The 115343-nt window shown below is 64.0% G+C and carries 98 protein-coding genes and 3 pseudogenes (1 of these 101 running past the window's edge); 54 read left to right on the forward strand and 47 right to left on the reverse strand.

Annotated features, from left to right (window positions below):
• Window positions 1-20: 20 nt before the first annotated feature.
• From PAN31108_RS08915 to PAN31108_RS08930, 4 genes are all read right to left on the reverse strand, one after another.
• On the reverse strand, window positions 21-971 hold the full coding sequence (locus tag PAN31108_RS08915; protein ID WP_150668522.1) for a branched-chain amino acid ABC transporter permease: 951 nt from the start codon (window positions 969-971) through the stop codon (window positions 21-23).
• Window positions 972-1181: 210 nt separating this feature from the next.
• On the reverse strand, window positions 1182-2390 hold the full coding sequence (locus tag PAN31108_RS08920) for a branched-chain amino acid ABC transporter substrate-binding protein (protein ID WP_150668523.1): 1209 nt from the start codon (window positions 2388-2390) through the stop codon (window positions 1182-1184).
• A 796-nt stretch (window positions 2391-3186) separates the two neighbouring features.
• The gene (ispH, locus tag PAN31108_RS08925) at window positions 3187-4161 is read right to left on the reverse strand and encodes a 4-hydroxy-3-methylbut-2-enyl diphosphate reductase (RefSeq protein WP_150668524.1); all 975 of its coding nucleotides are present in this window, start codon (window positions 4159-4161) and stop codon (window positions 3187-3189) included.
• A gap of 8 nt (window positions 4162-4169) precedes the next feature.
• Window positions 4170-4625 carry an FKBP-type peptidyl-prolyl cis-trans isomerase gene (locus PAN31108_RS08930; protein WP_150668525.1) on the reverse strand — a complete coding sequence of 152 codons (456 nt, stop codon included), beginning with the start codon at window positions 4623-4625 and terminating at the stop codon, window positions 4170-4172.
• Between the two features lie 160 nt (window positions 4626-4785).
• Between PAN31108_RS08930 and radC the strand changes: the two genes are divergently transcribed.
• The 4 genes from radC to nadB all read left to right on the forward strand — a co-directional run bounded on the left by radC (window position 4786) and on the right by nadB (window position 7968).
• On the forward strand, window positions 4786-5460 hold the full coding sequence (gene radC, locus PAN31108_RS08935; protein WP_150668526.1) for a RadC family protein: 675 nt from the start codon (window positions 4786-4788) through the stop codon (window positions 5458-5460).
• A gap of 243 nt (window positions 5461-5703) precedes the next feature.
• Window positions 5704-5937 carry a 50S ribosomal protein L28 gene (gene rpmB / locus PAN31108_RS08940; RefSeq protein ID WP_039400832.1) on the forward strand — a complete coding sequence of 78 codons (234 nt, stop codon included), beginning with the start codon at window positions 5704-5706 and terminating at the stop codon, window positions 5935-5937.
• Window positions 5938-5952: 15 nt separating this feature from the next.
• The gene (gene rpmG / locus PAN31108_RS08945) at window positions 5953-6120 is read left to right on the forward strand and encodes a 50S ribosomal protein L33 (protein ID WP_010807102.1); all 168 of its coding nucleotides are present in this window, start codon (window positions 5953-5955) and stop codon (window positions 6118-6120) included.
• A 243-nt stretch (window positions 6121-6363) separates the two neighbouring features.
• Window positions 6364-7968 carry an L-aspartate oxidase gene (gene nadB, locus PAN31108_RS08950; protein ID WP_150668527.1) on the forward strand — a complete coding sequence of 535 codons (1605 nt, stop codon included), beginning with the start codon at window positions 6364-6366 and terminating at the stop codon, window positions 7966-7968.
• A gap of 240 nt (window positions 7969-8208) precedes the next feature.
• Here the strand turns inward: nadB and nadC are convergent, their stop codons facing one another.
• The 6 genes from nadC to purN all read right to left on the reverse strand — a co-directional run bounded on the left by nadC (window position 8209) and on the right by purN (window position 15518).
• Window positions 8209-9111, reverse strand: coding sequence for a carboxylating nicotinate-nucleotide diphosphorylase (nadC, locus tag PAN31108_RS08955; RefSeq protein ID WP_246183854.1), 903 nt, complete (start codon window positions 9109-9111; stop codon window positions 8209-8211).
• Entirely contained in the window at window positions 9111-10244 is a 1134-nt protein-coding gene (gene nadA / locus PAN31108_RS08960) for a quinolinate synthase NadA (protein ID WP_150668528.1), read from the reverse strand. Before nadA ends, nadC begins: the two co-directional genes overlap by 1 nt.
• Window positions 10245-10339: 95 nt before the next feature.
• Entirely contained in the window at window positions 10340-11536 is a 1197-nt protein-coding gene (locus PAN31108_RS08965; RefSeq protein WP_150668529.1) for a DesA family fatty acid desaturase, read from the reverse strand.
• 310 nt (window positions 11537-11846) lie between these two features.
• Window positions 11847-13280, reverse strand: a complete 1434-nt coding sequence (locus tag PAN31108_RS08970) for a mechanosensitive ion channel family protein (RefSeq protein WP_370819605.1) — start codon at window positions 13278-13280, stop codon at window positions 11847-11849.
• A 73-nt stretch (window positions 13281-13353) separates the two neighbouring features.
• Window positions 13354-14634 carry an RsmB/NOP family class I SAM-dependent RNA methyltransferase gene (locus tag PAN31108_RS08975; RefSeq protein WP_150668758.1) on the reverse strand — a complete coding sequence of 427 codons (1281 nt, stop codon included), beginning with the start codon at window positions 14632-14634 and terminating at the stop codon, window positions 13354-13356.
• A gap of 188 nt (window positions 14635-14822) precedes the next feature.
• On the reverse strand, window positions 14823-15518 hold the full coding sequence (gene purN, locus PAN31108_RS08980; RefSeq protein ID WP_246183855.1) for a phosphoribosylglycinamide formyltransferase: 696 nt from the start codon (window positions 15516-15518) through the stop codon (window positions 14823-14825).
• A 217-nt stretch (window positions 15519-15735) separates the two neighbouring features.
• Between purN and PAN31108_RS08985 the strand changes: the two genes are divergently transcribed.
• From PAN31108_RS08985 to dut, 7 genes are all read left to right on the forward strand, one after another.
• A complete protein-coding gene (locus tag PAN31108_RS08985) occupies window positions 15736-16728 on the forward strand; it encodes a bifunctional riboflavin kinase/FAD synthetase (RefSeq protein WP_150668531.1) in 993 nt (330 codons plus the stop codon).
• 158 nt (window positions 16729-16886) lie between these two features.
• A complete protein-coding gene (gene ileS, locus PAN31108_RS08990) occupies window positions 16887-19724 on the forward strand; it encodes an isoleucine--tRNA ligase (RefSeq protein ID WP_150668532.1) in 2838 nt (945 codons plus the stop codon).
• The gene (gene lspA / locus PAN31108_RS08995) at window positions 19724-20275 is read left to right on the forward strand and encodes a signal peptidase II (RefSeq protein ID WP_150668533.1); all 552 of its coding nucleotides are present in this window, start codon (window positions 19724-19726) and stop codon (window positions 20273-20275) included. Before ileS ends, lspA begins: the two co-directional genes overlap by 1 nt.
• 132 nt (window positions 20276-20407) lie before the next feature.
• Window positions 20408-21631, forward strand: coding sequence for a bifunctional phosphopantothenoylcysteine decarboxylase/phosphopantothenate--cysteine ligase CoaBC (gene coaBC / locus PAN31108_RS09000; protein ID WP_150668534.1), 1224 nt, complete (start codon window positions 20408-20410; stop codon window positions 21629-21631).
• 222 nt (window positions 21632-21853) lie between these two features.
• On the forward strand, window positions 21854-23074 hold the full coding sequence (locus tag PAN31108_RS09005; RefSeq protein WP_150668535.1) for an MFS transporter: 1221 nt from the start codon (window positions 21854-21856) through the stop codon (window positions 23072-23074).
• A gap of 98 nt (window positions 23075-23172) precedes the next feature.
• Window positions 23173-24228 (forward strand): LLM class flavin-dependent oxidoreductase, encoded by a 1056-nt coding sequence (locus PAN31108_RS09010; protein WP_150668536.1) that lies wholly within the window; start codon window positions 23173-23175, stop codon window positions 24226-24228.
• 76 nt (window positions 24229-24304) lie between these two features.
• Window positions 24305-24751, forward strand: a complete 447-nt coding sequence (dut, locus tag PAN31108_RS09015; protein WP_150668537.1) for a dUTP diphosphatase — start codon at window positions 24305-24307, stop codon at window positions 24749-24751.
• Between the two features lie 74 nt (window positions 24752-24825).
• Here dut and clpA read toward each other — a convergent pair whose 3' ends face one another.
• Together clpA and clpS are read right to left on the reverse strand one after the other, a co-directional pair.
• Window positions 24826-27123, reverse strand: a complete 2298-nt coding sequence (gene clpA / locus PAN31108_RS09020; protein ID WP_150668538.1) for an ATP-dependent Clp protease ATP-binding subunit ClpA — start codon at window positions 27121-27123, stop codon at window positions 24826-24828.
• Window positions 27120-27434: an ATP-dependent Clp protease adapter ClpS gene (gene clpS, locus PAN31108_RS09025; RefSeq protein ID WP_010807118.1), complete on the reverse strand. Its 315-nt coding sequence runs from the start codon at window positions 27432-27434 to the stop codon at window positions 27120-27122. The genes clpA and clpS overlap by 4 nt, the downstream gene beginning before the upstream one ends.
• 441 nt (window positions 27435-27875) lie before the next feature.
• Between clpS and cspD the strand changes: the two genes are divergently transcribed.
• Window positions 27876-28082: a cold shock domain-containing protein CspD gene (gene cspD, locus PAN31108_RS09030; RefSeq protein WP_150668539.1), complete on the forward strand. Its 207-nt coding sequence runs from the start codon at window positions 27876-27878 to the stop codon at window positions 28080-28082.
• A gap of 597 nt (window positions 28083-28679) precedes the next feature.
• Here the strand turns inward: cspD and PAN31108_RS09035 are convergent.
• The 5 genes and pseudogenes from PAN31108_RS09035 to PAN31108_RS09050 form a co-directional block, all read right to left on the reverse strand.
• Window positions 28680-28853: pseudogene (locus PAN31108_RS09035) on the reverse strand (Rieske 2Fe-2S domain-containing protein); the annotation flags it as partial.
• Window positions 28843-28998: pseudogene (locus PAN31108_RS26335) on the reverse strand (salicylate hydroxylase); the annotation flags it as partial. The pseudogenes PAN31108_RS09035 and PAN31108_RS26335, both read right to left, overlap by 11 nt.
• Window positions 28990-29375, reverse strand: a pseudogene (locus PAN31108_RS09040) (Rieske 2Fe-2S domain-containing protein); the annotation flags it as partial. The pseudogenes PAN31108_RS09040 and PAN31108_RS26335, both read right to left, overlap by 9 nt.
• A gap of 89 nt (window positions 29376-29464) precedes the next feature.
• Window positions 29465-30580: a hypothetical protein gene (locus PAN31108_RS09045; RefSeq protein ID WP_150668540.1), complete on the reverse strand. Its 1116-nt coding sequence runs from the start codon at window positions 30578-30580 to the stop codon at window positions 29465-29467.
• 134 nt (window positions 30581-30714) lie between these two features.
• A complete protein-coding gene (locus PAN31108_RS09050; RefSeq protein ID WP_150668541.1) occupies window positions 30715-31458 on the reverse strand; it encodes an SDR family oxidoreductase in 744 nt (247 codons plus the stop codon).
• Window positions 31459-31566: 108 nt separating this feature from the next.
• Here PAN31108_RS09050 and PAN31108_RS09055 point away from each other — a divergent pair, with 108 nt between their 5' ends.
• Both PAN31108_RS09055 and PAN31108_RS09060 read left to right on the forward strand, forming a co-directional pair.
• Complete coding sequence (locus tag PAN31108_RS09055; protein ID WP_150668542.1) at window positions 31567-32511, forward strand: LysR family transcriptional regulator; 945 nt, start codon at window positions 31567-31569, stop codon at window positions 32509-32511.
• A 245-nt stretch (window positions 32512-32756) separates the two neighbouring features.
• Window positions 32757-33185: a hypothetical protein gene (locus PAN31108_RS09060; RefSeq protein ID WP_150668543.1), complete on the forward strand. Its 429-nt coding sequence runs from the start codon at window positions 32757-32759 to the stop codon at window positions 33183-33185.
• 79 nt (window positions 33186-33264) lie between these two features.
• On the opposite strand, the gene icd is transcribed toward PAN31108_RS09060, so the two are convergent.
• Window positions 33265-34518 (reverse strand): NADP-dependent isocitrate dehydrogenase, encoded by a 1254-nt coding sequence (gene icd, locus PAN31108_RS09065; RefSeq protein WP_150668544.1) that lies wholly within the window; start codon window positions 34516-34518, stop codon window positions 33265-33267.
• A 351-nt stretch (window positions 34519-34869) separates the two neighbouring features.
• Between icd and PAN31108_RS09070 the strand changes: the two genes are divergently transcribed.
• The 4 genes from PAN31108_RS09070 to PAN31108_RS09085 all read left to right on the forward strand — a co-directional run bounded on the left by PAN31108_RS09070 (window position 34870) and on the right by PAN31108_RS09085 (window position 36750).
• A complete protein-coding gene (locus tag PAN31108_RS09070; RefSeq protein ID WP_150668545.1) occupies window positions 34870-35460 on the forward strand; it encodes a pseudouridine synthase in 591 nt (196 codons plus the stop codon).
• Between the two features lie 52 nt (window positions 35461-35512).
• On the forward strand, window positions 35513-35752 hold the full coding sequence (locus PAN31108_RS09075) for a hypothetical protein (protein WP_150668546.1): 240 nt from the start codon (window positions 35513-35515) through the stop codon (window positions 35750-35752).
• A 127-nt stretch (window positions 35753-35879) separates the two neighbouring features.
• On the forward strand, window positions 35880-36080 hold the full coding sequence (locus tag PAN31108_RS09080; RefSeq protein WP_150668547.1) for a hypothetical protein: 201 nt from the start codon (window positions 35880-35882) through the stop codon (window positions 36078-36080).
• A 259-nt stretch (window positions 36081-36339) separates the two neighbouring features.
• Entirely contained in the window at window positions 36340-36750 is a 411-nt protein-coding gene (locus PAN31108_RS09085; RefSeq protein ID WP_150668760.1) for a DUF192 domain-containing protein, read from the forward strand.
• Window positions 36751-36800: 50 nt separating this feature from the next.
• Here PAN31108_RS09085 and PAN31108_RS09090 read toward each other — a convergent pair whose 3' ends face one another.
• The 3 genes from PAN31108_RS09090 to xseA all read right to left on the reverse strand — a co-directional run bounded on the left by PAN31108_RS09090 (window position 36801) and on the right by xseA (window position 39988).
• Window positions 36801-37529, reverse strand: a complete 729-nt coding sequence (locus tag PAN31108_RS09090) for an HD-GYP domain-containing protein (protein WP_174994909.1) — start codon at window positions 37527-37529, stop codon at window positions 36801-36803.
• A 305-nt stretch (window positions 37530-37834) separates the two neighbouring features.
• A complete protein-coding gene (sodB, locus tag PAN31108_RS09095) occupies window positions 37835-38413 on the reverse strand; it encodes a superoxide dismutase [Fe] (RefSeq protein ID WP_150668549.1) in 579 nt (192 codons plus the stop codon).
• A 201-nt stretch (window positions 38414-38614) separates the two neighbouring features.
• Complete coding sequence (xseA, locus tag PAN31108_RS09100; RefSeq protein ID WP_150668550.1) at window positions 38615-39988, reverse strand: exodeoxyribonuclease VII large subunit; 1374 nt, start codon at window positions 39986-39988, stop codon at window positions 38615-38617.
• Window positions 39989-40435: 447 nt separating this feature from the next.
• Between xseA and PAN31108_RS09105 the strand changes: the two genes are divergently transcribed.
• The 8 genes from PAN31108_RS09105 (at window position 40436) to PAN31108_RS09140 (ending at window position 46135) form a co-directional block, all read left to right on the forward strand.
• On the forward strand, window positions 40436-41050 hold the full coding sequence (locus tag PAN31108_RS09105; RefSeq protein ID WP_150668551.1) for a MotA/TolQ/ExbB proton channel family protein: 615 nt from the start codon (window positions 40436-40438) through the stop codon (window positions 41048-41050).
• A 15-nt stretch (window positions 41051-41065) separates the two neighbouring features.
• Window positions 41066-41512: an ExbD/TolR family protein gene (locus PAN31108_RS09110; protein WP_150668552.1), complete on the forward strand. Its 447-nt coding sequence runs from the start codon at window positions 41066-41068 to the stop codon at window positions 41510-41512.
• Window positions 41509-42588 (forward strand): tetraacyldisaccharide 4'-kinase, encoded by a 1080-nt coding sequence (gene lpxK / locus PAN31108_RS09115; RefSeq protein WP_370819607.1) that lies wholly within the window; start codon window positions 41509-41511, stop codon window positions 42586-42588. Before PAN31108_RS09110 ends, lpxK begins: the two co-directional genes overlap by 4 nt.
• Window positions 42569-42775, forward strand: coding sequence for a Trm112 family protein (locus PAN31108_RS09120; protein ID WP_150668553.1), 207 nt, complete (start codon window positions 42569-42571; stop codon window positions 42773-42775). The genes lpxK and PAN31108_RS09120 overlap by 20 nt, the downstream gene beginning before the upstream one ends.
• Complete coding sequence (gene kdsB / locus PAN31108_RS09125; RefSeq protein WP_150668554.1) at window positions 42772-43563, forward strand: 3-deoxy-manno-octulosonate cytidylyltransferase; 792 nt, start codon at window positions 42772-42774, stop codon at window positions 43561-43563. Before PAN31108_RS09120 ends, kdsB begins: the two co-directional genes overlap by 4 nt.
• Before the next feature lie 307 nt (window positions 43564-43870).
• Entirely contained in the window at window positions 43871-44536 is a 666-nt protein-coding gene (gene adk / locus PAN31108_RS09130; protein WP_150668555.1) for an adenylate kinase, read from the forward strand.
• Between the two features lie 153 nt (window positions 44537-44689).
• Entirely contained in the window at window positions 44690-45448 is a 759-nt protein-coding gene (locus PAN31108_RS09135) for a 3-hydroxyacyl-CoA dehydrogenase (RefSeq protein ID WP_150668556.1), read from the forward strand.
• Between the two features lie 192 nt (window positions 45449-45640).
• On the forward strand, window positions 45641-46135 hold the full coding sequence (locus PAN31108_RS09140) for an Mpo1 family 2-hydroxy fatty acid dioxygenase (protein WP_150668557.1): 495 nt from the start codon (window positions 45641-45643) through the stop codon (window positions 46133-46135).
• 148 nt (window positions 46136-46283) lie between these two features.
• Here the strand turns inward: PAN31108_RS09140 and PAN31108_RS09145 are convergent, their stop codons facing one another.
• Entirely contained in the window at window positions 46284-47150 is an 867-nt protein-coding gene (locus PAN31108_RS09145; RefSeq protein ID WP_150668558.1) for a SirB1 family protein, read from the reverse strand.
• Between the two features lie 53 nt (window positions 47151-47203).
• Window positions 47204-48802, reverse strand: coding sequence for a murein biosynthesis integral membrane protein MurJ (gene murJ, locus PAN31108_RS09150; RefSeq protein WP_442417677.1), 1599 nt, complete (start codon window positions 48800-48802; stop codon window positions 47204-47206).
• Between the two features lie 134 nt (window positions 48803-48936).
• Between murJ and rpsT the strand changes: the two genes are divergently transcribed.
• Complete coding sequence (gene rpsT, locus PAN31108_RS09155; RefSeq protein ID WP_039367301.1) at window positions 48937-49209, forward strand: 30S ribosomal protein S20; 273 nt, start codon at window positions 48937-48939, stop codon at window positions 49207-49209.
• Window positions 49210-49745: 536 nt separating this feature from the next.
• Here rpsT and PAN31108_RS09160 read toward each other — a convergent pair.
• Window positions 49746-50060, reverse strand: coding sequence for a DUF3579 domain-containing protein (locus PAN31108_RS09160; protein ID WP_150668560.1), 315 nt, complete (start codon window positions 50058-50060; stop codon window positions 49746-49748).
• Between the two features lie 373 nt (window positions 50061-50433).
• On the opposite strand from PAN31108_RS09160, the gene argF reads away from it, so the two are divergent.
• The 3 genes from argF (at window position 50434) to PAN31108_RS09175 (ending at window position 53686) form a co-directional block, all read left to right on the forward strand.
• Window positions 50434-51360 (forward strand): ornithine carbamoyltransferase, encoded by a 927-nt coding sequence (gene argF, locus PAN31108_RS09165; protein ID WP_150668561.1) that lies wholly within the window; start codon window positions 50434-50436, stop codon window positions 51358-51360.
• Between the two features lie 463 nt (window positions 51361-51823).
• On the forward strand, window positions 51824-52147 hold the full coding sequence (ppnP, locus tag PAN31108_RS09170) for a pyrimidine/purine nucleoside phosphorylase (protein ID WP_150668562.1): 324 nt from the start codon (window positions 51824-51826) through the stop codon (window positions 52145-52147).
• 87 nt (window positions 52148-52234) lie between these two features.
• The gene (locus tag PAN31108_RS09175) at window positions 52235-53686 is read left to right on the forward strand and encodes a patatin-like phospholipase family protein (RefSeq protein ID WP_246183857.1); all 1452 of its coding nucleotides are present in this window, start codon (window positions 52235-52237) and stop codon (window positions 53684-53686) included.
• Here PAN31108_RS09175 and murB read toward each other — a convergent pair.
• Complete coding sequence (murB, locus tag PAN31108_RS09180; protein ID WP_150668563.1) at window positions 53676-54701, reverse strand: UDP-N-acetylmuramate dehydrogenase; 1026 nt, start codon at window positions 54699-54701, stop codon at window positions 53676-53678. The genes PAN31108_RS09175 and murB overlap by 11 nt on opposite strands.
• A 340-nt stretch (window positions 54702-55041) precedes the next feature.
• Between murB and PAN31108_RS09185 the strand changes: the two genes are divergently transcribed.
• Window positions 55042-55527: a YajQ family cyclic di-GMP-binding protein gene (locus PAN31108_RS09185; RefSeq protein WP_150668564.1), complete on the forward strand. Its 486-nt coding sequence runs from the start codon at window positions 55042-55044 to the stop codon at window positions 55525-55527.
• A gap of 141 nt (window positions 55528-55668) precedes the next feature.
• Here PAN31108_RS09185 and plsY read toward each other — a convergent pair whose 3' ends face one another.
• Window positions 55669-56271, reverse strand: coding sequence for a glycerol-3-phosphate 1-O-acyltransferase PlsY (gene plsY, locus PAN31108_RS09190; RefSeq protein WP_150668565.1), 603 nt, complete (start codon window positions 56269-56271; stop codon window positions 55669-55671).
• Window positions 56272-56502: 231 nt separating this feature from the next.
• On the opposite strand from plsY, the gene PAN31108_RS09195 reads away from it, so the two are divergent.
• Window positions 56503-57231 (forward strand): response regulator, encoded by a 729-nt coding sequence (locus PAN31108_RS09195; RefSeq protein WP_150668566.1) that lies wholly within the window; start codon window positions 56503-56505, stop codon window positions 57229-57231.
• Window positions 57232-57347: 116 nt separating this feature from the next.
• Here PAN31108_RS09195 and PAN31108_RS09200 read toward each other — a convergent pair whose 3' ends face one another.
• The 5 genes from PAN31108_RS09200 to PAN31108_RS09220 form a co-directional block, all read right to left on the reverse strand.
• Window positions 57348-58481 carry a CblD like pilus biogenesis initiator family protein gene (locus PAN31108_RS09200; RefSeq protein ID WP_174994910.1) on the reverse strand — a complete coding sequence of 378 codons (1134 nt, stop codon included), beginning with the start codon at window positions 58479-58481 and terminating at the stop codon, window positions 57348-57350.
• A 107-nt stretch (window positions 58482-58588) separates the two neighbouring features.
• Complete coding sequence (locus PAN31108_RS09205) at window positions 58589-61417, reverse strand: TcfC E-set like domain-containing protein (RefSeq protein ID WP_150668568.1); 2829 nt, start codon at window positions 61415-61417, stop codon at window positions 58589-58591.
• A gap of 86 nt (window positions 61418-61503) precedes the next feature.
• Complete coding sequence (locus tag PAN31108_RS09210) at window positions 61504-62010, reverse strand: CS1 type fimbrial major subunit (protein WP_150668569.1); 507 nt, start codon at window positions 62008-62010, stop codon at window positions 61504-61506.
• Window positions 62011-62092: 82 nt separating this feature from the next.
• On the reverse strand, window positions 62093-62872 hold the full coding sequence (locus tag PAN31108_RS09215) for a fimbrial protein TcfA (RefSeq protein WP_150668570.1): 780 nt from the start codon (window positions 62870-62872) through the stop codon (window positions 62093-62095).
• Window positions 62873-63094: 222 nt separating this feature from the next.
• On the reverse strand, window positions 63095-63583 hold the full coding sequence (locus tag PAN31108_RS09220; protein WP_150668571.1) for an aminoacyl-tRNA deacylase: 489 nt from the start codon (window positions 63581-63583) through the stop codon (window positions 63095-63097).
• Window positions 63584-63709: 126 nt separating this feature from the next.
• On the opposite strand from PAN31108_RS09220, the gene PAN31108_RS09225 reads away from it, so the two are divergent.
• Entirely contained in the window at window positions 63710-65284 is a 1575-nt protein-coding gene (locus PAN31108_RS09225) for a class I adenylate-forming enzyme family protein (RefSeq protein ID WP_150668572.1), read from the forward strand.
• Window positions 65285-65323: 39 nt separating this feature from the next.
• On the opposite strand, the gene xerD is transcribed toward PAN31108_RS09225, so the two are convergent.
• Together xerD and queG are read right to left on the reverse strand one after the other, a co-directional pair.
• Window positions 65324-66256 carry a site-specific tyrosine recombinase XerD gene (xerD, locus tag PAN31108_RS09230; RefSeq protein WP_150668573.1) on the reverse strand — a complete coding sequence of 311 codons (933 nt, stop codon included), beginning with the start codon at window positions 66254-66256 and terminating at the stop codon, window positions 65324-65326.
• A complete protein-coding gene (gene queG / locus PAN31108_RS09235) occupies window positions 66223-67500 on the reverse strand; it encodes a tRNA epoxyqueuosine(34) reductase QueG (RefSeq protein ID WP_370819609.1) in 1278 nt (425 codons plus the stop codon). The genes xerD and queG overlap by 34 nt, the downstream gene beginning before the upstream one ends.
• Before the next feature lie 17 nt (window positions 67501-67517).
• Between queG and tsaE the strand changes: the two genes are divergently transcribed.
• On the forward strand, window positions 67518-68051 hold the full coding sequence (gene tsaE, locus PAN31108_RS09240; protein ID WP_150668575.1) for a tRNA (adenosine(37)-N6)-threonylcarbamoyltransferase complex ATPase subunit type 1 TsaE: 534 nt from the start codon (window positions 67518-67520) through the stop codon (window positions 68049-68051).
• Window positions 68045-69511 carry an N-acetylmuramoyl-L-alanine amidase gene (locus PAN31108_RS09245; protein WP_174994917.1) on the forward strand — a complete coding sequence of 489 codons (1467 nt, stop codon included), beginning with the start codon at window positions 68045-68047 and terminating at the stop codon, window positions 69509-69511. The genes tsaE and PAN31108_RS09245 overlap by 7 nt, the downstream gene beginning before the upstream one ends.
• Before the next feature lie 125 nt (window positions 69512-69636).
• On the opposite strand, the gene PAN31108_RS09250 is transcribed toward PAN31108_RS09245, so the two are convergent.
• The gene (locus PAN31108_RS09250) at window positions 69637-70308 is read right to left on the reverse strand and encodes a VTT domain-containing protein (protein WP_150668577.1); all 672 of its coding nucleotides are present in this window, start codon (window positions 70306-70308) and stop codon (window positions 69637-69639) included.
• Between the two features lie 453 nt (window positions 70309-70761).
• Between PAN31108_RS09250 and mutL the strand changes: the two genes are divergently transcribed.
• The gene (gene mutL / locus PAN31108_RS09255; protein WP_150668763.1) at window positions 70762-72774 is read left to right on the forward strand and encodes a DNA mismatch repair endonuclease MutL; all 2013 of its coding nucleotides are present in this window, start codon (window positions 70762-70764) and stop codon (window positions 72772-72774) included.
• Window positions 72775-72781: 7 nt separating this feature from the next.
• Window positions 72782-73729 (forward strand): tRNA (adenosine(37)-N6)-dimethylallyltransferase MiaA, encoded by a 948-nt coding sequence (gene miaA, locus PAN31108_RS09260; protein WP_150668578.1) that lies wholly within the window; start codon window positions 72782-72784, stop codon window positions 73727-73729.
• A gap of 353 nt (window positions 73730-74082) precedes the next feature.
• Here miaA and purM read toward each other — a convergent pair whose 3' ends face one another.
• Window positions 74083-75129 (reverse strand): phosphoribosylformylglycinamidine cyclo-ligase, encoded by a 1047-nt coding sequence (gene purM, locus PAN31108_RS09265; protein ID WP_150668579.1) that lies wholly within the window; start codon window positions 75127-75129, stop codon window positions 74083-74085.
• A gap of 146 nt (window positions 75130-75275) precedes the next feature.
• Here purM and hda point away from each other — a divergent pair, with 146 nt between their 5' ends.
• From hda to PAN31108_RS09300, 7 genes are all read left to right on the forward strand, one after another.
• Entirely contained in the window at window positions 75276-75986 is a 711-nt protein-coding gene (gene hda, locus PAN31108_RS09270; RefSeq protein ID WP_150668580.1) for a DnaA regulatory inactivator Hda, read from the forward strand.
• A gap of 177 nt (window positions 75987-76163) precedes the next feature.
• Entirely contained in the window at window positions 76164-76844 is a 681-nt protein-coding gene (locus tag PAN31108_RS09275; protein ID WP_150668581.1) for a histidinol-phosphatase, read from the forward strand.
• On the forward strand, window positions 76841-78379 hold the full coding sequence (gene pcnB, locus PAN31108_RS09280) for a polynucleotide adenylyltransferase PcnB (RefSeq protein ID WP_150668582.1): 1539 nt from the start codon (window positions 76841-76843) through the stop codon (window positions 78377-78379). Before PAN31108_RS09275 ends, pcnB begins: the two co-directional genes overlap by 4 nt.
• Window positions 78379-78891: a 2-amino-4-hydroxy-6-hydroxymethyldihydropteridine diphosphokinase gene (gene folK / locus PAN31108_RS09285; protein WP_150668583.1), complete on the forward strand. Its 513-nt coding sequence runs from the start codon at window positions 78379-78381 to the stop codon at window positions 78889-78891. The genes pcnB and folK overlap by 1 nt, the downstream gene beginning before the upstream one ends.
• Window positions 78888-79544 (forward strand): deoxynucleoside kinase, encoded by a 657-nt coding sequence (locus PAN31108_RS09290; RefSeq protein WP_150668584.1) that lies wholly within the window; start codon window positions 78888-78890, stop codon window positions 79542-79544. The genes folK and PAN31108_RS09290 overlap by 4 nt, the downstream gene beginning before the upstream one ends.
• Window positions 79545-79665: 121 nt before the next feature.
• On the forward strand, window positions 79666-80484 hold the full coding sequence (panB, locus tag PAN31108_RS09295; RefSeq protein WP_150668585.1) for a 3-methyl-2-oxobutanoate hydroxymethyltransferase: 819 nt from the start codon (window positions 79666-79668) through the stop codon (window positions 80482-80484).
• A 175-nt stretch (window positions 80485-80659) separates the two neighbouring features.
• The gene (locus PAN31108_RS09300; RefSeq protein WP_150668586.1) at window positions 80660-82870 is read left to right on the forward strand and encodes an NEL-type E3 ubiquitin ligase domain-containing protein; all 2211 of its coding nucleotides are present in this window, start codon (window positions 80660-80662) and stop codon (window positions 82868-82870) included.
• Window positions 82871-82922: 52 nt separating this feature from the next.
• Here PAN31108_RS09300 and PAN31108_RS09305 read toward each other — a convergent pair whose 3' ends face one another.
• Window positions 82923-84296 carry a sensor histidine kinase gene (locus PAN31108_RS09305; protein WP_150668587.1) on the reverse strand — a complete coding sequence of 458 codons (1374 nt, stop codon included), beginning with the start codon at window positions 84294-84296 and terminating at the stop codon, window positions 82923-82925.
• Window positions 84293-84955 (reverse strand): response regulator transcription factor, encoded by a 663-nt coding sequence (locus PAN31108_RS09310; protein ID WP_150668588.1) that lies wholly within the window; start codon window positions 84953-84955, stop codon window positions 84293-84295. The genes PAN31108_RS09305 and PAN31108_RS09310 overlap by 4 nt, the downstream gene beginning before the upstream one ends.
• Window positions 84956-85296: 341 nt before the next feature.
• Here PAN31108_RS09310 and PAN31108_RS09315 point away from each other — a divergent pair, with 341 nt between their 5' ends.
• The 3 genes from PAN31108_RS09315 to PAN31108_RS09325 all read left to right on the forward strand — a co-directional run bounded on the left by PAN31108_RS09315 (window position 85297) and on the right by PAN31108_RS09325 (window position 88195).
• The gene (locus PAN31108_RS09315; protein ID WP_150668589.1) at window positions 85297-86109 is read left to right on the forward strand and encodes an ABC transporter ATP-binding protein; all 813 of its coding nucleotides are present in this window, start codon (window positions 85297-85299) and stop codon (window positions 86107-86109) included.
• A 47-nt stretch (window positions 86110-86156) separates the two neighbouring features.
• On the forward strand, window positions 86157-87053 hold the full coding sequence (locus PAN31108_RS09320) for an ABC transporter permease (protein WP_150668764.1): 897 nt from the start codon (window positions 86157-86159) through the stop codon (window positions 87051-87053).
• Window positions 87054-87157: 104 nt separating this feature from the next.
• Window positions 87158-88195: an ABC transporter substrate-binding protein gene (locus tag PAN31108_RS09325; protein WP_150668590.1), complete on the forward strand. Its 1038-nt coding sequence runs from the start codon at window positions 87158-87160 to the stop codon at window positions 88193-88195.
• A gap of 43 nt (window positions 88196-88238) precedes the next feature.
• On the opposite strand, the gene PAN31108_RS09330 is transcribed toward PAN31108_RS09325, so the two are convergent.
• The 5 genes from PAN31108_RS09330 to grpE form a co-directional block, all read right to left on the reverse strand.
• Window positions 88239-90173: a chorismate-binding protein gene (locus PAN31108_RS09330; protein WP_150668591.1), complete on the reverse strand. Its 1935-nt coding sequence runs from the start codon at window positions 90171-90173 to the stop codon at window positions 88239-88241.
• A 4-nt stretch (window positions 90174-90177) separates the two neighbouring features.
• Window positions 90178-91320, reverse strand: coding sequence for a molecular chaperone DnaJ (gene dnaJ / locus PAN31108_RS09335; protein ID WP_069342006.1), 1143 nt, complete (start codon window positions 91318-91320; stop codon window positions 90178-90180).
• Window positions 91321-91447: 127 nt separating this feature from the next.
• Window positions 91448-93373 carry a molecular chaperone DnaK gene (dnaK, locus tag PAN31108_RS09340; protein ID WP_150668592.1) on the reverse strand — a complete coding sequence of 642 codons (1926 nt, stop codon included), beginning with the start codon at window positions 93371-93373 and terminating at the stop codon, window positions 91448-91450.
• Window positions 93374-93469: 96 nt separating this feature from the next.
• A complete protein-coding gene (locus tag PAN31108_RS09345) occupies window positions 93470-93898 on the reverse strand; it encodes a thioredoxin family protein (RefSeq protein ID WP_150668593.1) in 429 nt (142 codons plus the stop codon).
• Between the two features lie 179 nt (window positions 93899-94077).
• A complete protein-coding gene (gene grpE / locus PAN31108_RS09350) occupies window positions 94078-94623 on the reverse strand; it encodes a nucleotide exchange factor GrpE (RefSeq protein ID WP_150668594.1) in 546 nt (181 codons plus the stop codon).
• Window positions 94624-94930: 307 nt separating this feature from the next.
• Here grpE and PAN31108_RS09355 point away from each other — a divergent pair, with 307 nt between their 5' ends.
• The gene (locus tag PAN31108_RS09355) at window positions 94931-95125 is read left to right on the forward strand and encodes a hypothetical protein (protein ID WP_306440137.1); all 195 of its coding nucleotides are present in this window, start codon (window positions 94931-94933) and stop codon (window positions 95123-95125) included.
• Window positions 95126-95301: 176 nt separating this feature from the next.
• On the opposite strand, the gene PAN31108_RS09360 is transcribed toward PAN31108_RS09355, so the two are convergent.
• The 4 genes from PAN31108_RS09360 to hrcA form a co-directional block, all read right to left on the reverse strand.
• A complete protein-coding gene (locus PAN31108_RS09360) occupies window positions 95302-95703 on the reverse strand; it encodes an RNA-binding S4 domain-containing protein (protein WP_150668595.1) in 402 nt (133 codons plus the stop codon).
• Window positions 95700-96893, reverse strand: a complete 1194-nt coding sequence (gene hemH, locus PAN31108_RS09365; protein ID WP_150668596.1) for a ferrochelatase — start codon at window positions 96891-96893, stop codon at window positions 95700-95702. Before hemH ends, PAN31108_RS09360 begins: the two co-directional genes overlap by 4 nt.
• 153 nt (window positions 96894-97046) lie before the next feature.
• Window positions 97047-99698 carry a DUF6600 domain-containing protein gene (locus tag PAN31108_RS09370; protein WP_150668597.1) on the reverse strand — a complete coding sequence of 884 codons (2652 nt, stop codon included), beginning with the start codon at window positions 99696-99698 and terminating at the stop codon, window positions 97047-97049.
• A gap of 276 nt (window positions 99699-99974) precedes the next feature.
• The gene (gene hrcA / locus PAN31108_RS09375) at window positions 99975-101003 is read right to left on the reverse strand and encodes a heat-inducible transcriptional repressor HrcA (protein ID WP_150668598.1); all 1029 of its coding nucleotides are present in this window, start codon (window positions 101001-101003) and stop codon (window positions 99975-99977) included.
• 117 nt (window positions 101004-101120) lie between these two features.
• Between hrcA and PAN31108_RS09380 the strand changes: the two genes are divergently transcribed.
• Entirely contained in the window at window positions 101121-102029 is a 909-nt protein-coding gene (locus PAN31108_RS09380) for an NAD kinase (protein ID WP_150668599.1), read from the forward strand.
• A gap of 23 nt (window positions 102030-102052) precedes the next feature.
• Entirely contained in the window at window positions 102053-103717 is a 1665-nt protein-coding gene (gene recN, locus PAN31108_RS09385; RefSeq protein ID WP_150668600.1) for a DNA repair protein RecN, read from the forward strand.
• 170 nt (window positions 103718-103887) lie between these two features.
• Here the strand turns inward: recN and glnE are convergent, their stop codons facing one another.
• On the reverse strand, window positions 103888-106764 hold the full coding sequence (gene glnE, locus PAN31108_RS09390; protein WP_150668601.1) for a bifunctional [glutamate--ammonia ligase]-adenylyl-L-tyrosine phosphorylase/[glutamate--ammonia-ligase] adenylyltransferase: 2877 nt from the start codon (window positions 106762-106764) through the stop codon (window positions 103888-103890).
• A gap of 171 nt (window positions 106765-106935) precedes the next feature.
• On the opposite strand from glnE, the gene PAN31108_RS09395 reads away from it, so the two are divergent.
• The 4 genes from PAN31108_RS09395 to aroG form a co-directional block, all read left to right on the forward strand.
• On the forward strand, window positions 106936-111390 hold the full coding sequence (locus tag PAN31108_RS09395) for a YhdP family phospholipid transporter (protein ID WP_150668602.1): 4455 nt from the start codon (window positions 106936-106938) through the stop codon (window positions 111388-111390).
• Window positions 111391-111493: 103 nt separating this feature from the next.
• The gene (locus PAN31108_RS09400; protein WP_150668603.1) at window positions 111494-112351 is read left to right on the forward strand and encodes a carbon-nitrogen hydrolase family protein; all 858 of its coding nucleotides are present in this window, start codon (window positions 111494-111496) and stop codon (window positions 112349-112351) included.
• A 73-nt stretch (window positions 112352-112424) separates the two neighbouring features.
• Entirely contained in the window at window positions 112425-113885 is a 1461-nt protein-coding gene (gene tldD, locus PAN31108_RS09405) for a metalloprotease TldD (protein WP_150668604.1), read from the forward strand.
• 475 nt (window positions 113886-114360) lie between these two features.
• Window positions 114361-115343 carry the 5' portion of a 3-deoxy-7-phosphoheptulonate synthase AroG gene (aroG, locus tag PAN31108_RS09410; protein WP_150668605.1) on the forward strand. It continues 91 nt past the right edge of the window, so the window shows 983 of its 1074 coding nt (coding positions 1-983); it begins with the start codon at window positions 114361-114363; the stop codon falls past the right edge of the window.

A 115343-nucleotide genomic window follows, 5' to 3' on the forward strand; every position in this document is an offset into this window, starting at 1 on the left:
ATGATGTCGATCCTCCCCGCTTATGCACGATCGGCCACGCGCTCGCCGAGCAGACCGCTCGGACGGAACACCAGCACTACGATCAGCACGACGAACGCGAACACGTCCTGATAGTTACTGCCGAACACGCCACCGGTCAGATCGCCGATGTAACCCGCGCCCAGCGCTTCGATGAGGCCCAGCAGCACGCCCCCGACCATCGCCCCCTGCAAGTTGCCGATCCCGCCCAGCACCGCAGCAGTGAACGCCTTCATGCCGGGAATGAAGCCCATGTAGAAGTGCGCGTTACCGTAGTTCGACGCCATCATCACCCCCGCGAGCGCGGCCAGCGCGCCGCCGAGTGCGAAGGTCGCCGAGATCACGAAGTTCGGGTTCACGCCCATCAGACCCGCAACGTTGCGGTTCTCCGCCGTCGCGCGCATCGCACGCCCCAGCTTGGTGCGGTTCACGAGCTGCGTGAGGCCGAACATCACGAGGAACGCCACCACCACGATCACGATGCCCGTGCCGTTAGTGACCGCGCCCGGATGATCGCCGCGTGCCGGAATGACGGTCATGGCGTCGGTGGGCAGCAGTTGCGGGAACGAGAGAGGGTTACGCGACCAGATCAGCATGGCGATCGTCTGCAACAGCAGCGACACGCCGATGGCGGTGATCAGCGGCGCGAGACGCGGCGCGTTGCGCAGCGGCCGGTAGGCCACGCGCTCGATCACGAAGTTGGCTATCGCACACACGGGCATACACACGAGCGTGGCAATCGCCAGCATGAGCGCCGGGTTCATGTCCGGCGCGACCTTCAGCAGCAGGTTGATGGTGGACAGCGCGACCATCGCGCCGATCATCATCACGTCGGCGTGGGCAAAGTTGATGATGCCCAGAATGCCGTAGACCATCGTATAGCCCAGTGCAATGATCGCGTAGACGCTACCCAGCACGAGGCCGTTCAAGATTTGTTGGATAAAAATATCCATGAAGCTAACTCCTTGTCCCGGAAACGGGCTCTCGACACGCTAGCCAGATAGGCGTGCGAGGGGATCGAGAGAACTGCGGGTTATGAGGCGTAATCCTGTGTCAGGAGGAGGGCCGTGCCCGTCATGCAGGCACGGCGTCTTTCCGCAGAGATTGATACGGCACCGAGCGGGTAAGCAGCGGTGCCGTTTCATGGCGCAAGCGCCCTGGAGTTACATCTTCACCACGTCGAGCACGCTCTTCTTCTTGTCCTTGTAGTTGTAGAGCGTGATCACCGGCTCCTTCATGTCGCCCTTGCTGTCGAAGGCGATGTGACCGATAACACCCTTGTAGTCCGTCGCCGGCATGGCGGCCAGGATCTTGGCCGGATCGGCCGAGTTGGCGCGCTTCATGGCGTCGACGATCACGTTGACGGCGTCATACGTGAACGGGGCGTAGATCTGGATCGGCTGGCTGAAACGGGCTTCGTAACGCTTGGAGAAATCGCCGCCGCCCTCCATCTTCGACAGCGCCATACCGGCTTCCGAGCAGACGATGTTGTCGATGGCGTCGCCAGCGAGTTCGGCCACCTTGTCGGTACACACGCCGTCGCCGGCCAGCACCTTGGCGCCGATACCCAGTTCCTTCGATTGCTTGGCGAACGGGCCGCCGGTGGCATCCATACCGCCGTACATGATGATGTCCGGCTTCTCACCCTTGATCTTGGTCAGAATGGCGCGGAAGTCCGTGGCCTTGTCGTTGGTCGCGTCGTGCGAGAGCACCTTCAGGCCGTTGGCCTTGGCGGTCTTCTCGAACTCGTCGGCCAGCCCCTTGCCGTAGGCAGTCGCGTCGTCGACGATAGCCACCGACTTGGCGTTGAGCGACTTCGTTGCGTAGTTGGCCAGTGCCGGACCCTGCTGAGCGTCGGTGGCGACCACACGATAGGTCGTCTTGAAGCCCTGCTGCGTGTAGGCGGGGTTGGTTGCCGACGGCGAGATCTGCACGATGCCTGCATCGCTGTAGATCTTCGATGCCGGAATCGTCGTGCCGGAGTTCAGGTGGCCCACCACGGCGACGACTTTCTCGTCGACGAGCTTCTGCGCGACCTGCGTGGCGGTCTTCGGATCGGCAGCGTCGTCTTCTGCCACCAGTTCCAGCTTGACCGCCTTACCGTCGATCGTCAGACCCGCCTTGTTGACTTCCTCGATGGCGAGACGTGCACCGTTTTCGTTATCTTTGCCCAAGTGAGCAATTTGGCCCGTCAATGGTGCAACGTGACCAATCTTAATGACAACCGCATCGCCGCCCCCGCTGGCGGCAGTCGTCGCGGCAGGTGCAGAAGCGGCACCCGAATCGGCCTGCTTTTCTTCCTTCTGACCGCATGCCGCCAACAGCGTCACTGCGGCGACTACGGGCAGTACCTTCGCGAACTTGAGTTGCATGTGATTATCTCCTGATTGTCGGCGGTTTAATAACGCCAATAACGCCAATAACGCCAAATCGATGTTTCGTATGCGAAACGCGCGCATTGTAACTCCATTCCTTGCGGCTGCGACGCCCGCAGCCACAGGGTTTTCCATAATGGAGGACTAAGGTTTTATACCGACTTGTGCAACCCTATTTTTTCAAAAGCGCAACCCCGGATTTGTGAAAGGTTTTACGTACCCGGGCGCTGCTTCCCGGGTGGCTTTATGGTGCAACCGGTGCACCATTCATGGGCCCGGATGCCATGGTGATCTAATAAGCAATTAGCATGCCTATTGAGTTTGGAGCGATCTTTCCAATTAAATAGGTATGTAAATAACTAAAATCCTGAAAACCAGATGGCATTCTTTTTTGATTATTCCTTGCGTGTTGAATTGGTCCGTCTCCCGTTCGGTTTTGGCTGCCGAGACGTTAAAACTCCAAAAAACGGACATGCGGGGAAATTGCGAAAATCTGATGCCTCGCGCGAAGATACCGCAATGCGCCTCATCGAGACGGATCCGAATCTTTACCGATCGGACGTCGGGAAAGTCAGGCCGCCTGACGTGCCCCCACAGGAGGGAACATCGCGCTCAGGTGCGACGGGCATCGCCCTCGCCACTCACTCAACCAGCGAATCGGCAGCGCGGACGTAAAAAAACCGGGAGCCGTCAATGACGACACCCGGTTCATCGGCCGTGCGGTATTACCGCCGACCATGGGTATTCAGGTTCGCGATCCGGGACGGCATTATCCGTCCTGCGACACAGGCCCTCAGCCTGCGGCCACTTGCGTGAGACCCCTGGGCAGCGGGAACGCGATGTTCTCTTCCACGCCATCGAGCACCTTGACCTGATTGACGCCCAGTTCGCGCAACCGCGAGACGATCGATTGCGCCAGCACCTCGGGCGCGGACGCCCCGGCCGTCACTCCGATGCGACGCTTGCCGTCGAACCACTCCGGTTTGAGCTGATCCGGCGAATCCACCATATAAGACGGCACGCCCATCTTCTCGGCGACTTCACGCAGACGGTTCGAGTTCGAACTGTTCGGACTGCCCACCACGACCACCACGTCGCACTGCGGCGCCATGAACTTCACGGCGTCCTGACGGTTCTGCGTGGCGTAGCAGATGTCCTGCTTCTTCGGCTCGGTGATTTCGGGAAAGCGCTGCTTGAGGGCATTGATGACTTCGGCGGCGTCGTCGACGGACAGCGTCGTCTGCGTCACATAGGCGAGCTTGCTCTCGTCCGCCACTTGCAGCGCGAGCACGTCTTCGATCGTCTCGACGAGGAACATGCCCTCGCCCGACTGCCCCATCGTGCCTTCGACTTCCGGGTGGCCCTTGTGGCCGATCATGATGATCTCGAGCCCCTGAGCGCGCATCTTCGCGACTTCGACGTGAACCTTGGTCACGAGCGGGCAAGTGGCGTCGAAAATGCGCAGACCCCGCGCTTCGGCCTCGGCACGTACGGCCTGCGATACGCCGTGCGCGCTGAAAATCAGCGTATTGCCCGAGGGAACATCCGACAATTCCTCGATGAAAATCGCGCCCTTCTTGCGCAGATTCTCGACGACATACACGTTGTGCACGATTTCATGACGCACATAAATCGGTGCACCGTACATCGCGAGGGCGCGCTCGACGATTTCGATCGCGCGGTCGACACCCGCGCAAAAGCCGCGCGGCTGAGCCAGCAGGATTTCCGCATCCGACAGCGTCGGTGCTACGACTTGGGTGGCGCTCATTTCGATTCCTACAGAATGCCGATAATCTGAACTTCGAACACGATCGGCTGGCCCGCCAGCGGATGGTTGAAGTCGAACAATGCCCAGCCGTCGCCCAACTCGCGCAGGATGCCCGCATAACGGCCACCGCTCGGCGCGTTGAACTCGACCAGATCGCCAACGCTATATGCCTCGCCGAAGTTGCTGTTCTCCTCCAGCGTCTTCATCGAGACACGTTGCAGCAGATCCGGATTGCGCGGACCAAACGCCTGCTCCGGCGCCAGTTCGATCCGGCGGCGTTCCCCCACGGACATACCCAGCATCGCCTGTTCCAGCGTCGGGGCCATCTGGCCGCCGCCCAGTTGCAGCGTTGCCGGGGTGCCTTCGAAAGTGTTGACGATGTCGGCGCCGTCGGGCGCACCGATCCGGTAGTGGAGCGTCAGATAGGAATCGTCTTGAACCACGGGGGTTGCAACAGAACTCATGGGGGTCTCACAGCAAGGTCAAGCTATTATTGTAAGCGACGACGCGTTGCGCGTCCGGCTCCCCATCAAAGCAGCGCCGATTTTTTCCCTTCGGCGCCGGTATTTCTTATGAGTGACACCCGCGATCATGCGCGCGATCGTGTCCGCCTCCGGAGTCGTCATGTCCATCGCTCACTGGCCGCCCGCCGAGCGCCCCCGCGAGAAAATGCTGGCCCACGGGCCGAACGCCCTGTCCGATGCCGAGTTGCTCGCCATTTTGTTGCGAACCGGCTCGCATGGCCGTAACGCCGTCGATCTGGGACGAGAACTGCTGGCTCGCAGCGGCTCGCTCGGCCGTCTGCTCGCCACCCCGTTCGAGACATTGCGCCAGATTCCCGGCCTGGGTCAGGCCAAATCGCTTCAGTTTCAGGCCGCACTGGAGCTCGCGCGTCGCATGTTGCGCGAGGGCTTGCAGTCCGGCTGCATGCTCGACTCACCTGCCCGCGTTCGCGATTATCTGCGCCTCACGTTGCAGGACACCTCGCGCGAGCGCTTCGTCTGCCTGTTTCTGGACGCCGCGCATCGGCTCATCGGCACGCGGATCATGTTCGAGGGCACCCTCACGCAGACCTGCGCCTATCCGAGAGAGATCGTTCGCGCCGCGCTGGACGTTCACGCGGCTGCCATCATCGTGGCGCACAATCATCCCTCGGGCGTTGCCAGGCCCAGTGCGGCCGATCTCGCGCTGACGCGCCAGTTGGGCGACGGACTGGCGCTGCTGGAAATCCGCCTGCTCGACCATTTCATCGTGGCGGGCGACACCGTCTACTCGCTGGCCGAGGGCAGCAATATGTGACCGATGTGACCGATGTGACGCCGAACAACACCGTGCACATAAATTCGGCACACGGTTCGCATTCGAGCGCCGTTTACGCTATGATCCGTCCCTTCCCCGAATCTCCGACAGACGTTTCCCGCCAGGGACTCACGTCCTACATCGACTAAAGCGATTGATTTGTCTGGGATTTTTGTGGTATTATCGCGGTCTGTCTTTTCGACTCACCTTTTTTTACACAGAATTCTGGGTTAGGAGTGCTTCATGGCACGCGTATGTCAAGTGACCGGGAAAGCGCCGATGGTCGGCAATAACGTTTCCCACGCCAATAACAAAACCAAGCGCCGTTTCCTCCCGAACTTGCAAAATCGCCGGTTCTGGGTTGAGAGCGAAAACCGTTTTGTGCGTCTGCGCCTTTCGAACGCCGGCCTGCGCCTGATCGATAAGGTCGGTATCGATGCCGTTCTCGCGGACCTGCGTTCGCGTAACGCCATCTAAGTTTAGGAGCTCATCATGGCAAAAGGCGCTCGCGACAAGATCAAGCTGGAATCGACCGCAGGCACGGGTCATTTCTACACGACCACCAAGAACAAGCGTACCCATCCGGAAAAGATGGAAATCAGCAAGTTCGATCCGGTGGCTCGTAAGCACGTGCCGTACAAAGAAACCAAGATCAAATAAGATCAACAGGTTTCATCGCAGTGGTTCGCTACTGCGTTCGATACCCCGCCATTGGCGGGGTATTTTCGTTTGGGCGTCCCGAAAATCGTGATGCTACGCGTTGCGTAGTCACACGAAGCACAATTTCCCCGACGTGCGCATAGGGTCATGTGTCACGAGCGTATTGACTCGCTATACTGGCTCATCTCTCATCACGAGGATCGCGCCGCCGTTGTCGCGTCGATCCCAGACAGCGCTCGTATCATGAATTTCGATGTCGTCATTGTCGGCAGCGGGCTCGCCGGCCAGTCCGTCGCCCTGCATCTGGCCAATACCTGCCGCGTGGCGCTGGTCGCCAAACGCCCCATGCCGGAGGGTGCGAGCGATTGGGCACAGGGCGGCATCGCCGCTGTGCTGGACTCCACCGACAGTGTCGACGAGCATGTCGCCGACACGCTCGTGGCGGGTGCGGGCCTGTGTGACGAAGCGGCCACGCGATTCATCATCGAACATAGCCGTGAAGCCATCGAGTGGCTCATCGAGCAAGGTGTTCCCTTCACGCGCGATGCGCAAGCCGAACTCGGTTTTCACCTGACGCGCGAAGGCGGACACAGTCATCGCCGCATCATTCACGCGGCAGACGCAACGGGGCATGCCGTCATCACCACGCTCACCGAGCGCGTGCGCAAGCATCCGAACATCACCCTCTTCGAAAATCACTTCGCGGTCGATCTGATCACGTCCGACCGTGCCGATGCAGCACCGACCGCCGGACGTCACTGTCAGGGCCTTTACATGCAGGACCTTGGCACCGGCGCAGTTCATGCGGTGACGGCCCGGCATACGGTGCTGGCCACCGGCGGTGCAGGCAAGGTCTATCTGTACACCACCAACCCCGACACCGCCACGGGTGACGGCATTGCGATGGCCTGGCGCGCCAGCTGCCGGATCGCGAACATGGAGTTCATCCAGTTTCATCCGACGTGCCTTTATCATCCGTACGCCAAGTCCTTCCTGATTTCCGAAGCGGTTCGCGGCGAAGGCGGACGTCTCGTATTGCCCGACGGCACGCGCTTCATGCCTGCGCACGATCCGCGCGCTGAGCTGGCGCCACGCGATATCGTCGCCCGCGCGATCGATTTCGAGATGAAGAAACACGGCCTCGATTGCGTGTACCTCGACATCAGCCATCAGAGCCCCGAATTCCTGCGCGAACACTTCCCTACGATTCTCGCGCGCTGTGCCGAATTGGGGATCGACATCACGAAGCAGCCGATTCCCGTCGTGCCCGCGGCACATTACACATGTGGCGGGATCGTCACCGACATGCATGGGCGCACCGATCTGCCCGGCCTCTATGCCGTCGGCGAAGCGACATACACGGGCCTGCACGGTGCGAACCGTCTCGCCAGCAATTCGCTGCTCGAATGCGTTGTGCTCGGCAAGGCGGCGGCCGAGGATATTCAGCGCGGCGAGGCGACGCATCCGGCCGTTACCGACGTGCCCGCATGGGATGAAAGCCGCGTCTCGGATGCCGATGAAGAAGTGGTTGTCGCGCACAACTGGGACGAGTTGCGTCGCATGATGTGGAATTACGTCGGCATCGTGCGCACGACCAAACGACTCGAACGGGCGCAACATCGTATCGCGTTGCTACGCGAGGAAATCGCCGAATACTACGCAAACTTCCGCGTCAGTCGCGACCTGCTGGAGTTACGCAATCTCGTCGATGTCGCGTCGCTGATCGTCGATAGCGCGCTGTCTCGTCGTGAGAGTCGCGGCCTGCATTTCTCGCGCGACTTCCCCGATACGCTGCCGAAAGCGCTACCAACAGTGCTATCGCCGACACTGCCCCACCGCGCTCGCTAACCGCGTCATCGCACTTGCGTCATAGCACTCGCCTCATAGCACTCAATAACCGCGCTGTAGCGCGAGGCAGGCGGATGCCGTCTGCGTGCGGCACACCGGAAAGCGATTGCGAAAACGCGCGTGCCATCGGCCAGCAAGACAACAGGCACAGCACGTGAAACACGGGCGGCAAAAACAAGGAGGCCGCAGATTTCACCCTGCGGCCTCGTTGTTTCCCATACGGCACCCCACCCCTGACGCCTATCCGACCGTCTCGAGAATCCGCATCGAGAAGTCCGTTGCACGAACGTCCTTGGTGAGGCCGCCGACGGAAATACGGTCCACGCCCGTTTCCGCAATCGCGCGCAGCGTTTCGAGATGGATGCCGCCGGACGCCTCCAGCACGGCGCGTCCATCGGCCACGCGTGCGGCTTCGCGCATCATTTCCAGCGTGAAGTTGTCGAGCAGAATCGAGGTCGCACCGCACGCCAGTGCCGTTTCGAGTTCGTCGAGCGACTCCACTTCGATCTGCACCGACGCCCCGTCGGCCAGACGATCGGCGTTCGCCAGCACCTGACGAATGCCACCCGCCGCCGCAATGTGGTTCTCCTTGATGAGAATGCCGTCGTAGAGCGCGAGACGCTGATTCGCCCCACCCCCCACGCGCACCGCGAACTTCTGCGCGAGACGCAGCCCCGGCAGCGTCTTGCGCGTGTCCAGCACACGCGCCTTCGTACCTTCGACGATATCGGCATAGCGGCGCACGGCCGTCGCGACACCCGAGAGCAATTGAAGGAAGTTCATCGACGTACGCTCGCCGGTGAGCAACGCGCGTGCCGGACCGTAGATATCGCAAACCGGCGCGTCGGGCGTCATACGCTCGCCTTCTCGGTAATGCCATTGCACGCGCACCGAGGCGTCCACACCCTGCATGCAGCGCTCGAACCAGCGAACACCGCACAATACCGCCGACTCACGCACGATGATCCGCGCATGCGCCATTTCGTCGGACGGCACGAGCAGGCCCGTCAGATCGCCGCTACCGATGTCTTCCGCCAGCGCATCGCGCACATTGCGCGAGAGCGCCGCTTCGAGCGGCTCGCCGAATGTCGTGAATTCCGGGGAGAGCGCCTCGGCGGTGCTCAACGTTTTCGATTGCGTCATTATGCGGGGCCTACACCGGCAAACAGCGCGCCGTCGCGCGCGAAGTCACCGCTGGCGCGCACGTTTTGTTTGCGCGCTTCAGCGAACGTCAGCATACGGTCGATACAGGTATGGGCACGGCGGCCGATGTCGGGATCGACGTGGATCTCATTGGCGCCCGTCGTCAGCACATCTGCCAGATTCTGCAAGCTGTTCATCGCCATCCACGGGCAATGTGCGCAGCTCTTGCACGTCGCGCTATTCCCCGCCGTCGGCGCTTCGATAAAGCGCTTGCCCGGCGCAGCGGCGCGCATTTTGTGCAAAATGCCGTTGTCGGTGGCGACGATGAATTCGGTGGCGTCCATGTTCTGCGCCGCCGCGATCATCTGAGACGTGGACCCGACGACATCGGCAAGCGCCACCACGGCAGCCGGCGACTCCGGGTGTACCAGCACCTTGGCGTTCGGATGTTCGCGACGCAGCAGTTCGAGTTCGGTCCCCTTGAATTCGTCGTGCACGAGGCACGCCCCCTGCCACAGCAGCATGTCGGCGCCCGTCTGCTTCTGGACGTAGCTGCCCAGGTGACGGTCAGGCGCCCACAGAATTTTCTTACCCTGTGCATGCAGATGCGCCACGATCTCGAGACCGATGGACGACGTCACCATCCAGTCGGCACGCGCCTTCACCGCCGCGCTCGTGTTCGCATAGACGACCACGGTGCGATCCGGATGCGCATCGCAGAAGGCGGCGAATTCGTCGGCCGGGCAGCCCAGGTCGAGCGAGCAGGTCGCATCGAGATCGGGCATCAAAATGCGTTTTTCGGGACTGAGAATCTTCGACGTCTCGCCCATGAAGCGCACGCCGGCGACCACCAGCGTCCTGGCAGGATGATTGCGGCCGAAACGCGCCATTTCGAGCGAATCGGCCACGCAGCCGCCGGTCTCCTCGGCGAGGTCCTGCAAGTCGGCGTCGACGTAGTAGTGGGCCACCAGCACGGCGTCCTGCTCGACGAGCAAACGCTTGATTCTGGCCTTGAGCGCCGCGCGTTCCTCCTGCGACGGCGCATCCGGGACGCGTGCCCAGGCTTGGGCAACGCACGTGGCGCCGCTCGGTGCGGGGCGCTCGAATTCTACGGATTTGAGTGAGGCATTCATTTTCACGTGGCCCGTGGGATAGGCCGGGAATGACAAAACCCCGCCGTGGCGGGGTTTCGATTATGCGTCAAAAACAGATTTCTGGCTGAGCCCGTTCACGCGTAGCGACGCAGACGCGTGGCAAACTCCTGCAACGCGTGAATACCGCTCTGCTCCGCGCGGTGGCACCAGTTCTGCAACTGACCCAGCAATTGCTCGCGCGACGCATTCGAGCGATCCCAGATACCGGCCAGTTCACGGCGCAGCTCGTAGTAGGTCTTCACTGCATTGCTGTGCGCGAAGATCTCGCCCAGTTGCTGCTTCTGCGGCTCTTGCAGCGAGGCTTCGTCATGATGCAGCCACTTGCGCGCACCACGGAACAGCTGATACTCGCCATGCTGACGCTTCTCCTTGAAACGCGCCAGTTCCTCGCCATAGGCGCGCTTGAACGTCTTCGCGTAACGCGCCATCACTTCGTAGCGGTTCGAGAGCACCGCCTGCAACGTATCGTCGTCGCAAGCCGCCTTGACCTTCGCGAGCTTCGGCGTCGGCGCGATCTTCTTCACCTTGGCCAGCCCCACGAACGACAGCGTGCGAATGTACAGCCAGCCGATGTCGAACTCGTACCACTTGTTCGACAGCTTGGCCGACGTCGCGTACGTATGGTGGTTGTTGTGCAGCTCTTCGCCGCCGATGATGATGCCCCACGGCAGCAGGTTCGTCGACGCGTCGGCGCAGTTGAAGTTACGGTAGCCCCAGTAGTGGCCCAGACCGTTGACGACACCTGCCGCCCAGAACGGGATCCAGACCATCTGCACGGCCCACACGGTCAGACCGATAGCGCCGAACAGCGCGATGTCGATGATCATCATCATGCTGATGCCGAGAATCGGAAAACGCTTGTAGATGTTGTTCTCGATCCAGTCGTTCGGCGTACCGTGACTGAACTTGCGCAGCGTTTCTTCGTTCTTCGCTTCGGCGCGATACAGCTCGGCGCCTTGGGCCAGCACTTTCCAAAGGCCGCGCGTTTGCGGGCTATGCGGATCTTCCGGGGTCTCGCACTTCGCGTGGTGCTTGCGGTGAATGGCAGCCCACTCGCTGGTGATCATGCCCGTGGTCATCCACAGCCAGAGGCGGAAGAAGTGGGCGACGATCGGATGCACGTCGAGCGCACGGTGCGCCTGGCAACGATGCAGGTAGATGGTCACGGCGGCGATCGTCACATGGGTGACGGCCAACGTGAAGAAAAAGATCTCCCAGCCGCTCCAGTCGAGCAGGCCGGTCGAGAGAAATCCAAGGAGACTGTCCAGCAAAATATCACTCCAAACTAATCAATACGGTAGCCATCACGGCAAGGATCCAACGATGCCGTGTCTTGTCTTGTCGGGCCGAAGCGGCCTCTGGGCCGTCGCGTCAGGTCTCGTTCTTGCGCTCGCTTGACGCTTGGATTCGCTGGAGGTCGGCAAGTTGCGAAATGCCGTGGCGATATGGGCGGAAAACGTGCCAGTGAACGTCTGGTTTTTATGGTTTGGGACGCATTTTACCCGACCCGCCGATGCCCGTGTGTGGCCTGTCGGCCACGCATTTTGTCGCAGGTCAACCCGGCGCTTTAGGGAAAAGGGTCTATCCGGCCTTCTTTACGGTGTCATCCGCCTGTGGTTGCGCCCGTTGGGGCGCCGCCGCGGGCGACGACGTGGATGCCACCGGTAAATCGGGGCGAGCGAGCGCCGGAGGGACCGCTTCCGCAGGAATACCGTCCGCCCAGTCGTTCAGAATGCGTATTTCGCGCTGCGCATACGGAATTTCAATACCGTGTTCGCGAAATGTGCGCCAAATCCGCAAATTAATCTCCGAACGGATCGCACCGCTCCCCTGCGCCGGGTCTTGCACCCAAAAGCCCATTTCCAGATCCATCCCATCGGCGCCGAAATTCAGCAGCAACGCCGACGGCGCGGGATCGGACAATACGCGGGGAATGCCCTCCGCAGCCTTGAGCATCAGCGACATCGCAAGCTCCACGTCAGCGCTGTAGGCGACCTGTACGTTCACCTTCGCCCGGCCACGCGTTTCCGTGAACGAGTGGTTTTGCACGACGTTCGTCACCAGTTGTTCGTTCGGCACCAGGGCTTCGACCCCGTCCAGCCCGCGCACGACCGAATACCGCGTATTGATCTGCGAAACGGTACCGTGGTACGTCGATACCGTGATCAGGTCGCCAATCCGCACGGAACGGTCGAGCAGGATGATGAATCCCGACACGAGGTTCGAGGCGATCTTCTGCAAACCGAAGCCCAGCCCCACGCCCAATGCACCGCCGAACACGCCGAGCACCGTGATATCGATGCCGACGAACGACAGCGTCGCGAGCACGGCAACGAGCGTGAGCAACCCTTTGACCAGCCGCGAGAGCACCACCTTCAGGTTGCCGTCGAGCGTGGTCGTGCGCATGATCCGGTCTTCGATCAACGAGCCGACCCACATCGCGAGCACGAGCGTTACACCGATCCAGAGCAGCCCGGACAGCATCGAGAGCAGCGTCAGATGGCTGCTGCCGACCGCGAACTTCACGCTCCCGAGCCATTTGAGGATGTCGTCGTGCACGCCGAGCACATAGGCCAGCATCGACAGCCAGGCGAGCGTCGTGAATACGCGCTCGAACACCTTCAGCACGCCCGACGCATGTGGCGACGACGCGAACAACCGGCGTGCGAAGTAGAACGCGAGATAAATGAACGCCGTGCCGAACAGCGGCACTTCGGCGAGCATCAGCAGCGAGACGCGCGTGTACTCCTGAAGCACCACGCGCGTGAGCGCCACGCACATCCAGCCGAACATCGGGAAAAACGAGCGACGCAGACTCGATGAGCCGGCCCGGCGCGCCGGCGCGACACGCTCGAAGTGGCGGTCGAGACGGCCGATCATCCAGCGCCGCAGCACGAACGCGACGGCGAGCGCGCCCACGAGCGCAACGATCTGCCAAATGATCTGCGGGTCGCCAAAGTCACGGACAACGTCCCGCACCAACCTCGCGAAAGCCGGACTTTCCTGCATCGCCATATCCCTTCTGTCTATGCTTGTCGTACGCCGATACTAGCCGACGCGGCGCGGCACGGCGCCGCCCCCGCCAAAATCACGCTTTCGTGGCGGCCCGGCGCTCGAACACTGCGGCAAAGAAGCCGTCGGTAGCGTTGCGGTTCGGCAGCAGTTCGAGATACTTGCCCGTGTCGAGTCCGATTTTTTGCGACGCCAGCAACTCGTTCGCGGGCAGCAGCACGAAGTCCGGATGCGCTGCGGCGAACGCCTCGGCAATCGCGCCGTTCTCTTCCGTCAACAAGCTGCACGTGGCGTACACCAGCCGACCGCCCGGTTTCACCAGACGTGCGGCGCTCGCGAGGATCGACGTCTGCTTCTGCGTCAGTTCCTCGACCGATTGCGGCGACTGGCGCCACTTCAGATCCGGATTGCGACGCAGGGTGCCGAGCCCGCTGCACGGCGCATCGACCAGCACGCGGTCGATCTTGCCGGCCAGACGCTTGATCTTGCTGTCGTTCTCGCTGTCGATCATCACCGGATAGACGTTAGACAGGCCACTGCGCGCCAGACGCGGCTTGAGCTTCGCCAGTCGCTTCTCCGACACGTCGAAGGCATACAGACGCCCGGTCGAGCGCATTTGCGCGCCGATAGCGAGCGTCTTGCCGCCGGCACCGGCACAGAAGTCGACGATCATCTCGCCACGACGCGGCGCGACCAACTGGCACAGCAACTGGCTACCCTCGTCCTGCACCTCGATGGCGCCGGACATGAAGAGCGGATGCTTTTGCAGCGCGGGCTTGCCCGACAGACGGATGCCATGGGGGGCAAGCGGCGTCGGCTCGGCCGAGAAACCGTCCTCGCGCAGCTTGGCAAGCACCTCGTCGCGCGTGGCCTTCATCAGGTTCACGCGGCAGTCGAGCGGCGCCGGCTGGTTCAGCGAGGCAGCGAGCGCTTCGAGTTCGGCGCTGTCGAAACGCTTGGCCAGACGGTCATACAACCACTCCGGCAAGTTAGTGCGCACTCTCGGCGCGAGGCTTGCCGGATCGATCTGACCGACGTGTTCGAGCCAGGCGGCCTCATCGGGTGTCGCCACCAGTTCCACCGACGCGATGCCGCGCGTGAACGCAAGGCCGAGCAGCGCCAGACGGCGCTCTTGCGAGCCCGTGCCACTCACGGCGTGCTGACCGAATTCAAGCTTGCGACGCAGAATGGCGAACACCGTCTCCGCCAGCACACCGCGCTCGCGATGCCCCAGCTTGTCGTTGGCACGGAAGTATGTGCTCACGAGCGTGTCGGCCGGGCCCGTGAACGTGAGTACGCTGCCCAGCAGCCGTTGCGTATGCTCGAACAGCGCCGGCGGCAAACGTTCGCCGCGCATGCCGGTGCCGCCGACGACGGGCGGCGCCTCGTGACGGCGATCGTTGCGCGAACGATCGTAGCGATCGGGGCGCACGTAGTTGCGCTCGCCGTTGCCGCCCTTGGACGGATGACGGGCGTCGGAGGAACGGCCGCCGGCGCGGTTACCGGATTGATGAGCGCCATCGCGGCGCTGAGTCGGGCGGGTACTCATGCGTCCTCACCAAAAAGCCATTGCGAATCCGAGGCCCCGGGAGTCCTGGAGGTATCGGAAGAATCTGAAGAATCGGCAGTGCCGTCGGCGCGCGGCACGACCGTCACGCGGCCATCGGCCACGACGAGACGGTCTTCCACGAACCAGCGCACCGCGCGCGGATAAATGATGTGTTCGAGCGGCAGAATACGCTCGGCCAGTGTCTGCGGCGTGTCGCCCGGGCGCACCGGTACGGCCGTTTGCAGCACGTACGGGCCGTGGTCGAGTTCGGCGGTCACGAAGTGCACAGTGGCGCCGACGATCTTGCAGCCGGCTTCCAGCGCGCGGGCGTGCGTTTGCAGCCCCGGGAACGCAGGCAGCAGCGACGGGTGGATGTTGATGAGCCGACCGGCATAGCGCTCGGTGAACGCCGGCGTGAGAATGCGCATGAACCCGGCGAGCACCACCAGATCGGGCTGATGACGATCGATCTCGACCGAGAGTTCGGCGTCGAAATCCTCGCGGGTCTTGCCGCGACTGGGCACGACGGCCGTGGCGATGCCGTTTTCCTGCGCGAATGCCAGGCCTTCGGCCTCGGGACGATTGGCGATGATGGCGGCCACGCGGGCCGGCCAGCCTTCTGCGGTACAGGCCCGGACAATGGCCTGCATGTTGCTGCCTCGTCCGGAAATCAGGATGACAATGTTCTTCATCGCCGGATTTTATCATTGGCGCGGCGCACCAGACAGCGCGATGCGCGCCGCGATGGCCCCGAAGCGTTTATAATTCAACGTTCTGCGGCGCCGCAATGTCGGATCGGCCGTCCTGCGTCGTCCGGGTCCCGCCCCGCCGCCACAGGCCGCCGGGCCTTCCCAGCCACGCCGCGCGGTTCCTCCAACCCTCAACGTCCTGTACTGACGCTTCCTTATCGTGCGAGTCTTCCGGGGTCTACCCAACGCGCAAAGCAAAGCGCCCTGCGTGCTGACGATCGGCAATTTCGACGGCGTGCACCTGGGCCATCAGGCACTGCTCGCGCGCGTGCGCGCGGCGGCGGCGGCGCGCGGCTTGCCGGTATGCGTGATGACGTTCGAGCCGCATCCCCGCGAATACTTCACGCCCGACCGGGCGCCCGCGCGCATCTCGAACCTGCGCGACAAGTTCGAGGCGTTGCGCGCGCAGGGCGTCGACCGTCTGGTGGTGGAGCACTTCAACGCCCATTTCGCCGGTCAGTCGCCCGAAGATTTCGTGCGCAACATCATCGTCGACGGCCTGCACACCCGCTGGCTGCTGGTGGGCGACGATTTCCGCTTTGGCGCCAAGCGCGCGGGCGACATCGAATATCTCCGTGATGCCGGCCGCCGCTTCGACTTCGTCGTGCAGCAAATGCCGACCATCGCCCACGACGGCGTGCGCATCTCCAGCTCGGAAGTGCGCTCGGCGCTCGCCGACGGCAACTTCGAGCGCGCGCATGCGCTGCTCGGTCGCCCGTACGCGATCACCGGCCACGTCGTGCACGGCATGAAGCTCGGCCGCAAGCTGGGCTACCCGACGCTCAATCTGCGCATCGCTCACAAACACCCGGCTCTCACCGGCATATTCGTCGTGCAGGTCCACGGGCTGGCGGACAAACCGCTGCCGGCCGTGGCCAGTCTCGGCCTGCGCCCGACCGTGGACGATTCCGGTCGCGTGCTGCTCGAAGTGCATCTGCTCGATTTCGCGGGCGATTGCTACGGCAAGCTGGTGCGCGTGGAATTTTTGCAGAAACTGCGTGACGAAGCGAAATTCGACGGACTGGCCGAACTCGAAGCCGCCATCGCGCAGGACGCGCGCGAGGCGCGCGCCTATTTCGCCCACGCGCTCGACGCCAACGGCCCGAGCGCACGGCGCGACTTCGCCACCTCGGCCACCGACCGAATTAGTTGATCTTCGCCCGCGTGCGCCGGCGCCCAGCGCCACGCGCGCGGCCCGCCGCCGTCTTCGGCTCCTGTCCGGGCGTTGCCCCGTCGGCCTTGAAACAGGCCCGGCAACGTCTGCGGCGCGAGCGCCCCACACCCGATATCCAAAATTCGAAGCGTTGCACCATGAGCGAAAAGAAAGCCCCGAGCAAATATCCCGTCAACCTGCTGGACACGCCGTTCCCGATGCGCGGCGACCTGCCCAAGCGCGAGCCGCTGTGGGTCAAGCAATGGCAGGAGAAGAAGATCTACGACAAGATCCGCCGCGCCAGCAAAGGCCGCCCCAAGTTCATCCTGCACGACGGCCCGCCGTATGCGAACGGCGACATCCACATCGGGCACGCGGTCAACAAGATCCTCAAGGACATGATCGTCAAGGCGCGCAGCCTCGCGGGCTTCGACGCGGCCTACGTGCCGGGCTGGGACTGCCACGGCATGCCCATCGAAATCCAGATCGAAAAACAGTTCGGCAAGCACCTGCCGGTGCGCGAAGTGCAGGAAAAGGCGCGTGCCTACGCCGCCGTGCAGATCGAGCGCCAGAAGGCGGACTTCGAGCGTCTGGGCGTGCTCGGCGACTGGGATAATCCGTACAAGACCATGAACTTCTCCAACGAAGCGGACGAACTGCGTGCGCTGGCGAAGATTCTGGAGAACGGCTATGTCTATCGCGGCCTGAAGCCGGTGAACTGGTGTTTCGACTGCGGCTCGGCGCTGGCCGAAGCGGAAGTCGAGTACAAGGACAAGACCGATCTGGCCATCGACGTGGGCTTCGCCTTCGCGGAACCGGAAAAGGTCGCCAAGGCGTTCGGCCTGCCGAAGCTGCCGCGCGAAGACGGTTACCTCGTCATCTGGACGACGACCCCGTGGACCATCCCGTCGAACCAGGCGCTCAACGTCCATCCGGAAGTCGAGTACGCCCTCGTGTCGACCGAGCGCGGCCTGCTGATCCTCGCCACCGATCGCGTCGAAGCGTGTCTGAAGACGTACGGCCTGCATGGCGAGATCGTCGCCCGCACGAAGGGGGAGGCGCTCTCGCTGATCCGCTTCCGCCACCCGCTCGCGAGCGCCGACGCCGGCTACGACCGCACTTCGCCCGTCTACCTCGGCGACTACGTGACGACCGACACCGGTACCGGTATCGTCCACTCCGCGCCGGCCTACGGCGTGGAAGACTTCGTGTCGTGCAAGGCGCACGACATGCCGGACTCGGAAATCCGCATGCCGGTGCTCGGCGACGGCCGTTATCAGGACAGCCTGCCCCTGTTCGGCGGCCAGTCGATCTGGGATGCCAACCCGGTCATCGTCGAAGCGCTGCGCGACGCAGGCTCGCTGTTCCACTCGTTCAAGTACACGCACAGCTACATGCACTGCTGGCGTCACAAGTCCCCGATCATCTATCGCGCGACGAACCAGTGGTTCGCCGGCATGGACGTGAAGCCGGTCGACGGTGCGCCGGGTAACGGTCAGACGCTGCGCGAAATCGCGCTGGCCGGCATCGAAGCCACGGAGTTCTTCCCGTCGTGGGGCAAGCAGCGTCTGCACAACATGATCGCGCACCGCCCGGACTGGACGCTCTCGCGTCAGCGTCAATGGGGCGTGCCGATGGCGTTCTTCGTCCACAAGGAAACCGGTGCGCTGCACCCGCGCACGCCCGAGTTGCTCGAAGCCGTGGCCAAGCGTGTCGAACTCGAAGGCATCGAAGCCTGGCAAACGCTCGACCCGGTCGAACTGCTCGGCGACGAGGCCAAGGATTACGTGAAGAACCGAGACACGCTCGACGTGTGGTTCGATTCGGGCACCACGCATTGGCACGTGCTGCGCGGCTCGCATGCGCATGAACTGGCCTTCCCCGCCGACCTGTATCTGGAAGGCTCGGACCAGCATCGCGGCTGGTTCCACTCGTCGCTGCTGACGGCCTCGATGCTCGACGGCCGCCCGCCGTACAAGGCGCTGCTCACGCACGGCTTCACCGTCGACGGCCAGGGCCGCAAGATGTCGAAGTCGATCGGCAACACCATCGTGCCGCAGGAAGTTGCGGGCAAGCTGGGCGCCGAAATCATCCGTCTGTGGGTGGCGTCGACCGACTATTCGGGCGAACTGTCGATCTCCGACGAGATCCTCAAGCGCGTGGTCGAGAGCTACCGCCGTATCCGCAACACGCTGCGCTTCCTGCTCGCGAACCTGGCCGATTACGACCATGCGAAGCACGCCATGCCGGCGGACCAGTGGCTCGAAATCGACCGCTACGCCGTGGCGCTGGCGCAGTCGCTGCAAACCGAAGTGCTCGGCCACTACGACCGTTACGAGTTCCACCCGGTGGTGTCGAAGCTCCAGACGTTCTGCTCGGAAGACCTCGGCGGCTTCTACCTCGACATCCTGAAGGATCGTCTGTACACGAGCGCACCGGACGCCCCCGCACGCCGCGCCGCCCAGAACGCGCTGTACCACATCACGCACGGTCTGCTGAAGGTCATGGCCCCGTTCCTGTCGTTCACGGCGGAAGAAGCGTGGCAAGTGTTCCAGCCGGGCAACGACACGATTTTCACGGAGACCTACTACGCTTATCCGGAAATCGCGGAAGGCACGCGTTTGCTCGAGAAGTGGCATCTGCTTCGCGCGGTGCGCGGCGACGTCACCAAGGCGCTCGAAGAAGCCCGCGCCGCCGAGCAGATCGGCTCGTCGCTGCAAGCGGAAGTGGACGTGCGCGTCTCGGGCCGCAAGCACGACGTGCTGGCGAGCCTCGGCGACGATCTGCGCTTCGTGCTGATCACCTCCGCCGCCAAGGTCACGCAAGTGGCCTCGGAAGCGGACGAAGGTGTCGTGGTCACGCCGTCGACGCATCAGAAGTGCGAGCGTTGCTGGCACTATCGTGAAGACGTGGGCGCGGATACCGCCCACACGACCCTTTGCGGACGCTGCGTGTCGAACCTCTTCGGCAGCGGCGAACACCGGAGCGCGGCATAATGGCAAGCAAGGCAGGCGCCCGTTCGGGCGCGAAACGTAGTTCGGGCAGTTCGGGCGGCAGCGCACGCAGCGGGGCCGCCTTCGGGCTGGCGCCGTGGCTGGGGATCGCAGTCGTTGCGATCCTGCTCGATCAGGTCACCAAGCTCACGATACTGAAGACGTTCCAGTACGGCGAATTCCGTCCGCTGACCTCGTTCTTCAACCTTGTGCTGGTGTACAACAAGGGCGCGGCGTTCAGCTTCCTGGCGGCCGCCGGCGGCTGGCAACGCTGGTTCTTCACGCTGCTCGGCGTGGTGGCGGCAACGGTCATCGTGCTGCTGCTCAAGCGTCACAACGGCCAGAAGATGTTCTGTCTTTCGCTCTCGCTGATTCTCGGCGGTGCGCTGGGCAACGTGATCGATCGCGTGATCTACGGCCACGTGATCGATTTTCTGGACTTTCACGTCGGCGGCTGGCACTGGCCTGCGTTCAACGTGGCCGACTCGGCCATTTGCGTGGGCGCGGTGCTGCTGGTGATCGACGAGTTGCGACGCGTGCGGCGCGGCAAATAGCGCAGGCAGGGCCGCGGCGTAGTCTGCGGCGCGACCGTTCGCGCATGGCATGCGTGCGACGGATCGGCAAGCAACACACCCCGTCGCGGCGTCCTGGAGGCGCCGCGCGGCACTTTGGAGGAGGCATGTCTTATGGAACGCGGTGAACTGGCCGGCAAGCGCATCGTGCTCGGCCTGACGGGCGGCATCGCCTGCTACAAGTCCGCGGAGCTTACGCGGCTGCTCGTCAAAGCCGGTGCGACGGTGCAGGTCGTCATGACCGAGGCCGCCACGCAATTCATCACCCCGCTCACGATGCAGGCGCTCTCGGGCCGCCCGGTCTTCACCAGTCAGTGGGACAACCGCATCGATAACAACATGGCGCACATCGACCTCTCGCGCGAGGCCGACGCCATCCTCATCGCCCCCGCCTCCACCGACTTCCTCGCCAAGCTCGCACACGGCATGGCCGACGATCTGCTCTCCACGCTCTGTGTGGCGCGCGACTGTGCGTTGCTGGTCGCCCCCGCGATGAACCGTCAGATGTGGGCCAACCCGGCCACACAGCGCAACGCCGCCACCCTGCGTGGCGACGGCATCGAGATCCTCGGTCCGGGCAGCGGCGATCAGGCCTGCGGGGAGATCGGCGACGGGCGCATGCTCGAACCGGAGGACCTTTACGAGGCGCTCGCTGCGTGCTTCCAGCCGAAGCGTCTGGCGGGACATCGCGTGCTGATCACTGCCGGCCCCACGTTCGAGCCCATCGATCCTGTCCGTGGACTGACCAATCTGTCGAGTGGAAAAATGGGCTTCGCGCTCGCGCGCGCCGCCGCGCAGGCGGGCGCCGACGTGCATCTCGTGGCTGGCCGGACATCGCTCGCGACGCCCTATGGCGTGACGCGCAGCAACGTCCAGACCGCACAGCAGATGTACGACGCGGTGATGGCGGACGTCTCGCGCCATGACATCTTCATCGCTGTGGCGGCGGTCGCCGACTGGCGCGTGCGCGACATGGCGCGCGACAAGATCAAGAAGACAGGCGACGCCGACGTGCCGACGCTCGAATTCGTTCAGAACCCCGACATCCTCGCGGCGGTGGCGAAACTGCCGAAACCGCCTTACTGCGTGGGCTTTGCCGCCGAGTCCGGCGATCTGGAGACGCACGGCGCGCAAAAGCGTCAGCGCAAGCAGGTGCCGCTGCTCGTCGGCAATCTCGGCCCGGCCACCTTCGGTCAGGACGACAACGAAGTCGTTCTGTTCGACGAGACCGGTCAGAAACGTCTGCCGCGCGCCGACAAGCAGTCGCTCGCCCGCAGCCTGATCGTCGAAATCGCGGCACGCCTGCCGTCTCGCCGCCCTTCCGGCACGCCGGGCTGACCCGCCAGAGACGGCCGACGCCGTCGTCAATACCCCGACAGACAGCCCGTCTGTCATTGTCGTTGTCCGGCGACACTGACAGACTGGCGGGGTTGGCGGGGTTCGCGATGGCAGGATTGGTGCGCGAGGCGCTTCACATGTCGCCATGCCGCCATGCCGCCCCGCCTCGCTGCCGTCATCCGTATCTTGACCCTCGGGTCGACGCACACGATAACAACCAAAATGACACAACCGCCCTCCGCCGCGCGCCCCGACGTCAGCGTCTACGGGACACTGAGCATGCTCGCCGCGATCATGTTCTTCGGGTTCATGACGATCGGCATGCCATTGCCGGTCCTGCCGGTGTACGTCCATGAAACGCTCGGCTTCGGCTCATTTGTCGTCGGTGTGACGATCGGCATTCAGTCGGTCGTCACGCTGCTGCTGCGCTCCTACGCGGGCCGCACTGTCGACACACGCGGCCCGCGTCATGCGGTGCTGACCGGCCTGTGCGGCTGTGCGGCGGCGGGCGTGCTGTACCTCGTCGCATCGGTCGTGCCGAACCCGTCGCTCGCGCTCGGCGTACTGCTCGCAGGACGCGTCGTGCTCGGCTTCGGCGAGAGCCTGCTGCTCACGGGCGGGATGTCGTGGGGCATCGGCCTGCTCGGCGCCGCACACGCCAGCAAGGCGATTTCCTGGCAAGGCGTGTCGATGTACACCGCACTGGCCGTCGGCGCGCCGTTTGGCGCGTATTTGCTGCAAGCAGCGGGCTTCACCGTCGTTTCGCTCGTCAATATCGGCCTGCCCGCCGTCGCCTTCGCGATTGCACTGCGACTGCCGGCCGCGGCGCCCGTGGGCGGCACGCGTCTGCCGTTCTTCAGGGTGGTCGGGCTGGTGTGGCGTCCCGGCCTGGCGATGACGCTCGGCAGCATCGGCTACGCCGTGATCGCCGCGTTCATCACGCTGTTCTACGCGAGCCACGGCTGGTCGGGGGCCGCGTTCGCCCTCACGCTCTACAGCGGCACGTTCATCGCGATGCGCGTGCTGTTCTCGCACGCCGTCGACCGCTTCGGCGGACGCCGCGTCGCCATGGGTTCGCTGATCTTCAGCGCCATCGGCCAATTCCTGCTGTGGGGCGCCGTCAATCCGCAGATGGCATTGGCCGGTGCCGGCCTCACGGGGCTCGGCTTCTCGCTGGTGTTTCCCGCGCTCGGCGTGGAGGCGCTGCGTCAGGTACCCCCGCAGAACCGCGGGGCGGCGCTGGCCGCCTACTCGGCGTTCTTCGATCTGGCGCTCGGTCTGATCGGACCGATGGCCGGGCTCGTCGCAAACTTCTTCGGCTACGCTTCGATCTTCCTTTGCGGCGCATTGGGCGGCATCGTCGCCATTCTGATGATTGCGCGCCTGCCGCATGCAGGCCCCGGCGCAGCCCCGGTGGATGCGTCCGCTGGCAGCGGCCACTGACCGGCATGACGCCGTGTCGATGCCGTTGGGGTGTGCGCAACGTCAACGCGTAACGTCAACGCCTAACGCCCCGGCCGTCGACCATGGAGTGAAAACACATGGATCAACCCACCCATCCCCCTGCCAGTGGCACCGCAAAGCGCATCAAGCTGTCGGTGCTCGATCAAACGCCCGTGATTCACGGGCATAGCGTGGCCGATGCCATAGCGGCCACGGTCGAGCTGGCGCAAGCCGCCGACGAGCTCGGTTATACGCGCTACTGGTGCGCCGAGCACCACGGGCTGCGTGGCGTCGCGAATCCGGCGCCGGAGGTGATGATCGCGCGTCTGGCCAGCGTGACGAAGCATCTGCGCGTCGGCTCCGGTGGCGTGATGCTGCCGTACTACAGCCCTTTCAAGCTGGCCGAGCAGTTTCTGATGCTCGAAGCGCTGTTTCCGAATCGCATCGACCTCGGCGTCGGGCGCGCGCCGGGGGGCGACATGCGCACCGCGCGCGCCGTTGCGAAAGGGCCGTACGATGCCGGCGAGCACTTCCCGCAGCAAGTTGCAGAACTGGCGGGTCTCTTTGGCGATACGCTGGCCGAGGACCATCCATATCGCGGCGTGTTGCTGCAACCGGTGATCGACACACGTCCCGAATTGTGGGTGCTGGGATCGAGCGAATTTGGCGGCCTGCTCGCGGCGCAACTCGGCCTGCGCTACTGCTTTGCCCACTTCATCAACGCCCATTACGGACATCGTGTGACACAGGCGTATCGCGAACGCTTCACACCCGGGCCAATGGAGAAACCGTACTGCGCCGTGGCGCTATTCGTCATTTGCGCCGATACTGACGCCGAAGCCGAAGCGCTGGAAGCGGGTGTGGACTTGCGTCGTGTGCAAATGGCGTATGGCATGAACGAACCGGTGCCGAGCCTCGAACAAGGCGCACAAGCCAAGCTGCAATACCGGGATCGGGAACTGTCCGTGATCGCGCGGGAGAAGCCGCGTAGTATCATCGGCACCCCGGAGCGCGTGACCGAACGTGTGCTGGCATTGCAGGCGCAGTTCGACGCCGACGAAATTATCGTGCTGACGGTCGCCGGCAGCTATCGCGCCCGTCTGCGATCCCACGAGTTGCTCGCGCAAGCGTTTTCGCTACGCGCCGAGGGCTGACACCCGCGGCCCGGCCACACCGCCACCGAACGCCTTTGCCCAATTCACCGCCATAACGCTACAACGCAATAACGCCATGAAACTCGACGTCAAGATTCTCGACGAACGCCTGCGCTCGCAACTGCCCGCCTACGCCACGCCGGGCAGCGCCGGGCTCGACCTGCGCGCCTGCCTCGACGCGCCGATGACCATCGCCCCGGGCCAGACGGTGCTCGTGCCGACGGGGCTGGCCATCCATCTCGCCGACCCGGGCTACGCCGCGCTGATCCTGCCCCGCTCGGGCCTTGGCCACAAGCACGGCATCGTGCTGGGCAATCTGGTCGGTCTGATCGACTCGGACTATCAGGGGCAGTTGATGGTCTCGACGTGGAACCGCGGCAGCGAGCCGTTCGTGCTGAACCCGTTCGAGCGTCTCGCACAACTGGTGATCGTGCCGGTCGTGCAGGCCGAGTTCAACATCGTCGACGAATTTCCCGAAAGCGATCGCGGCGCAGGCGGCTTCGGCAGTACCGGCAAGCATTGACGCCGTGACGCGTCCCGAAACGCCATAAAAAAAGCGCCGCATCTGCGGCGCTTTTCGTTTGCGCGGGTCGCCGATTACTCGACTTCGGCCGCTTCCGGCTGCGCCTTGGTGTTGCCGTCCTCCGGGAAGGACAGTTGCACCTGATCGTGCTCGTCGAGATCCACGCTCACCCGCCCACCGCTCGTCAGACGCCCGAACAGCAGTTCGTCTGCCAGCGCACGACGGATCGTGTCCTGAATCAAACGCTGCATCGGGCGCGCGCCCATGAGCGGATCGAACCCCTTCTTCGACAGGTAGGCACGCAGCTTGTCGGTGAACACCACCTCGACCTTCTTCTCGTGCAACTGGTCTTCCAGCTGGATGAGGAACTTGTCGACCACGCGCAGGATGATCTGCTCATCGAGCGGCTTGAAGCTGATGATCGCGTCCAGACGGTTACGGAACTCGGGCGTGAACATGCGCTTGATGTCGGCCATTTCATCGCCGGCCTGACGCTCGTTCGTGAACCCGATGCTCGCGCGGTTGATCGTCTCAGCCCCCGCGTTCGTCGTCATGATGATGATGACGTTGCGGAAATCCGCCTTGCGACCGTTGTTGTCCGTCAGCGTACCGTGGTCCATCACCTGAAGCAGCACGTTGAAGATGTCCGGATGCGCCTTCTCGATTTCGTCGAGCAGCAGCACGCAATGCGGCTTCTTCGTGATCGCCTCGGTCAGCAAACCGCCCTGATCGAAGCCCACGTAGCCCGGGGGCGCGCCGATCAGTCGGCTCACCGCATGGCGCTCCATGTACTCCGACATGTCGAATCGAATCAGCTCGATACCGAGCGTGAACGCGAGTTGCTTGGCGACTTCGGTCTTGCCGACGCCGGTCGGCCCGGAGAAGAGGAACGCGCCGATCGGCTTGTCCGTCTTGCCCAGCCCGGCACGCGACATCTTGATGGCGGCCGACAGCGCGTCGATGGCCGGGTCTTGCCCGAACACCACGCTCTTGAGGTCGCGATCGAGGGTCTGAAGCTTGCCGCGGTCGTCTGCCGACACGCTCTGCGCCGGAATCCGTGCGATTTTCGAGACGATTTCCTCGATCTCGCCTTTGCCGATGGTCTTCTTCTGCTTCGACTTCGGCAAAATGCGCTGCGCTGCTCCGGCTTCATCGATCACGTCGATGGCCTTGTCCGGCAGATGACGATCCGTGATGAACTTCGCCGACAACTCGGCAGCCGCCGACAACGCACTCGACGAATACTTCACGCCGTGATGCTCTTCGAAACGCGACTTGAGGCCGCGCAGAATCTGCACCGTCTGCTCGACGGTCGGCTCGTTGACGTCGATCTTCTGGAAGCGGCGCGACAACGCTGCGTCCTTCTCGAAGATGCCGCGATACTCGGTAAAGGTCGTCGCGCCAATGCACTTCAACTGCCCCGACGACAACGCCGGCTTGAGCAGGTTGGAGGCGTCGAGCGTGCCGCCCGAAGCGGCACCCGCGCCGATCAGCGTATGAATCTCGTCGATGAACAGGATCGCGTTGTTGCGCTCCTTGAGCTCCTTGAGCACAGCCTTCAGGCGTTGCTCGAAGTCGCCGCGATACTTGGTCCCGGCCAGCAGCGCGCCCATGTCCAGCGAGTAGACGGTGGCGTCCTGCAAAATCTCGGGGACTTCGCCGCGCGTGACGCGCCAGGCGAGGCCCTCGGCAATGGCTGTCTTGCCCACCCCGGCTTCGCCGACGAGCAGCGGATTGTTCTTGCGACGGCGGCACAGCACCTGCACCACGCGCTCGACTTCGGATTCGCGCCCGATGAGCGGATCGATCTTGCCGTCGCGCGCCATCTGATTGAGGTTTTGGGTGTACTGCGCGAGCGGGCTTTCCTTCGCGTTGGCGCCCTCTTCCCCTTCCGCACTGCCCTCGCCGGCCTTGGCCGACTCACCGGACGCGCCGGTCTTGGTAATCCCGTGGGAGATGAAGTTGACGACGTCCAGACGCGTCACGCCCTGCTGTTGCAGGTAGTACACCGCGTGCGAGTCCTTCTCGCCGAAGATCGCGACCAGCACGTTGGCGCCCGTGACTTCCTTTTTACCGTTGGAAGTGGACTGCACGTGCATGATCGCGCGTTGAATCACGCGCTGAAAACCAAGCGTGGGCTGTGTATCGACCTCGTCGCTGCCCGGCACCGTCGGCGTATTGTCGGCGATGAAGTTGCGCAGGTTCTGGCGCAGATCGTCGAGATTCGCCGCGCAGGCGCGCAACACTTCGGCTGCGGTAGGGTTATCCAACAAGGCAAGCAACAGGTGCTCGACCGTGATGAATTCGTGTCGTGCCTGGCGCGCTTCCATAAACGCCATGTGCAGGCTGACTTCCAATTCCTGGGCAATCATGCTTCCTCCATCACGCACTGCAGCGGGTGCCCGGACTGCCTTGCATGGCTAACAACTTGCTCAACTTTGGTCGCCGCGACGTCGCGCGTAAAGACCCCACAAACTCCCCTGCCCTCGCGATGAACCTTGAGCATGATCTGCGTGGCAGACTCCCGGTCCTTATTGAAATATTCCTGAATGACCATCACCACGAACTCCATCGGGGTGAAATCGTCGTTCAACAGTACCACCTTGTACATGGACGGCGGCTTGAGCTGTTGCTCTTGCCGCTCCTGTACGGTGTCGTCATGCGTTGTCGGTAAGGTTGCCATACGTGGATTCTAAACAACTCCCGGGTGCAGGAAGCAATCGGAGCTCCTATTGCCGCCTGCCGTCCGGTTGTCCACCGGCGTGCCAACACTCGTCGTTCAGCGCGTGCGTTGTCCAGCAAGGCGCTGCAGCCCCGACCACCGGGGGTGCCACACCCATATGAGTCAGCTTAACCCAAATTTCAAGGTCGTGTCTCCGCACGCCTTATGCCCTACAAGATATAAGGGTAAAACCTGATCGAACGTAAGTTCTATCGTTCAAAAAGGGCTTGACACTATTGGCAGTTAGCGAAAACAATCGAACTGGCGCTTTTCCTCTATAAGTGATTTAAAAGAAAAGATGCCTGGGTGAGCCTAGGAAGCCGTCGCCAGCCGGCGGTTTTTTCAGATGTGCTCGTTGTTGCGGTGATATGTAGTAGTCGTAATTGTTTAGGGGAAGTTTGTATGGCAACCGGTACGGTCAAATGGTTTAACGATGCCAAGGGTTTTGGTTTCATCACGCCGGATGAAGGTGGCGAAGATCTCTTCGCGCACTTCTCCGCGATCCAGATGAACGGCTTCAAGACCCTGAAGGAAGGTCAGAAGGTGCAGTTCGAGGTCGTCCAGGGCCCGAAGGGCAAGCAAGCGTCGAATATTCAGGCGCCGAACTAAGGCGGTCGCTTCCGACGCATTGGAAACCCGGCTTCGGCCGGGTTTTTTATTGCACCGCAACAAAACATGTGAAAAGGCGCATTGTGTTTGGATCCGTTTTTGCATGCAAAAAGCAACGCAACTTTCCGCTCTCGTGACGAATATTTACGGTATTAAACTGCGCTTAATACCTTATAAAACTATATTCATCGCAATATTCCACTCAGTTATTAAAATACCGCTTGCGAATCTCGGGTTGCGGAAACCAATTACGCAATTCCCTGAATTGGCTAAGTAATCCTACGCAGTCTGCGTGTCGTCAATACCATAAACACGGCGTGTTAAGTCGCGAAAAAGAATAATCTTTTAACGATTACGAAATGCCGCTATGCTGCATAAGTACCGCTCACGCGACGCATCGCCTGTTTCATCGTTGAATTTTATGAATCGAACGATTCATTTCATTTCGTCTCGTTTCCCGATGGTGCATCGGGCGCACTGCAACGGGGCGCGGCGTGTCGTGCAAACGCCACGGGCCAACGGCGGGAAGCCCATCCGGCAGCCCGTTTGGAAAGTTTTCCCTAATGCGCGGCGCGTTGCCTGCGTCGGCAACGCCGACTACACGACGCCGCGAAGATCGACGTAGACTTTTTCCGCCTCGATACGAATCGGGTACGTTCTCAAGCCCTCCGTCAGCGGCGCACACATGGCGGTGCCGGTCCGCACGTCGAACCGGCCCTGGTGGAGCGGGCATTCGATCTCGTGCCCCTAGAGGAAGCCGTCGTAAAGACGGCAGCCCGATCACGTGACGCTGGTAGTACGGGTCGTGAAACAGCGTGTCCCGAATCCCGTAGATGCGATCGCGCAGCATGCCTTTGCGCTCGAACGAAAGCGTCGCGAGCGGCAAGCCCATCTCGAAGTACTCGCGAGGTTGAATGTGACGCGTCGACAGGGCGTTGACCTGTTGCTGGAGGATGACGCCGGGAAACAGCGTCATGAGCACAGCCGTCGGCCCCCGCCACCAGTCTTCCTGCACGATGTGCAGAAAGCGGCGCGAGAAAGTCTTCGAGCGATTCGACCTCGTGATCGAACGACGCGAAGATCACGCCGCCGCGTGTGGCGACCTTCAGCTTGGTGAGGCCGTGATCTTCGGCGCTGAAGTCTTTCGGCATGCCGCCGTTGACCTTGCCGGCCTGCTTCACACCACGCCGGAACGGCACGCCCTGCAAGTTACCTTTCAGGTCGTAACTCCACGGGTGGTACGGGCAATGGAAGTCCGTACGATTGCCACTTTTTTTCGCGGCAGAACTTCATGCGAACCTGCGAATCAACGGATGCGCGCGCTGCTGTTCGAGCGGTTCCCCGAGTGAACACGCAGGGAGCGCAAAACGAGAGCGAAGCCATCAACGGCCACGCCACGTCTCCCACAGACCGCGCCAGAACGCGTTGGCGTTTCGACGCGCGCGCCAGCGCAGATTCGGCAATGAGACGGCGAGCCATTCGGTGGCGTCGTCGAGGCGCCGCTGACCGAAGCGCTCGGGCGCGTCGAACAGATCGAGATAGGCTTGCCGGTAGTGCTGCACCATCACCGCGTCGTGATAGTACGTCTCCATCCATCGGCGCGAGGCCGCGCCGATTTGCGCGCGCAACGATGCGTTCGTCAGCAGTTCGACGAGCGGACCTTCGGCCGCTTCGAGCGGCACATCGACCCATGGCAACTCGCAGGCGCCGGTAAGACGTCGCAACTGAGACTGCACCCGATTGTCGAGATGGCCCAGCGTGGGCTTGCCCTGCGAGAGCGTTTCGAGTCCGGACAGGTGATAGTTGCCTGTGACGCACTCGTCGAGCGCGATGGCCGCGCGCTGCTTCAGACGCAAGCATTCGTCATGCGGCGTGCCCGTAATCAAACGAACGTCGCACAGCCCACGACGTTCGAGCTTGCGCAACAGTCGCAGCGTCTGCGGCGCGCCCTTCGTCTCCCAGCGCTTTCGCCATCCCGACGATCGTCCACTGGGCGAGAAGACGACGACCGGTCGCCCCGTCTCGCCTGCGCACTCCGGATGCGGCAGATAGCGCGCATCGTCGAGCGGCACGATGTTGGGCACCACGCGTGCGAAGGGATAAAAGCGCTCCGGCCCCTGTGCGATAACCAGTTGCGGCAACGGGTCGTGCACGATCCGCGCGCGCATCGACGCATCGTCGCGGCACCACAGCTCCGGCGCCGAATGAAACTGACGAATCAGCTTCTTGTTGCCGAAGCGCTTGGGGAAGTCCGCGCCGAATGTCGTTTCCATCGGAAATATCTGATGGATGTGAATGACGTCTGCCGCAGCGACGGCATCGAGCGCCTCTTGCCGCTGACGCTGCCAGTCGATGTCGACCGCAAACGTGCGCGACGCATAGGCCGCTGCGTTGAAGACGACGTGCCGCGCCGCAACGTCGGTATGCCGGTTCAACGCGGCGACGATGTTGCCCGGACTGCCCGCGACCGGCGTGTGGGAGAGGTGAACGACCTTCATGCGCACAGTCTATTGCGCGAGCGCCCGCGCCAAATTACGGTGGCCGGGGCTAACGCTTACGCACCGTTACGGCGGTAACACGGGGAAAGCGCCGCCGACCGCCCCCACCGCCAGCCACGACGCCCCGGTCGGGATCACGCGGCGAAACCGCCGTCGATCATCAGGCTCGCGCCGGTCACGAATGCCGCGTCTTCGCTCGCGACGTACGCCACCATCGCCGCAATTTCCTCCGGACGCGCATGACGTTTGAGCGCCATCTGGCTGTGCATCAACGCAGCGAACTCGCCCTCGGCCGGGTTCATGTCCGTGTTGGTCGGCCCGGGCTGCACGTTGTTCACGGTGATGCCGCGCGGTCCGAGATCACGAGCCATGCCCTTGACCAGGCCGACTAGCGCGGACTTGCTCATGGCGTAGGCCGAGCCGCCCGGAAACGGCATGCGCTCGGCGTTGCACGATCCGATGTTGATGATGCGGCCGCCGTCGCCCATATGGGCAAGCGCCGCCTGCGAGGCCACGAACACCGAGCGGACGTTGACGTTAAGCATCCGGTCGAAATCCTCCAGGGGAAGCTCCGCAACGGACGCCATCGTGAATACGCCCGCATTGTTGACGAGAATGTCGATCTTGCCGAGTTGCCGGGCCGCGTCGTTCACTGCCCGGGTCAGTGCCGCCGCGTCGGCGGCGTCGGCGCGCAGGGCGACGGCGCGTCCCCCGGCCGCCTGAATCCGCGCAGCCAGCGCCTGCGCTGCGGCCTCCGAGCCGTGATACGTAAAGGCGACTGCCGCGCCGTCGTCGGCAAGCCGTTGCACCACGGCCGCACCGATACCGCGCGAGCCGCCCGTCACGAATGCCACCTTGCCGTGAAATTGCGTTGCCATGAAGTTGCTCCTGAACGTTGGGATGTCATTGCAGTATTCACCTTCGATTACCGCGCATCTAGACCATAATGCTGAACATCACTTTCAACCCGATGGAACAGATGACGTATGGACGCTCTGCATCTGATCGAATCGTTCGTCCTGAGCGCGCGCGCCGGCAGTTTTTCTGCGGCAGCCCGGCGCCTTGGAATCACGCCTGCGGCGGTGAGCAAGAACGTGGCGCGTCTCGAAGCGCAACTCGACTTGCGGCTGTTCCACCGCAGTACGCGCAGCCTCACGCTGACAGCGGGCGGCGAGCGCTTTCTGCTCGATGTGGACGGCCCGTTCGCGGCATTGACGGACGCCTTTTCGCGCGCGTCCGAGCGGGAAAACGCGCCGTCCGGAACGCTCAAGGTGAGTGTCGCGAATGCGTTCGGGCGTCAGTACCTGTTGCCGATGCTCGGCGAGTTTCTCGCGCGTTACCCGGACATCGTGCCCGACTGGCGGTTCGACAATCGAGGGGTCGATGTCGTGAGCGAGGGTTTCGACGCGGCGATCGGGGGCGGCATCGAACTCACGCAGGGCGTGATTGCCCGGCGGCTCGCGCCGACATATGGGGTGATGTGCGCGTCGTCGGCCTACATGGCCGGACGTCAGCCCCCCAAGCATCCCGCCGAACTCGCGACGTTTGACGCCGTCGTGCGGCGCTCGGGTAATTCGGGACGCTTGCGAGCCTGGGACCTGCGCAACATCGACGGCGAGCGTGTGACCGTCGAGGCGCGAACCCGCATGATCTTCGACGATCCCGAGGCGATGGCGCATGCCGTCGCGCTCGGCTACGGCGTGGCATTGCTGCCGATGCCGCATGCGGCGCCGATGCTTGCAGCCGGACACATTCAGCGGCTGCTTCCGGGCTGGTTCGACGAGTACGGTGGCATATCGATCTATTACGCCAACAAGAAGCAATTGCCGCTGCGTACCCGCGCGTTCGTCGACCACGTGGTGCAATCGTTCGAGCAGCAACGGCTCGCCGCGCGCTTCGATTGGCGGTGGGACGGTGCACAGGGACAGTGATGCGGTCATGCGGCAATGCGCTTGCCAACCGTGCGGCCCTCGGTCGTCGGTAGGGGAAACCAACGCCCAACGCTCGACGGGGTCGCAGCTTTCAGCAATGCGCGAAGACGCGCATACGCTGCGCCTTGCGTTGTGCCGCTTCGTGCACTGTAATGAAAGCGTCTTGCCGACGCCGTGTTCCGGGGGAAGAGAACCTCCCTGGCGTTGGCGGGCATTCGCTGGCCCTGGGGGGTGGGAGATCCGCGATGGACACCACCGGTATCGCATTGCGCGCGGCGACGCTTGTCGTCTGCGCGCTCGGCATGGGCGCGGCACGCGCGGCGCCCACGTTCCCGCCCGCGACCCTCGAGGTCGAGGCCGCCGTCAATCAGAAGATTGCGATCTGGGAGCAGACCAATCACAGCGTGCTATGCCGGGACCTCGGCACGCCGACATTCGAGCTGGATTCGGGACCGTCGTTGGGTGAGGTGACACCGGAGTGGATCACCTATACCGTGCCGGCGGGGCAGCGCTGCGAGGACATGAAGTTCTCGGGCATGATCGTGTGGTATCGGGCCGGGCCGACACCGGGCACCGATATCATCGTCTGGAAAGTCGGCTTCCCGCGCGAATTCGGCAGCCACACGCCCAACACCGGCGAGCATCGCGTCACGACGAAAGTGCTGATTCGTTAGCGCAACGCTCCCGTTGCGGATTTTCGAGACCGGGGATTATCCGACGCCCGCAGGCGTCGGACGTCAAGCGTGCGACGCGTTACATGTTCTCGATCATCACCTCACCGAAGCCGGAGCAGGAGACTTGCGTCGCACCTTCCATCAGGCGGGCGAAATCGTACGTGACTTTCTTCGAGAGGATCGATTTTTCCATCGATGCGATGATCAGATCGGCGGCCTCTTTCCATCCCATGTGACGCAGCATCATCTCGGCCGACAGAATTTCCGACCCCGGATTCACGTAGTCCTTGCCCGCGTACTTCGGCGCCGTGCCGTGCGTTGCTTCGAACATCGCAACGGAGTCGGACAGATTCGCGCCCGGCGCGATACCGATGCCGCCGACCTGCGCGGCCAGTGCATCCGAAATGTAGTCGCCGTTCAGGTTCAGTGTGGCAATCACGTCGTACTCGGCCGGACGCAACAGAATCTGCTGCAGGAACGCGTCGGCAATCGAATCCTTGAGGGTGATCTCTTTGCCGGTCTTCGGGTGCTTCACCTTGCACCACGGGCCACCGTCGATTTCCGTGGCGGCGAACTCCCGCTTCGCGAGTTCGTATCCCCAATCGCGGAACGCGCCTTCCGTGAACTTCATGATGTTGCCCTTGTGCACGAGCGTGACCGTATCGCGGTCGTTGTCGATCGCATACTGAATCGCCTTACGCACCAGACGCTCGGTGCCCTCGCGCGATACCGGCTTCACGCCGATACCCGACGTCTGCGGAAAACGGATCTTGTTCACCCCCATTTCGTTCTGCAAGAACGCGATCAGCTTCTTCGCGCCTGCCGATTCGGCCTCCCACTCGATGCCGGCGTATATGTCCTCCGAGTTCTCGCGGAAGATCACCATGTCGATTTTCTCCGGCTGACGCACCGGCGAGGGCACGCCCTTGAAGTACTGCACCGGACGCAGACACACATAGAGATCGAGTTGCTGACGCAACGCGACATTAAGCGAGCGGATACCGCCGCCCACCGGCGTGGTCAAGGGCCCCTTGATCGACACCACATAGTCCTTCACGGCCTGAAGCGTCTCGTCGGGCAGCCACACGTCCGGTCCGTAGATGCGCGTCGATTTCTCACCCGCGTAGATCTCCATCCAGTGAATCTTGCGCTTGCCGCCATACGCTTTTTCCACCGCCGCATCGACAACCTTGAGCATCACCGGTGTGATGTCTACGCCCGTGCCGTCGCCTTCGATGTACGGGATGATCGGATTGTCCGGCACGTTCAGGGAGAAATCCTTGTTGACGGTAATCTTCTCGCCTGCCGGGACCTTGATGTGCTGATACGACATGATGGGGCTCCAATGGGGGAACAATGAGGGAATCCAGTGGCTCGCTTCAGATCGATGGCCTCGGAACGAGGGCTTCCGATCGCCTGAATCGAATCGCGTGCTTCAAATCGCGTGCTTCAAATCGGTTACGTCGATCGGTTACGTCGAATCGGTGGCTTCGCTTTCAACGAGAACGGACAGGAACGGACGGGATGTGCCGGACGTGCCTGACCGCTTTGCATAGCGCCGCCCTATTGTAGTCACAGCATCTCGATGTGGGTATGACACGACCCAAGTCTTATATAAGACATAAGACTGAAGTTTCCGATTATGCATTAACATGTCGGCGCTGACCCGTTTCCCGCCTCCCGTATGACACTACTCGCTCTGAACAAACCCTTCGGTACGATCTGCCAGTTCTCGCCGCATCCGACACGTCCGACACTTGCAGCGTGCATCGACCTGCCGGACGTCTATCCGGCCGGAAGACTCGACGCCGATAGCGAAGGACTGTTGCTGCTCACCGACGACGGCCGCCTTCAGGCGCGCATCGCCGAGCCGGAGCGCAAGTTGCCGAAGACGTATTGGGCGCAGGTCGAGGGCGAGTACGACGAAGCGGCGCTCGCACGTTTGTGCGGCGGCCTGGACCTCGGCGACTTCGTTACCTTGCCATGCGAGGCCCGGCGCATATCCGAGCCGCAGGCGCTTTGGGCGCGCCATCCTCCGATCCGATATCGCGCGAGTATTCCGACACACTGGCTCGAAATCAAACTGATCGAGGGCAAGAACCGTCAGGTCAGGCGCATGACGGCCGCCGTCGGCAAACCCACGCTTCGTCTCGTGCGCGTCGCGATAGGCCCCGTGGACGTCTTTGCATTGAACCTCGCGCCCGGGCAATGGTGTGAACTACCGCAACAAATACTTACACTTTCCGGTCAACGAAGCCGTCGCTCGCCTCGTTGAGGGAACAGGTGCGCAACATACGCACCACTAACTGAAACGAGGAAACCAAGTCATGAACAAACTGCTGCTCGCACTGACCGCCGGCCTGATCGTGTCCGGTGCCGCGATGGCCCAACAATCGGCGCCGGCAACGGCACCTGTCGCACCGGCAGCGCCTGCAGCAGCAGCGCCTGCTACGGCGGCACCGGCGGCTGGCCATACCACCCCTGCGAAGAAGGCCACCCACAAGAAGCATCACCACAAGAAGGCCGCGAAGAAGTCGAGCCAACCCCCGGTCGGTAACAAGCCGTAATACTTACTGCCCCAAAAATCCGCGAGCGAGTTGTCAACCGATGTCCTGACCGGACGTTAAAGGAGATGACTCATTTCGCGGGTCAACGAGTACACCACCCAAACATCGAGCTTCAACGAGGAATCTCATGAAAAAACTGATCGCTGCCCTGGTCGCCGGCCTGTTCGCAACGGGCGTGTTCGCCCAAGCTTCGGCTCCGGCCGCTGACGCTGCTGCTCCGGCCGCCGCCAGCAAGGCCCCCGCAAAGAAGAAGGCTTCGAAGAAGTCGCACAAGAAGTCGGCAAAGAAGGCCGCTGCTGCTGAAGCTCCGGCTGCTGCAAGCAAGTAAGTACCGCGTCGCGCAGCCCGGCTGCGCAACGGACGGTAACAGGCAGGTTGCCCTGGCAACCTGCTTTTTTTTCGTCCGACGGCTACAATGACGCGCGACGCTTTGGACCGCCATGCCTCGTTTCAAGGGCTTTCCGACGTCATTACGATCGCATTCCTCACGCTCCCCCGATCTTCTCCAGGAGTCATTCGTGATCCGGATTTCACGTCAACTGGCCGCACTGGCCGCCAGCGCCACGTTCACCAGCATCGCCGCCGTCATGGCGCTCGCGCCGGCCAGCGCCGCAGCGCAGATCAAACAGCCCGGGGAGTTCCCGAGCATCCAGCTGTCCGCCGGCATGTATCTCATCAAGGCTGAAGTCGCCGCTAACGAACGCGACCGCGAACAGGGCCTGATGTATCGCACGAGCATGCCCGCGAATGCCGGCATGCTCTTTGTGTTCGAGCAAAGCGCCGGGCACTGCTTCTGGATGAAGAACACCAATCTGCCGTTGTCCATCGCCTTTCTCGCCGACGACGGCACGATCGTGAACATCGAGGACATGGCGCCGCAAACGGAAGACAACCACTGCCCCCGTGCTGCTGTGCGATACGCACTCGAAATGAATCAGGGCTGGTTCAAGAGCAAGAACATCAAACCGGGCGCGAAGATCTCCGGGCTGCCGCGCTGATTGCGGTACCCGTTTCGCCGGCTCCTTCCCCCGGCGATCGTGACGCAATCCTAGCGGGCGCCGCTCGATATCGCCAACGCAGCACCGAGCGAGCGTTCGAGAAAGCAATCGAGTAGCCACGGGTCGAAATGACGTCCCCGTTCGGCGAGCATCGCAGCAGCGATCTGCGCCGGACTCAGCGCGGCACGATATGGACGGTGGCTGGCGAGCGCATCGAAGACATCGACCAATGCGACGATCCGTCCGGCCAGCGCAATACGAGTGCCGGAAAGCCCATAGGGATATCCCGCGCCGTCGTAACGCTCGTGATGGGTGCGCGCGACCGTCGCCGCCAATTCGCATGCCGCGCCGCCCATGGCGCTTAGCATGTCGGCCCCCAGTTGCGGATGCATCCGTATCGTTCGCACCTCGGCAGGCGACAGCTTGCCCGGCTTCTCCAGAATTGCGTTCGGAATGCACAGCTTGCCGGTGTCGTGCAGCGCGGCGGCCAGTCCCAATGCCTGCGACTCGATTACCGACATGCCCAACGCCTGCGCGAATCGCCAGGCAAGCGCGCCGACTCGCCACATGTGTGTCGCCGTGCCGCCGCGTTTGTATTCGGCCAGACGGAAAAGGGTCCATGCCGCAGGTGGCAGGCTGCGCATGAGCCGTGCGTCGGCAAGCCAGCGACGATGCCCGGCATCGGGTGAGGTGTCGTTTGAGGCATTGTGTGAGGCATAGTGCGGCTCGTGATCGGAAACGTGACGGGAGACGTCGTGCGAGGTGTCGACGTCTCGCACGATCGGCGTATCCCGTGTGACAAGACGCGGCAAGCACGGCGCGGCGCACGTTGGCGCAGGGTCTGGCATACGGTTGTTCGAAGAGATGGAATCGCCCACTCTAACGACGCGCCCGCGTGCGAATGTTGACGAGGATCAAGCGGGCCGCAGATGCTCACGATCCGGCAGTCGCTGAAAAACAAAAAGCCCACTGCGCGCAGTGGGCTTTCGTTTTGCCGGTGTTGTCAGGCGCTCGGGTCGCGCACCTGCCGTTGCGTCTCGACGAGCACTCGTCGAAGCCGACCGACAAACTCCGGGAGTCTCGATTACGCGAAGTTCTTCGCGGCGAAGTCCCAGTTGACCAGCGTCCAGAATGCCTCGACGAACTTCGGACGGGCATTGCGGTAGTCGATGTAGTACGCGTGTTCCCACACGTCGATCGTGATCAACGGCTTGTCGGCGCCGGTCAGCGGCGTGGCGGCGTTGCTGGTGTTCACGATGTCGACCGAACCGTCGGCCTTCTTCACGAGCCACGTCCAGCCCGAACCGAAGTTGCCCACGGCCGACTTCGTGAATGCTTCCTTGAAAGCGTCGTACGAGCCGAACTTGGCGTCGATGGCCTTGGCCAGATCGCCGGTCGGCGCACCGCCGCCCTTCGGCGCCAGCGAGTTCCAGAAGAAGGTGTGGTTCCACACCTGTGCTGCGTTGTTGAACACGCCGCCCGACGACTTCTTGATGATGTCTTCGAGGCTGGCGTTTTCGAATTCGGTGCCCTTGATCAGGTTGTTCAAGTTGGTCACATAGGCTTGGTGGTGCTTGCCGTAGTGATACTCCAACGTTTCCTTGGAGATGGTCGGCGCCAGTGCGTCGATGGCGTACGGCAGTTCAGGGAGCTTGTGTTCCATGGCGATTGTCCTTTGTGCTCTGAGGGGAACCCGATTTTGCGTTATCCGGAGCCATCGATTCTAGGGCAGATGCGAAAACCCCGCAAACCCAACGGGTACTTGGTTTACGCAATCTGCCCGATGAATGTGACGATTGTTTGCCGATCCCGTCTAATCGATGCACGATGCCCGCGATTCGCCAGCTTTGCCGAACCGACCCAACTAAAAAGTATCGTCTAGCCTGACCTGGACATCACCAATGCCCACATCCGCCGCCCCGTCGGCCAGATGCATGGTCACCTGCTGACCCCGTTGCAGTTTTGACGGATCGCGCAGCGGCTGCCCTCTCGCATCGAGCACTGCGGCGTAACCGCGTTGCAGCGTGCGGCGCGGATTGAGTAATTCGAGTTGCGCGGTCGCATCGGTCAGACGCTGGGAGGCACGCTCGGCACGACGCGACATCGCCGCCCGAAGGCGTTGCGAGAGCAAGGCCACGCGCTCATGTTGCGGTGCGACATCAGGCACGGCTCGCGTCAGACGCAGACGCAACATCTCGAACCGGCTGCGACGCTGCGCGAGGGGTCGCTCCAGCGCATGCCGCATGCGGTCGGCCAGATGCGCCAGCTCGCCGCGTTGGCGCGCCAGACGCTCACGCGGCGATACCAGTCCCCGCGACAGGCTGTCGAGCTGCTGGGCACGCTGCTCCAGCGTGCGTCGCATGGCGCGGCTCAGGCGTTGACGCTCACGGTCGATATCGCGCAGGCACTCGTCGCGCGCCGCAGTGATGAGTTCGGCTGCCGCCGTGGGGGTCGGTGCGCGCACGTCCGCCACGAAATCGGCAATCGTGAAATCGGTTTCGTGCCCCACGCCCGAGACCACCGGCAATTTGCTGCGGGCGATGGCGTGAGCCAGCACTTCCTCGTTGAACGCCCAAAGGTCCTCGATCGACCCGCCGCCACGGCACAACAGAATCGTGTCGACTTCGTTACGGGTGTTGGCGGTGTCGAGCGCCGCCGCAAGCCGCGAGGCTGCGTCGGCGCCTTGCACGGGCGCGGGATAGACGACGATGGAGATGTGCGGCGCGCGGCGCGCCAGTGTCGTCAACACGTCGCGCAACGCAGCCGCCTGCAACGACGTGACGACGCCGACCCGGCGGGCATAACGCGGCAACGCGCGCTTGCGCTGGGCATCGAACAGGCCGGCAGCAGCGAGCTTTTCCTTAAGACGCAGGAACGCCTCATAAAGATTGCCCTGCCCGGCGCGGCGGATCGCCTCGACGTTGAGTTGCACCTCGCCGCGCGGTACATACATGGACAGCAAGGCACGAACTTCGACCCGGTCGCCCTCTTTCGGCGAGAAGTCCGCGTGCTGCGCGCGCCCCCGGAACATGACGCAACGCATTTGCGCCTGCGCGTCCTTGATCGAGAAATACCAATGGCCGCTGGCCGCGCGCGTGAAGTTGGAGATCTCGCCACTGACCCATGCCAGAGGGAAGCTCCGCTCCAGCACGCCGGCGACGGCCTTGTTCAAATCTGAAACACTTAGCACGCGATCCGCACCACCAGAGGGCCGGGCGTCGTCGAAAGATAGGTTCATGCGTGTGCGCTGACGAAAAACTGTCCACAGGCCCGCTAATTTAAGGGTTTTCTCGTCCGGGCGCCCCATATTTCCTTCAGCGGGACGCCAAACCCTTGATTTATCTGGGTTTGCAAGGGGTATCCGTGACGCGACGCGTTGCGATTTCAGCGTCGACGCCAAGATATATCGTCGGCGGGCGACATGTGCACATAGTTATCCACAGGCAGGTGAAAAAGTCTTGGGAATGGTGAGGTTGCGGGGGTGTTCATTTCTGAAACCGCTCATTGCCCATTTTTTCATCACGAACTAAAAAGTTCCGTCGTGTCAAAGAGTTGCCAGACGTATCCCAAGGTTGTCCACATCCTTGTGCTCGTGAGGTGTGGAAAACGGTGCTTGCCCATCCCCCCCCTGCACGCTACAGTTCGGACTCGTTTGCCCATCCCCGCAACAAGCAAGAGGTCGTCTTTGTTCGCCGTCATCCAGGCCGCCGGCTGGCCCATCTGGCCACTTCTCATCGCTTCCGTCATCGCCCTCGCCCTGATCGTCGAGCGCGCCCTGTCGCTGCGCCGCACGCGCGTGCTCCCGGGTGGCGTGCTCGAAAACGCGATCACGCTCGCCCGTCGTGGCACCGCCAAGCAGGACGCCACCGAAGCCCTGGCGCGCGGCTCGATGCTCGGCCGCGTGCTGGCGACCGGCGTGAGGTACGTCGCTCACAATCCGCAGGGCCCGCGCGAGGGCGCCAAGGAGGCGCTGGAGGAAACGGGACGCGCCGTCGCCCATGAACTGGAACGCTTTCTGCCGGCGCTCGGCACCATCGCCTCGGTCGCCCCGCTCATGGGGCTGTTCGGCACCGTGGTCGGCATGATCGAAATCTTCGGCGCACAGGATGCGACCGGCACCGACCCGGCCCAACTGGCGCATGGTATTTCCGTTGCGCTCTACAACACGGGCTTCGGGCTGATGATCGCGATTCCCGCGATGATCTTCTATCGTTACTACCGCACGCGTGTCGACGCCTTCCTCGTGGAACTCGAGACGCAGGCCGTCCACTTTCTCGATGCTACGCTGCCGCGGCATTGATCCGAGAGACACACGATGAATTTCCGTCGAGGCCTCTCCACGCGCGATGAGCCGGAGATCAATCTGATCCCGCTCATCGACGTGCTGCTCGTCATCCTGATCTTTCTGATGGTCACCACGACCTACACGCGCTACACGGCGCTCAAGGTCAATCTCCCGACGGCGGACGCCGAGAAGGCCGTGGTGCCGCCACGTCAGATCGTCGTCTCGGTCAGTACCGACGGCAGTTATGCCATCGATCGCCACTCGCTTGCGCAACGCGACGTGGCCAGCCTGAGCGCGGCACTGCGTCAGGCGGCCGGGCCGGCGAACACCGGTGCGGAGCCGCCCGTCATCATCATCAATGCAGACGCCAAGAGCGCCCATCAGTCGGTCATCAATGTCATGGAAGCCGCGCGTGAGGCCGGCCTGTCGCGTCTGACTTTTGCAGCGCGCTCGACGTCCGCGCAACCGTCCCGATGACCGACGCCGCTCGCCCTGACCGCCCTGCCCCCACGAACGGGGCGCGCGCACGTGCGCTCGTGCCGAGACTGTCGGGGACGCTGGTGCATTGGGTCACGGCGCAGTGGCAACGCCGAGGGGTCGTCGCATGGCTGTTGTGGCCGCTGTCATGGGTATTCGGCGCCCTCGCGGCATGGCGTCGCATGCGCTTTCGCCAGGGCTGGAAACGCTCGACGCGCCTGCCCGTGCCGGTCGTCATCGTCGGCAATCTCACCGTGGGCGGCACCGGCAAGACGCCGACGGTCATTGCGCTCGTCGGCGCATTGCGCGCGCAGGGCTACACACCAGGGGTGTTGTCCCGGGGTTACGGTGCGAAGCTTGTCCGCCCCACGGAAGTCAGTGTGACCGCACGCCCCGAGGACACCGGGGATGAGCCATTGCTGATCGCCAAACGCACGGGCGCGCCGGTATGGGTCTGGCCGTCGCGGGTCGAGGGGGGCCGGGCATTGCTTGCCGCGCACCCGGAATGCGATGTCATCGTGTGCGACGACGGGCTTCAGCATTACGCGCTGGCACGCGATGTCGAGATCGCCGTCTTCGATCACCGCTTGGGCGGCAACGGTTTTCTGTTGCCGGCCGGGCCGTTGCGCGAGCCGTTGTCGCGCCGGCGGGACGCCAATCTCATCAACGATCCCTATGGCAGAACGCTGCCGGCATGGCCCGACACGTGGCGGCTGACGCTCACGCTCGGCGACGCGTGGTGCGTGAGTCAACCGTCCCTCACCCGAGCGCTGTCGCACTTTGCCGGCAAGCGCGTGTTGGCGGCTGCCGGCATTGGTGCGCCGGAGCGATTCTTCGCGGCGTTGCGCGCGGCAGGCTTGCAAATCGAGACGCTGGCGCTGCCCGACCATTACGACTTTGCAACGAATCCGTTCGACGGCGTTGCCGCCGACGCCATCCTGATCACCGAAAAGGATGCAGTAAAATGCGTCACCTGGTCCGACCCGCGTGTGTGGGCCGTACCTGCCGAGGCAGCGCTAGATGCGCGTCTCGTATCACTGGTAGTGGAGAAATTGCGTGGACAACCGACTGTTTGAGATTCTCGTCTGCCCCTTGTGCAAGGGCCCGCTGGAGCTGGATAAGAAAGCCCAGGAGCTGATTTGCCACGCAGACAAGCTCGCTTACCCGATTCGCGACGGCATTCCCGTCATGCTGGCCGATGAAGCGCGCCAGTCCGTCGAAGGTACGCCCGTCCCGCTGAACGACGACAAGTCCACATCGTGAGCGATACGAAAGCCATCGTCGATTTCGTCGCCGTGGTGCCTGCGCGCCTCGCGTCGACGCGCCTGCCCAACAAGCCGCTCGCCGATATCGGCGGCAAACCGATGGTCGTGCGCGTCGCAGAGCGTGCGCGAGAGTCAGGGGCGCGTCAGGTGGTCGTGGCAACGGACGCCCAAAGCGTCGTGGATGCCGTCTCCCCGCATGGCTTCGACGTCGTGCTCACCCGCGCCGATCATCCGACCGGCACCGACCGTCTGGCCGAAGTCGCCGTTCAGCAAGGCTGGCCGGATGACACCATCGTCGTCAACGTGCAAGGCGACGAACCGCTGATCGACCCGCGTCTGGTCCATGCCGTGGCGGCACATCTGGCCGAACACCCCGAGTGCGCCCTGTCCACGGCAGCCCACCCGATCACCGACAACGCAGAGATTTTCTCGCCGAATGTCGTCAAGGTCGTGCTCGACGCGCACGCCCGTGCCCTCTATTTCTCGCGTGCTCCCATCCCCTGGTCGCGTGACGCGTGGTCCGCCGGACTGGCCAATACCGCCACGTTGCCCGCCGCCACAACGCCGGTCTTCCGTCACATCGGGCTTTACGCCTACCGCGCCAAGTTTCTGCGCAGCTATCCCAGCTTGCCGCAAGCGCCTGTCGAGACAGCCGAATCGCTTGAGCAGTTGCGTGCGCTCTGGCATGGCGAACGTATCGCCGTGCTGGTGACGGACGACGCGCCGCTGCCGGGCGTCGACACGGCGGAAGACCTCGAACGGGTACGTACATTGCTGAAAAGCTGACGTCCAAACCCGTACGCGATTCGGCGCAGATCCGAGTTTGGACAGGTCGTCGGCATGTCCCGGAAATCGCAACGCCATCACGTCGGCAGGTCTGCAAAACGCCGCCGGACGGGCACGACGTGGCATAATCGCTCTGATTCTCGCGAGCAGACCTTGGTCGCGCACGCGTCGCGCCCTGCCGAGCGCGTCGTCTGCGCGTAGCGCGGTTGGCCGGTCACCGGACCCGCAACCGCAGCGACACACCGGGGGATGCACCCGCCTGCCACACGCACAGCATTTACAAATCACAAACTTTCAGGAGTCATCGATGCGTCTGATTTTGTTGGGGGCACCCGGGGCCGGCAAGGGCACCCAAGCTACTTTCATCAAAGAAAAATTCGGCATCCCGCAAATCTCGACCGGCGACATGCTGCGCGCCGCGATCAAGGAAGGCACCCAACTGGGCCTCGAAGCCAAGCGCTTCATGGACGCTGGCGATCTGGTGCCCGACGCCGTGATTATCGGCATGGTGAAAGAACGCCTGACCGCCGACGATTGCAAGAACGGCTATCTGTTCGACGGTTTCCCGCGCACCATCGCGCAAGCGGAAGCCATGAAGGAAGCCGGCGTCGCCATCGACTTCGTGCTCGAAATCGACGTGCCGTTCGACGAAATCATCACCCGCATGAGCGGCCGTCGCACGCACCCGGCGTCGGGCCGCACTTACCACGTCAAGTTCAACCCGCCGAAGGTCGACGGTGTGGACGACGTGACCGGTGAGCCGCTCGTGCAACGCGAAGACGACAAGGAAGAAACCGTCAAGAAGCGCCTCGCCGTGTACGAATCGCAAACCAAGCCGCTGGTGGCCTACTATTCGGATTGGGCCAAGCACGGCAGCCCGGGCGCAATCGTCGAAGCCCCGCAATATCGCAAGATCTCGGGGCAGGGCAGCGTGGATGAAATCCGCGCGCGCGCATTCGACGCACTGAAGTAATTCAGTCGTCATCGCGCCGATGTCGGGGCGCTGCGAACCCGACATGTCGGCGCTGCCAGCACGGCATAAGTCACATAAGTAGCATAAGTAACGCCACGGAAAAGGCGGCCAGTTCTGACTGCGCCGCCTTTTTTGCCGATAGGAGGATGACGCATGGAAATTCAGGGCAATGTGTTTCTGATCACCGGTGGCGCCTCAGGGCTGGGCGCAGCGGCGGCACGCTGGCTCGCCGGACTCGGCGCCAAGGTCGCGATAGCCGACGTGAATGTCGACGAGGGAGAAGCGCTCGCCGGAAAACTCGGCGGCAAGTTCGTCAAATGCGACGTCACCCGTGAAGACGACGGCGAAGCTGCCGTGGCCGCAGCCCAGTCGCTCGGCACGCTTCGCGGTCTCGTCAATTGTGCCGGCATCGCCATCGGCAGCAAGACTGTCGGCCGCGACGGCCCCCATCCCCTCGACACCTTCTCGCGTGTCGTCCATATCAACCTGATCGGCACCTTCAACATGATTCGCCTCGCGGCGAGCGCCATGAGCCGGAACGAACCGAATGGCGAAGGCGAGCGCGGCGTGATCGTCAACACGGCTTCCGTCGCGGCATTCGACGGGCAGATGGGGCAAGCCGCTTATGCCGCGTCGAAAGGCGGTGTCGCGAGTCTGACGCTGCCGGTCGCGCGCGATCTGTCGCGCAGCGGCATTCGGGTCATGACCATCGCCCCGGGCATTTTCGAAACGCCGATGATGCTCGGCATGCCGGCTGACGTGCAGGCGTCGCTCGGACAAATGGTGCCGTTCCCGCCGCGTTTGGGCAGGCCTGCGGAATACGCCATGCTCGTCGAGCAGATCGTGCGCAACCCGATGCTCAACGGTGAAGTCATTCGTCTGGACGGCGCGATCCGGATGCAGCCGAAGTAACGCGTCTGGCGCAGCGGCGGGACAGTACGCGGGGGCCCGGACATGTTGTCGCACCGCAGCAAAATGCCGCGCCGACTATGACTACAATGGAATGCCGACCGGATCCGACGGTCGGCCCCAGACACCGGCTTTCATGCGCTCCGACCGGTGCCCGAGCATTCTTCCCGTCGTCCCCCGAGGCAGGAGGCTGGCATGAAATCACTGGCGCAACAGATGTCGTTCTATCAGCGCTATCACCGTAGTCCCAAGAATCGTCTGACCCATTTCTTCGGCGTTCCCATGATCATCCTGGCGGTGATGCAGGCGTTCTCTTGGGTGCCGCTCGGCCCCAGCGGCCTGAACGCGACGCATGTGATCGTGCTGGTGCTGCTGATGTACTACTTCCTGCTCGACGTTCCACTGGCGCTCGCCATGACGGCATGCTTCGCCGTATTGCTTGCCGTCACGCAGCAGCTGGCGAGGCTCCCGCTGCCGTGGGCGCTAAGCGTTTTCGGTATGCTTTTCGTCGGCGGCTGGATCGTGCAACTCATCGGTCATCACTTCGAGGGGCGCAAGCCGGCATTGCTCGACAACCTCTTTCAGATCTTCATCGCCCCCGTGTTCCTGATGGCCGAAGTGTTCTTCCACTTCGGTTACAAACCGGGACTGCAACGGGAAGTGCAGGAACTGTCGATGCAGTCGGTATGACGGTGTGAAACCCGCGCACGGGGATGCCGAGATTCCTGAGAATACTGAGAATAGGGCGACAGGTTTCACGCGTAGAGACGCAAAAAACGAAACGCCAGCCGATGATCACGGCTGGCGTTTCTCATTGCGCACCGACCTCGGGCGCCGTTTAGCCGTGGCTTCCCGGTCGGCGGCTCAGATCGTCGAGCACCTGGCGAATCGCATCGGCATCGTCGGCGTCGGGCCGTTTGCTCAGATAGAGTTCCAGATCGTCCTGCGCCGGACGCACGAACCCCAGGCGCGCATACGCCAACCCGCGATCGCGCTTCTCGATCGGCTGATCGGGCAAGACGAGCACCATGCGCTCCTGTACCGCGAGCAGCCGCTCCCATCGCTCGTTTTGCGTGTAGATCGCTCGCAGGTTCCGGAGCATGCGCGCCAGAATTTCACGCGGTGACGCCGGCTCCAGAAACGGATGCAACAACGCCCACAGCGCCAACTCCTGAATCGGTTCGGCGCTCTCGTCACGATAGTGCTTCAGGTAAGGCTCCACCATCTCGAGCAATCGTTGCGGCGAGAGGGAATGGCCTGAGATCGGGTCGATGACGACATCGCCTGCGGGCACGGCCAAGCGCAGCAGGAAATGGCCGGGAAACGACAGACCGCGTAACGGCAGCCCGATCTGATGGCCGATTTCCATGCACAACACGGCCAGCGAAATCGGAATGCCGCGACGCCGGTCGAGCACCACGTGCAAATGGCTGTTGTCCGGATCGTAATAATCGTTCTGATTGACCGTGAAACCGAGTTCACGGAAAAAGAAGTGGTCGAGCAGTTGCAGCTTCTGCAACGGCCCGGCGTCAGGCGGCAGACGCCGCGCCAGACGGGCGGCGAGCGCGTCGATCTGGGTCAGCGTGTCCTGCACGTCGAGATCGGGATAGACGTCCTGCGCGATAGCGATAGCGGCCTCGGTCAACGGCAGGCCGTCGTCGGACGCCACCAGCGCGGCAAAGTACTCGAGAATTCGATTTGCCATGCGGTATCCGTGAATTCCGCCGCATCGCGCCCCGTTCCAGCGATCCCGCAGGATCAGGAGTGGGTGCGTCTGCGGAAGAACGAGAAGTTGAAACCCATGAGGAATAATGCCCCGAAATACACCACGGCGCATAGCACCAGACTCGCCCCGAGTAACGCGATTCGCGCCAGCGGACGCGCACCGAGCGCCACCCAGTCGAAGCTTTGGGTAAACCACAGCAACAGACCGGCCAGAATCAGACACGCCGCGAGCAATTGCACGAAAAACAGCCACCACCCCGGCGCCGGGCGATAAATGCCGCGCTTGTAGAGGCCGGCGAAAAGCAGCGCGGCGTTCATGCAGGCGCCCACCCCGATCGACAGCGACAACCCGGCGTGCGCGAACCAGCGCACGAAAAGCACGTTCGAGAGCTGTGTGGCGATCAGTACCACGATGGCAATCTTCACCGGCGTCTTGATGTCCTGTTTCGCGTAGAAACCCGGCGCGAGAATTTTGATGAGAATCAGGCCGACCAGACCGACCCCATAAGCCGTCAACGCATGCGCGGTCATCGCCACGTCGGTCGCGTCGAAGCGGCCGTATTGATAGAGCGTCGCCGTCAGCGGCTCGGCATAAACGAACAGGCCGACCGCACTTGGCATCGCCAGAAGAAACGTCAGACGCAGGCCCCAATCGAGCAGCGCGGAATACTCGGCAGCGTCGCCGTCCGCGCTGGCGCGCGACAGGCTCGGCAGCAAAATGGTGCCAAGCGCCACGCCCAGCAACGCCGTCGGGAATTCCATCAGACGGTCGGCATAGGCCAGCCATGACACGCTGCCCTGAGCAAGCCGCGAGGCAATGTTCGTATTGATGATCAGGCTCACCTGCGCGACCGACACGGCGAGCGTCGCGGGAACCATCTTCGCCAGCACGCGCTTCACCCCGGCATTACGCAGCGCAGCAACGACATTGAAGGTGATGCGCGGGAGCATACCGATGCGGGCAAGCGCCGGCAGTTGAATGACCAGTTGCAACACCCCGCCGACGATCACGGCGTAGGCCAGCGCATAGACGGGCGTCTCCAGATGCGGCGCGACCCACAGCGACGCCACGATCGAGCTGACGTTGAGCAGCACCGGCGCGAATGCCGGCATCGAAAACTGACGCCACGTATTGAGTACCCCGGCGGCGAGCGTGGTGATCGAAATCAGGGTGATGTAGGGGAACATCACGCGCGTCATGAAGACGGCCGCGTCGAAAGCGCCGTTTTCGCGAGACAGGCCCGTCGCCACGGCGTAGACGACCCCGGAGGCGCCGAGCACCCCGGCGAGCGTGATCGAGAGCAAGACCCAGAACAACACCGTTGTCACGGAGTCGACGAGGGTTTTGGTCTCGTCAGGACTGCGTTGCGACTTGAATTCGGCCAGAATTGGGACGAATGCCTGCGAAAATGCCCCTTCGGCGGACAAGCGGCGCAGCAGATTGGGAATGCGGAACGCCACGTTGTAGGCGTCGGTCATGGGACCGGCGCCGAACATGCGTGCGATAAGAATTTCACGAATCAGGCCGGTGATGCGCGAAAGCATCGTGAAACCGCTGACCGTAGCGAGAGCTTTGAGCAAATTCATGTTGCGCGTATTATACGCACAGCAGTGCAGCAAAGAAGTTGCAATTTCCGTTTCGCTTCGGCTATAATCGACGGTTTCGAAGTCAATGGATTGCTTCCTGGCCACCGTGTCTCCCAGGGAGCCGAGCCAAACTGCATAGAAGCCGCATCAGGCGGAGCAATTCAAGGAATTCACAGAACATGGCAAATACCGCACAAGCACGCAAGCGCGCGCGTCAAACCGTTAAGATCAACGCCCACAACTCGGCGCTGCGTTCGCGTCTGCGCACGGCTGTGAAGGCTGTCCGTAAGGCCATCGCTGCTGGCGATCAGGCTGCTGCCAAGGAAGTGCTGCGCACTTCGGCCAAGACGATCGACATCATCGCTGACAAGAAGATCGTTCACAAGAACACCGCGGCTCGCCAGAAGAGTCGCCTGTCGGCCGCCATCAAGGCGATGTCGGCTGCTGCCTAAGACAGCATAAGCTGCAAAGCAGAACAAGTTGCTTGCCGGTTCCGACTACGGTCGGGACACTAAAAAGCCCGCTTCATGCGGGCTTTTTTCTATTGGGCGCTCACATTGCCGTTGTGTCCTGCGCCGTGCGTCACTGGTTGCTCTCTGGTTGCTCCCTAGTTGCATTCGTCCAGCCCCCTCTGCGCCCGCCCTCTTCCCCCTCCCGTCAAATCTCGTCGATCGCAGAATGAAACGTTTCGTGTAACGAACCGACAGGCCGCTGCGCCACATCCCGATGCCGGCCCGCTCTCCATCTCCTGCCGAAGCGTGCGCATGACACGCCATGCCATGCCATGACACCCCACAACATCGCATAGGCGCCAGGCGCGGCAATGACGGTGCTACAAGGTAATACGCGAAGGAGAAATGCAGACGCACCTTGATACCGATGAGGTGATAAAGAGGTGCTGAAGCGACGCCGGAGATGCGGCAGTTCGACGGTGAGTCAGGGCCAAAGGCCCGGCACTCACGTCTGGCCGAAAACGGCCGAGGGGGAATTATTTGACGTCGGGAACGAAGCAGGCTTCGGTCATCTGCAAACCGTTGTCACGGGCAAAACTCATCACGAAATCGAACATTCGCGGTTCGATATCGCGTAGTCGCTCATCGACAACGACGCACTTGACGTCACCTACCATCGTCGGACGCACATAGGGGGAGTACTGCATGTATGCGTTCGGGCCAGAATTGCTTCGGCCGCAGAACGACACGGCGCCGCACAGACGTTCCGCCCAGTCACTCGGACGAAACTTCTTGCCATCCAGGGTCAGCCCCTGAATGAAATACTCGCGCGCGGGAACCTGGTCGGTCATATCGCTCAATCACCTCAAAAAACACCTGGCCAGCCGTACGCGGGTAGCGTTGCTGACAGAGACAGTATTATATCTTATATAAGACTGGAACCTGTCCCCCACCATCGCTGCGGATGTTTTTTTCAGTCTTGCCAGCCCATTTTGGCTGTGCCGCAGCGGGCTCGATAATACGCTTTTCGTGTGACGACAAAACGATTTGGTAGACTAGGGGCCGTTCCCCTGTAGCCAGCAACCGGTAGAACACCTTCACGAGCCTGACCGGGGGACAGGCCTCAAGGCTTGTTCGTCGTGCCGAACGTGTCCGAGTTCCCAGCGAGTGCTTAGCATCTTGGCGGTGAATTCACGCGACATCGGCCTCCAGCAGAACATCCAAATGACCACCGCCAAACCCATCAAGCATTACCTTCAGTTTTCGGATCTCACGCTCGACGAGTACGACTACGTGCTAGAGCGTACCCGCATCCTCAAAAAGAAATTCAAGAACTACGAGACGTATCACCCGCTGCACGACCGCACGCTGGCGATGATCTTCGAGAAGAGCTCGACCCGCACGCGCCTGTCGTTCGAAGCCGGCATTCACCAGTTGGGCGGCCACGCCGTGTTCCTGAACACGCGGGACACGCAGCTCGGTCGCGGTGAACCGATCGAAGACGCCGCGCAGGTGATTTCGCGCATGACGGACATCATCATGATCCGTACGTTCGGTCAGGAGATCATCGAGCGCTTTGCCCAGCACTCGCGCGTGCCCGTGATCAACGGCCTGACGAACGAATACCATCCGTGTCAGGTGCTGGCGGACATCTTCACGTATTACGAGCATCGCGGCCCGATCAAGGGTAAAACCGTGACCTGGATCGGCGACGCCAACAATATGTCGTACACGTGGATTCAGGCGGCCGAAATCTTCGGCTTCCAGTTCAATATCTCCACGCCGCCGGGCTACCGCCTCGATCAGGCGATGGTGGCCGAATCGAGCTGCCCCTTTGTGCGCGAGTTCGACGACCCGCGCGAAGCCTGCGAAGGCGCCGACCTCGTGTCGACGGATGTCTGGACGAGCATGGGATTCGAAGCGGAAAACGAGGCACGCAAGGCCGCTTTCGCGCAGTGGTGCGTCAACGCCGACCTCATGCAGCGCGCCAAACCCGACGCCCTGTTCATGCACTGCTTACCCGCCCACCGCGGTGAGGAAGTGTCGGCAGAGGTGATCGACGGCGCGCAAAGCGTGGTCTGGGACGAAGCCGAGAACCGTCTGCACGTGCAAAAGGCGCTGATGGAGTTCCTGATGCTGGGCCGCGTGTAATCGCAGACACCGCCAGCGACCGACGCCCGGACCGGCCTGCCGCCACCCGGGCGTTTTTCATGGCGACACCACCATTGGCTCGACGACCGCATTCTCGTGCCAGCGCCATCCGCTCACGCTTGCTCCCCACCGCTACCTCGCACCCACCCACGCGCCGTGCGGCCCCGTTTCAGTACCCTACGCGCCCAACGTTCCGCTATCATCGCTGACACGCCGCCGTCGCCCCACTAACGCGACAGCGAGCGTTTCATGGCGGCACAACGCCGTTCGTCTCGCCCGTCTGCTCCCTCCGGAATTTGCACTTTATTGCACCACAACGGGGCAATTTCGTTGTGCATTGCACAAATTTCTGACGGGTGGACGCGCGAAACGTGCTAGCATGAATTCGACGTCTGGCCCGTTCAGGCCCGGCATCCCGACTCTCCCACGCGACTCCCGCTCGCATTCGACACAGCATTCGGTCATGACGCAAAACGCCACGCAGTTCGACAACGTTTCCGTAATCAAGCGCGCCAACACCTATTTCGACGGCAAGTGCGTCTCGCACACCGTTCTGTTTCCGGACGGCACGCGCAAGACGCTGGGCGTGATTTTCCCGGCGACGCTCCAGTTCGGTACCGAGGCGCCCGAAGTCATGGAAGTCACGGGCGGCCGTTGCCGCATTCGTCTGGCAGGACAGACCGAATGGCAGGAATACGCCGCCGGTCAGCAATTCTCCGTGCCGGGTAACAGCAAGTTCGATATCGAGGTCGTGGAGACACTCGATTACGTTTGCCACTACGGCTAACCGTACGGCCAGCATCGCGAGGGCGCGGGACCTCCCGCGTCGTCGCCCTCTCGGCCGGTTCAGCGCGGCCCGGCGCCGCTTCTCACTATGTCGCGACTGCCTTCCGGTTCCCTCGATCATGCGATCAATCATTCGATCGATAACGCGATCGATAACGCCGTCGACCCTGCTGCCGACGCCGCCGACGCTGCTACCCGCCAAACGCCTGACGCACCTGATGTACCTGATGCACTTGATGCACTTGATGCGTTAACGCCGTCCGCCAAGACGCCAATCACGCACACCGCGCCACCGGGCGAGGCCGCTTCCCCTGTCGCACGTATCCCTTCGGATACGCCGCATCCCCCCGATGCACCCGACACGTCGCCCCCCGATCTGGAACCCACGGACGTCCCGCTGCTGCCCCCCGAAGGCACTCGTCACGACAGGAAAGCCAGACCCTCGCGCAGCCGTTCCGGCACGAACGCCGACGCAAAGCGCAAGGGCATCGATCTGGGGCTACAAGGGGGCGGCGCACACGGTGCGTACACATGGGGCGTACTCGACAAACTGCTCGACGACGGACGGCTGGAATTCGAGGGCATCAGCGGGGCGTCAGCGGGCACCATGAACGCGGTCGTGCTCGCGCATGGTCTGCTCGATCGCCCCGGCGTCGATCCCCGCGAGAAAGCGCGCGAGGCGCTGCATAGTTTCTGGCTTGGGGTCTCGCAGGCGGGATCGTCTGCGACCGCATGGGCGCAGACGGTGTTCAGCTGGCTCAACGGGCGTCCGACCGAATACCCGGTCTGGCACGACTGGATGCAGAGCATGCAGCAATGGATGATGCCGTTCTCGCAGCCCCCGGCCGAGATCAATCCACTGCGCACGGTGCTCGAAGCGCAAGTCGACTTCGAGCGGTTGCGCGACAGCACCGCAACGCATCTGTTCGTCTCCGCGACCAACATCCGCACCGGCAACATCCGCATCTTCCGCACGCACGAAATCACGCTCGACGTGGCCATGGCGTCCGCCTGCCTGCCATGGCTGTTCAAACCGGTGAAGATCGAGGAAGACTTTTACTGGGACGGCGGCTATCTCGGCAATCCGGCGCTGTATCCGTTTTATTACGAGACGGTCACAAGCGACATCCTGATCGTGCACATCAACCCGATCGAGCGCAAGGAAAAGCCGGTGCTCCCCGGGCAGATCATGAATCGCGTGAACGAGATCACATTCAACGCGTCGTTGCAGCGCGAGTTCCGGGCCATCTCGTTCGTCCACAAATTGCTCGACGAAGGATGGCTCAAGCCCGAGTTTCGCGAGCAGCTGAAGTATCCGCTGATTCACTCGATTCGTGCCGACAAGGAACTCTACGATCTGTCGTCGTCGACAAAATTCGTGACGGACTGGCATTTCCTCACCACGCTGCGCGACCGCGGGCGCGACGCCGCCGCACGCTGGCTGGAAGCCCATTATGCCGACGTGGGCGTGCGCTCCACCGTCGATCTGAAGCGCGACTACCTGCAGCGTCTGCCCGACGCCACCGCGATCAAAGCATGAGCGGCTCGGGTTCGAGCGAGATGCCGAAGCGTTCCTGAACGCTGGCCTGCACCGCACGGGCCAGCGCCACGATGTCCGCACCGCTTGCGCCCCCACGATTGACGAGCACCAGCGCCTGACGCTCATGGACGCCCGCGTGGCCCAGCGACTTGCCGCGCCAGCCGCATTGATCGATCAGCCAGCCCGCCGCAACCTTCCACGTGCCATCCGGCTGCGCGTAGCCGACCGCTTCGGGAAAGCGTGCTCGCAGCGCGTCGAACGTTGGCGTATCCACCACGGGGTTCTTGAAGAAACTCCCCGCATTGCCCAGGATTGCGGGATCGGGCAGCTTGCGACGCCGGATCCCGGCCACGGCATCGAAAATTTGCCGCGCGTCGGGATGCTCGACGCCCGCCTCGGCCAGCGTACGCGACACGTCCGCATACCCGGTCACGGCCTGCCACGGCTGCGGCAATCGCAAGGTGACGGACACGATGATGTAGCGGCCCGGTTCGCGCTTGAACAGCGAGTCGCGATAACCGAAAGCGCAGACGTCGCGGGATAGCGTAACGAATTGCCCCGTTGTCGTATCGAGCGCGCGCAACTCGGCAAACCGCTCGGCCAGTTCGAGCCCGTAAGCCCCGATGTTCTGAATCGGCGCCGCACCGAGCGTGCCCGGAATCAGCGCGAGGTTCTCGAGGCCCGGGCAGTCTTGCAAGAGCGTCCAGTCGACGAAGTCGTGCCAGACCTCGCCCGCGCCGCCGCGCACATAGCGCGCGTGCGGATCGGCGGCGTCGTCCGGAAGACGCTCGCGGCCGCGGATGGCCATGCGCAGCACCACACCATCGAAGTCCCGCGTGAGCACGATGTTGCTGCCACCGCCGAGGACGAGACGCGGCAGGCCGGCCAGCGCCGGCATGGCGAGGGCTTGCGTGAGCGCCGCTTCACTGTCGATCGTCACGACATAGCGGGCAGTGGCGCGCAGGCCGAAGGTATTGAATTCGCGCAGGCTGACGTCGCGTTGCAACTGGAACATGGAGTATGTGCGGGTTCGTGGGTGCCGCCGTGCCATGGCGCATGGGCGCCGGGGCCGTCAAGACCTTGGGGCAGTCCCTTGGGGTCTGTCGGGGCCCCGCTGGGCGGGTCGATTCACGTCCGGAAGGGACGCGGGACCGACGGCTGAATTACAATGTCGGGCGAAAGAATGATGCGCGACATTATACCGGCCATGCGGGTGCATTCCTCCCCGGGGCAACGCCTGCCGTGGCGCAGGCCGCCGCAGGAACGAATGACGCGCACGGGCAGACGACTGCCCGCCAAGGACACGGCACGCCTCGCGTGCCATTCACGAACCCTCAGTAATTCAGGAGAACCAGATGCCATCGTTTGACGTGGTTAGCGAAGCCAACATGGTAGAGGTCAAGAACGCCGTCGAGCAGGCCAACAAGGAGATCTCGACGCGCTTCGACTTCAAGGGATCGGACTCGCGCGTCGAGCACAAGGAGCAGGAGCTCACGTTGTTCGCCGACGACAATTTCAAGCTCGATCAGGTCACGCAGGTGCTCATCGCCAAGATGGCCAAGCGCAACGTCGACGTCCGTTTTCTCGACTACGGTAAGGTCGAGAAAATCAGCGGCGACAAGGTCAAGCAGGTCGTGAAGGTGAAGAAAGGCGTCGAAGGCGACCTCGCGAAGAAGATCGTGCGCATCATCAAGGACAGCAAGATGAAGGTGCAGGCGAGCATTCAGGGCGACAGCGTGCGCGTCTCCGGCGCGAAGCGCGACGACCTGCAAAGCGCAATGGCGCTGCTGCGCAAGGACGTGACCGACACGCCGCTCGACTTCAACAACTTCCGCGACTGAGCGCTGCCGCTCGCATCGCCACCGTCGTCCCCGCACGGACGACGGGCACAAAAAACCCGCAGACTCGCTGCGGGTTTTTTATTGGCCGATCCGTCGATTCCCGACTACCAACTACCAACTGCCGACGCCCGGACGCGTCGTTCACTTCTTCTGGCCGATACGGCTTTCCTTGCCCGCCATCAACTTGCCGATGTTCGCGCGATGGCGATAGATCAACAGCATCGCCATGACGATCACGGCCGGCGAATACGGACCGAAACCGTACATGAAAACGTAATACAGCGGCGCGAACACCGCCGCGACCAACGCCGCGAGCGACGAATAGCGGAAGAAGACAGCAATGATGAGCCACGTGGCCATCACGGCCAGGCCGAGAATCGGGCTGATGGCGAACAGCACGCCGGCGGCCGTGGCCACGCCCTTGCCGCCCGCGAAGCGCAGAAACACCGGATAAAGGTGGCCGAGAAAAACGGCCAGCGCCACCGCCGCGAGCCCGAAATCGCCCACGCCCCACGCGTCGGCGAAGCGTTCCGCCAGATAAACCGCCAACCAACCCTTAAGGGCGTCGCCAAGCAGCGTCAGCACGGCGGCCTTCTTGTTGCCGGAGCGCAGCACGTTCGTCGCGCCCGGGTTGCCCGAACCGTAGCTGCGAGGGTCGGCGAGACCCATCGTGCGACTGACGATCACCGCAAACGGCACTGAGCCGATCAGATACGCAAGACCGATAAAAACCAGTGTGGCCATGAACTTCGAGCGATTGGAGAATTTGTAATGGCCGCCATTTTACTTGAGACGCTGCGCTGCCCCATTCTGGCAAACACGGGGTTGTGCGTTGCCGTGCCCCGATTTTCGGCTTGCGTTGGGAAATCACTTCAAATGAATCTCGACTACGCAGTACGCGGAACCGCCATATCTCGCTCCGGGTCCCTCAGAAACGCGCATTGTGCTAGCGCACCAGGAAGGAGGATTACGACAATGACAAAGATTCGCGTCGCAATCGCCGACCCCCATCCCGTTGTCGTTGCCGGCCTGATGCACGAACTGGGCAAACGGACCTCGCTGGAAGTCCTCGGTGCGGCGCGCAGCGCTGCGGGGATCGTCGACTTGCTGAACCGGTCGCCATGCGATGTGCTAGTGACCGATCACACCATGCCTGGCGGCCGGTACGGCGACGGTCTGTCGCTGCTCGCCAACGTGCGGCGCATGTTTCCCTGTGTCCGCATCCTGGTGCTCACCGCCATGCAAAACCCCGCCATCGCGCGGCAGATCGCCGATCTCGGCGTCGCGTCGACGCTGTGCAAATCCCGGGACATCGACGACGTGATCGCCGCCATTCACGCCGCGCATCACGGCTTGCGTCACCTGCAACGCACCTCGACGGCAACGGGCGCCCTGCCCGGTCTGGGCACCACGTTATTGAGCCAGCGCGAGGTCATGGTGCTGCGTCTGTATGTATCGGGGATGTCGATCAACGCCATTGCAGCGAAGGTCTATCGCACGAAGCAGACCGTCAGTGCGCAAAAGCGCAGCGCCATGCGCAAGCTCGGCATCGAGTCCGATGCCGACCTGTATCGCTTCGCACTCCAAACCGGCCTGTCGGACGGCGAGCCGATTCCCCTCGCGCGCGACGACATCGCCGACGCTACCGACGCTACCGATGTTGCCGACAGCGACACGGCGAACGACCTGGGCGATCCCGCCTGATTTCCCCGGAATTCGCGCAGCGCTCGCCTCGTGGCCCGTACAAGCGAGCCCATCGCCGAAGCGCGTGCGGCAGCGGAAAAAGGTGATAGCGACGTCCATGCCACCGACCGGCATGCTCAAATCGACGCCGCGTCGACGAACATTTCAATCCGGATCTGCCCCTCGTAAACGCCCGCCACTTTGGATCTCAGGATAAAGGGCACAATCTCGAAAGTGAGCGTCGCCGGGGAGCACGCCACTGGCAATGGCATGCCGGGCAATCGCACGATCCGGATCGCTGTCTGCGCCACGGGCGTGAAGCTGGCCGCCGGGTCGCCCGCATTCAGCCATCGATGTGCGCCGTCGTACGTGAATCCCACACGGTAGTCGATTCGCTGGTCGGGCAGCATGCCGTTGGTCTCGCGTAGCACGAGCGACGCGTGCCCGGGCGGCCGTTCGGGCAAGTTTCCGCCGCGCACGTCCGACGCGCGCACCCGCAACGCCCCGCTGGAGTTCGAACCGAAGCCGTCGTAGAAACACACGTCCACCGTTCGTCCGCCGAAGACGAGGGGCTGGAATCCCGGTCCGGGACGTGCTCTCAGATCGAACGCGACACGTGGCGACGGATTCGAGAGTCGCGGGAAGTAAATCTGCGCGTTCTGCCGATCGGTCACCTTCAGTTCGATGTCGTAGCTGTGCACCGCGCTGGGCGCCTGGCTCTGATACTCCCGGATGTCGAACTCGAGACGGCCGCGCCATATGCCCCCGATCGGAATCTTCCGCAACTCGGCGCGATTGATCGTGAACGCGTATCGGGAGACGTCATAGGGACGTCCGCCACACGCAATAAAGTTACGCTGAGAATTGAACTCCGTGATTCGGTGCCCACAAGTGCTGCTGGCCACGGTAACGATTTTCGTCGCGGTGATGTTCAGGTCCACCGTCAGTTTGGATCGATTTTCCGTAAAGCGTAACGTCACGATACTCGACGCCGGATCCGCAACATTGGACGGCCGTGTCGCACACGCGCCCAACGTCGTGTCGGTAGACGAACGACAGGCATACCACGTGCGCGAGCCAAGAATGTTGCCAGCCGTATAGTGAGCGCTGATTTGCCTTCGAAAATTCCATTGTTGCGGCGCCGACGATCGGTCGAACGTCAGTGAAACGCTTTCGTGACGGTCCGTCGGCACGGACTGCGCGGCGACCGGCGAGGCCATTCCCATGGCGCCGATACCCGCCAGTACAGCGAACGCTCGCACTGCACGCATTGCGACGATCGGCGGCCCGACTCGTCTGGCTCGTTGGATAAAACGCATACGCCCGGCTTTCCTTTCAGTCATGTTTCGATAACGACATCGCCCGATGACATACGAGGTCAACGACGCGTGGTCTCCTCGCGCGTCGACACCCCGACACGTCGGTCCGTGCGCGCTTTCGCCTCGATCAGCAAACGCTGCACGCGCGATTGCGATTGCAGCGTCTGCGGCAACGACTGCTGGGCGACGACATCGCACTGCATGGTGCCGGTGAGACGCACGACGTCGCGGCGCTCGACATTGCGGATCTCGCAACGCATCGGCTGCCCCCGGTCGAGCAGATAGAGCGCCGAGAGCGGATGTGACGACTCGATCATGAATTCGCCGTGTGCGTCGAGCGGCGGCGCCGCCACGCTCAACACGCGTGCGTTGTCGAGCGACAGCCCGTCCGGGCCGATCGCCCGTCCGACGTAGGTATAGCTGCGCGTGGCCGTCACCCGATGCACTTTCATGCGGCCCGGCGTCAGGAAGTAGTCTTGCGGGCCTGCGCCACGCAGCACGCCGACCGAGTAGTCGGAGAGTCCCTGCCACGCCTCCGCCACTTCCCCTTGCTGAACGCGATAGCCGCCGATGGGCGTCATCGCCGCCGCACCGAAATCGACCGTGAGCGGACGTCCGCCAACCTGCAATGTGGCGGCAGCGCTGTCCGTCGCGGCCTCGGTGGGGTCAAGCGCATCCGCGTCATCCCCGGCATACGCCGTGTCGCTCACCACCAGGGCGACGCCAGCGGGCGGCTCACCGGCAAGCATGGCCGGACCGACCACCACTCTGTCGCGCATCACGGCGAAACTCGACGCATAGCTGCCGGAGAACGCGCCGCTCGCACTGCCCACGCCCTCATTGCCGAAGCTTCGCGAGAACATTGCCTGCACGTCGCCATAGCGGCCGTCCACGGCGCCACGAACGTTCGCCGTCCCGCCGCCGTTTTCCGTGCCGCTCAGCCCAACGGCGATCTCGCGGCGCGACGTGTCGTCCCATGTCCAGGCGTGTGAGGCGTGGTAGTCCACGCGCGCGCCGCGCTCCTCGGTGTTGCCCATGCGAACATCGACCCCGCCGCTCGAGAACGTCGACAGGCTGGCGCCCGCCAGCGCGGGCCGGTGCATGCTTACCGAGAGGTTGACGAAGGCGCCGGCGTCCGGCCGGCCGACGTCGGCGTAATGTCGCCGGTATCCGCCCACGCGCGTGTTGATGACGAACCGTTCCCATCGGAACGAGCGGCTCAGCGTGGCTTGAAGCGTTCTCGACACACCGGCGCGCTGAGCACGTCCGTTCCAGAACGGATCGTCGCCCGGGGCTGCGGCATACGACGTGCGTGCGCCGTGCGCGCGACTTTGGCTGTAGCCCGCACTGCCTTGCCACTTGCCCAACGGCACCGAGACACTCGCATTGAGCGAGTCGTAACAGCCCAGACTGATCGCATCGACATCCCGCGCGAACGGGCCGCTACCGCAGTTCGCCTGACGCATCTGGTAACGGTAAAGACTCAGCCCCATGCCGTTGGAGAAGGAAATCGACTGCGTATTGCCACGCGCGCCGCCCGTGCCCATGAGCAAGGCGGCGGTCGTCGTCACGCGACCGAGTGCAAATGCGTGTTGCCAACTGACTTGCGTCTCGTTGAACACTTGCGACGGCAGCCACACGAGCCCGGAAGTCAGCGTTACGCGCTGCCCGAACGACGTACGCACGCCCGACTGCACCGTGAGACGCTCGCGACGATTCGGGTCGTCGAAACGGCGGCGATTTACCGTGCGTCCCGCCTGAACGAACCATTGCGTTCCTCGCCCGAACATTGCGCCGCCAACCTTCGTGTACGGCTCGGTTTCGGTGCGCACCAGCCTGTCGCCTTCGACGATACGCAGTGTCACCAGATACGCGCCTTCGGGGAAGTAACGCGTATCGAACTGCTGAACGCCCGCAGGCAGATAGGCACTGCCCAGCAGTTCGCTGCCACGGTAGGCGTCGACGCGCGAATCGCGCGTGAGCAGCACCGTCAACGGCGATCCCTGCGCGGCGACCGCCTCGTTGAGATAGGCTTGTGACGTGCCGATACGTGCACCGTCGAAGCGCTCCACCGGCAGCAATGAAAATCCGAAACTGCCGCCCTGCGCGCTGGACAGATTGCGCTGATCCATTCGGCCGGCCTGAACGTAGTGCGTCGCGCCGAGATCGTGCCGGTAGTAGAGACTGTCCACGCTTGCGCGCGTGCCGTCCGACGGTACAGACAAGCCGTTGTCGTACGCACCGCTGCTCGCATGCACGAGCGACCACGTGAAGCCCGCATAGCTCGCGGGCGAGATCCCCAGCGCGCCGTTTCCGAGCACGGTGAGGTTGCGATAGCGCTCACGCGTCGATGCATTCACGACCTGCGTGTGAACCAACGCGCGCTCGCTACCCGGAGAATTGGTGTGAAACGCCGGGCCGGCAGTGTTTTCCGCCGGTAACCAGTCCTTGGCGAGAAAGAGTTCGAGAACGCCTTGCGTCTCGTCGAAAATCGCGCCGGCCGACGCCGTCTCAAGATACCAGCAGCCCGTTTGCACGGCTGCGCCGGCGCAGGCGAGATGGCCGTTGCGCGGCATGGGTTTGCCGAGCACCTCGATCAGTGAGGCCGGGGCGGCCGTTGAGCTAGCCGGTACGGGCAACGTCATGCGCGCCTCGATGGCGCGCACGACCGCTTCGGGCGTCTCCAGTCGCACATCGTTCGGGTCGACGAACACCGGAAACACGCCGAGCGAGTGCCCGAGCAGCCGAACGTCGACGTGCTCGACCTGTCCGAGAGCAATGTCTTCGAACCCGGGCGGAACCGCGTCCATGGGTCCGGCTTGCGACGCATTGGCGTCGAGCAGAAGCCAGGACAGGCAGACGAGGTAGGTATGACGGACCGTTGACATGATGAAGCGATGCAAGGCGAGAATGCTGGAAGGTGCCGCTTCACACCGCGGCACCTCAGCACCTCACCTTCGGATCGACAGGATGTTTAGTTGGCCGATGCCACGATCAGCATCTCGAGACGGCCGACATAGCGTCCGGCGATCGGCGGGTTGGTGCCCGGAACCCGGCCCGTGACCGACAGCGGTATCGTCTTCGACTCGCCGGTCGCCGCACCGGTCCAGATCTGCGCAGCGTTCATCGCGGTGTTCGCCGTGGTGATGACCTGACCGTCGAATCGCACCGTCAGCGGGATCGCGGCGACTTCGCTGCTCGTCGTATGCACCAGCGTGGATGCCGAGCCGAGACGAACGTTGACGTTTTGCGTCGGATCGTTCGTGTAGAGACGCGTCTGAATCGTCGGGGCGACGATGTCGCGCGACGCCGCGTGGTAGGCGAAATCGAGGCTCGACGGCATCGGATTGCCGTTGGCCTGAAGCACCGACAGCGTCGGGTCGATGTTCGCGCTCAGATCCATCACGACTTCCGCCGAGTAAGCGGCAGTCATCGGGAGAGCCAGCGCGGCGACGGCCGCCAGGTGTTTAAACGTCTTCATGCTTGATATTTCCTTATCTTAAGTAAAGAAAGCACCGGCTCGGCCGGCAAAAGTGTGAGACTTCATGTCTCATCGAATAGGGCTACGGCGCGAGAGGCAGGTCCATGACCTGCGCGCCTGTCTGGCTGTCGACCAGATATCGGATGCGCACCTGTGCGTTATGCAGCGTGTCGGGAAGTGCGTGGGTCTGGCCGGGATAGACGCTGCGGCCTACCTCCTGCCACTCGCAACTGTCGTCGTCGTCGCTGGTACATCGGCCCACGGCGCGCACATGCGCTCTGACATTGCCGATGTTTTTCAGCGAGCGGTTGTCATCGCTTCGCGCGAGTTGCGGCGACGGATTCTGAGGCGCGACGCGAACCAGCGCCCCCCAGACGAAGCTCACCTGGACATCGGAATCGAAGTCGGTCTGGTTCGAGGTATCCTGCGCGGCACCGGTAGCCGAGACGGGTCGGAAGTACACGCGATAGGCGGTTTCGACCGCCGGGCGACCCAGCGAGACGACGCGCACCTGGCGGGTCGCGCCGCCCGCAAGTACGAATTTCGCGGGAGAGGCGACGAGTCCGTCACCGCGCTCGAGACTGACGGGCACTTCGTGCTCGCCGTCGGTCGCCGGATCGACAATCCGCTTGACGGTGACTTCGACGTACTGGGTCTGCGGCGACTGCGATGTGATACGAATCACGCTGACCTGCGACCGGTCGCCCGAGATGGCACTGGCGATCGGCGAGATCGTGACGTTGGCCGTCGCGGGCGCCGACATCGACAGCCACGTCGATGCCAGCAAGGCCGCCGCCATGGCGCTGTGCCGGAGGTGTCCTGCCAACCACGTTCGTTGCGCGTGGCCTCTCGCCTCGCTCATTTCCGTTCCTCTGTTCGTTGTCGCATGACGGTGCAGTGAATTGCAGTTCGCAGTTCATCCACGCCGAAGCGAATAACGACATCGTAGGGACGGCATCGATTGAGCGAAATCTGACAAGTCAGATTTCGCTCAACGATGTTGAAATGGGCGTTTCCTTAAAGACTTTCTCTGCGCATCGCGCTATGCGCAATGGCCGGCGTGGCCGGGGGGCCGGTGTGAATGTCAGTCGACGAGCGCGACGTTGACGAGTGTGGGGTGAAGCACGCGCACGATCTCCGACGGCGCCATCGACACGAGATAGCCGCGACGGCCACCGTTGATATAGATCTCGGGGAGTTCGAGAATCGACGCTTCCATGTAGATCGGCATGCGCTTGCGTGTGCCGAACGGGCTCGTGCCGCCCACCAGAAAACCGGAATGACGGTTCGCGACTTCCGGCTTGCATGTCTCGATCCGCTTGCGCGCCGCCTGACGCGCCAGCGATTTGGTCGACACTTGCCGGTCGCCATGCATGAGCACGATCAGCGGATTGGCGTCTTCGTCTTCCATCACCAGTGTCTTGATCACGCAGTGTTCCGGCACCTGCAATGCCTGCGACGAGACACGCGTGCCGCCGTGGTCCTGATACTCGTAGAAGTGACTCCGGAATGCGACCTTGGCTTCGCGAAGCTGTTTGGTCGCAGGAGTCTCGGCAGTGGCCTTGGATTTCATATCGTAAGAGACGCGCTGAAGACGAGGGAACGCCCGGCGGAGGTCCGGGGGGTGGCATCGGTTCGGCACAGATTCCGTAAAATACGGATTGTAAGCAATCGCTTCCTCGCGCATTACAATGCCGCCATGTCTGCAACACTCTGTGCCGTGCCTTCCTTGCCGACGGATGCCCACGTCGAGACCTTCCTCGCCGGTTTGCCGGCGCGCATCGATGCGCTGCCGGCTCGCATCGCCGCGCAAACGCCGCACCGCATCGCGCTGATCGACGACTTCGGCCGCCTCACCTACAGCGAGTTGGCGAATGCCGTCGCCGCGAGCGCCGAGCGGTTGCGTGCGCATGGCGTTCGCGGCGGCGACCGGGTGATGCTCGTCGGCGAGAACGGTATCGCTTACGTGGTGCTGCTGCTCGCCGTCGCGTCGCTCGACGCCTGGCCGCTGCTCTGCAATGCGCGTCTCTCGGCGACGGAGCTTGGCGTCATTCGAGCGCACGCCCATCCGCGCTGCGCGATCTACACGATCGATGCGTCGCCCGACGCGGCCGCCCATGCCCGCAAGGACGCCGCCAGGATCGTCTGGACGGAACTCGCGCTGGGGGCGATTGCCGTCTCCCATACGGATGCCGATAGCGTCGCCGAACCGGTCGCCAGCGTGGCGGCCGAGCAATGTGCGGCGCTGATCTACACCACGGGCACGACCGGCGCGCCCAAGGGGGTGCGTCTGTCGCATCGCAATCTGATGTTCGTCGCCGCCATGTCGAGCACTTTGCGACGTGTCGGCGCCGACGACATCGCCTATGGCGTGCTGCCGATCTCCCACGTCTACGGATTGACCTCGGTCTGTCTCGGCACGCTGTACGCGGGCGGCACCTTGCGTCTCGCCGCGCGCTTCACCCCCGAGGCCGTGCTCGACTCGCTCGCGCACGACGGCCTCTCGATCCTGCAAGGCGTGCCGGCGATGCATGCGCGCCTGATGGCCTACGTGGCGACGCAAGGCGCATCGCTCGTCGCGCCGCGTCTGCGCTTCGTGTACTCGGGCGGCTCGCCGCTCGATGACGCGCTCAAGGCGCGTGTCGAGGCGTTCTACGGGCTGCCGATCCATAACGGTTACGGGCTGACCGAGAGCAGCCCGACCGTCGCGCAGACGCGGCTCGACGCCCCACGCAAAGATGGTTCCGTGGGCCCCGCGATTCCGGGCGTCGAGGTGCGTATCGTAGACGTCGATGGCAACGATGTGCCCGGCGGCGCCGTCGGCGAGCTATGGGTACGCGGCCCGAATGTGATGCTTGGCTACTATCGGGCGCCGGCGCTGAGCGCCGCCACCGTGACGGAAGACGGCTGGCTGCGCACCGGTGATCTGGCGCATCGCGCGGCAGACGGCGCCCTGTTCCTCGAGGGACGCGCCAGAGAACTCATCATCCACTCCGGGTTCAACGTCTACCCGATCGAAGTCGAACAGGCGCTCGCGAGTCATCCCGACGTGCTTCAGGCGGCCGTCCTCGGACACGCCGTCGAAGGCAACGAACAGGTGGTCGCGTTCGTGGAAGCGCGTCCCGGGCATACGATCGACGTCAAGGCGCTCGCCGCGTGGGCGGCGCAGCGTCTGGCGCCTTACAAACGTCCCGGCCGAATTCACGTGCTGGATGCCCTGCCCGCAGCGTCCACCGGCAAGGTGCTCAAGCACAGGCTCAAAGCGTTACTCTGACGTCCGGGTGCCCGAACATTGGTGACATCGGTGCATTCGTCACCCGCGAGGATGATGCTGCGCGTGCAGCGACTTGAGGCGTTCGCGCGCGACGTGCGTGTAGATCTGCGTGGTGGAGATGTCGGCATGCCCGAGCAGCAATTGCACCACGCGCAAATCGGCGCCGTGATTGATCAGATGCGTTGCGAACGCGTGCCGCAGCGTATGCGGCGAGAGCGGCGCGCGAATGTCAGCCTGCAACGCGTAGCGCTTGATCAGATACCAGAACGCCTGCCGCGTCATGCCTTCGCCGCGCTGCGTGACGAACAGCGTGTCGCACGCCCGACCGTTGAGCAATACGCGACGACTCTCACCGAGATAGCGCGCGAGCCAGCCGTTGGCCTCTTCACCGAACGGCACCAGCCGCTCCTTCGCGCCTTTGCCGACAATCCGCAGCACGCCCTCGTTCAGCCCCACTTCAATGGTCTTGAGCGCGACGAGTTCCGACACGCGCAGGCCGCTCGCGTACATCAGCTCCAGCATGGCGCGATCGCGCAGCCCGAGCGGCTGCGTCAGGTCGGGCGCAGCGAGCAGGGCCTCGACCTGCGCTTCCGACAGGGTCGACGGCAGGCGTTGCGCCCGCTTCGCCGACGCGATCCGCAAGCACGGGTCCTGCTGCACGATGTGTTCGCGCAGCGCCCACTGGTAGAAGCGTTTGAAGACGGACAGCCGCCGGTTAACGCTGCTCGCCAGACTGTCGCGGCGCCACGCCAGGTAGGCCGAAAGCGCCGATTCGTCGACGGCGTCGAGCGCCATCTCATGCTTGTCGGCAAGCCATTCGGCGAACAGACGCAGATCGCGGCGATAGGCGTCCAGCGTATTGCGCGAGAGGCCGTCTTCCAGCCAGAGGGTGTCGCAGAACTGGTCGATGAGCGTGGCGCTGCGATCAACGGGGAGATTCAAACCTTGGCTCCTTCCTGGGCCAACGCCCATTCGACATGTTCGCGCACGAGCGCGGAGGGGTGCTCGCGGCGCGCGAGCAAGGCGTCGCGCAGCGGTGTGCGGGCATCGGCCTGCGTTGTCTCGCGTAGCGCGTTGCCAAGACCGACGGCCAGATTGCGCAGCCATCGCTCATGGCCGATGCGACGAATCGGACTGCCCGCGAGTCGCGCCATGAACTCGGCCTCGCTCCATGCGAAAAGCTCGACGAGCGACGCGCTGTCGAGATGGTTGCGCGGTGCGAAATCCGTGAGCGGCGACGGTTGTGCGAACTTGTTCCACGGGCAGTACAACTGACAGTCGTCGCAGCCGTAGATGCGATTGCCCATTCTGGCGCGCAGCGACTCGGGAATCGCGCCTTTGTGCTCGATGGTCAGGTACGAGACGCATCGCCGCGCATCCACGCGAAACGGTTCGGTGATCGCGTCGGTCGGGCAGACATCGAGGCATCGGCGGCATTGTCCGCAATGCTCGCCACGCGCCATGCTCGGACTGTCGTGTGGTGCGTGTGCACCACCGTCGTCGCTGCGTTCACCGTCGACCGGCAGAGGAACGTCGACGAAGATTTCGCCGAGGAAAAAGAGCGATCCTGCTTCGCGAGAGAGCAGCAGCGTGTGCTTGCCTCGCCAGCCGAGCCCCGCCTTCTGCGCGAGTTCGACCTCCAGCACCGGCGCCGAATCGGTGAACACGCGATAACCGAACGGCCCAATGGCCTGCGTGATCCGCTCGGACAATTGCTGCAAGCGGTTGCGCATCACCTTGTGGTAGTCACGGCCCCGCGCGTAGACGGAGACGACAGCCTGCGCCGGCATCCCGGCGCGCGCTATTTCGCGCTCGCGCCACTGCGCCGGATCGACATCGCTGGGGAGATAGTTCATGCGCGCGCTGATGACGCGCACCGTGCCGGGCACCAGCTCGGCAGGCCGCGCGCGCTTCATGCCATGGGCCGCCATGTAATCCATGTCGCCGTGACAGCCATCGTCGAGCCACTTTTGCAGTCCGGCTTCGGCGTGCGAGAGATCGGTATCCGTGATGCCGACGTGACCGAAGCCGAGTTCGCTCGCCCACGCGCGTATCTGCACCGCGAGCGCCGCCAGCCCCGCCGGATCGAGGTCGGGGCGTGTTGCGCCGGTCGGGCGTGGCGCATTGTCGCGCGAGGACGACACTTCCGAAGCGTTCGAAGGTGCCGATGGCTCGACTTGTGCGCCGGTAGCGGGGAAAATCACGGAAGCTTTCATCGACTCCATTTTACGCAATGCCCGTCACGCCCGATCCATCGGCGTCGCCCCCGTTGGGCGAACGCATCTTCGCGCTACCGGACGAAGCCGCCACCGAGGCGTTCGCCGCGGCGTTCGCACGCGTCATCGTGGCACGCATGGCGCAGACCGACGCCGCACACGCCGGCCTGCACGTGCAGCTCTCGGGCGACCTCGGCGCGGGCAAGACCACCTTCGTGCGGGCGCTGTTGCGCGCGCTGGGGCACACGGGACGCGTCAAAAGCCCCACGTACGCGCTGTGTGAACCATACAACATCGACACACCACAAGGCGTGTTGCCGGTCTATCATTTCGATCTGTACCGCTTTGCCGATCCGGCCGAATGGCATGACACGGGCTTTCGCGAGCATTTTGCGGGCGATGCCCTCTGCCTGGTCGAGTGGCCGGAAAAAGCCGAAGGACTCCTTGGCCCCCCGGATTTGCACCTTTGGCTGGAACCAGTCGGCGATAGCCGCCGTCTCACGACGAGCGCCTACACGCCGGCGGGTCTTGCTTGCCTGAACTCATGCTGATCAAACGCTTCGCCCGTACCGACGACGCCTCATCGCCCAATGCCGGCCGCCGCCGTGCCTTGCGCGCTGGTGCGTCCACACTCATCCTCGCCCTCACGGGTCCGCGCCTCGCCTTCGCCAACGCCATCGTCGCCGTGCGTGTGTGGCCGGCCAGGGACTACACACGCGTCACGCTCGAGACCGACAACCCGGTCAAGTTTCAGCAGCAACTGATGGAGAGTCCGAACCGCTTCGTCATCGATCTCGACGAAGTGGATCTGAATCCTGCACTGCGCGATCTCGTCGCCAAGATCCAGCCGAACGATCCGCAAATCGCTCAGGTCCGTGTGGGCCAGTTCAAGCCCGGCGTCGTGCGCATGGTCTTCGACCTGAAAGGCGGCGTGAAGCCACAGTCGTTTACGCTGCCGCCGGTTGCAGGCTACAAATACCGCACGGTCTTCGATCTGTACCCGGCTGTCGAGCCCGATCCGCTCACGGAGTTGCTTGCGCAAACCGCGAACAAGGCGCAGGCGCTCGCACAGCACTCACAGACGCCGCAGGGTGCGTCGCCGTCTGCCGGGGCGGGCACGCCAAGCGCCGAGGAAAGCGAAGCCTTCTTCCAGCGTTACGCGCAACGCGAACAGGGTCAGCGCCCGACACGGCCGTCGCCATCGACACCGGCCACGCCCGACAAGACGCCGCCGCTCGCTCAGCGCAAAGACGACGACGATGACGCCTATGTCCCGCCCCCGCGCGCTCAGAAGACGGCGCGTCTGCTCACCATCGCGCTGGACCCCGGCCACGGCGGGGAAGATCCGGGCGCTATCGGCGGACGCGGCACGTACGAAAAGGTCGTGGTGTTGCAGATCGCCAAGCGCCTGCGTCAGAAGATTGACGCCGAGCCGAACATGCGCGCGATGATGACGCGCGACGCCGACTTCTTCGTCCCGCTCGGCGTGCGCGTGCAAAAGGCGCGCCGCGTGGAGGCCGACCTGTTCATGTCGATTCACGCCGACGCCTTCACGTCGCCCTCCGCGAACGGCGCATCGGTGTTCGCGTTGTCCGAGCGCGGTGCGACGAGCGCGACGGCACGGTTGCTCGAAAAGACCCAGAACGCGTCCGACCTGATCGGTGGCGTGAATATCAAGACCAACGACCGGACGGTCGCTCACGCGCTGCTCGACATGTCGACGACGGCGCAGATCCGCGACAGCAAGGTGTTCGGCTCCGCGCTGCTCTCGCAGATCGGCACGGTCGCGCCGCGACTGCACAGCAAGAATGTCGAGCAAGCGGCATTCGCCGTGCTCAAGGCGCCGGACATTCCGTCTGTGCTCGTCGAGACGGCCTTCATCAGCAACCCCGACGAAGAGCGCAATCTCATCGATCCGGCTTATCAGGAGCGTTTGGCCGACGCGCTGCTCAAGGGCATCAAAGCCTACTTCGCCAAGAACCCGCCCATCGCGAAGAACCGTACGGCCTGACGCCGGCGCACTGCGCTGCACTGTCTTACCAAACGAAAAATGGCGAGTCCGACAACCGGACTCGCCATTTTTCCGTACCGTCGAACGAGGCGGCACCGGCCACTTCGTTCGATATCGACGCTTCGTTACTTGCCCTGCCCTTGCGGCTCACCACGGCGACGACCGCGCGTGAACAACTTCCACAACGCGCCAAGCGCAATCGGCACGACAGCGGCCGAAATCCCGACCAGCACGATGACGTTCAGGTACTGCTTCACTAGCGGCAGGTTGCCGAACAAGTACCCGCCGCCCACGAGCAGCACCACCCAGATCAGCGCACCCAGCACGTTGTACAGTTGGAAACGCGCCCACGACATGGCCGACACGCCCGCAACGAACGGTGCGAACGTACGCACGACCGGCACGAAACGCGCCATCACGATGGTTTTACCGCCATGGTGCTCGTAGAAGTCGTGCGTCTTGCGCAGGGCGTCGCGGTCGAGGAAACGCCAGTTCTTCTCGTACACGCGTGGCCCGATCTTCGAGCCGATCCAGTAGTTCAGCGTATTGCCCGTCACCGCCGCGATAAACAGCAGCACACCGAGCAGCCACGGATCCATGGCGCCCGTGGCGGCGAAAGCACCGCCGATAAACAGCAGGGAATCGCCCGGAAGGAACGGGAACAGCACCAGCCCTGTTTCGACGAACACGATCATGAACAGGAACAGATACACCCAGTTTCCATACTGATCGATAAACACCCCCAGATGTTTATCGATGTGGAGCACCATCTCCAGCAATTGCACCAAAGTATCCAAGTCGATTCCTCAAAATAAAGGACGGCGGCCCGTCCCGGCGGGCGCGCGACGAGTCGCATCATACCAGCGCGGCTGTCGTGCGTCGTTAAGTCTGCGTGACGGCGTTATCGTCCGCCATGGCAGATTCGATGCGTCGGAAGTCGTCACTATTTCCCCGTCCCCTCCTCCATTGGCTACCCATTTTCCCCGCTTACGGGGTTATGGCCTCGCCCCCGCTGTTTTCCGGGTTTTCTCCCGATAAGGTCTCACAGTGGAATTAGTTGCCAATTAAAGGCGATTGGACGGAATTAAGCGGGTGTTGAGGACCGAAACAGCGTCTTACCTATGTCTTTGAGGGCTGCCTTTATAATGGTTCCCATGTCTGCCACCCCGACCCCCGCCCCCGAAGCGCAGGACCCGGCCCTCATGCCCGGCGATGCGCCGTCCGACGCCCCCGAGCGACGCCCCGGCCCAATGCCGGCGGGCCTCGCGCCGGCGCGCGCCATCCGCGTCCTTCCCGACCAGTTGATCAGTCAGATCGCCGCCGGCGAGGTGGTCGAGCGTCCGGCCTCCGTGGTCAAGGAGCTGCTCGAAAACGCGCTCGACGCGGGTGCCCGGGCGCTTCAGATCAAGCTGGAAGAAGGCGGTGTGCGGCGCATTGCGATTACGGACGATGGCGGCGGCATGTCCGCCGACCAGTTGCCGCTGGCGCTCACACGTCACGCCACGAGCAAGATTCGCACGCTCGACGAACTGGAATCGGTGCTTACGCTCGGATTCCGGGGAGAAGCGCTGGCGTCCATCGCGTCCGTCGCGCAGCTCACGCTATCGAGCCGCCAGATCGACGCGCCCCATGCAACCGCCATCGACGGCAATACCGGTGCGCTCACACCGGCGGCCGGCCCCGTGGGCACGACGGTCGACGTGCGCGACCTGTACTTCAACACGCCTGCACGACGCAAGTTCCTCAAGACCGAGCAGACCGAGTTCGGCCACTGCATGGATGTCATCCGCCGCAGCGCACTGGCGCGCCCGGATGTCGGCTTCTCCATCCTGCACAACAACCGGGCGGTCGAGCACTGGAACGCTTCCGATGCCGCTGCGCGGGTCTCCCGCGTGCTGGGCAACGACTTCGCCGACGCCCATCTGGCGCTCGACGAAGGCGCGGCCGAATTGCGCCTGTCGGGCTTCGTCGGCCTGCCGACCGCCAGCAGAGGCCGTGCGGACCAGCAGTTCTTCTTCGTGAACGGGCGTTTCGTGCGCGACAAATTGCTCACGCACGCCGTGCGCGCCGCTTACGAAGATGTGCTTCACGGCGACCGCTACCCGGCGTATGTGCTGTATTTCGAACTGCCGCCGCAGTTGGTCGACGTGAACGTTCATCCGTCGAAGATCGAAGTGCGCTTTCGCGATGCGCGCAGCGTCCACCAGTTCGTGTTCCATGCGGTGCAGCGTGCGCTGGCGCGCGCGGCGGGCAGCGGCGGCGCGACGCACGCCGCGCACCTGACCGAGGGCGGTGGGCTGGCCGCCGGTCCCGGCGGATTCAGCGGACTCGGCGGGGCGACGGGCGGCGTGGGGGGCGGATTTTCGGCTGCGCGTGCGTCGGGTGGCTTCGGCACACCGGGCGGCAGCAGTTGGAACGCCAGGGCGCAACAGGGCGCACTGCCGGTCGCGCAACCGCTGTCCGTCTACGACAACCTGTTCGGGCGCACGGCGCCGCCGGCGGCGCGTCCCTACGGTCAGCCGGGTGTGACGGATGTCCCGTCGCCCGCCTATGGCAGCCCTGGCGCAGCCCAGGACGGTGCGACGTTCGCCGGCGGCCTCGCCGAGGCCCTGGGCGCGAATCACAATGGGACCCATGGGACCGGCTCAGCGAGCGGCGCCGCCGATGCGATGTCGCTGGAGCAACCGCTGGGCTTCGCTCTCGGCCAGTTGCACGGCATCTACATCCTCGCGCAGAACGCGCACGGGCTCGTGCTCGTCGACATGCATGCGGCGCACGAGCGCATTCTCTACGAACGTTTCAAGCAGGCGCTCGTCGAGCGCAGTGTCCCCGTCCAGCCGTTGCTCATTCCCGTGACGTTCTTCGCCGACCCGGTGGAAATCGGCACAACGGAGGAGCATCAGGAAACACTGACGGCGCTCGGCTTCGATCTCGCGGCGATCTCCCCGACCACGCTTGCCGTTCGCGCCATTCCCGCACTGCTCGACGGCGCCGACGCTCAGGCGCTCGCTCGCGCCGTGCTCGCGGACCTGCGCCAGTACGGCGGCTCGCGCGTGCTTACCGAACGTCAGCACGAACTGCTCGGCACGCTCGCGTGCCATACGGCGGTGCGCGCGAACCGGCGTCTCACGCACGAGGAGATGAACGCCTTGCTACGCCAGATGGAAGCGACAGAGCGTGCCGACCAGTGCAATCACGGACGTCCGACCTGGTACCAGCTCACGCTCGGCGACCTCGACAAATTGTTCATGCGCGGACGTTGAGCGGTTCATGAAGGACAACGCCCCGATCGTCTGCCTGCTGGGCCCGACGGCTTCCGGCAAAACCGCCGCTGCCCTCGCGCTGGCGCAGAACACGCCCATCGAAATCATCAGCGTCGACTCCGCGCTCGTCTATCGCGAGATGGATATCGGCACGGCGAAACCCAGCGCCGCCGAGCTGGCTGCCGTGCCGCATCACCTGATCGACATCATCGATCCGCGCGACGCCTACTCTGCCGCCCAGTTTCGCGAAGACACGCTGCGGCTCGTCGACGAGATCGCGGCACGCGGACGCCGCCCGTTGCTCGTCGGCGGCACGATGCTCTACTACAAGGCGCTCACGCAAGGCCTCTCGCCGCTGCCGCCTGCCAACGCCGAGGTGCGTGCCCGGCTCGACGAAGACGCCGCGCGCGACGGCTGGCCAGCCATGCATGCGCGACTCGCCAGCATCGATCCTGTGACCGCGGCGCGCCTCGCACCGAACGATTCCCAGCGCATTCAGCGCGCGCTGGAAATCTTCGCGCTGTCGGGCAAGCCGATGTCGCAGTGGCTCGCCGAACCGGCGCAGACGCCCGACACCCCGCCACCGCACACGTTCGTGCCTGTCGCGCTGGAGCCTGCCGACCGGTCGATCCTGCACGCACGCATCGCCGAGCGGTTTCGCCTGATGCTCGCCGCAGGTTTCATCGAAGAAGTCGAGCGCCTGCGTGCGCGCGGCGATCTCGATCCCGGCCTGCCGTCGATGCGCTGCGTCGGCTACCGTCAGGTGTGGGAGTACCTCGACGGCGACACCGATTACGACACCATGCGCGACAAGGGCATTTTCGCTACCCGTCAGTTGTGCAAACGCCAGCTCACATGGCTGCGCGCCATGCCCGAGCGTCACATCGTCGATTGCACCGCCCACGATGTGCCGCAACGCGCCCTCGCCACCGTGCGCGCACTCTGGCGCCTCTGACAACGCTCACACCTCTGACACCTCCGAGCGTCGACCATCGACGCATCGCCGGCCTCCCTCCGCCCCCCCGCTTCGCCACCCCGGCGGCGAAGCGCGCTCACCTCATCGCAAAAACCGTGCGCCCCGGGCAACCCGGGCAAACCGCCGCATAGCCGCGCCAGCGAGCCGCCGGCATCCGCTCGCGCCGTTCAGCGCACGTTAGCTGCCGGCGCAAACCCGTGACGTCGTGCGGCGCCGACAACGACGAGCGTCGCGGCAAGCAAGACGATGTGAAAAAAGCCCGCCGGCCATGCCGAACGGGCTTTCGTTTTGTTGTCGCCCCCGTCGCCGGTGCGACGGCGGGCGATATCCGCTTACGAGACGATCGTCTGCGCTTCGCCTGCCTTGCGCTCGCGGATCGTGCCCAGACGGTAGACCGTCTCGCCCGACGCTTCGAGGTGCTTCACGGCCGCGTCGGCATCCGCGGCCGACACGATCACGGCAATGCCGATACCGCAGTTGAAGACGCGGTGCATTTCGGCGTCGGCCACCTTGCCATGGACCTGCAACCACTGGAACAGCGGCGGCAGCGTCCAGGCGTCCTGCTTGATATCGGCCGTCAGATGGTCTTGCAGCACACGCGGGATGTTCTCCACGATACCGCCGCCGGTGATGTGGGCCATGCCCTTGACGGTCAGCGTCTGCATCAGCGCGAGCAGCGGCTTGACGTAGATGCGCGTGGGCGCCATCAGCACGTCGCGCAGCGGCTTGCCGTGGAAGTCGGCGTCCAGATCCGGCTTCGCGACTTCGATGATCTTGCGCACCAGCGAGTAGCCATTCGAATGCGCGCCCGACGAGGCCAGACCCAACACCACGTCGCCCGGCACGATCGACTTGCCGTCGATGATCTTGCTCTTTTCGACCGCACCGACCGCGAAACCGGCCAGATCGTACTCGCCGTCCGGATACATGCTCGGCATTTCCGCCGTCTCGCCGCCGATCAGCGCACAACCCGACAGCTCGCAACCTTCCGCAATTCCCTTGACGACGGTCGCCGCCGTCGCCACATCCAGCTTGCCGCAGGCGAAGTAGTCGAGGAAGAACAGCGGCTCGGCGCCCTGCACCAGAATGTCGTTCACGCTCATGGCGACCAGATCCTGGCCGACCGTGTCGTGCTTGTTCAGCGTGAAGGCCAGCTTGAGCTTGGTGCCCACGCCGTCGGTCCCCGAGACGAGTACCGGCTCCTTGTAGCGCTTGGGCACTTCGAACAGTGCGCCAAAGCCGCCGATGCCGCCCAGCACGCCGTCGCGCAGGGTTTTCTTGGCAAACGGCTTGATCGCTTCGACCAGCGCGTCGCCCGCTTCGATATCGACGCCAGCGTCGCGATAGGAAAGGCCGGAAGTTTCGTTAGGGTGTGACATGACGGGAATGCATCAAGGTTCGGTAAAATGCGATTTTACCCGATGCGCGTGTCCTTTCGGCACGCAAAGCGGATATCGGACGCCGGCGAAGGCCTGCGTGCCCCGTAAACCGTACTCCGCCGGCCTTCCGCCGGCTTTCTTCGTTCGTGATTCAGCAACTGTATCTCGACCTCGGCACACCGCCGCCCGCCACGTTCGACAATTTTATCGTCGGGCCCAACCGCGAGGCGGCGCAGACGCTTGCCGGCCTGCCGGCCGAACTCTCGGCGGGCACCGCACGCGACCGCGGCATCTACCTCTGGGGAGCTGCCGGGTCCGGCCGCACCCATCTGATGGAGGCCCTGTGCCACGCCGTCGGGCCGAGCGCACGGTACTTGCGTCCGAACAGCCCGCTGGCCGCCTTCACGTTCGACGACGCCAGCACCGTCTACTGTGTGGACGACTGCGACAATCTCTCGCCCACGCAGCAGATCGCCGCTTTCAACCTCTTTAACGAAACCCGCGCGCGGCCGCATTGCGCCTTCGTGGCCGCCGGCTCGCAGCCGCCGGTCGACATGCCGTTGCGCGAAGACCTGCGCACCCGCCTCGGCTGGGGCCTCGTATTTCACATTGTGGGACTCGACGACGACGGCAAGAAACAGGCGCTTCAGAGCGCAGCGCGCGAGCGGGGCTTGCAACTGGCGGCAGATGTGCCGGCCTACCTGCTCACGCACTTCGAGCGCGATATGTCGAGTCTGATGGCGCTGCTCGACCGGCTCGACCGGTTCTCGATGGAGCAAAAGCGTGCCGTAACGCTGCCGCTGCTGCGTCAGATGCTCACGCACAACGATCCGGCGGCCGCCGACGGGAAACCATGACCGGCGTGCGATGTCATCCGGCGCCGTTTTGCTCCCTCATGCTGCGTCGGGCTGCTCCGTACTGCGCTGGGCTACCCCGTGCGCCACGGGTCTCGCCACGGGTCTCTTTAGCCCCCTTTAGCCTTTTCACCACCGAACCCCATAAGACGGCCCCTCGCTTCAGGTAAAATTCGCGCAATGACCAATTTAGCTCTCTTCGATCTCGACCACACCCTGCTGCCGACCGACAGCGACAAGGAATGGGGCCGTTTCCTCGTGCGCCAGGGCGCGGTCGAGCGTGACTCGTACGCGCAGGCCAACGAGGCCTTCTATCAGGACTACCGTGCAGGCCGGCTCGACATGCCGGCCTATCTGCGTTTCTGCCTCGCACCGCTCGCCCGTTACCCGCGCGATCAGCTCGACGCCTGGCACGCGCAGTACATGGAGGAGTCGATCCTCCCGCACGTGCGTCCCGAAGCGCTCGCGCTGCTCGACATGCACCGCAAGGCCGGCGATCTGTGCGCCATCGTGACGGCGACGAACACCTTCGTCACGCGTCCCATCGCCCGTGCGTTCGGCATCGATCATCTGATCGGCACCGAGCCGGCCACCGCAGGCGGCGATCCGAGCGCACGATTTACCGGCGAATACGTCGGCACGCCGAGCTTCCGCGAAGGCAAGATCACCCGCACCGAAGCGTGGCTCGCCAGCCTGGGCAAGACCTGGGGCGACTTCGACCACGCTTTCTTCTATAGCGATTCCGCCAACGACGTCCCCCTGATGGAGAAGGTGAACCATCCGGTGGCAACGAACCCCGATGAGGCGCTGCGCGAAATCGCACTGGCGCGTCGCTGGCCCATTCTCGAGTTGTTCCAGTGATCCGCAAACTCATCAAGAAACTGCTCGGCAAAGACAGCCAGACCGACGGCGGCGCAGGCAGCCCGCCGCCCGGCACACCGGTTGTCATTCCCGTCTCCGTTCACGGTATCGATCCGAGCCTGCTCTCGAAGAATGCCGTTCGCGTAACCGACACGTTGCAGCAAGCCGGCTTCAAGGCGTTCATCGTCGGCGGCGCCGTGCGGGATCTCCTGCTCGGCATCGCGCCCAAGGACTTCGACGTCGCCACGAGCGCCACGCCGGAGCAGGTCCAGCGCCTGTTCCGCCGTGCTCGCATCATCGGTCGGCGCTTCCAGATCGTGCACGTGCAGTTCGGTCAGGAGATCATCGAGACCTCTACGTTCCGTGCGTTGGTCGATGCGGTCGATAGCGAACAAATCGGTGCGCGTCGTCCGAAAAAGGGAGAACTCGACCGCAAAACGCACGTGACCGACGAATCGGGCCGGGTGCTGCGCGACAACGTCTGGGGCGAGCAGGACGAAGACGCCGCGCGACGCGACTTCACCGTCAACGCGATGTATTACGATCCCGCCGCGCAGACGGTGCACGATTACCACCGCGGCTGGGAAGACATTCAGAAGCGCGTGCTGCGCATGATCGGCGACCCGGCCACGCGTTATCGCGAAGACCCGGTGCGCATGCTGCGCGTGGTGCGCTTCGCCGCGAAGCTCGGTTTCAAGATCGACGAAGCCACCGCCGCGCCGATTCCGCAACTCGCGCCGCTTATCGACAACGTGCCTGCGGCGCGTCTGTTCGACGAAATGCTCAAGCTGCTGCTCTCGGGCCACGCATGGGCCTGTGTGCAACAACTTCGCTCGCAGGGCCTGCATCACGGATTGCTGCCGTTGCTCGATGTCGTGCTGGAACAACCGCTGGGCGAGAAGTTCGTCACACTCGCCCTGGCCAACACCGACGCCCGCATTCGCGCGGGCAAGCCGGTCTCGCCGGGCTTCCTGTTCGCCGCGCTGCTCTGGCATCTCGTGCTGGAGAAATGGCAGGCTTATCAGAGCGCCGGCGAATATCCCATTCCGGCCCTGCATCTGGCCATGGACGACGTGCTCGACGCCCAGACCGGCAAGCTGGCGATCCAGCGTCGCTTCGTCGCGGACATGAAGGAAATCTGGGGCTTGCAGGTGCGTCTGGACAAACGGGTCGGCCGTACGCCGCTGCGTTTGCTGGAGCATCCGCGTCTGCGCGCCGGTTACGACTTCCTGCTGTTGCGGTGCGAGTCGGGCGAGGTGCCCGCCGACGTGGGGCAATGGTGGACGGACTTCCTCGAAGGCGATTCGGTCAGGCGCGACGAGTTGCTCTCGCAAGGCAGCGGTTCGTCGGGCTCGACGCCTGCCGCGAAGCGTCGCCGTCGTCGTCGCAAACCGTCCGGCGGACGCGTTGGCGAAGGCGGTGGGGACAGCGGTGAAGGCACGGGTGGCGAGGGTGGCGGCGCACGTGAGAACGCTACCAGCGAGAATCATGGCAAGCGGGTATCATCGCGACAGCATGGTTCCGAAGGTGCTTAATGACTGTTGCCTATATCGGGCTCGGCGCGAATCTCGGCGACGCCCGCCAAGCGATTAAGGACGCCATCGTCTGTCTGGCGCAGCAAATCGGCGTCACCATCACGGCCAAGTCCGACCTGTATCGCACCGCTCCCATCGAGTCGAGCGGCGACGACTATCTCAACTGCGCAGTCGCCGTCGAGACGAATCTGACTGCCCGTCAGTTGCTCACGTTGTGCCTGAAGATCGAGTTGCATTTCGGACGTGAGCGGCCTTACAAGAATGCGCCGCGCACGCTCGATCTCGATCTGCTGCTGTACGGCGACGAGCGCATTGCCGAACCCGACCTGATCGTGCCGCATCCGCGCATGGCGTTGCGCGCCTTCGTTCTGCGCCCGCTCGCAGACATCGCGCCCGAGTTGGAGATTCCCGGCGTGGGACGCGTCAGCGCCCTGCTGGCCAACGTTGCCGATCAGCGCATCGAGCGTCTGGCGCATGGGTGCTGTCTGACCAAGCGGGTCTGCACATCATGAGATCGTCCGTTCTCGGGCGCTTTCGCTATCTCGCCATCGAGGGCCCCATCGGGGTCGGCAAAACATCGCTGGCACAGCGGCTGGCCGACGCGGCCGGCGCCGACCTGATGCTGGAGCAGCCCGCGCTCAATCCCTTTCTCGAACGGTTTTATCGCGACAGCGCGCGTTATGCCCTGCCGACGCAACTGTCCTTCTGTCTGCAACGCGTAGACGAAGCCACGGAGATCGCGCGACGCGAAATCGACGGCAAACCGATCTTCACCGATTTCCTGCCCGAGAAAGACGGCCTGTTCGCGCGCCTGACGCTGTCCGCCGACGAGTTGGATCTGTACCGCCGTCTGGTCGCGCACATCGAGCGGGCGCATCGCGCACCGGACCTCGTGATTCATCTGCAAGCGAGTCCCGAGACGCTGTTCTCGCGCATTCAGAAGCGCGCGATTCCGATGGAACAGCAGATCCCCGACACTTATCTGCGCGCGCTGTGCGACATCTACGGCGAATTCTTCTATCATTACGCCGCTGCGCCGGTATTGACAGTCGACACAGAACAGTTCGACCCGGCGCACAACGACAGCGACTTCGCGTTGCTGGTCGAACGCATCGACCAGATGCGCGGGCGCAAGGAAGTCTTCGTCAAGGGCGCGCGTCTCTGATCGACGGCGCGCTTTCGCGCTCTCTGCCTGTCGGTGTCGACGCGCCGACTGTCCGGCGACATGCGCAGTGCATGCCTGGCGCGAGCGTCCTGCCAGCAAACCCTCCTGAACCGAGGCTGACATGAGTTATCTGCAAGAATCCAATCGCAAGGCCGTGACCGTTCCCGGTCTCGCCCAGATGCGCGAGCGCGGCGAGAAGATCGCCATGCTCACCGCTTACGACGCGAGTTTCGCTGCGCTGCTGGACCGTGTCGGCGTCGACACCATTCTGGTCGGCGACTCGCTTGGCAACGTCATTCAGGGCCAGCGTACGACATTGCCCGTTACGCTGCGCGACATCTGCTATCACACCGCATGTGTGGCACGCAGCGTGGAAAAAGCGTTGGTGCTGGCCGATCTGCCGTTCGGCACCTATGGGACGAAGGAGCAGGCGTATCAAAGCGCCGTGGCCGTCATGCAGGCGGGCGCGCAGATGGTGAAGATCGAAGGCGGTGCGTGGCTGGCGGAAACGGTGCGTTTCCTCGTCGAGCGCAGCATTCCGGTGTGCTCGCACGTGGGACTCACGCCACAGTCCGTGCATGCGTTCGGCGGCTTCAAGGTGCAGGCGCGCGAAGATGCCGCGCAAGCGCAGTTGCTCGACGATTGCCGCGCGCTGCAAGCCGCGGGGGCGCAACTGGTCGTGCTCGAAGCGATTCCGGCGGCCCTGGCCGCACGAGTGACGCCGGAAGTGCCGACGATGCCGACCATCGGCATTGGCGCCGGCGTGGATTGCGACGGTCAGGTACTCGTTCTGCAAGACATGCTCGGCGTGTTCCCCGGCAAATCGCCGAAGTTCTCGAAGAACTTCATGGATGGCCAGCCAAGTATCGCGGCGGCCATCGAAGCCTACGTGCAAGCGGTGAAGCACGGCACGTTCCCGACGCTGGAACATAGCTTCTAAGCCGTCGATTTAGGCCCTCCCCCCGAAACACCCTGACATGCCCCCGACGGGTTCGGGGGCATCGTCGTTTGGGAAGACGCACTGCGGTTGACGACGAGCCCAAACCAATTCTGAAAGTCACCTCAGCGTGGCGCGAAAACAATTTGCACGTTCCGCGGTCAATGTGCGCGCCCCAATGCCAAACATTCTCCCCTGTGCCGTAGCAGCGCGCGCCGCTGGGCACTACGCATCGACTTCGTCGTCGGAACCTGCTGCCGCGCGAGACGTACCCGTCGAAAACATCACGATGGTCGCCAGCGCATCTCAACGCGGCCAGTGCAGCAACGCCGATCCGACGCAACGTCTCCGGGACTCGCTGCACCGCCAGCGCTTGCTTCGCACGCAAAGTTTGCGTCAGGCGCAGACGCTGGTGGAGGCAGGGGCATTCGATGACGAAATCGCGGCGAGCCGTTACTTGTTGAAATTCAACTTTCCCAATGACGAGTACGGCCGACACGCGCGTGCCTCGCTCGTCCAGCAGCGTTCGCTGACCGGCCGTACACCGTTTGAATTCTGTCGATATCTTCACTCACCGATAGATATCGGCGACTCTGCCGCCCAAATGCTCGTGGGCGCCCGAGCGTTCATCACCCAGAAGGACGCAAGGCAATACCTCGCGAAGTTCGGGCAAATCGACGGAATCAGTCGAAACGACCTGGCAAACGAACTGCGATGTATTGCGCTGACACGCATTCTTGAAGGGCGCTCGCCCACCTGGGCGTTTGAGAGCGTCGCGCCTGCCGACGTATTGGCCTTATACGGTCCCTCGAGTATTCCGCACCACATTGAAAACCTGGACGTCGTCGCAGATAAAAGGCGCGAACTGATACTGCCGCACGCCATGCCGCAACTGACCACGCTGCGGATCGACGGCGACATTGCCCTCAAGCTGCCGGTCGATGTGCCGAAGCTCACGCGCGTGTCGCTCAACGGTGTCAGATTGCCGCGCATGTTCCGGGTACCGGTAATCCCTGTTGCGACATCGCTGTCGATTATCGGATCCAGCGCAGAGTCGATACACATTCCTCACGAATGCCGCTCCCTCGTAACGCTCGAAATCTCCCGCAATTTGCAACTTCGTATCGTCACGCTCGAAGCGTTGCCGCAGCACATCCGAGATAGCGACGCTTCAGCGTTGGCACATGTCGAAATCACAAACAACCCCGTACTCCGGCAAATCGAGCTGCCGCCGTCGCTCCCCTCGGCAACAAGCCTTGTGTTGGCGGATAACGATCTGACGGCATCCCCCCTCACGCGCATTCGACATCTGAAAAATGTGCGCACGATCAGGCTCGGGCGCAATCGTCTATCCACGCTTGCGGCACTACCGGATATGCCGCGATTGCACCTTATGGACCTCGCCCATAATCAATTCACCTATATTCCCTCATCGATCGCCAGCCTGCGAGGCGTTCCGGCCGAGATCGACGTATCGCAGCCGGGACCCGATGCGAGCAGCGGTGCGTCAATGCGCTGGGCCGACGTCGTCATGATTGGAAACCCCATCGACGCCCAGGCGATTGGGCATTGGAAGCAACGATCGATAGCACCGACGGGCGCCCGGGCGTACTTCTCGATGGCACCACGCGTCACTCCCCGCGTACGCCCGATCATCGATGCCGTATCCGACTGGTACCCACCGTTAAGCCCGCTGCGTCACAGCGAATCCTGGCGCACATTGTCCGGGCACGCTGACGCCAGTGATTTTTCGGCATTTCTGGACAGCTTGCGGCGCACGGTTTTTTATGAGAGCGAAGCGTTTCGCTCAGGGTTCAGCGCATGGCTGACGCGCCTGCGAACCGACTGCGCACTTCGCGACGATGTGCTGCCTCAGAGTCGGGGCTCGTCCACTGCATCCGACGAAGACGTCACATCGATCTACCGAACGATGCAACACGAGACGTTGACATACGAGGTGGCCCGAGGCGATTACGATGCGCGTCCGGACACCCTCGGTGTGGTGATGCGCGGCCTGTTCGATCTGGACGTTCTGGAACGCTTGGTTCGCAACCTCACCGTGACGATGCCTCACCTCGTGAAAACCGAGGGGTATCTGGCACTCCAGGTGAAATTGCGCGAGATGTTGTCATTGCACGTGGACACGACGGATATGCGCGATTTTGAGGTACCGGGCATCGCCGGCGCGACGCTTTCGCATGCCTACCATCACGTCATACGGCAACGGGAATCCGAATTTCCGACCTTTCTCGCCCGTTCCCCGGCCGTTCAGCAAGCCATCAAACGTCGGTGGCCAGGAGAGTTCGAGGCCGCACAACAGCGGCTGGCGCATGGCTCCGCTCCCGACGTCTTTGGCGCGTTGGTCGCCCGGCGATTTGCGCGGCATTGAGCGAGGTATCGTCACCGTGATTGTGCGGCGGGCCCCATTTCGCCTGCGTCTTTCACACGCAAGCCGCTACCGGCAACGTCAGTATGACGGCGAAGCCTTCGCCGTCCATGCGCTCGAACGTCATCTTTCCTCCATGAGCGTGGACGACCTCTGCGACCATCGCCAGGCCGAGGCTCGCGCCCTCGCGTCCGTCGGCACGCGCCGAGAAGGGCGTGCGCACCCGCTGCCATTCCGACTCCGGGATACCGGGACCATCGTCGAAAAAGCGTAGATGCCACTGATCGTCCGCACGCGTGACATCGACATGCAAACGATGCGGTGCGCCATAGGCCAACGCATTCATCAATACATTCTTGACCGCTTCGCGCAGGCTCAGGGCGTCGCCAACAATCATGCACGGATCGTCGGGCGCATTGAGCGCCACGTCGATATCCCGGGTGGCGTAGGAAAGCGTTTCGCGCATCGCCGTCTGCAGTAGCGCATTCAGATCGACCGGCGCCGGCGCCACACTCTCGGCACGATGCTGCACCATCGCGTGATTGATCAACTGATGGATGAGGCTGCCCAGCCCGCGCGCCTGCTTCTGAATGCGGGCGATATGCGTCTGTCGCGCGGCTTCGTCCTGCGTTTGACTCAGCATCTCGGCCTGCGCAGTGAGCGCCGTCACCGGGGTTCGCAACTGATGTGCCGCATCGCCGATCACGCGACGCATCAACGCGCGTGATGTCGCCAGTCGCCGCATGAAGTCGTTGATCGCCCCCACGAGCGCAAGCGTCTCCGCCGGCACCGTCACGGCAAGCGGCACGAGATCGTTGGAATCGCGCTCGCGTATCGCCGCTTCGATCTGCTTGAGGGGCGCGAGCGCCTGACGCAAGGTCCACAGGGCCGCGAGCATCGTCAGCACCCCGGTGGCGATGGTGATGAGCAACGTGTTGTCGGCCAGCCCGCGCGTGAAACGCACCCGCGCGTTCTGCGTGTGAGCGAGCGCGACGACGGCCCACGGATGCGCAGCACTCACCGGCATGCGACGCCCGACGATGGCGATGCGAACCGGCATTTCCTGATAGGTGCCGTCCAGCACGATGGGCCCGTCCGCGAGCTTGTCCCACGGAATCGGCGGACGGAACTCAGAGTCGCCGGCGACCGAGCGACCGTTCGGATCGAGTACGGTGTAGAAAATCTGATCGCCCGGCGCGAGCGCTGAGAACGCGGCGAGCGGCACGTCGACATTCACCTCCCCGTTCTGATACCAGGTATTTTCGGCGACCTGCAACGCGCTGCCGAGCAGCCAGCGATCGTATGCCCGGTCGACGGCCGAACGCGTTGATAACCAGATGCCGAGCAGCACGGCGACCACGGCAAACGCGAGCACTGCCCCCATGCGAATGACGAGGCGTAGATAGAGAGAGCGGCCCGGAACGATCATGACAGCACGAGTTGATACCCCAGCCCGCGCAGCGTGCGAATCTGGAAGTGCGCTGCCGCCAGCTTCTTGCGAAGACGGGCAACGTATTGCTCGATGGCGTTCGCATTCGGCGCAAGTTCGTCTCCGTACAGACGATCCATGAGTTCATCTTTGCCGAAGATGCGGCCCGGACGTCCCGCCAGAATTTCCAGCAGCGTCACTTCGCGTCGCGTCAGTTCGATCGGTTGCCCATCCACTTCGACACTGCGGCTCTTGCGATCGAGCGTGAGGTTCGCGCAGGTCAGACGGTTGGTGGCGTCCTGTCCCGTGCGGCGCATGAGCGCCCGCACGCGCGCCTCCAGTTCGCGAAAATCGAAGGGTTTGGTGAGGTAATCGTCTGCGCCGAGATCGAGCGCTCGCACGCGTTCCTCGATCTCCGCACAGGCGGTGAGCATCAGCACGCGCGTGGACAAGCCGCGCTCGCGCACACGCTTGAGCAATTCGAAGCCGTCGACGTGCGGCAGCATGACGTCGAGGATCAGCAGATCGTAATCGTCGCCGATGCGGGCGGCGGCCGCCGCGCCGTCCGTCTCGCAGTCGAGGGCATGGCCGAGCTTGCGCAGTTGGGTGGCTATCGCTTCGGCGACATCGGCAGTGTCTTCCACCAGCATGATGCGCATGGTTTGGGTGTCTCCTTCCTTCGGCGCGGCTTGCGTGCTTTTCTCTGTTGCGTTCGTTGCACGTCGGATGGCGTGCGTGGCGCCATCCTGCGCTCTGTGTGGGCCGACCACCGGTTCGCCGCTGCGAGCCCGGGCAAACCGGGCTGAACCGGGCCAGACCGGGGGGCCGGGGGTTCGGGCACGGCCTTGCGGGATCGTCACGGCATTCTGTCGCAATTCGTGCGCGTCTTCCTCAGTGTTTCCCCTGAATTCGGGCGATGGCCGTGCGGGATGTCAGGTTGGCTACAGGTTCGGTACTTAGTATCGAGCCGATTATAAAAGTACCTTCCAGGAGACATGCAATGCCTCATGCACAGGATGCAGCCCCCCATGCGGGCGCTGCCGGGACAACTTCGTCCGCAGTGCCGCCATTGCTCGAAATCGACGGCGTCACCCTTCAGTACAAAACCGACGATTACCTCGTCACTGCCGCGCAGCAAGTGAGCTTCAACGTGTATCCGGGCGACCGTTTCGTGCTGCTCGGCCCTTCGGGCTGCGGCAAGTCGACGTTGCTCAAGGCCATCGGCGGGTATCTGCCGCCGGTGCACGGCGAAATCCGTCTCAAGGGCCGCGCGATCAGCGAGCCCGGCCCGGACCGCATGATGGTCTTTCAGGAGTTCGACCAGTTGCTGCCGTGGAAGACGGTGCGTCAGAACGTCGAATTCGCACTCATCGCCAGCGGTCGTCTGAAGGGACGCGAAGCCGCCGAGCGCGCCGCGCATTACATCGAGAAAGTCGGCCTCGCGAAGTTCATCGACAGCTATCCGCATACGCTCTCGGGCGGCATGAAGCAGCGCGTGTCGATCGCGCGCGGCATGGCGATGGAGCCGGACGTGCTGCTCATGGACGAGCCGTTCGCCGCGCTCGACGCGCTCACCCGCCGCAAGATGCAGGACGAATTGCTGCGCCTGTGGGACGACACCCGCTTCACGGTGCTGTTCGTCACGCACGGCATCGATGAGGCGATTCGCATCGGCACACGTATCTTGCTGCTCTCGCCTCACCCGGGTCAGGTCAAGGCCGAACTCAACAGCATCGGCCCGGAGCACCTCGGCACCGCGCAGCAAAGCGAGCTTGAGACACGCATCGATCAACTCCTGTTCGCCACTCACTGAGGATGACGGCCATGAACGCTATTCCTTCGCATCCTTCGCAACGTGCCATGTCGTCCAATGCGGTCAAGACATCGAACGCGCCCATCGAGCCGGTCTACCGTCCGGAGTTCGTGCTGGAGCCGGTGCAGGCCGAACTGTCATCGATTCAGCGCCCGCTCTCCACGTTCGAAACGCTCTATCGCCTGAGCTGGCTGCGCAAGACGGTCATCCTGTGCGTGCTCGCCATCATCTGGGAAATCTACGGACGCTGGCTCGATAACGCCCTGCTTTTTCCGAGCTTCACCGATACCGTTGCCGCCTTCACGAGCGGGCTGACGAGCGGCGTGCTGCTGTTGCGTGCAGCCGTCTCGCTCAAGACGTTGCTGATCGGTTACGGCATCGGGATCGCGCTCGCTGCGGTGCTCACGACGGTGGCCATCAGCTCGAAGATCGGCAACGACCTGCTCGAGACGCTCACCGCCATGTTCAACCCGTTGCCCGCCATCGCGTTGCTGCCGCTCGCGCTCATCTGGTTCGGCCTCGGCAATGGCAGCGTGATCTTCGTGCTCGTGCACTCGGTATTGTGGGCCGTGGCGCTCAACACGCATAGCGGCTTCCGCGGCGTATCGAAGACATTGCGCATGGTCGGGCAGAACTACGGCCTGAAGCGCTTTGCGCTCGTGCAGCACGTGCTGATTCCGGCGGCCTTCCCGAGCATTCTGACCGGCCTGAAAGTGGGCTGGGCCTTCGCATGGCGCACGCTGATCGCCGCCGAACTCGTGTTCGGCGTGTCGTCGGGATCCGGCGGTCTGGGCTGGTACATCTTCGAGAACCGTAACTCGCTGGAGACAGCCAACGTTTTCGCCGGACTGTTCTTCGTGATTCTGATCGGCCTCGCGGTCGAGAACCTGCTGTTCGCACGCATCGAGAAGCGCACGTTGCATCGATGGGGGATGCAGCACTGACACGCGAATAGGGCCGGATTTTCGGCGGCGTCCGATTGACGGCCCTTTACCCGTCTGATGAATAATTCCAACCTGAGTCAAGAAAGACCGGAGACGACATCACCATGAATCGACGCAACCTCGCCCGCTGGGCCAGTGCCCTCGCGCTCGCTGCCACAACAGCGCTCTCCATGCTCGCCCCGCTAGGCAATGTCGCACATGCCGAAGCGAGCACCGTGCGCCTCTCGCACGGTTACGGCATTCTCTATCTGCCGTTGATGGTCATGCGCGACCAGCACCTCGTCGAGAAGCACGCAAAAGCGCTCGGGCTGGGCGACGTGAAGACGACCTGGACGATTCTCGACGGCGGCAATGTCATCAACGACGCCATGCTCGCCGGCAATCTCGATGTGGCGGGCACCGGTGCGCCGGGCTTCGTCACGCTGTGGTCGAAGGCGCACGGCATTCCGCGCTCCGAAGTGATCGGCCTGTCGGCGCTCTCGACCGGGCCGCTCTGGCTCAATACGAACAATCCGAACATCAAGTCGCTCAAGGACTTCACGCCGAAGGACAAGATTGCGATTCCGGGCATCAAGACGTCGCTCTCCGCCGTGCTGCTGCAAATGGCCGTGGCCAAAACGTTCGGCATCGAGAACTATGCCAAGCTCGATCCGCAGACGGTCAGCCTGAGTCATCCGGAAGCCGTGAGCGCGCTGCTCTCGGGCAAAACGGAGATCACGGCACACTTCACCTCACCGCCGTTCTCCTATCAGGAAGTGAAGGACCCGCGCATCAAGCGCGTGCTGAATTCGACGGACGTCCTCGGCAATATAACCATCGACGTCGTATTCGCACCGAAGCAGTTCACCGTGCAGAATCCGAAGCTGGTGCAGGCGATTCTGGCCGCGCAGGAGGAGGCGGCGACCTATATCGCAAAAGATCGCGTGGGCGCCGCACAGACATTCCTGCGCGTATCGAAGATGAACCTGCCACAGGCCGAGATCGAACAGATGCTGGCCGACCCCGGTCTGCAATTCACGACGACGCCTAACGGGCTGATGCAGTACGTGGAGTTCATGGGACGCGCGGGCACGATCAAGACGCGTCCGGCGAAGTGGAGCGATCTGTTCGTGCCGCAGATGGCGGCACGTCAGGGGAGTTAAAGCGGGAGGGGCCACGGCGTGCGGGCCATCCCCCGCGCGAGCGTCAGACAGCGACCGTAGCCGACAGCGTGGCGGGCAAGGCGCCACGCAGCGCATTGCAGACGACGACGGCCTGTGCCGACAGCAAGTCCTCACGCGTGATGACGGCTTCCACAGCGGCCCAGGCCGGATCGTCGAGCATGACGCCCCGCATCACACCGGGCAACACCCCCGAGGACAATGGCGGCGTCGTCCAGATGCCATGGCGTTTGACGAAAACGGAACTGCGTCCGCCCTCGGTCAGTTCGCCCCGATCGTTGAAGAACAGCACGTCGAACGCCCCCTGCGCTTCGGCGGCTTTCCATGCGGCGTCGTAACGTGCGCGCACCGTGGTCTTGTGGCGCAGGAACAAATCGTCCGCGCGTGTCGGGCTCCCGGCGTCGGCCAGCAACACCGTGACGCCGCTACCCGGGAGCGGTTTGAGCGCGCCGTGCGTGATTGTCACTGTGCCGTCGTGCGACAACGCGAGACGCACGCGGTGCACGTCGTCCTCGTTCAGGGTCGCGACAATGGCGTCCAGTGGCTCGCGCACGGCGGTTTCGTCGAACCGGAACCCGAAGTATCGGGCCGACGCGCGCATGCGCGCCAGATGCCGAGCAAGATGCGCCACGCCGGAGATACGCGTCGCCTGCATCGTCTCGAAGATCTCGAAGCCGGGGTCGAGCGCACTCAGGAAACGCGCCTTGAGTTTGCACTCCTCACGCTCTTCCGCCGCTTGGCTGTCGAGCACGATGCCCGCGCCCACCCCGAGTCGTCCGCGACGCATGCCGCGTCCATCCGGCGCGTCGAGTTCGAGCGTGCGGATGGCGACCGACAGGCAGCAGTCACCCAGCGCGTGCGGATCGTCCTGGCGCGCGTCGAGCCAGCCGATCGCCCCGGTATACAAGCCGCGCGGCGACACTTCCAGCTCGCCGATCAACTGCATCGTGCGATGCTTAGGCGCGCCGGTGATCGAGCCGCAGGGGAAGAGTGCGCGTAGCACGTCGGCAAGCGTGACGGTGTCCGGCAGCGCCGCCGTCACCGTGGACGTCATTTGCAATACGCTTGCGAAACGCGTCACCTCGAACAGCTTCGGGACCTTGACCGAGCCCGGAATGGCGAGACGACCGAGATCGTTGCGCAGCAGGTCGACGATCATCAGATTCTCGGCGCGGTTCTTGTCGTCTGCCGCAAGCGCTGCGCTGCGCTGTGCATCGATGAGTGCGTCGCCACACGCCGGCGCCGTGCCCTTCATCGGACGCGCCTCGATCTGGCCTCGCGAATGGCGCAGGAACAATTCGGGCGACAACGAGAGAATGGCCCGCCCCGACATTCCTGTCCCCTTGGCGCCGGGCAGCATGATCAGTGCGCCGTAGGGCACCGGCTGACGCGCACGCAATCGACGATATAGCGCGACGGGCGAGCCGAATACGTCGAAGTTCAGGCGATAGGTGTAGTTGATTTGATAGCACTCGCCTTGCGAGAGCCATTCGTGGATGCGTGAGATGGCATCGTCGAATGCCGCACCGCTCACGTCTGCTTGCAACGCGGCAATTCCTGCCACGCCGGGGGCTGCGAGCGCCGTCGATGCCTGCGGCGATTCCGCAGCGGCATGCGCGCCCCCGCACACCGCGTCCTGACGCGCAAGCCACGCCAGCGTTTGTGCGGCGTCGAGCCGTTGCAAATCTGCGAACAGCAGCGCGCGGAATTGCCCCGGTGCGCGACGCGTCGCCACCGTATGCACGCCGCACGCACGCACGCCGAATTCATAGTCGGCCAGCAGTACGGCGTGAAGCCCGCGACGCGTCGCGTCTTCCACTTCGCGAAGCGCGTCCGAAAGCACACCGGGCTCGTCGCAAGTCACCTCGCGTACGAGCCCGGTATACAGACGCGCCCCACCGACCGGGCCCGCGCTGTCGTCCAACAGCGCGAACGCGGCGAAAGGCGCTTCAGTTTGCATGAAATTACTCGAAGAACTGCTTCACGCGGTCGAACCAGCCCTTCGACTGCGGGCTGTGACGCGCACCGCCCTCCTTCAGGGATGCATCGAAGTCGCGCAGCATTTGCTTCTGGGCATCGTTGAGCTTGACCGGCGTCTCGACCTGCACATGCACGTACAGATCCCCCGGATAGCTCGCACGCAAGCCCTTGATGCCCTTGCCGCGCAGGCGGAACGTCTTGCCCGTCTGGGTGCCTTCCGGCACCTCGAAGGTCGCCTTGCCGTGCAGCGTCGGCGCGTCGATGTCGCCGCCCAATGCCGCCGTCGCGAACGAAATCGGCATCTGGCAGTGCAGATCGTCGCCGTCGCGCTCGAACACGTTGTGCGCCTTGATATGGATTTCCACATACAGGTCGCCGGCCGGACCGCCGTTCACGCCCGGTTCGCCGTTGCCGGACGAACGGATACGCATACCGTCTTCGATACCCGCCGGGATCTTGATCTCCAGCGTCTTGGTCTTCTTGATCTTGCCCGAACCGTGACAGTTCGTGCACGGCTCGGGAATGTACGAGCCGGTGCCGTGGCACTTCGGGCAGGTTTGCTGAACGCTGAAGAAACCCTGAGACATGCGCACCGAACCCGCACCGTTACAGGTCGGGCAGGTCTCGGGCTTGGTCCCCGGCTTCGCACCGTTGCCGTGACAGACTTCGCACTCTTCCCAGCTCGGCACGCGAATCTGCGTATCGAAACCGTTCGCAGCCTGTTCGAGCGTGATCTCCATGTTGTAGCGCAGATCCGCACCGCGATACACCTGCGGACCACCGCGGCCGCCACGACCGCCGGGGCCACCCTGGCCGAAGATGTCGCCGAAGATGTCGCCGAATGCATCCGCGAAGCCACCGAAGCCCTGACCGCCCGCCCCCCCAAAGCCGCCCATGCTCGGGTCCACGCCCGCATGACCGTACTGATCGTAGGCCGCGCGCTTCTCCGGCTCGGAGAGCATCTCGTAAGCCTCTTTGACCTCTTTGAACTTGTCTTCGGCGTCCTTGCTGTCCGGATTACGGTCCGGGTGGTACTTCATCGCCAGCTTGCGATACGCCTTCTTGATCTCGTCGTCCGAGGCGTTCTTGGCAACGCCAAGGACTTCGTAGTAATCACGTTTGGCCATAACTCTTTCCAATGTTGGCGCACGTCGCCATCAGGCAAAAAGCCGGGTCGACCTTCCCCTGACGGAGAACTTCGATACCCGGCCCACACGCGAAGGCCCCGAAGGGGCCCCGCGCGCCATGCACGCTTTACTTCTTGTCGTTGACTTCCTTCACTTCGGCGTCGACGACGTTATCGTCATGCGGCTTGCCTTGCTCGGCGCCTGCGGCACCCGCAGCACCGGCTTGCGCCTGCATGTCGGCATACATCTTCTCGCCGAGCTTCTGGCTGGCGGTACCGAGCGCTTCGACCTTGGCGTCGATTTCCGCCTTGTCCGAACCGCGCAGCGCTTCTTCCAGTGCCGTGATGGCCGACTCGATGGCTTCCTTCTCCGAAGCTTCGACCTTGTCGCCGTACTCGGTCAGCGCCTTGCGGGTGCTGTGCACCAGCGCGTCGCCCTGGTTACGGGCGTCGGCCAGCTCGCGCGCCTTCTTGTCTTCTTCGGCGTTGAGCTCGGCGTCCTTCACCATTTGCTCGATCTCGGCGTCCGACAGGCCCGAGTTCGCCTTGATGACGATCTTGTTCTCCTTGCCGGTTGCCTTGTCCTTCGCGCCAACGTGCAGAATGCCGTTCGCGTCGATGTCGAAGGTCACTTCGATTTGCGGCGTGCCGCGAGCGGCGGGCGGAATGCCTTCAAGATTGAACTCGCCAAGCGACTTGTTGCCGGCGGCCATCTCACGCTCACCCTGATACACCTTGATCGTCACGGCCGGCTGGTTGTCGTCCGCCGTCGAGAACACTTGCGAGTGCTTCGTCGGGATCGTGGTGTTCTTCGCGATCATCTTCGTCATCACGCCGCCCAGCGTCTCGATACCGAGCGAGAGCGGGGTCACGTCGAGCAGCAGCACGTCCTTACGGTCGCCCGAGAGGACCGAGCCCTGAATCGAGGCGCCTGCGGCCACGGCTTCATCCGGGTTCACGTCCTTGCGCGGATCCTTGCCGAAGAACTCCTTGACCTTCTCCTGCACCTTCGGCATACGCGTCATACCGCCGACCAGAATCACGTCGTCGATGTCGCTGACCTTCACGCCGGCATCCTTGATGGCGGTGCGGCACGGTTCGATCGTGCGTGCGATCAGGTCTTCGACCAGCGCTTCGAGCTTGGCGCGCGTGATCTTCAGGTTCAAGTGCTTCGGACCCGAAGCGTCTGCCGTGATGTACGGCAGGTTGATTTCGGTCTGCTGGCTCGACGACAGTTCGATCTTGGCCTTTTCGGCGGCTTCCTTCAGGCGTTGCAGCGCCAGCACGTCCTTCGACAGATCGACGCCTTGTTCCTTCTTGAACTCGCCGATGATGTAGTCGATGATGCGCTGGTCGAAGTCTTCACCGCCCAGGAACGTGTCGCCGTTGGTCGACAGCACTTCGAACTGGTGTTCGCCGTCCACATCCGCGATTTCGATGATCGAGATGTCGAACGTGCCGCCACCCAGGTCATACACCGCGATCTTGCGGTCGCCGCCTTCCTTCTTGTCCAGACCGAATGCCAGTGCGGCTGCCGTCGGCTCGTTGATGATGCGCTTGACTTCCAGACCGGCGATGCGGCCGGCGTCCTTCGTGGCCTGGCGCTGACTGTCGTTGAAGTAGGCCGGCACCGTGATCACGGCTTCCGTGACCGGCTCGCCCAGGTAGTCCTCGGCGGTCTTCTTCATCTTGCGCAGCACTTCGGCGGAAATCTGCGGCGGGGCCAGCTTCTGGTCGCGCGCTTCCACCCAGGCGTCGCCGTTGTCGGCCTTGACGATCTTGTAGGGCATCAGCGAGATGTCCTTCTGCACTTCCTTTTCTTCGAAGCGACGGCCGATCAGGCGCTTGACAGCGTACAGCGTGTTCTTCGGATTGGTCACGGCCTGGCGCTTGGCCGGCGCGCCGACGAGGATCTCGCCGTCATCCATGTAGGCGATGATCGACGGCGTGGTGCGAGCCCCTTCCGCATTTTCGATGATCTTGACCTGATTGCCTTCCATGACGGCCACGCACGAGTTCGTGGTGCCCAAGTCGATACCGATGATTTTGCCCATATTAATTTCTCCTAGCGTCCTTTGCGTCTTTGCGTTGGGCCTGTTGCCCATTCAATTCATTGATCTGCACGAGATATGGGTGCAGCCGGGAACATTTCAAGACCCTTCTTTCGGTCCGGTTTTGCCCCCCGCCGCCGCGATCTTTTCGCGAGCCGCGGCCACCGCCAGCCGGAACTGGGGCAGGCCCTGCCAGCCAGTCGCCCGGCCCAGCTTCTTTCCTTCATGGAAGAAGAAAAACGTGGGGACGCCATGCAAGGCGAAGCGTCGTCCGAGCGCCATGTCGGCGTAGACATTGGCGTGAAACCAGCGCAAGCCCAGTGCTTCGATGGCTTCACGTTGCGCCAGCATGGTCCTCTTGGCGACCTCGCAGTTGAAACAGTCGACGCCCCAGAAGAACACGACGGCAAGGTCGTCCCCCGCCGCGCGCAGCCCGTCGTCGAACGTCCCGGCGGTCAGCTCGCGCATCGAAAACGCCTCGAATGCCGTGCCGTCCACACCTGTCATGCCCGCCAGATCGCCTGCCATGATGGTAAGTCCCTGATGTCCCTCTGCCCCGGCGGCCGTGTCAGCCTGATCGGGACTGACGCCGCCGCCCGTGCCCGCCATCGCGCCATCGCGCCACGTACGCCGGAAATCCGAAGCTTGCCATGATGGTATGGCGCAACCCCGGGCACCGGACGCCGACCGGCCGGATGGCGTCGAGATTACTTGCCTGCCGCGACAGTCACCAGCGCCGGACGCAGCACGCGGTCGGCGATCAGATAACCCTTTTGCAGCACGGCCACGACGGTATTCGGCTCCTGATCGGCCGGGACCATCGAGATGGCCTGATGTTGATGCGGATCGAACTTCGCGCCGACCGGGTCGATGACCGAGACCTTGCTGCGCTCCAGCGCGGAGACCAGTTGGCGCAGGGTCAGGGCGACACCTTCCTGTAGTTTGGCCACGTCGCCGCTCTTGTCGGCGGCGGCAGCTTCCAGGCTGTCGATGACCGGCAGGAGGTTCTCCGCGAAACTCTCGACGGCGAATTTACGGGCCTTGGCCACTTCCTCTTCCGCGCGGCGGCGAACGTTTTCCATCTCGGCGCGGGCGCGCAGCGCTTCGTCACGCAGTCCGGCCGCTTCAGCCTGAGCCGCCTGAAGCTGCGCCTCGACCGAGGGCAGCGCGTCGTTCGCGCCCGCAGCGTCGGTCGGGGCCGCTTCGGCCTGGGACGGAATCGGCTGATCGGGGGTGTTTTGCTGTTCAGTCATGAGCTTGAGTCGTCAAAAGGTTCTTGCAGCGCACCACGACGATGCGCCGCCGGTTCAAATCCCTTCGGATAGTAGGGACGTTCACACCGATTTCAAGAGCTGGCGGGCATCCTATGCGCCATGCCGGTGCGCGCGGTGTACCGATAAATATCCGGTTACACGCGTTACGAGTCCTCTATTGTATCGGCCGTTGCTGCGACCTAACATGAATTACGGTCCGGTTGATGGAAGTGCCTTGTTCGATCTCCGGGCCCGGCCGCTCACCGGACACCCTCTCGTCCGGTGTAGTGTTTTTAAGGAGCGCATCATGAAGCTGCCACTGGCTGTTGTCTTCATCCTTGCGTTGGTGACGACGGTAACGATTACGATCTGCTTGTCCGGCGCCGTGACCCGGCGCGACACCGAGTACGGTGGCGTGCGGGCCGTGCTGCATCACTTTGTGGAAATGCCGGGCATGCCGGGGCATTCGTCGAGTTCGAGTACCGGAATCCCATCGCGTTGATCGTCTCCGGGGTGCATGACCCTTGCGGTCGTGCGCGGTGCCGTTCCCCGGAAGGTTCCGCCGGTCGCGGGACCACAGATTTCCGCTCCCTCCCCCGCCCGCCGCTGTGCGCCTCGCCAGCGGCGGCGTTCCTTCGGGCATTGAAAGCGGCGGCAGACTCGCGAACGTCGTCCGGCCTACTCGCCCATGCCACCAAGACGCCGGCGGTCCCGCTTGGTCGGACGCCCGTGCATCTGCGCGGCGGGCTCCTGATAAAGACGTTTGCGCTCACTCTCGTCAGCACGTGCCTGAATGCTGGCTTCCGTCTCTTCATACAGCGACTGCGCCACGGGCGCCGAGCCGCGGACTTCCGCGATCGCCTTCACCCGCACTTCCCAGCGGGTGCTGCCGTTGTCCACCGACACCAGATCGCCCGGGCGTACGTCGCGCGCCGGCTTGACCCGCGTTTCGTTGCACAACACACGCCCCCGGTCGACCGCCTGCGTGGCCAGCGAACGCGTCTTGAAGAAACGCGCTGCCCACAGCCATTTGTCGATCCGCGTCGCGGCGTGCGGAGAATCGTCGACCTTGACCGTCACGGACGTGCTCCCTGCTCACCCTGACTTTGCATCGGTTCCTGAGCAGCCGCAGCGGCGGCCGCACTGGCTTCCTCGAAGGCCGCCACCGCCGCGACCTGGCGCTGGCGGGTCGACGCCACCGCCGCCGCAGAGGCTTCGGCCTCACCCTGCGGGGACAGCACCGGCCAGCCTTGCAGATGTCGCGCGGCGATCTCGCCCAGCGCCGTGATCCATGCGCTCGCGCCGTTCAGGCAGGGGATGAAGTGGAACGACTTGCCCCCCGCGCCGAGATACGTGTGGCGGGCTTCCATGTTGATTTCTTCGAGCGTTTCGAGACAGTCGGACGTGAAGCCCGGGCAGAACACGTCCACACGCGGCGTGCCGCCCCGGCCCAACTCTTCGAGCGTCGGCGCGGTGTACGGCTGCAGCCACTCGGCCTTGCCGAAACGCGACTGGAACGTGAGACGGCAGGTGGTCTCGTCCAGACCGAGCGCCGCCGCAAGCAGACGCGCCGTCTTCACGCACTGATCGTGATACGGATCGCCGAGATCGAGCGTGCGGCGCGGCACGCCATGAAAGCTCAACAGCAGGCGCTCGCCGGCGGCGAAGTCGGGCCGGCCGTGCTGCTGCCAGTAACCTTCGACCTGCTGGCGCAGCGCCTCGATGTAGGCGGGATGATCGTGATAGTCCCGCACGGTGCGCACGTCGGGCTGATTGCGCAGACGACCGAGCACGCGGAAAACCGCGTCGCTGGCGGTGGCCGTGGTGCTGCTGGAATACTGCGGATACAGCGGCAGAACGAGAATCCGCTCGACACCGTTCTGGCGCAGCGCACGAATGCGCTCCGGAATCGACGGATTGCCGTAGCGCATGGCGTAGTCGACCACGACGTCGTAGTCGTTCGCATGCAGCAGCGCGCGCAGCGCATTCGTCTGATGCTCGGTGTTCACTTTGAGCGGCGAGCCGTCGCGGGTCCAGACCGTTGCGTACTTCTGCGCGGACGCGCGGGAGCGGAACGGCAAAATGACCAGCCGCAGCAGCGGTTGCCACACCCAGGGCGGGATTTCCACGACGCGCGGATCCGAGAGGAACTCGCGCAAGTATCGGCGCACGGCCGCAGGACGCGGCTCGTCGGGCGTGCCGAGGTTGATCAGCAGTACGGCGGTTTTGCCGGACTGGCCATGCGAAATGGGTTCTGGATCGAAGCGCATGGAGCGTACTTTACCGCAAACAGACGGCGAATCCGGTGTGCGGCATGCGTGACATGACGGCCGGCATGGGCGCGAGGCCGGCCAATGGCCAACGCATCGCCCCCATGGAAGATGTCCGCCCATCGCAACGACGCGTTGAGTTTGGGCGCACGATCAGGCGCGCCGATCCCCGCCCGCCTGAGTCGGACGACGCTCCGCACTGGGGTGTTCGTCGCGGTGAACCGCCCCATGCGCGCCATCCGGACGGCTGTCACGTGGTGCCGGCTGGGGGCGCTCCTGCGGTTGCGGCTGCGGTTGCGGCTGCGGCTGCGGCTGCGGTTGCGGTTGCGGTTGCGGATGCGGCTGAGCCTGCGGACGCTCCGGCTGCGGTTGGGGTCTCGGCGCAGGCGGCACGCGCTCCGTCTGCGGTTCGGTGCGCGGCTGTGCACGCTCGATCTGCGGTTGCGGACGTTGTTGGAAGGGCTGCGGCTCCGGACGCGGTGCCGTCTGCCACTGCTGAGGGCGGCGGGCCGGCTCGGTGGTGTCAGGCTGCGCACGCCGCGCGGTGTCCACCGGTGGCGTCGGCTGCGCCCCACGCGCTTGCGCAGGCGCCACAGTGGCAGCAGGGGCATCAGGCAAAGCCGGGGCTTGCGGCGGCTGGCGACGGGACTGCATGTCGCGCTGGGCCGCCTCGTGCCCCGGTTGCGGAACGGACTGCGGCGATTCCATGTGGGCACCGGGCTGACCTTGGCCGACGACACCCGGCGGATGCGGCACCCCGGATGACACCGCCTGCCCCGACCGCTCCGACCGCTCCGACCGCTCCGACCGCTCATTAAGGTCGCCCGGCTGGGACGACACCGCCGGCTGCCCCGGACGATTCTGATAATTGCCGTGCCCCGGATAGGCGGGATAGCCTGGCTCGTTCGGCACACCCGGCATTCCAGGTACACCGGGCTGCCCCGGCATGCCGGTATGGCCCGGAGCGCCCGGAGCGCCCGGTACTCCCGGCTGGCCGGGCACGCCCGGTACACCCGGTACACCATACATCGGCGGGACGGCCCCCGTTGGCGCAAGCGCGCCGTGCGCGGGCGTCGCGCCGACTGCCCCCGTTGGCGCCAATGCCGGCTGCGCCGGCAGCGCACCATTCACCCCATTCGGCCCAATCGGTGCGCCCACCGGCCCGCGCGTACTGACGACGGTCACACGCGGCGCAACTTGCGTCGGCCCGTTCGGGCGGTCTGCCCCCAAATGGCGAACCTGCTGGCCGTTCTGCCCGAACAGCAGCGGCGCACCGCCAGCGTTCGGCACCGTCTGCAGACGGCTCGTCAGTTCGCGCGACGGCGCGCTGCGGGCGGCCGGCGCACGCGTCGCGAGCACTTGGCGGTTGAACACGCCCGCCGGAGGCGCACCCGCGGCCGGTCGGCTGCTGCCGAGCACACTCTGCTGCACCGGCGCCACGCCCGGTGTGTTGCCCACGCGCCAGGTCTGCGCGCCACGCGGCGGCGCGGCCAGCGCGGCCGGGGCGCCGACCGGGCGTCCCTGCACGAACGCCTGCGCCGGCATCGTCGACACCGCGCCGCGCACGTGCTGGTTCACATACACGTTGTTGACGTTGACGTTATTGGTGATATTGGTCGTACGCACGATCGTCGAGCGATTGATGTTCGTGACGTAAGACGAACTGGCGTGATACGCCGGACGATACGGATCGTGCGGGCCAAGGGCGAACCATGCGAGCCCGACGCCGCCCGCAGCGAACGTCACCCCCCACTGATTGCCACCACTGTTGCCCCCGACCCAGCCGACCAGCGCCGGCGCGTACACCGGACGTACCGCCACCGGCCCCGGCACCCAGCACCAGCGCGCATCGACGTAAGCCCAGCGTCCATAGTGATAAGGCGCGAAGCCCCACGGGGCATCGTCCACCCACGTCCAGCCCCACGGATCGACCCACACCCAGTGGCCCGTGCGATAAGGCGCCCAGCCCGACGGCACGTTCGACGGCACCCACACCGCGCCGTAGCTCGGGGTCTCCTGCCACGAACCGTAGTCGTCCAGACTCTCGAAACCGGTCATGTCGCGCGGGACATAACGCGCGGAGACGGAGGCGTCTTCCCGGGCTTCGCGATCGCGCATCCATCGATCGAAGACGTCGGTCACGAGCGGTCCGGTCGGCTGCTGCGTCAGGTTCTGACCCACGAACGCCACGCGCTGCCCCTGCTGGAGCGGCACCGACGCGCCTTGACCGTAAGCCGTCCCCGCACCGCGCCACACGCTTACCGTGGTCACGCCGTTCGGATCGACATCGACACGGTACTCGCCGGCCTGCGTCGGCACGAACGCGAGATTCGGCGTATCGATCTCGTAAGGCCGATTCGGGTCGAAGCTGCGAAGGCGCACGCCCACCGTGCCCTGCGTTACGTTCAGTTGCACATTCTCGTCGGTCACCGCCGAGAGCGTCACACTTGTCGACGCCCCCATGCGCACCGCCGTGCCGCCCACGTGCATCTCGGCGCGGCTGTTGCGGTCGACCCAAATGGCGTCGCCCGTGGTGAGCGGCCGGTTACGATCGGCGTAACGCCACTCGCTGTTACCGGAGGGCGTGGAGGAAGCAGGGGAAGCGTAGGTGACGGTGCCGTCAAACTCGCTCAGCCGGGCCACGCGCCCCGGCGGGTCGGCGCTCTGCGCCTGCGCCACGGCGGGCAACCCCGCCGCGCCGAGCACGCTCAGCGCCAGCCCGACGCTGACCGCACGAACCGAACGAATCGAACGAATCGAACGCGTCGCATAAACCGTCGTCCACCAGGAAATCAGGGAATTCATAAACACTCCGGGCCCTTTTCGATAGGCACGCCGTGCGTGGCGTCGATCCGCCACCGTGTTGCTCTGTCCGAATCCTCTGGGAGGCATCCAGCGTCGAACGACGACCGCCTCGCCACAAGGGACGCTTCGAGCGTAAGCCCACCGCGTGTGACAGCGTGTAAAGGAATGCTACGGGTTTGTAACCGAAAGCGAGGCGCTTCGATGGCGACTGATCGCGCCCTGGCGGTGCATAAGCGGGCGGCCTGAGCGCGGTCTCAGCGCGGTCTGAGCGTTGCCTCAGTGCTGGCTGAGCGCGTTGGAGAGCAGCTTGGCGGTGATATCGACGATGGGAATCACGCGCTCGTAGGCCATGCGCGTCGGCCCGATCACGCCGAGCGTGCCCACGACCTGACCGTCGACTTCGTACGGAGCGGTGACGACCGTCATCTCTTCGATGGGCACGAGGCTGGACTCGCCGCCGATGAAAATCTGCACGCCGGACGCCCGGCTCGACACGTCGAGCAATTGCAGCAGCCCGGTCTTGGACTCGAACACGTCGAACAGCTTGCGCAGCCGCTCCATGTTCGACGAGAGGTCTTCCACGCCCAGCAGATTGCGCTCCCCCGAAATCAGCACGCTCTCGCGCGTGGTGTCGGCCATCGCGTCGCTGCCAGCCTGCACGGCCGCCTGCATCAGCGCACTCATGTCCGAGCGCAGGGCATCGAGTTCGCCGCGCAAGTAAGTGCGCACGTCGTCGAAACTGTGACCGCCGAAGTTGGCGTTCAGATAGTTTGCCGCCTCGACCAGTTGCGCCGGGGAATAATCCTTTTCCGTCAGAATGATACGGTTCTGCACGTCGCCGTCGGGCGTGACGATGATCAGCAACACGCGCTTGTCGGACAGCCGCAGGAATTCGATATGACGGAAGGTCTGGCTGCGGCGCGGGGTGAGCACCACGCCCGCGAACTGCGACAAATGCGAGAGCACCTGCGCGGCGGACGCGACCAGTTGCTGAGGCCCGGCGGGTTGCAAGCTCGTCTGCACTTGCGAGGCCAGATGGTGCACGGCCTCTTCGAGCGGGCGAACCGAGAGCATCGTGTCGACGAACAGGCGATAGGCGCGCGGCGTGGGCACGCGCCCGGCCGACGTATGCGGGCTGGCGACGAAGCCCAGCGCCTCGAGGTCGGCCATGACGTTGCGGATCGTCGCCGGGGACAGATCGAGTCCCGAAAAACGCGAGAGCGTGCGCGAGCCGACCGGCTGGCCATCCGCGATGTACCGTTCGATCAGGGTTTTGAGAAGCGTTTGCGCACGTTGATCTAGCATGGCAAAAATTGTAACGCGAAACGTAGGTACGCGGCGCACGGTGAACGCCGGTACGCGAACCGTTGCAGGCCGTGCGTGGCGATGGTTGCTGTCATCGACTTATGGTGTAATGGCGGCATGAAAACTGGGAGCCCCTTCAAGACCGTGGCGCTCGTCGGGAAGTACCATGCCGACGGCGTCGCCGAACCATTGCTCACGCTTGCGGCATGCATTGCCCAGCGTGGGCATCACGTCGTCTTCGAGCGCGATACCGCGCACAACATCGGCGCCGGCGCCGATCCGTACGGCACGCTCGACATTCAGGAAATCGCCACACAGGCCGATGTGGCCGTGGTGGTCGGGGGCGACGGCACGATGCTCGGCGTCGGCCGACAGCTCGCCGCCGCCAGGGTCCCGCTCATCGGGGTGAACCACGGACGTGTGGGCTTCATCACCGACATTCCGCTCGACGAAATGCGGCAGGTCGTGCCCGCCATGCTCGAAGGGCACTTCGAAGCCGAACAGCGCACGCTGCTGGCCGCACGCATCGAGCGCGACGGCCAGACCCTCTTCGAGACACTGGCGTTCAACGACGTGGTCGTGAACCGTTCGGGCATCTCCGGCATGGTCGAGCTGCGTGTCGACGTCGACGGCCGCTTCATGTACAAGCAGCGCTCGGACGGCCTGATCGTCGCCACGCCCACCGGCTCGACGGCGTACGCGCTGTCCGCCACCGGCCCGATCCTGCACCCGCGCCTGGGCGGCGTGGTGCTCGTGCCGATCGCACCGCATGCGCTGTCCAACCGGCCGATCGTGCTGCCCGATTCGAGCGACATCGTCATCACGATCACGGGCGGACGCGAGGTCGGCGCAAACTTCGACATGCAGTCGTTCGCCGAACTGCGCCAGGGCGACAAGATCCTGGTCGGCCGCTCGGAGCATCAGGTGACGTTCCTGCACCCGGTCGGTTACAACTACTACGCCACCCTGCGCCGCAAGCTGCACTGGAACGAGCATATCTCCGACGAAGATACGCCGCAGAACTGACTTCACGCCTCACCCGACATCCCATGCTACGCAGTCTCTCGATTCGCGATTTCGTGATCGTCGATCGTCTCGATCTGGAATTCTCCGCCGGTTTCACCGTGTTCTCGGGGGAGACCGGCGCGGGCAAATCGATTCTGATCGATGCGCTGGCGCTCGCGATGGGCGAGCGCGGCGACACCAGCATGGTGCGCAACGGGCAGACGCGCGCCGACATCACCGCCGAGTTCGCTGCGGACGCCGAAGCGCGTCCCGACCTCGAAGCGTGGCTTCAGGCGCAGGCGCTCACCCTCGAAGAACACGGCGGCGTGCTGCTGCGTCGCGTACTCGACGCCGGCGGACGCTCCCGCGCCTTCATCAACGGCACGCCCGCCACCCTCGCGCAACTGCGCGAACTCGGGGAGATGCTCGTCGACATTCACGGACAGCACGCGCACCAGCAACTGCTGCGTCCGGACGCACAGCGCCGGTTGCTCGACTCCCATGCGGGCGCCACCGGCCTTGCCGCCGATGCCGCCGCCGCCCACAAGGAGTGGCGTCGCCTCGTGAAGCGTTGCGAGGAGGCGCATGGCCGCGACCGCGAACTGCAACTGGAGCGCGAGCGTCTCGAATGGCAGACGTCGGAACTCGACAAGCTCAATCCGCAGGAAGGCGAGTGGGACGACGTGAGCGCCGAACACCGCCGGCTCTCTCACGCGGCGAGTCTCATCAACGGCGTACAAGGCGCGCTCGACGCCCTGGCCGAAGCGGATGGGGCCATCGTCCCGTCGCTCGGGCACGTGGTGCATCAGATCCGCGAACTGGCGGAGATCGACGCGGGCCTTGCCGATACGCTCGCCGCGCTCGAACCGGCCGAGATTCAACTTCGCGAAGCGGTTCACTCGCTCACGCATTACGCGCAGCGCATCGACCTCGATCCGGAGCGGCTTGCCGTGGTCGAGCAACGTCTCGACGCTTTGCATTCCGCCGCCCGCAAGTTCCGCGTCACCCCCGAGCAGTTGCCTGCGGAACTGGCCGAGCGACGCGCGCAGCTGGAAGAATTGACGGCGTCGGCAGACACGGCCGCCATGCAAGCGGCGGCCGACGCGGCGCACGCGACCTATCTCAAACTCGCCAAGGACCTGTCCAAGGCGCGCGCCAGGGCGGCGGCGTCGCTCGCGCGCGAAGTCACACGCGCGATGCAAGACCTGTCGATGCCCGGCGGACGCTTCGAAGTCGCGCTCACGCCCACACCCGAGCCACAGTCGTTCGGTCTGGAGACGGTCGAATTCCTCGTTGCGGGCCACCCGGGCGTGCCGACGCGCCCGCTCGCCAAAGTCGCCTCGGGCGGCGAACTCGCCCGCATCAGCCTCGCCTTGCAGGTCATCGCCAGCAGCGCAAGTCTCACGCCGACGCTGATCTTCGACGAAGTCGACTCGGGCATCGGCGGCGCCGTCGCGGAAGTGGTCGGCCGTCTGCTGCGAGAGCTGGGTCAGGGACGGCAGGTGTTGTGCGTCACGCACTTGCCGCAGGTCGCCGCACTCGGCCATCAGCATCTGCGCGTGAGCAAGCGCAGCGATGGCGACACGACGATGAGCGAAATCGAACCGCTCGGGCGCAGCGAGCGGGTCGAGGAGATTGCACGCATGCTCGGTGGGGTCGAGATTACCGCCACGACGCGCAAGCATGCGCGGGAGATGCTGGCGCTCTGAAGGACGGCCCGGCGGGCCAGGGCATCTCACGCATCTCAAAATATCGCACGACGTCCCACGACTCGGGCGCGTCCCGGCAGACATGCTGATGCGGCGGGACCTGCCCCACGCCATTGAAAACGAGCGGCGAATCATCGGCCGCCCGTAAACTTTCACGCAACGCCGAAGCGTCAGACTGGCCCGGCGGACGCGAATACCGAATCCCAAAGCGCCATCACCGCATCGCGCTCCGCCTCGATGTCGGCAGCCGGCACGCGCGCCGCCTCCACGCCGTCCAGACGCAACTTGTGCTGACGTTTGCGATACGTCCGATAGGCCGCCCCCGCGTCCTCGGCGAGCTTCGCGTCGATCAGGCCGAGCCCTGCCGCTTCGCGCAGCAATGCGATGTTGCCTGCATTGCGCAACAGCGCCGGGTGCGCGCCCGAGTGCAGCAGCACCAGATACTGCACGGTGAATTCGATATCCACCATGCCGCCCCGGTCGTGCTTCAGATCGAACAGCTTCGTAGGGTTCGGATGCCCTTCGAGCACCTTGCGGCGCATCGCCACGATTTCCTGCGCGAGCGGCAGCGCCTCGCGCGGCGTGGCCAGCACCTGTGCCCGAATGTCCTCGAATGCCGCACCGATGGTCTCGTCGCCCGCACAGAACCGCGCGCGCGTGAGCGCCTGATGCTCCCAGACCCACGCCGTGTTGGCATTGCCTTCACGGAACTGATACTGACGGAAGCTCTCGATGTTCGTCACCAGCAAACCGGACAGCCCGTTCGGACGCAACCGCAGATCGACGTCGAAGAGCATGCCCGCGCCCGTGTGCGTGGTGAGCCACGTGACGAAGCGACGGGCGAGCGCCGCGTAGGCGTCCGGCGCATGCTCGTCGTCATCGTCGTACAGGAAGATCAGATCGAGGTCCGACGCGTAGCCCAGCTCCTTGCCGCCGAGCTTGCCGTAGGCGATGACCGAAAAGCGCGGGACTTCGCGATGACGCGTCGCCACGTGCGGCCAGACGGTCGAGAGCGTCACGTCGACGATGATGTCCGCCAGTTCCGACAGACGGTCGCCGATGGCCTCGACCGACAAGGTGCCCTGCAAATCGAGCAGCAGAATGCGGAAGACTTCCGCGTGATGCGCTCGACGCAAAATGTCCATCTGCACTTCGACGTTGCCCGCCGCGCCCGCCGCGTTCAGGCTCAGCAGCAATTGCGTCTTGAACGACGGCCAGTCGAACGGAGCGGCGAGCGCTTCGTCGTCGAGCAGTTCGTCGAGCAGTTGCGGATGGCTGATCAGATACCCCGCCGCCCAGCGCGACCCTGCGAGCACCTTGACCACGCGCTCGAGCGCGCGAGGATACTCGGTGAGCAGCGCCAGATAGGAACTGCGACGGCTGATCGTGGAGAGCAGATCGAGCATGCGGGCGAGCACGGCGTCCGCCTCGTCCGTGCCTGCCGCACCTTCGACGGCGCGCTGCACGAGTTGATCGAAGCGTCGTCGGCTGATCTCGCCCAGCGCCTTGTAGCGTGACGATGTCCACACGGCGCGCAGGCGGTCGAGCGCGCTTTCGGCGTCGGTGAAGCCCAGACGCGTCAACTGATTGCCGAGATCGCCCGTCTGGGCTTCGTCCGCCAGACATTCGCTCCACAACTCCGGCGGACACTCGCAATCGCCCGTGCCCGATGCGCCGGACGCCGCTTTCCCCTTCTGCCCGCCGCCATTGGCCTTGTCCGCGAAAATCTCGTCGAACTGACCGGCGACGAATTCGCGATGCTCATCGAGCACCGTCATGAACGTCGCTTCGTCGGGGAATCCCATGGCGCGCGCCACAGCGAGACGGTCCTCGCCGGTGGCGGGCAGGATGTGTGTCTGCGCATCGTCCAGGTATTGAATCCGGTGTTCGAGCTTGCGCAGGAAGGCGTAGGCGTTCGCCAGGGCTTCGGCCACGTTTTGCGCCAGCCAGCCGCGCCGCGCCGCCACGCCGAGCACGGCAAGCGTGGGCCGCACGCGCAGTTCCGGCTCCTGCCCGCCGCGAATCAGCTGGAATACCTGTGCCGAGAACTCGACTTCGCGAATGCCGCCGCGCCCGAGCTTGATATCGTTGATGCGAGCCGGTTTGGCGCGTGCGCGGCGCTCGGCCTCATGGCGAATCTGCTCGTGCAGCGCACGAATCGCGCCGATCACGCCGTAATCCAGATAGCGACGGAAGACGAACGGCTGCACTAGCGACGTGAGCAGCCGCTCGACACGCTTGCCCGGCTCGCTCGCGAGTTCGGACACGAGACGCCCCTTGATCCACGCGTAGCGCTCCCACTCGCGGCCCTGCACGTAGAAATACTCTTCCAGCATCGGCAGGCTGCACACGAGCGGCCCCGAATCGCCGTTCGGGCGCAGACGCATGTCCACGCGAAACACATAGCCGTCCGGCGTCAGTTCGGAGATCAGCCCGATCAGCTTGCGCCCGAGCTTGGTGAAGAACTCGTGGTTCGACAGCAAACGCAGACGGCTCGCGGCGGCGGGATCGGCGTCGTCGGGCGGGGTGGTGTCGCCGTCGTCCTCATACAGGAAGATCAGGTCGATATCGGACGAGACGTTGAGTTCGCGCCCGCCGAGCTTGCCCATGCCGACCACACCGAGCGTCTGACGCTCCCCTTCGGCGTTGCGCGGCACGCCGTGAATCGCTTCGAGTTCGCGCGAGAGCACGGCAATGCCCGCCTGCACGGCGAACTCGGCCAGCGCCGTCATGGCCTCGGTCACTTCGGACAACTCGGCGCGGCCATCCAGATCGCGCTGCATGACGGCGCAAAGCGCCTCCACGCGCAGTACGCGCAGGGCCCGCGCGAGCGTCGCTTCGTCCAGACCGGTCGCGCCCCACGGCTGCTCGGGTGGCGACAGCAACGTGCCCGTGATGGCTTCGAAGCGGCGGGCGAGCCAGCGGGCGTCCACCGGATGCTCGGCGAGCGACGGCAACGCCTCGGCCAGCGCGGGGCGACTCGCGAGCATGCGGGCGGCGTATCGCGAGTAGGACTGAATATCGGTTGGGATTTCGGGTGAACTCACTGGCGGGGTTCCGGTCAGCAAAGGATGAAGAGACTTTCGCATGCTTACCCGGGCGCGATGAAACGCCGGATCACACGTCTGTTTCGCCCAAGGCCCGGCCATCGGACGCCCCTGGGCTTGTGTTACAGTCTTTGCCACAGAAACTACCACATTACCTCGTAGACGCGCAGCATGACCGACCGCAAGCCGCCCGCCTCGCCCACTGCGACCCGGTCCTGGTTCTCGTCACTGCCGCGTGGCTTGCGACTGGGTCTGGAATGGCTGCTGGCGCTCGTCGTCATCGTCTACTTCGGGCTGGGCGCCGTGATCCTCGCGACGCGCTACGTCATCCTTCCCCGTGTGTCCGACTACCGCCCGCAGATCGAAGCGGCGGCGACGCGCGCCATCGGTCTGCCCGTCACCATCGGCAAGATCGATGCCGTCTGGCGCGGCTGGCACCCCTATTTATCGCTGGAAGACGTACGCATCACGCCGCCGGCCCAGAGCGCACCGCCCAAGGCATCGACGATCGCCCGCGTGGTCGCGCCGCTGCATCGCCATAGTGCGTCGTCGGCGTCGGCGACACCCTCCGCATCAGCAGCATCGGCGGCATCGGTAGCATCGGTAGCATCGACGGCATCCACTGCGTCCGCGACCGCCCGACCGGCGAGCGATGCTCCCTCGGTGAGCTACGCCCCGCCGGGGGCGCCGCCGCCCGTCGAGCCGAGCCTCACGCTGCACCGGCTCGACGCCGTGCTCTCCTGGACCAGCCTGATACATCTCGACCTGCGTCTGTCGAGTCTTACGCTGTATGAGCCGGACGTGACCGTGGAGCGTCGCGCCGACGGGGCGATCCTCGTGGCAGGCATGCCGGTGTCGGGTAACGACAAGACGGCCGACACCGCCGGGGCCGACTGGGTCATGCGTCAGGCCCGCATCGTCGTGCGCAACGGCACCGTGCGCTGGCGCGACGCCACGCGCGACGTGCCCGAAGTCGTCGTCACGCAAGTCAACGCCATGCTGCGCAATCGCGGCTTCGAGCATCGCTTCGGCATGCAGGCGAATCCACCGCAGGGCATCGTGGCGCCGCTGGACATTCGCGCGCGATTCACCAATCCGCTGTTCGCCCGTCCCGGCGAAATCAAACGCTGGCGCGGGCAACTCTACGGCGACGTCGGTACGCTGGATCTCGCCGAACTCGCACGCTACATCGATCTGCCGGGCAAGGATTCGCGCGGACGCCTGGCCGCCCGCGCCTGGGTCGACTTCGATAACGGCACGATCACCGGGGCGACGCTGCGCGCGGCGGGCGACGCCACGTCCGTGCAACTGGCCGACGATCTGCCACCGCTCACCTTCGACACCGCGCAAGGCCGGATCGACGTCTCACGTATCGGCGCTCAGGCGGACTCGGGCTGGAATCTGCGCGCGCGCGACCTCCACTTGCAGGCCGCCGGACGCCCTTCGCTGGATGTCCCCGAATTGCACGGCAGCTATACGCCCGGCACCGGTGAGCAAGGTCTGCACGTGGCGGTGGCCGGTCAACGCTTCGACATCGGCGCGGCCATGGCGCTCGTGCCGTCGTTGCCCATCGATGCGCAGACGCGCGACACGCTCGCCAGCTTCCGCCCGCGTGGCCGTCTGACGAACTTCGACATCAACTATCAGGCGCCCAAGCCGCATGGCCCGACCAACTGGCGCGACCTGCCGGGCATCAAGCAATTGCCGCCGGAGCGCGATCGCTATCGCGTGGTCGCCGATTTCGACGGCCTCGGGCTCGACAGTCAACCGAGCCAGCACGCGCCCGTGCGTCCGAACGCGCCCAATGCGGGACGCCCCGGCTTCGCCAACCTGAGCGGCCACATCGACGCCGATCAGACACGCGGCAGCCTCTCGCTCAACGCGAAAAACGCCACGCTGGACTTCCCCGGACGCTTCGACCAGCCGCGCATCGACCTCGATACGCTCACGGCACGCACGTCGTGGCGCGTGTCGCATTCGGCGACCAAACGCGACGCCCCTGCGAACGTGCAGGTACGCGTGGACGCCGTACATCTGCAAAACGGCGAACTGACGGGCGACGTGAGCGGCACCTGGCGTAACGGCGGCAAGGGCAACGGCATCGTCGATCTGAAAGGCAACATCGTGCGCGCCAACGCCAATGCGGTGCCGCGCTATCTACCCACGGACATCGGCGCGGGGGTGCGCGACTATCTGCAACGCGCGTTGCTGGCGGGCACGGTGCAGAACGCGCCGTTCGCCGTGCAAGGGGATCTGGAAGACTTCCCGTACGGCAAGGGCGGCGGCAAGTTCCGCATCGATATTCCGCTGGTGGACGTGACGTTCAACCCGTCGCCGCTGCGCCCCGGCCATACGGAGGTCTGGCCGCCCTTCGAGAAAGTGCGCGGCAATCTGCGCTTCGATGCCGACAAACTGCATATCGCCATCGACAGCGGCACGGTTTTCGGCGTCACGCTCACGCAGGTGCAGGGCGATATCGCCGACATCGGACAGGACGACTCCACGCTCACGCTCAAGGGCGACGCGCGCGGCCCCGCGATGGACTTCGTCAAGTATCTGAACAACAGCCCGGTCGGCCACTGGATCGGCGACTTCACCGACGAAACGCGGGCGAACGGCAATGCGCAACTCGCCATGCAACTGTCGATGCCGCTCGACCACACCGACCGCTCGAAAGTGTCGGGCCGGGCGCGCTTTCTGCGTAACGACATCACGCTGATCAACGGCTTGCCGACGTTCGGCGCGGTGGACGGCGAACTGGCGTTCACCGAGCGCGGCATCTCGCTCGAGAACCTGCGCGGCACGTTCCTCGGCGGCGATGTGCGCGCCTCCGGCGGCAGTCGCGAAGACCGCACCATCGTTCTGAACGTCAACGGTCAGATGAGCGCGCAAGGGCTGCGCGAGAACCGCGAGAACGCCACGCTGGCGCAACTGGCCAAGCGCATGACGGGCGGCACACCCTACACGGCGACGGTTACGGTGCGTCAGGGACTGACGGATGTCGCGGTGCAGTCGACGCTGGCCGGGCTCGCAGTGAATCTGCCCGCGCCGCTGGGCAAGAGTGCGGAGACATCGCTGCCGGCCCGCTTTACGATGCGTCCGCAGGCCAACGCAGGCGGGCGCCGCGTCGATACGCTCGACTTCGCGATCGGCAGCGTGCAGGCGAACTACGTGCAGCAGCGCGTTGGCGGCGGACGCGTGGAGGTGCTGCGTGGCGGCATCGGCATCAACCAGCCCGTGCCGGCGCCGCGTGAAGGCGTGCAGGCCTCCGCCCAGTTCGATACGCTCGACGTGGATGCGTGGCGCAACGTGATCGCATCGCTCGGCACCGACGCCGTCACACCGGGCACGCAGGCCACGCCGCCGGCCCCCGCGGCCACGGCCGCCGCAGCGCGCGACGAATTCGGCGCGCTCACCCCATACCTGCCGACGCGCCTCGCGTTACACGCGAGGCAAGTTCGCCTGATGTCGCGTCAATGGCCTGAACTGGTCGTGGGCGCGCAGCGCAACGATCGCGACTGGCAAGTGAGCCTGGCGTCGGAACTTGTCTCCGGCTTTGCCGAGTGGCAGGCGCCGAGCGAGAAGAACCCGTCCGGCGCGGTTCGGGCGCGTCTGGCCAAACTGATCATCCCTCGCGAGGAGCAAGGCAGCGACGTGCTCACGCAGGTGCTCGACGAGCCGAGCGACGAATTTCCGGCCATCGACGTCGTCGCCAACGATTTCGTGCTGCGCGACAAGCCGCTCGGCCGCCTGCAACTGAATGCGCACAACGACGTCGAGGACGGGGTGCCGGTGTGGCAGCTCACCAAGCTGGAGCTGAGCAACAGCGCCGCCACGCTCAATGTGCAAGGCAACTGGCGCACGTCGCGTCGCCGCGCCGCACAAATCGCACAGACCGGCAGCGACGACGACGTGCCCCGCCGCACCGTGCTCGACTTCAATCTCGACGTGAAGAACGCGGGCGGTCTGCTCGACCGTCTCGGCCTACCCAAGACGCTCAAGGACGGCGCCGGCACCGTCTCCGGACGTTTCGGCTGGCGCGGCGGGCCCGACGCCATCGACTACCCGACGCTGGGCGGACGCGTGGCGATCGATCTCAAACGTGGGCAAATCCTGAAAGCCGATCCGGGACTCGCCAAGCTGCTGGGCATTCTGTCGGTGCAAACGCTCGCCAAGATCCTGACGTTCGACTTCAACAGCGTGATCGGCAGCGGCCTGCCGTTCGACAGCATCGACGGCAACGTGACGATGCAGGGCGGCGTGGCGAACACCAACGACCTGACGATCAACGCCAACGCCGCGACCATCAAGATCGACGGCCACACCGACCTCGCGCGCGAGACCCAGGACCTGAACGTGCTGGTGCTGCCGAAGATCAACGCCGCCTCGGCGTCGCTCGCGTGGGCGATCGTCAACCCGGCGCTGGGCATCGGGTCGTTCTTCGCCCAACTGGCGCTCGGCGATCAGCTCTCGCGCACCCTCTCGACGACCTATCACGTCACCGGTTCCTGGGATAATCCGGTCATCGGACAGGGCAGCGGCAATAAGAGTAAGATCAACGCATCCCCGGAAACCCGGCCGGAGGCGCAAATAAGCCCTCAACCCTTCGGCATGCGCGGCCACTGAGCGTTTCCGGGAAGTCGACACGAAAAACCAGGAAAGCGCACGAAAGCGGTCCCCCGCACACGTGCCCATCTAGCCAAGTCCATCGCCCGAAACCAGCCATTCCATGACGAGTCCCGATACGAAGCCAGCCACCCCGCCCGTCCGCACGGACGCCCCGGTTCGCGTGGCCGCCGCGCAGATGGTGAGCGCGCCGGACGTCGAGCGAAACCTGCGCGAAGCCGCCCGTCTGGTGGCGGAAGCGGCCGACGCGGGCGCGCAGCTGGTGCTGTTGCCCGAGTATTTCTGCTACATGGGGCAGCGCGATACCGACAAGCTCGCCCTGCGGGAGACGCCCGGCAGCGGGCCGATCCAGGACTTTCTGGCGCAAACCGCCCGTCGGCATGGCGTCTGGCTGATCGGCGGCACGCTGCCGCTGGCCGCCCCGGAACCCGAGCGCGTACTCAACACGACGCTCGTCTTCTCGCCGGACGGTGCGCCGGCCGCACGTTACGACAAGATTCACCTGTTCAATTTCGTCAAAGGCGAGGAAGCCTATGACGAGGCACGCACCATTCGCCCCGGCGACACGGTGCGCACGTTCGATGCGCCGTTCGGGCGCGTCGGCCTGTCGGTCTGCTACGACCTGCGTTTTCCCGAGTTGTACCGTGCCATGGGCGACTGTACGCTCATCGTCGTACCCGCCGCCTTTACCTACACCACGGGCCGCGCGCACTGGGAGTTGCTGTTGCGCGCACGCGCCGTCGAGAATCAGTGTTACGTGCTGGCGTCCGCACAGGGCGGCCACCATGAGAGCGGGCGGCGAACCTGGGGGCATTCCATGCTGATCGATCCCTGGGGCGACATCGTCGCCCAGCGGGAAGCGGAAGGCGCCGGCGTGGTCGTCGGCGACATCGACCCGGCCCGGCTGGCCGGCGTGCGTCAGAGCCTGCCCGCATGGCGTCATCGCGTGCTGCAAGGGTGACGCACGGCTCGCCATGTTGACATCGCCGAATCCGCCCTCATCTACCGAATACATTTCCTTGGCCTGACACCGCATGAAAATCATCGACACCGGCATCCAGAACCTGGCCACCGCCCGCGAGCTGCTGCTCACGCCTTACGGCCTCGACGAAAGCCACCTGCAGCGCGCCCTCGGCGACATCTTCACCCACCGCGTGGACTACGCCGATCTGTACTTCCAGTACACGCGCAGCGAAGCGTGGAGTCTGGAGGAAGGCATCGTCAAATCAGGGTCGTTCTCGATCGATCAGGGCGTGGGGGTGCGCGCCATCGTGGGTGACCGCACCGCGTTCGCCTACTCCGACGACATTTCCGAAATTGCGCTGCAAGACGCCGCCGCCGCCACGCGCAGCATCGCGTCGGCCGGGCGCGGCCGCGTCAAGGTCGGCAGCAAGCTCGCGAGCGCCAGCGGCCATGGGCTGTATCTGCCCGCCGACCCGCTCGCGTCGCTCGACGCCAACGGCAAGGTCGCGCTGCTCGAGCGCATCGAAAAGCTCGCCCGCGCGCGCGATCCGCGCGTGTCGCAGGTCATGGCAGGGCTCGCCGGCGAGTACGACGTCGTGCTCGTGGCGCGTAGCGACGGCGTGATCGCCGCCGACGTGCGCCCGCTCGTGCGCGTCTCTGTCACCGTGATCGTCGAATCCAACGGACGCCGCGAAATGGGCAACAGCGGCGGCGGCGCCCGCCTCGATTACGGCTACTTCACGGACGACCTGCTCGAAAAGTACGTCAAGGAAGCGGTCGACGGCGCCATCGTCAAGCTCGACGCGCGTCCCGCGCCCGCCGGTGCGATGACCGTGGTACTCGGCCCGGGCTGGCCCGGCGTGCTGCTGCACGAAGCCGTCGGCCACGGGCTGGAAGGCGACTTCAACCGCAAGGGGTCGTCAGCGTTCTCCGGGCGCCTGGGCGAGCGTGTGGCGGCCAAGGGCGTCACGGTGGTGGACGACGGCACGCTGTCGAACCGTCGCGGCTCGCTGAATATCGACGACGAAGGCAACCCGACGCAGTGCACCACGCTCATCGAGGACGGCATTCTCAAGGGCTACATGCAGGACAGCCTGAATGCGCGCCTCATGAAGATGCCGGTGACGGGCAACGGCCGCCGCGAGTCGTACGCCGCCCTGCCGATGCCGCGCATGACCAACACGTATATGCTCGGTGGCGACAAGGATCCCGAGGAAATCATCGCGTCGGTCAAACGCGGCCTGTATGCCGTGAACTTCGGTGGCGGCCAGGTCGACATCACCAACGGCAAGTTCGTGTTCTCGATGTCTGAGGCCTACATGATCGAGGACGGCAAGATCACGTACCCGGTCAAGGGCGCGACGCTGATCGGCAATGGCCCGGAATCGCTCAAGGACGTGACCATGATCGGCAACGACATGTCGCTCGACTCGGGCGTGGGCGTGTGCGGCAAGGAAGGCCAGAGCGTGCCGGTGGGCGTGGGCCAACCGACGCTGCGCATGGAAAACATGACGGTCGGCGGTACGGCCTGATCCCGTTGGACATGCGGTGACGCATGCAACGCCCCCTCATGGCGTGTTGCAAAATCCCGCACCGCAAAAAATGCGTCGAGCACAGCAAAGCGCCCGGGTCAAACCGGGCGTTTTCGTATGCTTTGTGAAAATCACGATTTTTTTGCGTATTTTCGGCTATTGAAATGCGCAAATTCCGCACGTTTTTCGTTCCGCCGGCGGTTCAACGCGGTTGCGGCGTCATTCGATTAGGCGTATAACGTGATTCCTGTGCACGGCGATCCGCCGGCAACGCAATGTCCAAGACATCCTTCATGAACGCCAGCAAGTTTTACTTTTACTTTTTTGCGTATCTCACACCGCTGGCGGATGGAGAGGGACAGTTGCAGCAGTAAGCACCGAACGAATCCTGAAAAACCGCCAGCGAGTCTGGCGGTTTTTTTTTGCCCCGAATCCGAGAAACGAACCGCAGTCCGAACTGCCCAGGAGAAAAACCATGCCTCCCCACAATACCGATGATGTCCGTATTCGCGAACTCAAGGAACTCACGCCCCCGGCGCACCTGATTCGCGAGTACCCGTGCTCGGAAAAGAGCGCCGACCTCATCCATCGCACTCGCGGCGCCATTCACCGCGTGCTGCACGGCATGGAAGACCGTCTCGTCGTCATCATCGGCCCGTGCTCGATCCACGATCCGAAAGCTGCGCTGGAATACGCGTCGCGTCTGGTCGAACAGCGGGAGCGCCTGAAGGGCGAGTTGGAAATCGTGATGCGCGTGTACTTCGAAAAGCCGCGCACGACGGTGGGCTGGAAGGGTCTGATCAACGACCCGCACATGGACAACAGCTTCAAGATCAACGATGGCCTGCGCCTGGCACGCGAGCTGCTCGCGCAGATCAACGAGATGGGACTGCCCGCAGGCACGGAATACCTCGACATGATCAGCCCGCAGTACATCGCCGATCTCGTGTCCTGGGGCGCCATCGGCGCACGCACCACGGAATCGCAGGTGCACCGCGAACTGGCCTCCGGCCTGTCGTGCCCGGTCGGTTTCAAGAACGGCACCGACGGCAACGTGAAGATCGCCGTGGATGCGATCAAGGCCGCGTCGCAGCCGCACCATTTCCTGTCGGTGACGAAGGGCGGGCACTCGGCCATCGTGTCGACGGCAGGCAACGAAGATTGCCACCTGATCCTGCGCGGCGGCAAGGCGCCCAACTACGATGCAGCGAGCGTGCAAACCGCCTGCGACGACATCGCCAAGTCGGGTCTGGCCGCACGCGTGATGATCGACGCCTCGCATGCCAACAGCCAGAAAAAGCACGAGAACCAGATTCCGGTGTGCGAGGACATCGCCCGTCAGCTCGCCGGCGGGGACGACCGCATCATCGGCGTGATGGTCGAGTCGCACCTCGTGGCAGGCCGCCAGGATCACGTGCCCGGCAAGGAACTGACCTACGGTCAGAGCATTACCGATGC

It is taken from the genome of Pandoraea anhela (assembly GCF_902459655.1).
Classification (GTDB): domain Bacteria; phylum Pseudomonadota; class Gammaproteobacteria; order Burkholderiales; family Burkholderiaceae; genus Pandoraea; species Pandoraea anhela.

Excerpts from the sequence above, each read along its gene's own strand:
- PAN31108_RS08915 (WP_150668522.1), bottom strand. The coding sequence starts at position 971 with ATGGATATTTTTATCCAACAAATCTTGAACGGCCTCGTGCTGGGTAGC.
- PAN31108_RS08920 (WP_150668523.1), bottom strand. The coding sequence starts at position 2,390 with ATGCAACTCAAGTTCGCGAAGGTACTGCCCGTAGTCGCCGCAGTGACG.
- ispH (WP_150668524.1), bottom strand. The coding sequence starts at position 4,161 with ATGAGCGCCACCCAAGTCGTAGCACCGACGCTGTCGGATGCGGAAATC.
- PAN31108_RS08930 (WP_150668525.1), bottom strand. The coding sequence starts at position 4,625 with ATGAGTTCTGTTGCAACCCCCGTGGTTCAAGACGATTCCTATCTGACG.
- radC (WP_150668526.1), top strand. The coding sequence starts at position 4,786 with ATGTCCATCGCTCACTGGCCGCCCGCCGAGCGCCCCCGCGAGAAAATG.
- rpmB (WP_039400832.1), top strand. The coding sequence starts at position 5,704 with ATGGCACGCGTATGTCAAGTGACCGGGAAAGCGCCGATGGTCGGCAAT.
- rpmG (WP_010807102.1), top strand. The coding sequence starts at position 5,953 with ATGGCAAAAGGCGCTCGCGACAAGATCAAGCTGGAATCGACCGCAGGC.
- nadB (WP_150668527.1), top strand. The coding sequence starts at position 6,364 with ATGAATTTCGATGTCGTCATTGTCGGCAGCGGGCTCGCCGGCCAGTCC.
- nadC (WP_246183854.1), bottom strand. The coding sequence starts at position 9,111 with ATGACGCAATCGAAAACGTTGAGCACCGCCGAGGCGCTCTCCCCGGAA.
- nadA (WP_150668528.1), bottom strand. The coding sequence starts at position 10,244 with ATGAATGCCTCACTCAAATCCGTAGAATTCGAGCGCCCCGCACCGAGC.
- PAN31108_RS08970 (WP_370819605.1), bottom strand. The coding sequence starts at position 13,280 with ATGGCGATGCAGGAAAGTCCGGCTTTCGCGAGGTTGGTGCGGGACGTT.
- PAN31108_RS08975 (WP_150668758.1), bottom strand. The coding sequence starts at position 14,634 with ATGCGCGGCGAACGTTTGCCGCCGGCGCTGTTCGAGCATACGCAACGG.
- purN (WP_246183855.1), bottom strand. The coding sequence starts at position 15,518 with ATGAAGAACATTGTCATCCTGATTTCCGGACGAGGCAGCAACATGCAG.
- ileS (WP_150668532.1), top strand. The coding sequence starts at position 16,887 with ATGAGCGAAAAGAAAGCCCCGAGCAAATATCCCGTCAACCTGCTGGAC.
- lspA (WP_150668533.1), top strand. The coding sequence starts at position 19,724 with ATGGCAAGCAAGGCAGGCGCCCGTTCGGGCGCGAAACGTAGTTCGGGC.
- coaBC (WP_150668534.1), top strand. The coding sequence starts at position 20,408 with ATGGAACGCGGTGAACTGGCCGGCAAGCGCATCGTGCTCGGCCTGACG.
- PAN31108_RS09005 (WP_150668535.1), top strand. The coding sequence starts at position 21,854 with ATGACACAACCGCCCTCCGCCGCGCGCCCCGACGTCAGCGTCTACGGG.
- PAN31108_RS09010 (WP_150668536.1), top strand. The coding sequence starts at position 23,173 with ATGGATCAACCCACCCATCCCCCTGCCAGTGGCACCGCAAAGCGCATC.
- dut (WP_150668537.1), top strand. The coding sequence starts at position 24,305 with ATGAAACTCGACGTCAAGATTCTCGACGAACGCCTGCGCTCGCAACTG.
- clpA (WP_150668538.1), bottom strand. The coding sequence starts at position 27,123 with ATGATTGCCCAGGAATTGGAAGTCAGCCTGCACATGGCGTTTATGGAA.
- clpS (WP_010807118.1), bottom strand. The coding sequence starts at position 27,434 with ATGGCAACCTTACCGACAACGCATGACGACACCGTACAGGAGCGGCAA.
- cspD (WP_150668539.1), top strand. The coding sequence starts at position 27,876 with ATGGCAACCGGTACGGTCAAATGGTTTAACGATGCCAAGGGTTTTGGT.
- PAN31108_RS09045 (WP_150668540.1), bottom strand. The coding sequence starts at position 30,580 with ATGAAGGTCGTTCACCTCTCCCACACGCCGGTCGCGGGCAGTCCGGGC.
- PAN31108_RS09050 (WP_150668541.1), bottom strand. The coding sequence starts at position 31,458 with ATGGCAACGCAATTTCACGGCAAGGTGGCATTCGTGACGGGCGGCTCG.
- PAN31108_RS09055 (WP_150668542.1), top strand. The coding sequence starts at position 31,567 with ATGGACGCTCTGCATCTGATCGAATCGTTCGTCCTGAGCGCGCGCGCC.
- PAN31108_RS09060 (WP_150668543.1), top strand. The coding sequence starts at position 32,757 with ATGGACACCACCGGTATCGCATTGCGCGCGGCGACGCTTGTCGTCTGC.
- icd (WP_150668544.1), bottom strand. The coding sequence starts at position 34,518 with ATGTCGTATCAGCACATCAAGGTCCCGGCAGGCGAGAAGATTACCGTC.
- PAN31108_RS09070 (WP_150668545.1), top strand. The coding sequence starts at position 34,870 with ATGACACTACTCGCTCTGAACAAACCCTTCGGTACGATCTGCCAGTTC.
- PAN31108_RS09075 (WP_150668546.1), top strand. The coding sequence starts at position 35,513 with ATGAACAAACTGCTGCTCGCACTGACCGCCGGCCTGATCGTGTCCGGT.
- PAN31108_RS09080 (WP_150668547.1), top strand. The coding sequence starts at position 35,880 with ATGAAAAAACTGATCGCTGCCCTGGTCGCCGGCCTGTTCGCAACGGGC.
- PAN31108_RS09085 (WP_150668760.1), top strand. The coding sequence starts at position 36,340 with ATGGCGCTCGCGCCGGCCAGCGCCGCAGCGCAGATCAAACAGCCCGGG.
- sodB (WP_150668549.1), bottom strand. The coding sequence starts at position 38,413 with ATGGAACACAAGCTCCCTGAACTGCCGTACGCCATCGACGCACTGGCG.
- xseA (WP_150668550.1), bottom strand. The coding sequence starts at position 39,988 with ATGAACCTATCTTTCGACGACGCCCGGCCCTCTGGTGGTGCGGATCGC.
- PAN31108_RS09110 (WP_150668552.1), top strand. The coding sequence starts at position 41,066 with ATGAATTTCCGTCGAGGCCTCTCCACGCGCGATGAGCCGGAGATCAAT.
- lpxK (WP_370819607.1), top strand. The coding sequence starts at position 41,509 with ATGACCGACGCCGCTCGCCCTGACCGCCCTGCCCCCACGAACGGGGCG.
- adk (WP_150668555.1), top strand. The coding sequence starts at position 43,871 with ATGCGTCTGATTTTGTTGGGGGCACCCGGGGCCGGCAAGGGCACCCAA.
- PAN31108_RS09135 (WP_150668556.1), top strand. The coding sequence starts at position 44,690 with ATGGAAATTCAGGGCAATGTGTTTCTGATCACCGGTGGCGCCTCAGGG.
- PAN31108_RS09140 (WP_150668557.1), top strand. The coding sequence starts at position 45,641 with ATGAAATCACTGGCGCAACAGATGTCGTTCTATCAGCGCTATCACCGT.
- PAN31108_RS09145 (WP_150668558.1), bottom strand. The coding sequence starts at position 47,150 with ATGGCAAATCGAATTCTCGAGTACTTTGCCGCGCTGGTGGCGTCCGAC.
- rpsT (WP_039367301.1), top strand. The coding sequence starts at position 48,937 with ATGGCAAATACCGCACAAGCACGCAAGCGCGCGCGTCAAACCGTTAAG.
- PAN31108_RS09160 (WP_150668560.1), bottom strand. The coding sequence starts at position 50,060 with ATGACCGACCAGGTTCCCGCGCGCGAGTATTTCATTCAGGGGCTGACC.
- argF (WP_150668561.1), top strand. The coding sequence starts at position 50,434 with ATGACCACCGCCAAACCCATCAAGCATTACCTTCAGTTTTCGGATCTC.
- ppnP (WP_150668562.1), top strand. The coding sequence starts at position 51,824 with ATGACGCAAAACGCCACGCAGTTCGACAACGTTTCCGTAATCAAGCGC.
- PAN31108_RS09175 (WP_246183857.1), top strand. The coding sequence starts at position 52,235 with ATGTCGCGACTGCCTTCCGGTTCCCTCGATCATGCGATCAATCATTCG.
- murB (WP_150668563.1), bottom strand. The coding sequence starts at position 54,701 with ATGTTCCAGTTGCAACGCGACGTCAGCCTGCGCGAATTCAATACCTTC.
- PAN31108_RS09185 (WP_150668564.1), top strand. The coding sequence starts at position 55,042 with ATGCCATCGTTTGACGTGGTTAGCGAAGCCAACATGGTAGAGGTCAAG.
- plsY (WP_150668565.1), bottom strand. The coding sequence starts at position 56,271 with ATGGCCACACTGGTTTTTATCGGTCTTGCGTATCTGATCGGCTCAGTG.
- PAN31108_RS09195 (WP_150668566.1), top strand. The coding sequence starts at position 56,503 with ATGACAAAGATTCGCGTCGCAATCGCCGACCCCCATCCCGTTGTCGTT.
- PAN31108_RS09200 (WP_174994910.1), bottom strand. The coding sequence starts at position 58,481 with ATGCGTGCAGTGCGAGCGTTCGCTGTACTGGCGGGTATCGGCGCCATG.
- PAN31108_RS09205 (WP_150668568.1), bottom strand. The coding sequence starts at position 61,417 with ATGTCAACGGTCCGTCATACCTACCTCGTCTGCCTGTCCTGGCTTCTG.
- PAN31108_RS09210 (WP_150668569.1), bottom strand. The coding sequence starts at position 62,010 with ATGAAGACGTTTAAACACCTGGCGGCCGTCGCCGCGCTGGCTCTCCCG.
- PAN31108_RS09215 (WP_150668570.1), bottom strand. The coding sequence starts at position 62,872 with ATGAGCGAGGCGAGAGGCCACGCGCAACGAACGTGGTTGGCAGGACAC.
- PAN31108_RS09220 (WP_150668571.1), bottom strand. The coding sequence starts at position 63,583 with ATGAAATCCAAGGCCACTGCCGAGACTCCTGCGACCAAACAGCTTCGC.
- PAN31108_RS09225 (WP_150668572.1), top strand. The coding sequence starts at position 63,710 with ATGTCTGCAACACTCTGTGCCGTGCCTTCCTTGCCGACGGATGCCCAC.
- xerD (WP_150668573.1), bottom strand. The coding sequence starts at position 66,256 with ATGGGCGTTGGCCCAGGAAGGAGCCAAGGTTTGAATCTCCCCGTTGAT.
- queG (WP_370819609.1), bottom strand. The coding sequence starts at position 67,500 with ATGAAAGCTTCCGTGATTTTCCCCGCTACCGGCGCACAAGTCGAGCCA.
- tsaE (WP_150668575.1), top strand. The coding sequence starts at position 67,518 with ATGCCCGTCACGCCCGATCCATCGGCGTCGCCCCCGTTGGGCGAACGC.
- PAN31108_RS09245 (WP_174994917.1), top strand. The coding sequence starts at position 68,045 with ATGCTGATCAAACGCTTCGCCCGTACCGACGACGCCTCATCGCCCAAT.
- mutL (WP_150668763.1), top strand. The coding sequence starts at position 70,762 with ATGCCGGCGGGCCTCGCGCCGGCGCGCGCCATCCGCGTCCTTCCCGAC.
- miaA (WP_150668578.1), top strand. The coding sequence starts at position 72,782 with ATGAAGGACAACGCCCCGATCGTCTGCCTGCTGGGCCCGACGGCTTCC.
- purM (WP_150668579.1), bottom strand. The coding sequence starts at position 75,129 with ATGTCACACCCTAACGAAACTTCCGGCCTTTCCTATCGCGACGCTGGC.
- PAN31108_RS09275 (WP_150668581.1), top strand. The coding sequence starts at position 76,164 with ATGACCAATTTAGCTCTCTTCGATCTCGACCACACCCTGCTGCCGACC.
- folK (WP_150668583.1), top strand. The coding sequence starts at position 78,379 with ATGACTGTTGCCTATATCGGGCTCGGCGCGAATCTCGGCGACGCCCGC.
- PAN31108_RS09290 (WP_150668584.1), top strand. The coding sequence starts at position 78,888 with ATGAGATCGTCCGTTCTCGGGCGCTTTCGCTATCTCGCCATCGAGGGC.
- panB (WP_150668585.1), top strand. The coding sequence starts at position 79,666 with ATGAGTTATCTGCAAGAATCCAATCGCAAGGCCGTGACCGTTCCCGGT.
- PAN31108_RS09300 (WP_150668586.1), top strand. The coding sequence starts at position 80,660 with ATGCCAAACATTCTCCCCTGTGCCGTAGCAGCGCGCGCCGCTGGGCAC.
- PAN31108_RS09305 (WP_150668587.1), bottom strand. The coding sequence starts at position 84,296 with ATGATCGTTCCGGGCCGCTCTCTCTATCTACGCCTCGTCATTCGCATG.
- PAN31108_RS09310 (WP_150668588.1), bottom strand. The coding sequence starts at position 84,955 with ATGCGCATCATGCTGGTGGAAGACACTGCCGATGTCGCCGAAGCGATA.
- PAN31108_RS09315 (WP_150668589.1), top strand. The coding sequence starts at position 85,297 with ATGCCTCATGCACAGGATGCAGCCCCCCATGCGGGCGCTGCCGGGACA.
- PAN31108_RS09320 (WP_150668764.1), top strand. The coding sequence starts at position 86,157 with ATGTCGTCCAATGCGGTCAAGACATCGAACGCGCCCATCGAGCCGGTC.
- PAN31108_RS09325 (WP_150668590.1), top strand. The coding sequence starts at position 87,158 with ATGAATCGACGCAACCTCGCCCGCTGGGCCAGTGCCCTCGCGCTCGCT.
- PAN31108_RS09330 (WP_150668591.1), bottom strand. The coding sequence starts at position 90,173 with ATGCAAACTGAAGCGCCTTTCGCCGCGTTCGCGCTGTTGGACGACAGC.
- dnaJ (WP_069342006.1), bottom strand. The coding sequence starts at position 91,320 with ATGGCCAAACGTGATTACTACGAAGTCCTTGGCGTTGCCAAGAACGCC.
- dnaK (WP_150668592.1), bottom strand. The coding sequence starts at position 93,373 with ATGGGCAAAATCATCGGTATCGACTTGGGCACCACGAACTCGTGCGTG.
- PAN31108_RS09345 (WP_150668593.1), bottom strand. The coding sequence starts at position 93,898 with ATGGCAGGCGATCTGGCGGGCATGACAGGTGTGGACGGCACGGCATTC.
- grpE (WP_150668594.1), bottom strand. The coding sequence starts at position 94,623 with ATGACTGAACAGCAAAACACCCCCGATCAGCCGATTCCGTCCCAGGCC.
- PAN31108_RS09355 (WP_306440137.1), top strand. The coding sequence starts at position 94,931 with ATGAAGCTGCCACTGGCTGTTGTCTTCATCCTTGCGTTGGTGACGACG.
- hemH (WP_150668596.1), bottom strand. The coding sequence starts at position 96,893 with ATGCGCTTCGATCCAGAACCCATTTCGCATGGCCAGTCCGGCAAAACC.
- PAN31108_RS09370 (WP_150668597.1), bottom strand. The coding sequence starts at position 99,698 with ATGAATTCCCTGATTTCCTGGTGGACGACGGTTTATGCGACGCGTTCG.
- hrcA (WP_150668598.1), bottom strand. The coding sequence starts at position 101,003 with ATGCTAGATCAACGTGCGCAAACGCTTCTCAAAACCCTGATCGAACGG.
- PAN31108_RS09380 (WP_150668599.1), top strand. The coding sequence starts at position 101,121 with ATGAAAACTGGGAGCCCCTTCAAGACCGTGGCGCTCGTCGGGAAGTAC.
- recN (WP_150668600.1), top strand. The coding sequence starts at position 102,053 with ATGCTACGCAGTCTCTCGATTCGCGATTTCGTGATCGTCGATCGTCTC.
- PAN31108_RS09395 (WP_150668602.1), top strand. The coding sequence starts at position 106,936 with ATGACCGACCGCAAGCCGCCCGCCTCGCCCACTGCGACCCGGTCCTGG.
- PAN31108_RS09400 (WP_150668603.1), top strand. The coding sequence starts at position 111,494 with ATGACGAGTCCCGATACGAAGCCAGCCACCCCGCCCGTCCGCACGGAC.
- tldD (WP_150668604.1), top strand. The coding sequence starts at position 112,425 with ATGAAAATCATCGACACCGGCATCCAGAACCTGGCCACCGCCCGCGAG.